This is a genomic window from Streptomyces sp. NBC_00370 (genome assembly GCF_036084755.1).
Taxonomy (GTDB): Bacteria; Actinomycetota; Actinomycetes; order Streptomycetales; family Streptomycetaceae; genus Streptomyces.
Genome location: NZ_CP107968.1, coordinates 7,586,297 through 7,698,432, shown reverse-complemented (window position 1 = coordinate 7,698,432; position 112,136 = coordinate 7,586,297). Strand labels below are relative to the sequence as shown.

Below are 112,136 nucleotides of genomic sequence, written 5' to 3'. Positions count from 1 at the left end.
TGTGGCAGCTGCCCCCGCTGCCACCGCTGGGCGGCGTGGTCCGGCGGGCCGGGCTGCGGGACGTGGTCGAGGGGTTCCGGTATCTGTCGACGCAGCGGCTGCTGCTGGTGTCGTTCCTGGCCGATGTGATCGCGATGGTGTTCGGGATGCCGCGCGCGCTGTTCCCGCAGATGGCGCAGGTCGACTTCGGCGATCCGCCGGGCGGCGGATACGCGCTCGGCGTGCTCTACGCGGCGATTCCGGCCGGCGCCCTGCTGGGCGGTCTGCTGTCCGGCACGTTCGCCCGGGTACGACGGCACGGGGCGATGGTGGTGGGCGCCGTGTGCGCCTGGGGCCTCGCGGTGGCCGTGTTCGGTCTTTCCGGGCCGCTGTGGCTGGCGGCGGTCGCCCTGGCCGTGGCGGGCGCCGCCGACATGGTCTCGATGGTCTTCCGCGGCTCCATCCTGCAGCTGGCGGCGACGGACGAGATGCGTGGCCGGATGCAGGGGGTGTTCACCGTGGTCGTCGCGGGCGGTCCTCGGCTGGCGGACGCCCTGCACGGCGTGACCGGCTCGTCGATCGGCCCCCGCGCGACCGTGACGGGCGGGGGGCTGCTGGTCGTGCTGGCCATGCTCGCGATGGCCTTGGCCGTACCGGCGTTCTGGCGCTACCGCCTGGCGACGACACCGACGGAACAGACCCTGGAGAAGTGACGGGGCAGCGCCAAAGGGTTGGATGAGAAAGATGAGAAGGCTGGGTTTGCAAACCTGACTTTGGAAGTCTAACCTTCCAAAGTGTGACTGAGGCAGAGAAGTCCGCCGGCGAGAGCGCCGCGGTCCGCGGGACGGCGACACGACTACGCGTCTCCCTGGGGGCGTTCAGGCGCCGGGTCCACGAGGCCGCGACCGAGGGTGACCTGACAGGTCCGGAGCTGACGGCCGTTTCGCGGCTGGACCGAGGGGGCCCTTCGACCATCGCCGAGCTGGCCAGACGCGAGCAGATCAGCCCGCAGGCGATGGGCGCGACGGTCGCAGGGCTCGAACGGCGCGGTCTGGTCGTACGCGAGCCGGACGCCAACGACGGACGCCGTTCGATCCTCACGCTCACACCGGCAGGCCGGACCGCGATCCGGTCGGGTCGCAGCGCGATCGTCGACAAGATGGTCGTCGCGCTGGACGAGTCGTTCACCCGCGAGGAGATCGCCGCCCTCGACGAGGCCGCGCTGTTGATCGAGCGGCTCGCCGATCTCCTCTGACCGCCCCGCCGACCTGCGTCCCTCCAGCCTCTCCTATCCCGTGGAGTTGTGATGTCCCCCGCCCGTCCCCCGGCCACTCCAGCACAGGCGCCCGCGGACGCCGCGCCCTGGGGTGACCACCCGTTCTCCCGGAGATTCACCAGCCCGCTGTTCATCGGCTCGGCGCTCAACCCGGTCAACAGCTCCCTCATCGCGACCGCCCTGGTGCCCATCGCCCACGGGCTCGGCGTGTCGATCGGGCAGACGACGGCGCTGGTCACCGCGCTCTACCTGGCGAGCGCCATCGCCCAGCCCACCGCGGGCAAGGCCGCCGAGGTGTTCGGGCCACGGCGGGTGTTCCTGGCCGGCATCGTGCTCGTCGCGGTGGGCGGTCTGGTGGGCGGCTTCGCCCAGAATCTGCTCACCCTGCTGGTCAGCCGGGTGCTGATCGGGCTCGGCACGTCGTGCGCGTATCCGACGGCGATGCTGCTCATCCGCCGCCGCGCCCACGACGCAGGGCTCGACCAGCCGCCCGGCGGTGTGCTGGGCGGGCTGCAGATCGCCGGTATCGCCACCGCCTCCCTCGGGCTGCCGGTCGGCGGGGTCCTGGTCGGCGCCTTCGGCTGGCGCTCGGTCTTCTTCGTCAATGTGCCCGTCGCGTTGATCGCACTCGTCGCGACGCTGGCCTGGGTGTCGCCCGACGGACCGCTCGACCGCTCGCGCAGCGCCCGTACCGTCGCCTCCAACCTCGATGTGACCGGGATAGGGGGTTTCGCGGCCGCGATGATCGCGCTGCTGCTGTTCCTCTTCGAACTGCCGACCGCGCACTGGTATCTGCTGGCTGTCTCGGTCGTGCTGTGGATGGCGCTCGTGGCCTGGGAGCTGCGCGCCCGCACCCCGTTCCTCGACATCCGGCTGCTCGCCGGAAATCTGCCACTGACCAGGACGTATCTGCGCTACGGGCTGGTGCTGCTCTGTGTCTACGTCGTGCTCTACGGCATCACGCAGTGGGTGGAGACCGTGCGCGGTCTGTCCGAGACGGCGTCCGGTCTGCTGCTCCTGCCCATGACGCTGGTCTCCGGGCTGGTGATCTACCCGTTCTCCCGGCGCAATCTGGTCCGGAGCCCCGTCATCATCGCGTCCCTGACGTGTCTGGTCGCCTCCGCCGGTGTGCTGATGCTCAGCGCGTCGGCCTGGATCGGCTGGATCGTCGTCATCACGCTCGTCTTCGGCGTGGCGATGGGCGCGGGCGCGGCGGGCAACCAGACCGCCCTCTACGCCCAGGCCCCGGCGGAGCAGCTCGGCACCGCCTCCGGGCTGCTGCGCACCTTCGGTTACGTCGGCTCGATCGCCTCGTCGGCCATCACCGGCATCGTCTTCCACACCCATGTCACGGACGGCGGTGTCCATCTCATCGGCTGGATCATGATCGGCGTCAGTCTCGTGCTGGTCGCGATGACCGTGACCGACCGCAAGCTGGGGTCCGTGCGCAGCAAGGGGTGACGAAAGCCGCGGCTACGGTCAACGCGCCCGCCGGAATCAGCTCATCAGCACGATCTTCCCTCGGGCATGGCGGGTCTCGCTCAGTTCGTGCGCTGCCGCCGCCTCCGCGAGCGGGAACGCCGCGGCGACCGGCACCCGCAGCCGGCCCTCACCGGCGAGCGTGACGGCGAGCGCGAGCCCGTGCACCGCCAGCGGGTCGGCGCCCGCTCCGACGGCCTTGCCCGTCTCGTCGGCCGGCGCTCCGTGCGACATGTGGACGCCGTGGGCCGCCGCGTCCATGTCGGCGATCGTCACCACGCGCGCGGTGTCGCCCGCGATGGCGACGAGGTCCGGCAGCGCGCCTCCGGCGCAGTCGAAGACGGCGTCGACCCCGGCCGGTGCCAGCGCGCCGACCCGGGCGGCGAGCCCCGTCCCGTACGTCGTCGGCTCGGCGCCGAGGGAGCGCAGGAAGTCGTGGTTGTGCGCGCTCGCCGTACCGATGACGGTGGCGCCACGGGCGACGGCGAGCTGGACGGCGACGGTGCCGACCCCACCGGCCGCCGCCTGTACGAGCAGGGTCTGTCCGGCGCGGACGGCGAGCCGGTCGAGGACCCGGGTGGACGTCTCGACGGCGCCGGCGGCGCCACCCGCCTCTTCCCAGCTCCACCCGGCCGGTTTGGGCGCCCAGCCGGTCAGGACCGCGAACTCGGCGTTGGCGCCGCGGGTGGCCGCACCGACCATGCCGAACACCTCGTCGCCCTCATCCACCCCCGCGACACCGTCGCCGACCTCGTCCACGACACCTGCGGCGTCGAAGCCGGTCCTGAAGGGGAACGTGACCGGTACGACGTCGCGCAGGGCCCCGGAGCGGATCCGCATCTCTCCTGGTGAGACGCCCGACGCCCGGACGGCGATCCTGATCTCACCCGGCCCCGCGTGCGGCTGCGGCACCTCGGCGACGTACACCACACTGGGCGGCCCGTACTCGGCGAACTCGATTGCTCTCATGCGCCGGACCGTAACGGAACACCCCGTCCGTTTGACTAAAGTGAGAGCGGTGACGACGCAAGTGATAACGCATCTCCGCTCCGACGCCCGCGACAACCGCGAGCGCATCCTCGCGGTCGCACGCGCGGCGTTCGCCGCCGAGGGTCTGGACGTACCGATCCGGGAGATCGCCCGGCGTGCCGAGGTGGGTGTCGCGACCGTCTACCGGCACTTCCAGACCAAGGAGGCGCTGCTGGCCGAGGCGTTCGAGGAGCAGTTGGCCTCCTGCTCCGCCGTCGTGGCGGAGGGGGTGGCGGCGGACGATCCGTGGCGCGGGTTCTGTCTGGTGATCGAGCGGCTGATGGAGATGCACGCCCTCGACCGGGGCTTCGCCCGCGCGTTCACCTCGCAGTATCCCGGCGCCGCGGACTTCGCCGCCGACCGTGACCGCACCCTGCGGCTGCTGCTCGAACTGGTACGGCGGGCGAAGGAAGCGGGCCCGCTGCGGGACGACTTCGTCCTGGAGGACATCAGCCTGGCGCTGATGGCGAACGAGGGCATCCGCGCCGAGACCCCGGAGCTGCGGGTGGCGGCCTCGCGCCGCTTCGCGGCCCTGATGCTCCAGTCGTTCCAGGCGAACCCGGTCCGTACGCCGCTTCCGCCCGCGGTCCGGCTGCCGCTCTCCCGGCGATAGCGGTCCAGCGGCAGCGGTCGGGCAGTCCGGGCGTACGGCGCCGGGTGCGCCGCGAAGTCACACCGTCACGCGGCGGATGGTGGCGAAGCCGCCCGCCAGCATCAGGGCGACGACGACGGCGAGCACGCCGGTGAAGCCGGTCGCGGTGAGCGCGGTGAAGAAGTGGCCGATGCCCGTCCAGCCGTGCACCCACGTCGCGACGACCGCGGCGAGGGCCAGCGCGCCGAGCTGCGCCCCGCCGAAGATCATGGTGCCGGTCAGCCCCGCGCGGCGGTGGATCAGGCCGTACCACATCCCCCAGAGGAACAGGAGGGCGAACGCGGTCGCCGCGGTGAGCCACGACTGGTACCACGCGCCGTCGAGCAGGTACGGGACGCGGAAGTACGCCATGTGCATCCCCCAGCCGCCGGTCGCGCGCTCGGCGATCTGGCCGACGGCGACGGCGAACCCGAAGCACACGGCCAGCGCGAGGGCCAGCGAGGAGACGCCGAGGAAGTAAACGCGGCGGCTCACCCCGAGGGCGACGGCGAACGGCAGTGCGCGGGCGGCCGACTGCACGCCGGCGGAGAACATCACGACGAAGACGGCCGCCAGTCCGCCGACCCAGCGGTGGTCCGAGTCGCCCGCCGGGGTGAGTCCCAGGATCACCACGTCGAGGACGAAGCCGAAGACCGCCCAGCCCCAGGGCATGACGAGATAGGTGACACGGTCGAGGAGCAGATAGCGGACGACGGCGCCGACCGGGGTGGGACGCATCAGGATGCCCTCGCTGTCGTGAGGTCGGACGGGTCGTGGCCCTCGGCCGCGTAGACCGCGAGCTGTTGCAGGGTGACGTCCTCCAGGCGCAGCCGCAGATGGTCGGCGAGTTCCCGGTCGCGTGCGTCGAGCCTGCCGACCATCACGGCCCTGGTCTGCGCGCCCATCGTGCGGCGGCTCACCGTCGTACGGCCCGCGACGAACCGCTCGACGCCGCCGACCGGTCCTGTGACGGTCGTGGCGGTGCCGCGCAGGTCGTCGGCCGGCGCGTCGAGGACGAGCCGGCCGTGGTCGAGGACCAGGACCCTGTCCAGGAGTTCGGCGGCCTCGTCGACGAGATGGGTGGAGAGCACGATGCACCGTGGGTGGGCCGTGTAGTCGGCCAGCAACTGGTCGTAGAAGAAGCCGCGTGCGACCGCGTCCAGACCGGCGTACGGCTCGTCGAACAGGGTGAGTTCGGCTCGGGCCGCCAGTCCGACGATGATGCCGAGCGCGGTCCGCATACCGCGCGACAGCTTCTTGACCGGCCGGGCGGGCGGCAGTTCGTACGCGTCCAGCAGGGTGCCGGCCAGACCGGCGTCCCAGTTCGGGTACAACAGCGCTCCGGCCGCGACGACTTGACGGACCTTCAGGTCGGGATAGGTCTGGTCCTCCCTGATGAGGATCATCCGGCGCAGCACCGCGTCGTTCTCCAACGGCCGGGCCCCGAAGACATGCACCCGCCCGGCGGAGGTCAGCTCCTGGCCGGCCAGGATGCGCAGCAGTGTGGTCTTGCCCGCACCGTTGCGGCCCACGAGTCCCGCGATGCACGGTGTGTCGAGTGCGAAGGTGACATCGGTCAGCGCCTGGTGACCGCGATAGTGGCGATCGACCCCGGTGACCGAGACGGCCGGCGTCATACCTCTCCCCCCGTGACCGCCTCGGCCGAGGTCACCTCGGCCGAGGCCAGTTCCTCGCGCACGAGACCGAGCAGTTCGTCCGCCCCGATCCCGAGCCGCCCCGCCTCGACCACCATCGGCCGTACGTACCGGTCGGTGAAGCGGCGGCGCCGGGCGTGCACCAGCCGGCCCCGCGCGCCTTCCGCGACGAACATGCCGACGCCCCGCCGCTTCTCCACCAGTCCGTCGTCCAGGAGCTGGGTGAGGCTGCGCGCAGCCGTGGCCGGGTTGACCCGGTAGAACGACGCGAGTTCGTTGCTGGACGCGACCCGTTCACCCTCGCCCACGGTGCCGTCGGCGATCTGGTTCGCCAACTCGGCGGCGATCTGGGCAAAGATCGGCCCGCCGTCGTCAAGAAGTGACATCTTCCCTCCTTTACCTAACTGGTTCCCTACCCTACTAGGGAACCAGATTGGCGGGCAAGCCCGCGGAGGACGGTTCGCCACGCTGGTGCCGGCTCGTAGCAGCGGGGAGATCGCCGATACCGCCTAGGTCCTGTCCGGTCGATCTTCGCGGATCAGCCCGCGGCGTCCGGTGCGGTGCATCGCAAGGCGGAGGATCATCCCCGTACTGGTTGTACGGGGATCGGTCCGACAACGCGGCGAGGTGCCGTGCCAGGCGGTGCGGGCCCGCGAAGATCGACCGGACAGGGCCTAGGCTCGGGCGCGCGCCCCGACGAGCCACCACCTACGGAGACGGTCATGACCAGCATCGCCATCATCGGAGCAGGACGCGGTCTCGGAGCCGCCGTCGCACGGCAGTTCGGCCGCGAGGGCTTCGGCGTCGCGCTGATCTCCCGTACGCGGGACCATGTGGACGCGCTCGCGGCCGACCTCGGAGCCGAGGGCCTGAACGCGCGCGGCTTCGCCGCCGATGTGCGCGATCCGGCCGCCCTCACGGCCGCCCTGGCGGACGCCGCATCGGCGCTGGGGCCGGTGGAAGTGCTCCAGTACAGCCCCCTGCCGCACCGGGACTTCATGAAGCCCGTCCTGGAGACCACCGCCGCCGATCTCCAGGGGCCCTTCGAATTCTCCGTCCAGGGCCCGGTGACGGCCGTACGGCAGGTGCTGCCCTGGATGCTGGCCGAGGGCCGTGGCACGATCCTCTTCGTGAACGGCGGCACCGCCGTACAGCCCCACTCCGAGCGGGCGGGTACCTCCGTCGCTTTCGCCGCCGAAAGCGCCTACGCGCAAATGTTGCACGAGACGCTGACCGACAGGCGGGTGCATGTCGCGCAGCTGATCATCCCGGGCGCGATCACCGCCGGGGATCCGAGGAAGGACCCCGGCGTGCTCGCCGGAACCCTGTGGACCATGCATCGCGAGCGCACCGGCTTCCGCCACTTCGCCGAGCCCATGGATGCCTGAGCCCGCACCGGCGCGCTCCTACGCCATGTCGCCGGCCAGCGCGGAGAGCAGCGCAAGCGCCTCGGCCGACCGGGAGGCGGGCTCGGCCTGGTAGATCACCAGGAGCTGGTCCTCTGCGCCGGCGACGACAAACTTGTCGTACCGCAGCTCCATCTCGCCGACCTGCGGATGGTGCATGTGGTGGACGCCGCCGCCCGGCTGGGGGCGTACGTGATGGCGCGACCAGAGCCGGCGGAACACGTCGCTCTTCACGGAGAGTTCGCCGACCAGCTCCGTCAGGCGCGGATCGTCGACGTCCGCGCCTGCCGCCGCGCGCAGGCTCGCGATCAGACCGCCGATGTTCCATTCCGACACGTCGAGGAGCGCCTGCGCCGCCGGGTCGAGGAGCGCGGCGCGCAGCAGATTGGTGCCGGGGGTGTAGATCGGGGACAGCGCGACGGCCATCCGGTTGGAGGTGAGCACGTCAAGGTAGCGGCCCTGGACGTAGGCGGGGGTCCTGTCCCACGAGGCGACCAGCTGGGTGACGGTGGGGCGGACCCGCTCGGTGCGGCGCGGGGCGCGCCGCCGGCGGTGCGCCGGGTCCGCGAGGTCGTGCAGATGCGCGGACGCCTCGCGGTCGAGGCCGAGCGCCCGGGCGACGGCGTCCAGCACCTGGGCCGACGGGTTGCGGTCGCGGCCCTGTTCGAGCCGGGTGTAGTACTCGGTGCTGATGCCGGCCAGCAGCGCCAGCTCGTCGCGGCGCAGGCCCGGTACGCGCCGGTGGCTGTTGACGGTGATCCCCACGTCCTCGGGACGCACCTGTTCGCGCCTGGCGCGCAGGAACTCGCCGATCAGATTGGCTGCCACCCCTCCACCATAGGTCGCCACCGCCGCCGCCGGGTGGCCCTGCCGGCACCCCCCTCAGCGGGGCGCTGGCTACGGGGCGCCAGGTCGGGCGAGGCTCGGTCCATGACACGAAACTGGCTCATCACCGGAGTGAACACCGGCTTCGGCCGCCATCTCACCGAGCAGCTGCTCGCCCGCGGCGAGCGCGTCGCGGGCACCGTCCGCCGGCTCGATTCGGTCGCCGACCTCACCGGCAAGTACGGCGACGCGTTCCACGCCGCCCTCCTCGACCTGACCGACACCGCGCGTATCCGGGAGGTGGTGGACGCGGCACACGCCCGGTTCGGGCGGCTCGACGTGGTCGTGAGCAACGCCGGGTACGGCCTGATCGGCGCCGCCGAGGAGCTGAGCGACGAGCAGGTGCGCCATCAGATCGACACCAACCTGCTCGGCTCGATCCAGCTGATCCGTGCCGCGCTCCCCCACCTGCGGGCGGCGGGCGGCGGACGGATCCTCCAGCTGTCCTCGATGGGCGGCCAGGCCGCATGGCCCGGCGGCTCGCTCTACCACGCGACGAAATGGGGCATCGAAGGCTTCGCCGAGGCGCTGGCCGGTGAGGTCGCACCGTTCGGCATCGGCGTCACGATCGTCGAACCGGGCGGCGCCCGCACCGAGTTCCGGCACGGCGGGGTGCGTCTCGGCGCGCGGCTCGACGCGTACGACGTCACGCCCACAGCGGCGGTCCACCGCATGGTCGAGGACACGACGCGCCTCCCCGTCGGGGACCCGGCCCGGATGGCCACGCTCATGATCGAAAGCGTCGGCCAGGATCCCGCACCGCTCCGGCTGGCGCTCGGCAGCGACGCGTGGACCGCGATGACCGGCGCGCTCGAAGAGCGGCTGGCCGCCTTGCGTCCGCAGCGGGAGACGGCCGCTTCGACCGATTTCTGACCACCCGGCCGCCGTCGTGGCGCATCATGCGTACAGGCTTGATCCCGACGGTGTGGAGGCTCCTCGATGGCGGACGCGGGCAGTACGGCGGCCGGTGCGGAAGAACGGATACCTCGGCTGCGCCTCGACGAGCTGCTGGAGGAGCTGCAGGTCCGCATCGACGCGGTGCGCGGCACCCGGGACCGGGTGCACAGTCTGCTGGAGGCGGTCCTGTCCGTCGGGCGGGAGCTGGATCTGGCCCAGGTGCTGCGGGACATCGTCGAGGCGGCCGTGGTGCTGGTCGACGCGCAGTACGGCGCGCTGGGGGTGATCGGCGGGGAGCAGAGCCTGTCGGAGTTCATCACGGTGGGCATGGACGACGAGCGACGGGCCCGGATCGGGGATCTGCCCAGCGGCCACGGGCTGCTCGGTGAGCTGATCCGCCATCCCGTACCGCTGAGACTGGCCGAACTGGCCGACCACGAGTCGTCGTCGGGTTTCCCGCCGAACCATCCGCCGATGCATTCGTTCCTCGGCGTGCCGATCCGGGTGCGTGACGAGGTCTTCGGGAATCTGTATCTCACGGAGAAGCGCAGCGCCAAGGAGTTCGACGCCGAGGACAAGTCGGTGCTGCGGACCCTGGCCGTGGCCGCCGGTGTGGCCATCGAGAACGCCCGGCTCTACGAGGCTGCGCGCAGCAGGGAGTTGTGGCTATCGGCGAGTTCGGAAGTCACGAGCCGGCTGCTGTCGGGCGATCCGCGCCCGCAGGTGCTGGAGCTGATCGTCGAGCGGGCACGGCAGATCCTCGACGCCGACGTGGGGCTTGTCGCCGTTCCCGTCGGCGATGGCGGTCTGCGTACGGAACTGGCGGTGGGGCTCGAAGTGTCGGCGCACGGCGGCCTGTCGGGCGGCGGCCCGGACTCCGGGGCGGACGGCGAGGCGGACACCGGGCCGGACGGTTTCATCGGGGCGGCGTTCGCCGGGACGCAGCCGGTCGTGAGCAAGGACATCGCCACCGATCCACGGATCGAGGGCGGCGCGGCCCGCTGGACGGGGCTGGGCCCTGCGGTGGCGGTGCCGATGGGGACGGGGGAAGGTGTACGGGGTGTGCTGGTGCTGGCCCGCAGCGCCGGGCGTCCGGCGTTCGGGGCCGCGCAGTCCGCTCCGCTGCTCGGCTTCGCGGGACAGGCGGCGCTCGCGATGGAACTGGCCGAACGGCGCAGTGACACCGAGCAGATCACCCTGCTGGAGGACCGCGACCGGATCGCCCGTGACCTGCACGACCTGGCCATCCAGCGGCTGTTCGCGACCGGTATGACACTGCAGAGCGCCCAGAAGTTCGTCCAGCACCCGGAGGTCGCGGAGCGTCTCGAACGTGCGGTGAACGACCTCGACGAGACCATCAAGATCATCAGGTCGACCATCTTCGGGCTGCGCGCGCACGAGCCGGGCCGGTCGGGGGACGGCGTCCGCAGCCGGCTCGCCGTCGTGGTGGAGCGTGCGGGTGTCTCGCTGGGCTTTCCGCCGGCGCTGCGGCTTGAGGGGCTGATCGAGACCGAGGTGTCGCCCGCGGTCGCCGACCATATGATCGCGGTGCTGGTCGAGGCGTTGAGCAATGCCGCCCGGCACGCGCACGCCCGGTCCGTCGACGTCCGTCTCGCGGTCGCCGCTGGGACGTTGACGCTGACCGTCGCCGACGACGGGGTGGGCGTGGGCCCCGGAGCCGCGCACGGTGGGCTGAAGAACATCGAACAGCGGGCGACCGCGCTCGGCGGCACCTTCGTCCGGGACACCCCGGCCGGTGGCGGTACCCGTCTGGTGTGGCGCGTACCGGTGCGGGGCGGTGCGTCTGGAGCCCAACCGGGCTGACCGAACAGGGCCGTTCGGCCCTGCGGTCGGAGCCGAAGAGCCGATGCGCCGGCGCGGGTGCCGGAGGAGATTGAGGACACGAACCCGAACTCACCGCAGCACGCCAGCCCTGAAAGGGATGTATCCCATGGCAGTTCACGAAAGCCCCCGGCCCACCGGATTGCGCCTCCCGTCGTCGCGCAAGCACACGGCGGACCCGGCGATCGCCGCCGACCGGCCGCAGGCCATGTCGTGGGCGCTCGCCCGTACCGCCGCCGGCGCCCGCATCCTGCTCGGCTTCGTCTTCCTCTGGGCGTTCTTCGACAAGCTCTTCGGCTGGGGTTACGCGACGCCGTCGGCCGGGGCCTGGATCAACGGAGGCTCGCCCACCAAGGGCTTCCTCGGCGGGGTTTCGGCCGGACCGCTCCAGTCGGCCTTCCACGCGTGGGCCGGCCAGCCCTGGGCGGACTGGCTGTTCATGCTGGGCATGCTCGGCCTCGGGGTCGCCCTCACGTCCGGTGTCGCGCTGCGGGTCACCGCCGTCGCCGGGACTGTGATGATGGCGCTCATGTGGGCGGCGGAGTGGCCCCCGGCCAAGCACCTGGCGGACGGGTCACCCAGCATGTCGTCCAATCCCCTTGTCGACTATCACGTCATGTTCGCCGCTGTCATGATCGTTCTCGCGGTCGCCGCGGCGGGCCGCACCTGGGGGCTCGGCAAGGTCTGGCAGGAGCTCCCCTTCGTACGCGACAACAGCCGCTGGCTGGTCTGAACGGCCGCCGGTCCTTCACGGACCGGCGGTTCCCGCAGTACTCCCCATCACCGCGAAGGACGGCCATGACAACAGACGCACCGCAGGATCCCATCCGGGTGTTCCTGCTCGACGATCATGAGGTCGTCCGGCGCGGCGTACGTGACCTGCTCGGCGCCGAGCCCGGTATCGAGGTCGTGGGCGAGGCGGGCAGCAGGGAGCAGGCCCTGGCCAGGGGGCCCGCGCTCCGCCCCGACGTGGCCGTACTTGACGTGCGGCTGCCGGACGGGAACGGGATCACGGTCTGCCGGGAGCTGCGCTCCCTGGTGCCGGAGCTGGTGTGTCTCATGCTGACGTCGTTCGACGACGACGATGCGCTGCTGGACGCGATCATGGCGGGTGCCGCCGGATACGTACTGAAGGAGATCAGGGGCTCCGACCTGGTCACGGCCGTACGCACCGTCGCTTCGGGCCGGTCGATGCTCGATCCGGCGACCACCGCCCGGCTGATGAGCAGCATTCGCGGCGAAGCGGGACCCGCGCAGTCCGAGTTCGCCGTGCTCGCCGAACTCACCCCGAGGGAGCGGGAGATCCTGGGGCTGATCGGCGAAGGACTCACCAACGCGCAGATAGGCAAACAGCTTTATCTCTCCGCGAAGACCGTCAAGAACAACGTCTCCCGGCTGCTGGCGAAGCTCGGTGTCGAACGGCGCATCCAGGCGGCCGTACTCGCCACCGCCGCCGACGGACCGGCGTCCGGTACGCGCGCACGCGGCGCGTACCGGACGCCGTAGGCCCGTGCGGACCAACTGATGTCCTCTCCGGGGCTAGTTCCAGGAGGTCAGTCCCGCGCCGTACGGGTAGAGCGGGTTCCCGTACGTCGTCGGAACGGTCTGACCCGCGTCGATCTTGGCGCGGATATCGGCGCGTTCGGCGGCTGTCGCCCCGAGGTCGTACGGCAGGTCCCAGCTCTCGTTGGCATCCGCCTGGGTGTCGGCGCCGCCGGGCTTGAGCACCTGGTCGACGCTTCTGGGCATCTGCCACGGCAGCTTGCCCCGTGGGGTGTAGTCGCCGAAGAGCAGGCCGGCCGTCGCAGGGCCGACCTCCTCACCGCCGCGGTAGGTGACCACAATGGCGTCCGCCAGGTCGTTCCAGTCGCTCATGACGATGGGTCTCGGCAACGTCAGCACGACCACCACCGGAATGCCCTGGGCCTTGAAGTTCTTGATCAGGGCGAGCTGGTCGGCGGGCAGATACGGCTGGGTGTTGAGCCACGAGGTGGCGTGGGTGTAGGACGGCTCCCCCACCGCGACCACGGCCAGTTTCGGCGCGGGCCCGGTGTCCTGGTAGACGTTGACGCCCGCTTTGGCCGCTCTGGCCTTGATGGCGTCCAGTGTGGTCAGCGAGCCGTACTCCTGGTGGAAGTAGCTCGACCAGATGCAGCAGGAAGCGCCGTCGGTCGCCCTCGGTCCCGCGACGACGATGTTGTCGCCGGCGTTGAGCTTGACCGGCAGCACGCCGTTGTTCTTCAGGAGCGTGTTGGACTCGCGGGACGCCTGGTTGGCGAGCGCCGTGTAGCTCGGCTGATGGAAGCGGTAGGGACCGTTCACCGGGTCGCCGTACGGGTGCTCGAAGACGCCCAGTTGAAACTTGAGCGTGAGGATCCGGGTCACCGCGTCATTGATCCTGGCGAGCGGCACCTGCGACTCGAAGCTCGCCATGGTGAAGTCCGCCGCGCCCGGGTCGGCTCCGCCCATCACGTCGGACCCCGCGTTGGCCGCGTTGATCCAGTTGCCCGGCGGCAGCCAGTCCGTGGTGATCAGACCGGTGTAGCCGAGGTTCTGCCGCAGGTACGCGAGGATCTTCGCGCTGTCGCCCGCGCCGGGGCCGCCCGGGTCGAGGAACGAACTGCCCGCGTAGCCCGGCATGATGTTGACGGCGCCCGCCTCCATCGCCGCGCGGAACGGGATCATGTGGTACTTGATGCTCACCCCGTCGTAGACGATGCCGGCCTCGCCGCCCGCCCCTTCGCCGGGCCAGTGCTTGACCGTGGCGAGTACGGAGCCGGGGTTCAGCTCGGGACCACCCTGAAGGCCGGCGACCAGGGCCCGGAGCTGGGCCGCGGCGACGTCGGCGTTCTCACCGCCGCCCTCCTGGATACGGGGGTAGATCACCTTCGTACCGACCTCGGCGAGCGGCGAGAGCGTGCCCCGCGCGCCGACCTCCAGCTCCTCCTTGCGCTGCATGTCGCCGAGTTGGTAGTCGAGCGGGTAGTCCTTGCCGGCTGCCAGCGCGCTCTGCAGCGGATAGGTCGTCTGGTAGCCGGCGGTCGTGTCACCCGCGGAGACGGGCGGGATACCGAGCCGGGTGGCCGCCGTCGACAGCAGGATCTTGTGCAGGTCGGCCGGCTGCGCGGGGCCGAAGTGCCAGCCGGACTGCGGGAACGTCTGGACGTTGTAGAACATCTGGTACGCCTTCTCCTCCAGCGTCATTCTGCCGAGGAGATCGTCGACCCGGGTGGCGACCGGCTGCCGCCAGTCCTCGTACGGCTCGATGGTGCCGTTCTTGTTCAGGTCACGCGCGCCGTTGACGATGCCGACGCCGTCGTCCGTCTTCTCCACATCGGGCAGATAGACGCTGAAGGTGCGGATGTTGGAGGTGGTCTTGGTGCCGGAGCCGCTCACCGCGACGACGAACCACTTGTAGGTCCAGCGGTCGGTGATGTCCCAGGTCGGCGTGTAGCTGGTGCCGGTGGGTTCGGCGACCTTGGTGTAGAGGTCGAGCAGCTTGCCCGAGGCGGCGAAGTCGTAGTCGGTGCGGCTGATGTTGAGCCACACCTCGTAGTGGGCGGCGCCGCCGACGGCCGCCCAGGACAGCGCGGGCCTGCGGGTGTTGGTCACCATCGCCTTGTCCGCCGGTGCGGACAGCGCGAACTGGTTGAGCGTGGCCGGTGCCTTGGTGGGCGCCGAGAGCAGCGGCGGGGTGGCGGTGGAGGTGTCGACCGTGCCGTAGACCTGGAACTCCCACAGGGAGTAGCCGTAGGCGCTGGCCCGCGCCGTGCCGTTGAACCGTACGTACCGGCCCTGTCCGGTGACCGGCAGTCTCTCGATGCCGCCCTTGCCCGTGGTGGTGGTGTAGATGGGCGTCCAGTTGGTACCGTCGTCGGACACGTCGATGTGGTACCCGGTGCCGTACGCGGTCTCCCAGTTGAGCACGATGCCGCTGATGGTGCCCTTGCCGCCGAGGTCGACCTGGAGCCACTGGTTGTCACTGACCTCGCTGGACCAGCGGGTGTTGGTCCTGCCGTCGAGCGCCGCCGCCGGCGCGTTGCCGCCCTCGGACGAGGAAGCGGAGACCTGCTTGTACGCGGAGATGACGGATCCCGAGAAGTCGCCGTCGTCACCGCCGGGTCCGCTGCCGGGTCCTGTGGTGTGGACGGTGAAGTCCCAGAGCGAGTAGCCGTAAGCGGTGGCGCGCGCGGTGCCGTTGACGCGGACGTAGCGGCCCGAGCCGCTCACGGCGAGGGTCTGCTTGCCGCCGGCCCCGGTGGTCGTGGTGTACACCGGCGTCCAGGTCGTGCCGTTGTCGGAGACCTGGATCTGGAAGCTTGTGGCGTACGCGGCTTCCCAGTTGAGGACGACCTCGCAGACGGTGGCGGTGGCGCCGAGGTCGACCTGGATCCACTGCGGGTCGCCGGGCGCGCTGGACCAGCGGGTGCCCGCGTCGCCGTCCACGGCGGCGGAGGCCGGGGTGCCGGCGTTCTCCGCCGAGGACGCGGTCGCTGGGTGGTTGAGGGCGGCGTCGGCCGTACCGCAGTCGCCGGCGGACGGGCCGCTGCCGCCGGAGCCGTAGACCTGGAACTCCCAGAGGGAGTAGCTGTATCCGGTGCCGCGCGCGGTGGCGTACAGCCGGACGTAGCGCCCGGAACCGCGCGCGGTCAGCGTCTGTTTGCCGCCGGGGCCTGTCGTGGTGGTGTAGATGTCGGTCCAGTCGGTGCCGTTGCCGGACACCTGGATCTTGAACGCCTTGCCGTAGGCGGCTTCCCAGTTGAGGGTGACGGACGAGATGTCGGCGGTGGCGCCGAGGTCGACCTGGATCCACTGCGGATCGGCGGCGGCGCTGGACCAGCGGGTGCCCGCGTCGCCGTCCACGGCGGCGGAGGCCGGGGTGCCGGCGTTCTCCGTGGACGAGGCGGTGGCGGTCCTGCCTTGCGAGAGAAGGGTGTCGGCGGCCTGGGCCGTACCGGCGGTGGTGCCGACGGCGCCGCCGGTCGCGAGGGCCATGGCGAGGGCCATCGCGACCAGCGGTCTGCGGCGCCGGACGGAGCGGAGTAACAGGGACAAGCGGCTCATGTGCATCTCCATGGGCGGTGTGATGCCTGACCGCCCGTGAGACCGTCGCCGAGACCTGACCCCGCGATCCCGCACGGGCGCTCGACAACGGCGTCACGGGCAGCCGTGGGTGGCTCCGGACCCTGTTCCCACGGTCCGGAGAAATGTCGGAGAGCGCTCTCTCGGGAGTTTCTTCTAATGACTGACCACTGTCAATCCCTGGGCCGGACGGACGGACAGGCTCAGCCGCGCGCGGGACGGACGAGCCGGCAGGCGGTCGCGGTGAAGGGGGCCGGCGGTAGCCAGTACAGGGCTCCGTCGTGCAGATCGGGGGGCGGGCCCGAGGCGACTGCGGCGTCCAGCGTGAAGGCGGGGCCCGGTGGCAGGGGCACCCGGACCGGGGTGGTCGGCGGACTGCCGAAGGCGTGCAGCACCGCGAGTACGCCGTCGCCTTCCGGGGTCGGCCGGACGAGCGCCTGCCACCCTTCCGGATGGCGGTAGCCGGAGACGGGCGGGCCGTAGCGGTGCCAGCGGCCCGACGCGAGCGCGGGGCGCGCCCGCTCGTACAGGTCGAGTGTGTCGGCCACCAACTGCCATTGTCCCGGGCCGAGTTCGAGGAAGTCGCCGGACAGACAGAGTCTGCCGAGCAGCCCTGAAGCCAGCTTGTAGACGAGCGTGGCGTCGCTGTCGCCGGTGCGTGGGACGGCCCAGACGAGTGAACGGGCGCCGGGCACCAGCCGGTTGGTGTCCGCGGCGACGATGGGCAGGTGGTCGCCCTCCATCGCGTCGGAGAAGGAGGTCACATCGCTGACGGACATCGTGGCGGGCTCCAGGCGGTGGCCGCCGGACGCGCAGTGCTCGATCACCACGTCCGGCAGGCGCTCGCGCAGCCGGGCATAGAAGTCGAGGGCGGCGGCGACCTGTTGGCGCAGCCCCTCGCCGACGGACTCGGCGCCGTCGCAGCCCGCGCCGAGCGGCTCGTTGTAGTCGATCTTCAGATAGCCGATGCCGTGGTCCGTGACGAGCGTGGCGATCCGGCCGAGCAGCAGCTCAGCCGTCTCGGGCCGGCGCAGGTCCCAGAAGCGGCGGCGTCCCGCGGTGACGGGGACACCGTCGCGGTGGAGGAGGTGCTCGGTGAGCGAGAAGGCGGTGGACTCCTCGTCGCAGGTCTCGGCCTCGACCCAAAGCCCGAGCACCAGACCGTGGTCGCGTACCGCCTTCGCCGTGGCGGCGAGCCCGTCGGGGAAGGCCGACTGCTTGATCTTCGTCCAGTCGCCGTGGCCGCCGTCGTACCAACCGGCGTCGGCCACGAGATATTTGACGCAGGTGCCTGCCAGCCGCTCGGCCATGGCCACCAGCCGGTCGTGGGTGGGCCGGCCCCAGGTGGTGGCGAACTCATTGACCTGCGCGGGGAGTTCGCGTTCGGCGGCGCGGTCGTGCGGGCTGTGAGCGTCCTGCATCGCGACCAGTCGCTGATAGCAGCTGTCGGCGGCCGACGTAGTGTTGTGCGTGTTCTTCCTGGTCACCGCGGCCGTAGCGGTCAGCCAGGCGCGCGGCGCCGTGAAGCTGTCGCCGGGGGCGAGAGCCTTGCGCCAGTGTCCGAAGTCGCCGTCGGCCAGCCCTCCGGCGACGGACAGCGCGCCCCAGTGCCGGAACAGCTCGATCTGCCAGGATCCCGGCCAGCACAGCTGCGCGCCCCGTACGGTGCCCGTCGCGCGGTCCTCGACGACGACGCTGGGGGCGAAGCCGCGTACCGGCATGGTGCCGAGCTGGCCGAACCGTTCGACGCCCAGCGCCACACGTGGCCAGCCCTCCAGATGCAGCTCCCGCAGCGTCTGGCTGACCAGCTGTCCCTCGCTCGACCAGCCGCTGCGCAGCCGGTGGACGACGGTGTCGCCGGGGTCGTCCCGTCCGGGACCGACGGCGGCGACACCGTCCAGGCTGAAGCTGCTGAGGAGTTGCAGGGTGAGCGGACGGTCGGTGCCGTTGACCACGCTGGTCTCGATCTCGACACAGGGCTCCCCCTCGCGCCAGCGCAGCACATGCGTGGCGCGTATCCCGTCCGGGGTGGCGAGTTGTACGGTCGCGGTCGTGGTGCCCGCGTGGACGTCCCTATGGTGCCCGGTCAGGGCGAGTTCACGGGTCGTGGAGCGGTCGCGCAGGGTGACGCCCTCGGACCACTGGTGCACCGAGCGGTCGCCGGTGACCGAGAGCTGCACCAGTGGCGCCGTGCCGGCCTCGGGCGGCCGCTCGTCGGCGGGTGCGGCGAGGCCGGTGGCGGCGTCGAGGGGAACGGTGGCGGGGGCCAGGGTGAAGCCGACGGTGCCGGTGGCCTCGTCGTGGTCGTAGCGCGCGGTCATGTCGCCGCAGGGGACGGAGAACAGGTGCACGGTGGCCCCTTCCGATCGTCGGGACGCGCGGGTCAGAAGCGGCGGGGACAGAAGCCGACGGTGTCCAGGTTCACGTACTCCCAGATGCCGGCGGAGACCGTCCGGTCGTCGTCCGGGTCGATCTGGACGGTGACGGTCGCACCGGCCGGAATGTCCACCGGGACGGTCACCATGGCGTACTCGGTGGGCAAGGTGCGGTCGGCGGCGGGCAGTTCGACGTGGGCCACGGCCTTCGTGCCGTCGATGTAGAGGGACAGGTAGATGTCGCCGTTGACCGGTGTCTGGTAGCGCAGCATGAGGGAGGCGGCGGCCGGCACGCCGGAGTACGACACGGCGGGTGCGACGGGCGCGCCCGAGCGGATGAGCGAGGCGAGCATCCGGTCCTTCGCCCAGGGATTCCCGTACGGCCGGGCCCTGGTGCCGGCCGGCTGGGTGAACGTGCCGTTGTGCGCTTCCCGTGCGACGGTGCCGGGCGGAAAGGCGGTGGGTCCCGCCGCACCCGACGGGTGGACGGTGCCCGACGTCACGCGCCGTGGGCGGGGCAGCCGGCCGGACGGGTTCCAGAGCCGCTGGAACTCGGCGGACGCCTCGGGAAAGAGGTAGGTGTCGTACAGGTCGTGGTTGCCGTCGCTGGCGTACACGTTGAAGTACACGTTCCAGGCGACGTCGTTGGCGTTCAGCCAGTCGTACATCTGCCGGATGAAGTACGCGTTGTCGTTGCCGCCGTGCCCGGCGTTCTGCTGCCAGACGCCCCATTCGGGCACGGCGAGTCGCTTGCCGTGGTCGGCGGCGAGCCGCTGGATCCTGTCGATGCCCCAGTTGGGGTCGGTGCGCAGGTCCTGCCAGGCCTGTTCGCGCAGTTGCGCCGTCGGCGGGACGGTCGGGCTGTAGACGTTCCAGTCCTGGTCGTAGATGTCGATGCCGACGAGGTCGACGTAGGGGTCGCCGGGATAGCAGGCGGCGAGATCGACACCCGACTGTCCGGGGACGGGGTTCCAGACGAAGGTGAAGTGCCCGCCGTGCACCGTCCGGACGGCGGTGACGAACTGCCGGAACGCGGCGGCGAAGTCACGCTCCCCCGCCCGCACCCCGTCGGGATGGTTCAGGGGCGACCAGGGGTACCAGTTGCCGTTGAACTCGTGGCCGAAGCGGAGGACCGCGTTGCCCATCCCGGCCTGGACGAGGTTGGCGGCCAGCTCGGCGTAGTGGGTGTTGTACGTTCCGGCGGCGGCCTGGGCCAGGTCGCCCTGCCCGTCGGGGAACGGGTAGGCGGCCCACACCATACGGTCCGCCCATGGCGTGTCCTGCCAGTACGACAGCCGTTCCGCCCCGGCGAGGGACGCCCAGCTGTCCCTGAGCAGGAAGTCCTCGGCGTAGTGGACCGGGCTGTTGATCCATTCGGCGAAGTCGCCGATCTGGCCCGGCTGCCGGTCCCAGTGGTAGACGCCGATCCTGCGGGCCGGCACATCGGTGTGACCCTGCGGCCCGGTGTGCGGTGCGGCGAGCGCCGCGGGGGGCACGACGCCCGCGAGTGCGGTGAGTCCTGTGGTCGCGCCGGCCAGTGCGATGAACCGCCGCCGGTTGAGCGATCTCGTCACGATCAGTCCTTTCGGTGAGCGGTGGGTCAGGCGCCGGTACCGCTGAACAGCTCCAGGTACTTCGCGGCGGAGTTCGGGAACTCGGTCGTCACCGGGTTGCCGTTGGGATCGACACCGGGTGACAACTGGTGTGCGCCGTCTGATGCGTTGACGTCGAAGTACGACGCGTAGGGGACGTTCGCGCCCACCAGGAAGTCGTGCATGTTCTGGACGAAGGCGGGGTTGTCCAGACCGCCGTGGGTATCGCCGCGGTCGCAGACACCCCACTCAGGGACGACCAGATACTTGCCGTGGCTGTCGGCGTAGGTCTTCCAGTAGGCCAGGCCGTGGTCGCCGCCGTGGATGTCGTTCGTCCAGGCGGTCTGCTGGGCGGCGGCGATCTGCGCGGCGGTCGAACCGGCGGGCCACGGGTAGGTGTTGGCCGCCCACGACTGGTCGTAGACATCGAGGCCGATGAAGTCCACGTAGGAGTCGCCGGGGTAGAGCTGGTCGGCGGGCACCTGCTGGTAGCCGATGGTCGGGTTCCAGATGAAGCGGAAGTCGGACCCGGCCACCCCGCGCATCGATCCCACGACGGCCTGGAAGAAGGTCGCCCAGTGCGCGGTGTCGGAGGACGCCCGCCAGGCGTACCAGCCGCCGTTGAACTCCCAGCCGATCCGCAGCCAGGCGCTGCCGAGTCCGGCGGCGACCAGGGACTCGCCGAGGGTACGGAAGTACCCGTCGTAGTCGCCCGCCGCGCCGGCCGCCAGCGACACGGCCTGCCCCGCGCCGGTGCCCGTGGTCGGGCCGCTGAGGTCCCAGGGGCCCGGCAGCATGGGTACGGACAGGACGAGGTTGCGGCCGGCCCGCGCGCCGACCCACTTTCCCCACACGGGCAGTTCCCAGGTGGGGTTCATGATGTTGTCCCAGGTGTCGGTGGCCATGAAGTCCAGCGCCCACACGTCGGGTTCGCCGATCCAGTCGGCGTACGCGTCGACCTTGGCGGGTGCGTCGGGGGCTCCCCAGCGGTAGACGCCCAGATGCGGGACACCGACGCGGGCGGCGGTCGAGGCCGCCGCACGGGTCGCCGCACGCGCGGGTACGGCCTGCGCGGGTGCGGCCAGTGCGCCGGTCGCGGCGAGTGAGACACCTGCGGCGAGGCCCAGCGCGGTGCGCCTGCTGATCGGGCGGCCGGCGGACGCGGCTGCGGCGGCGGTTCCGGATGCGGGACGTGTGCGGGGGGTAAATGCGTCGTTCATCGTTCTGGGCCCTTTCTCGTACGGGGGGGACGGTCAGCCCTTGATGGCGCCGGTGAGGACGCCCTTCGTGAAGTACCGCTGCGCGAAGGGGTACACGGCGAGGATGGGGACGGTGGCGATGACCACCACGGCCATCTGGACGGTCTGCGACGGCGGCCTCGCCTGCTGCACGTCGGTGACCGTGGAGAGCTGGCCGCCCTGCAGCACGTACTCGTTGAGCACCTGGGACATCGGCCACTTGGTGCTGTCGTTGAGGTAGAGCATCGCGTTGAAGAAGTTGTTCCAGTAGCCGACGGCGTAGAACAGCGCGATCACCGCGATCACCCCCTTGGAGAGCGGCAGGACGATCCGCAGCAGGATGCGCAGTTCGCCGGCTCCGTCGATCCGGGCGGACTCCATGAGTTCGGCCGGGATCTCCATGAAGAAGTTGCGCACGACGACGAGGTTGAAGGCGCTGACCATGCCGGGCAGCATCAACGACCAGTAGGAGTCGACGAGTCCGAGGTTCCTGATCAGCAGGTACTGCGGGATGATCCCGGCGCCGAAGAGCATCGTGACCAGGATCAGGTAGAGCGCCACCTTCGATCCCGGCACGTCCTTGGTGCGGGAGAGGCCGTAGGCGGTGGTGACGGTGAACAGCACCGACAGCGCCGTACCTCCGGCGGTCACCCCGATGGACACCAGCAGTGCGCGGGTCACCACGTTGCCGGAGAAGATGCTGCGGTAGGCGTCGAGCGAGAAGGCGGTCGGCAGCAGTCCGCCGGAGTTGGCGGCGGCGGGGGTGGCGAAGCTGGAGGCGACCACGTACAGGAACGGGTAGAGCATCACCGTGACGATGGCCGCGATGACCACGGCCTTCACCAACTGCGTGAGCGGGGAGGGCTGTTCCATCCACGCCGGGCGTTCGGTCCTGCTGCTGCTCATCTAGAAGACCCCTGCCGTTCCGAACCGTTTGGCGGTCTTGTTGGCGGCGACGACCAGCGCCGTGCCGACCACGCCCTTGAAGATGCCGGCGGCGGTGGCCAGCCCCCAGTTCCCGCCGAGCACACCGTTGTAGTAGACGAAGGTGTCGACGACCTGGGCCGCGTCGTTGCCGACCGCGTTCTGCTGGAGGATGATCTGCTCGAAGCCGACGGAGAGCACATCGCCGATCCGCAGGATCAGCAGCAGCGCGATCACATTGGCGATGCCGGGCAGGGTGATGTGCCAGGTGCGCCGCCAGGGTCCAGCGCCGTCCACGACGGCCGCCTCGTACAGATCGGTGTTGATGTTGGAGATGGCGGCGAAGAAGATGATCGTGCCCCAGCCGGTCTCCTTCCAGATCACCTGCGCCGTCAGCAGTCCTTTGAAGGTGCCGGCGTCGGTCATCAGATGCGATGTGCTCATCCCGATGTGGGAGAAGAGCTGGTCGACACCGCCGGTGTCACCGAGCACGTTCTGCCAGATCGAGATCACGATCACCCAGCCGATGAAGTGCGGCAGGTAGACGATCGACTGGACCAGCCGTTTGACACGTGGCGAGACCAGGCTGTTGAGCAGCAGGGCGAGCGCGATCGGCGCGGGGAAGGCGAAGATCACCTGGAGCAGGCTGATGACCAGGGTGTTCCTGATGGCGGTGAGAGCCTGCTGATCGGAGAAGAGCGCCTGGAAGTTGCCCAGCCCCACCCAGGGCGAGCCCTGGAAGCCGAGGAAGGGCGAGTAGTTCTGGAAGGCGGTGACGTTCCCCAGGAGCGGGACGTACGCGAACACGACGAAGAACAGCACACCCGGCAGGAGAAAGACGTACATCCATCGCTCACGCCAGATCCGCTTGTGCAACGGTCTTCTGCGGGACGGCGGTTGGCTCGCCGGTAGCTCAGTGGTGGGGGCAGGCCGGGGCGGCGTGGCGCGGGCCGGCCGGTCGGTGCTGTGCACGGTCACCGTCCGCCGCCCTACCGGCTCTTGGCCAGGGACTGCTCGAACTCCCTGCGGATCGCGTCGCCGCCCTGCCCTGCCCACCGGCTGCGCAGCTCCTTGAGGGCGCTGACCGGCTTGCGGCCGGTGATGATCCCCACGAAGGCGTCGTTCAGGTTCTGTTGCAGCGCCGGGCCCTTGGACACCGACGACTGCGAGATCAGGTTGACGGTGGGATCGGCGACGGTCCGCGGGATGAGCTTCTCGGCCTGTTTCTGCGCGGTGACCGACCTGTTGGGCGGCCCTGGCAGGTAGAGCACGGTCTCGGTCGGCTCGCAGAAGTACTGCCCCGCCAGCTCGGCGAGGCGGCCCGCGTTGGTGGACTTGACCGGGGCACCGTGCGCGAGGTCGTAGTTCCACCCCTCGATGCCGTAGGTGAGGAAGGTGTTCTCCGCACTGCCGAAGGGCGCGCCGAGGTAGTTGAGGATGCGCAGCAGCTCCTTGACCCGCTCCTTGCCCTTGCCGGAGTTGCCGACCTTGGCGGGGATGGCGAACATCCCGAAGATGCCGCTCGACTGGTAGAGCGAAGCGACGCCGCCGTCGTGGCCGGGCGGGACGAGCGGCCCGAGATCCGTTGACCAGTCCTTCACACCGGCGATCTGCGGGACGGAGCGGACGTAGGTGGTGTTCAGCGCGGCGCCGGACATGCCGATCTTGCCGGCGTTCCACAGGGCCATCTGCTGGTCGTAGGTGTTGGCGGCGGCGTTGGGATGGAAGGCACCGGCCTTCCACAGTTTGACGATGTACTCGGTGGCGGCCTCGAACTCGTCGGTCTCGACGTCCTTGGTGAGGCTCCCGTCCTTCTCCAGCCGCCAGTTGTTGGGGACGCCGAACATGTTGAGGATCGGGGTCGACTGCCAGTAGATCTGGAGCGACGACAGCGCCCAGGTGTCCTTCTTGCCGTTGCCGTTGGGGTCGCTCCCGGTGAATCCGGTGAGCAGGGCGAAGAGTTCGTCGGCGTCCGCGGGCTGCTGCCGCATGCCGAGCTTCCGCATCCAGTCCAGCCGCAGGGTGGGGATGCCGCTCTGGAGCAGCGGGGTCGGCCGTGGCACGCCGTAGATACGGCCCTGGATCGAGGCGTTCTTCCAGGCGTACGACGGGAAGAGCGCGAGGTTGGGGTAGTCGCGGATCGCGTCGCCCGAGACGTATTCGGTCAGGTCGGTGAAGGCGCCCTGGAGCACCGACTGCGCCGCTGCGGGGGCCTGTCCGGTGGCGGTGTTGAGGTAGAACAGGTCGGGGATGTCACCGCCCGCGATGACGGTCGCGGTCTTCTGCGCGAGGTCGGCCGGGTTGACCAGGGTCGGTTTGACCTGCACCCCGAGCCGCTTGTCGAGTTCGTCGGCCCAGCGGTTGTCCGCCGGTGGCGGCGGTGTGTACGTGATCTGGAACGTCGTCACCGTGCCGCCGCTGCCGGGCTTCTCGGTGACGGTCCTGTACGGCGTGGGGTAGCGGGTGAACGCGGCCGGCACGTCGGCGACGCTGCTGAGCACCTGCCCGTCGACCGGCTTCGGGGTCAGCCGCGCCGGCAGTTCGAGGCTTTTGACGTCGCCTTTCGGTACGGCGTTCGTACCGCCGCCGGAACAGGCGGCGACCGCGGCCATTCCCACCGCCGCACCCGTCATGCTCAGTACCCGGCGTCTGCTGACACCTTCCAGATCACGCCGGTCCTGTCCCGGTCCGCTCACTGCTGTCACCTCTTCCCGAAGGGGTTCGAACGTCGGCAGCGCGGGTGATGATGCGCTACATCAACGGCGGGCCTCAAAGTATGAGCCAGGCCACATGGGTGTCAACAGATGTGTACGATGACGTAACGCTTCACTGAACCAGCAGCACGTTTGACCGGCCGTAACGGAATCCGCCGACCTCTGATATTGCGCAATATCATGTGAGAGAGTGTCCACGGCCCGAGCAGTCTCAGCCGACCAGGGAGAGAGTCGTCGTCCATGGGAAATCCCCGATCGTCGCGCAGACCGACCCAGGCCGATGTCGCCCGCCTCGCCGCGGTGTCGCCCTCGGTGGTCTCCGCCGTGGTCAACGGCCGGCACGACGGTGCGGTGCGGGCCAGCGAGCAGACCGCGCAGCGCGTGTGGGAGGCGGTCCGCACGCTCGGCTACACCCCGAACCTGGCGGCCCGCAGTCTGGCCGGCGGCCGTAACAACATCGTCGGTGTGTTCACATACGAAGCGGTGTTCCCCACGGACCGGCTGAGCTTCTTCCACGACTCGCTGATCGGCATCGAGGAAGCCGCCGAGGAACTCGACTGCCATCTCCTGCTGTTCACCGGATCGCGCGGGCGCGGCCAGGACGACGGCAAGCGGCGCCGATCGATCTACAAGGACGGTGTCAACACGCTCCAAGTCACCGACGGCGCCGTCCTGCTGGGCCAGGACGAGGACCGCGAGGAGCTGGCGGCGCTCGTCGACTCCGGCTTCCCGTTCGTCTACATCGGCCGCCGCGAGCTGAGTTCCGGCGAGATGTCGTACGTGACGGCCGACTACACCAGCGCCACCCGCGCCATGGTCGAGCGGTGCGCCGGGCTCGGCCATCGCCGGCTGGCCCTGCTGCGCAGCGCGGTCGCCTCCGAGGCCGTGCTGGAGCGCGAGGCCGGGTACTTCGAGGCGTGCCGCACCGATACCCGCGTCGAGTCGGGCGCCGTCCACCTGGTGGACCCCGAAGGGGTCGGCACCGACCTGCTGGCGACGCTCGTCGACCAGGGCGTGACCTGCGTGGTGACCGACGACTCGGACCACGCGGCGAGTGTGCGCGCCGGGGCCGGTCTGCTGGGGCTGCGGGTGCCGGAGGACCTGTCGGTGGTGGCGCTCGGCGATTTCGCGAGGAGCCGTCCGGACGATCCGACGATCACCTCACTGCTCACACCGCGCGAGGAGATGGGCGGGCAGGCGGTGCGGCTGCTGGCCGACCTGCTCGCCAGGCCGGAGGACCAGACGCCCCGCCGGGCCGTCGCCGCCTGCGGTGTCCGGACAGGTGAGACCCTCCAGCCGCCGCCCGCCCGCCGATCCTGATGACCTGCCCATCCTGATGACCCGTCGATCCTGATGAGGAGCGCCATGCGCGAAGACCGATGCGACGTCCTGGTGGTCGGCGGCGGACTCGGCGGTGTCGCCGCCGCGCTCGCCGCGGCCCGCCGGGGGTACGGAGTCGTCCTGACGGAGGCCACCGACTGGATCGGCGGCCAGCTCACCACCCAGGGCGTGCCGCCCGACGAACACCCGTGGATCGAGGAGTTCGGCTGCACGCGCGGGTACCGGGCGCTGCGCGACGGCATCCGCGCCTACTACCGCCGCAACTACCCGCTGACCGCCGCCGCCGCTGCCGACCCCCGGTTCAATCCGGGCAACGGGCGGGTCAGCCGGATCTGCCACGAGCCGCGGGTGGCCGTCGCCGTGCTGGAGGAGATGCTCGCCCCCTACCGGGCCGCGCGCCGCATCCGGCTGCTGACCCGGCACGAGCCGGTCGCGGTGGGCCGGGACGGGGACCGGATCACATCGGTGTCGCTACGGGACGCAGCCGGCGAGGTCGTCGAGATCGCAGCCGCGTACACCGTGGACGCCACCGAACTGGGCGATCTGCTGGAACTCGGCGCGGTCGAGCATGTCACCGGCGCCGAGTCGGCGGCGGAGACCGGCGAGCCGCACGCGCTGGACGGCGAGGCCGAGCCCCTGGACCAGCAGGCGGTGAGCTGGTGCTTCGCCCTGGAGCACCGGCCCGGCGAGGAGCATGTCATCGACCGCCCGCGCGACTACGCCTTCTGGCGCGACCATCAGGCCGACTTCTGGCCGGGGCCTCAGCTCAACTGGGCCGAGATCAACCCCTGGGACCTCACCGAGCACCGCAGGGCGCTGTTCGAGGACTCCAGCGGCCGGCCGGACGGCTTCGGCCTGTGGGACTTCCGGCGCATCCTGGCCCGCGCCAACTTCGCCGAGTCGGCGGGGCTGGGTGATGTCACGCTCGTCAACTGGGCCCATATCGACTACTGGTTGGGCCCGGTGGTCGGCGTACAGCCCGAGGAGCGCGAACGGCACCTGGAGTCGGCGCGCCAGCTCAGCCGCTCCTTCCTGTACTGGATGCAGACCGAGGCCCCCACGGCCGACGGCGGCGCCGGCTATCCGGGGCTGCGGCTGCGCCCGGACGTCCTCGGCACCTCCGACGGCCTGGCGAAGGCCCCGTACGTACGCGAATCACGCCGTATCCAGGCCGAGTTCACCGTCACCGAGAACCATGTCGGCGCCCGCGCCCGCGAACCGCTCGTGGGCGCAGAGGTCTTCGCCGACACCGTCGGCATCGGCTCGTACCGGATCGACCTGCACCCCAGCACCGGCGGGAAGCGCGGCCCGCGCACGTTCGTCGACATCGAGACCTGGCCCTTCCAGATCCCGCTGGGCGCCCTGCTGCCGGTCCGGGTCGACAACCTGCTGCCGGCCGCGAAGAACATCGGCACCACCCACCTCACCAACGGCTGTTACCGGCTGCACCCCATCGAGTGGAACATCGGCGAGGTGGCCGGCACGCTGGCGGCGCACTGCCTCGACACCGGACTGATACCGCGTCAGATACGCGCGCGTGCGGACCGGTTGACCGAGTTCCAGCGGCTGCTGGCCGCCGACGGGGTGGAGCTGGCATGGCCGCAGGAGGTCAGGGGTCTCAAGCAGTACTACTGACCGGTCGGGAGTGACGTCAGCGCCCCGTGCCGGACGGCTCGGTGTCGGACAGCTCGGTGTCGGACAGCTCGGTGTCGGACAGCCCCGTGTCGAGCAGCAGTTTGCCGGTGGTGGCCCGCGACGTGATGTCGGCGTGCGCCTGCCGCGCCTCGCCGAGCGGGTAGCGGCGGGTGATGTCGATGCGCAGCTTTCCGTCCCTGATCTTGTCGAACAGGTCCGAGGTGTGCTTCAGCAGCAGCTCCCGGGTCGGGATGTGGTCCGAGTACACGGCGTAGCTGAGCCGGATGCTCTTCGGCAGGTCGAACAGGTTCACCGTGGGGACCTCACCGATCAGCGGGCCGTACCAGACGTGCGTGCCGACCCGGCGCAGTACGTCGAGCGACGGCTGGAAGGTGCTCGCGCCGCCGCCGTCGAACACGGCGTGGACGCCTTCTCCCCCGGTCAGCTCTCCGACCCGGTCGACGAAGTCGCCGCCCGACGAGATCAGCACCTCGTCGGCGCCCGCGGCCTTCGCCACCGGCACCTTCTCCTCGCGGGAGACCAGGCCGATCACCCGGACACCGCGCAGCTTGAGCAACTGGCTGACCGTCCGCCCGACACCCCCGGCCGCGGCGTGCACGAGCGCCGTGTCACCCGCGTTCAGCGGGGCGACCTCGTTGACGAAATGGTGCGCCGTGAGGCCCTGCATCATCGTCGCGGCGGCGACGTCGGTGGGGATGTCGTCCGGCAGCGGGACGGCGTTCGCCACCGGTACGGCCAGGCGCTCGGCGTAGCTCCCCCACACGGAGATCCAGGCCACCCGGTCACCGACGGCGAACTCCGTGACTCCCTCGCCGAGGGCGGCGACCCGGCCGGCTCCCTCGACACCGGGGACGAAGGGGACGCCGCGGGTGGCGCCCAGGGTGCCGGCCGCGGTGTCCATGAAGTTGACGCCCGCGTGGGCGACGTCGACCAGCACCTCCCCGGGGCCCGGCTCCGGGTCGGGCTGCTCCTTGAGCTCCAGCTGAACGACTCCGTCGAGCTGTCCGCCAACGATCGCACGCATGTGCCACACCTCCGCTTGTCAGGCTTTTCCTTACGCCGCCGAAGGTAGGCACAGATTTTTGGACCTGCAAGTCCAGAATGTGTTACGTTCGAGGACGTGGGACTGACGACGAAGGGCCGGGCCACCCGGCAGCGCATCATCGACGGGGCCGCCGCCCATCTGCGCAGTGACGCTCCCGGGGACATGACGCTGGACGACGTCCTCGCAGCCACCGGCACCAGCAAGGGCCAGCTGTTCCACTACTTTCCCGGTGGCAAGGAGGAGCTGCTGCTGGCCGTCGCGCGGGCCGAGGCGGACAGGGTCATCGCCGACCAGCAACCCCATCTCGGCGCGCTCACCTCCTGGGGGGCCTGGGAGAACTGGCGGGACGCGGTCGTGGCACGCTACCGCGCGCAAGGCGCGAGTTGCCCGCTCGGCAGCCTGATGAACCAGGTGGGCGCCACCCCCGGCGCCGCAGAGGTGGTCACGACGCTGCTGAACCAGTGGCAGGGAGACGTCCTGCGGGGCATCACCGCGATGCAGGCGCAGGGTGACGTACGTCCCGCACTGGACGCCGACCGGATGGCGGCCGCGTTCATCGCCGGGATCCAGGGCGGTGTGCAGATGCTCCGGACGACCGGGAGCACCGCGCATCTGGAGGCCGCCATGGACGTACTCATCGAGCATCTGCGCCGCTGAGGCGACCGGCGCGCTACGCGCCCCGGACGGCGTGGAAGGTGTCCGGGTCGGCCGCTTCCCAGTCCTGTCGCCAGGACGGCGGTGTGTCCGTGAGGAGTTGACGCGGTGTCAGCCAGTCGTAGAGGTCCGCGTAACTGCGGGTGGTGTGTGCGTCCACCCGGTGCAGCAGCATGTGGGGCCCCAGTTGGGCCGGTTCGGCGACGCCCATCGAGGCCATGATCTGCAGTGCGCTCTTGACGGTCGCCTCCTGGAAGCGGCGCACACGCTGCGACTTGTCGGCGACGTCGACCGCGCGCCCCCGGCGCGGATCCTGGGTCGCGACGCCGACGGGGCAGGTGTTGGTGTGGCAGCGCTGGGCCTGGATGCAGCCGACCGCGAACATCATCGCCCGCGCCGCGTTGGTGTAGTCCGCCCCTTGCAGCAGCCGTTTGACCACGTCACTTCCGGTGGCCACCTTGCCGCTCGCCCCGATCCGGACCCGGTCCCGCAGACCCGTGCCGACCAGGGCGTTGTGTACGGTCATCAGCCCCTCGGTCAGCGGCAGTCCGACGTTGTCGGCGAATTCGAGCGGCGCCGCGCCCGTACCGCCCTCCGCGCCGTCCACGATGATGAAGTCCGGTGTGACCTGCTCGGCCAGCATGGCCTTGCAGATGGCCAGGAATTCGTGGCGCGAGCCGACGCAGAGTTTGAAGCCGACCGGTTTGCCGTCCGCCAGTTCACGCATCCGGGCGAGAAAGAGGACCAGTTCGCGCGGGGTGGAGAAGACCCGGTGGTACGGCGGCGAGGTGACCGTCTCACCCTGCGGCACACCGCGCACCTTCGCGATCTCCGCGTTGACCTTCTTGCCCGGCAGGACACCGCCGATGCCCGGCTTGGCACCCTGACTGAGCTTGAGCGAAACGCACTTGACGTTCTCGTGGCCGGCCTTCTCGGCGAACTGCTTCTCGTCGAAACCGCCGTCCTCGGTACGGCAGCCGAAGTAACCGGTACCGATCTCCCAGACCAGATCACCGCCCGGCCTCTCGTGGTACTCCGAAAGACCGCCTTCACCGGTGTCATGGGCGAAACCCCCCAGCGCCGCACCGGTGTTGAGGGCCAGCAGCGCGTTGGGCGACAGCGAACCGAAGCTCATGGCCGACACGTTCAGCAGAGCCATGTCGTACGGCTTGGTGCAGTCCGGGCCGCCGATCCGGACCCTGGGCGGGTCGGTGCGCACCGGGCGCGGGGCCATCGAGTGGATGAGGTATTCGCTGCCCACGTCGTTGAGCTGGCGCTCCGTGCCGAAAGGCTCCTCGGCGTCGGTTCCCTTGGCCCGCTCGTAGACGATGCTGCGGGTGTCGCGGTCGAAGGGGCGGCCGTCGAAGTTGCGCTCGATGAAGTACTGCTGCAACTCGGGCCGGAGCCCCTCCAGCGCGAACCGCAGATGGCCCAGCACCGGATAGTTGCGCAGGATCGAGTGCCGGCGCTGGAGCAGATCGTGCACGGCCAGTAGCAGTGCGGCCGCCAGCGGGGCGCCGGCCAGCCACCACCAGGGAGAGAGCAGCAGGGCGGCCACCACTGCCGCGGCGAGCGTCACCCCCAGCAGAACAAGCGCAGATATTTTCGACACCCCAGCCACCTGTCCCCGTCCTGCGGACGCAATCCAGGGACATGGTCGAGAAATGCCCATGGATCCCCCCGCCGAACGTTTGCGGGTGCCGGCGGCACGGGGCACGGTGTGACAGATACGTCACAGCTGTGACTGATGTGACATTCCATGGCGTTTGTGCCGAGTGGACAGGGGCATTCGGCACTCCCCCGGTGCGACGACCGCCCGGGGCCGAACGCCTTTCCCACAGGAGGAACGAGTGACCGCTGAAGCGGCTGCCGCCACCGGCCGGCCGGCCGGGCCCGCCACGGACACCACCGACCCCACAGGGCTGCTCGATCCGGCCACGCTGCGCGAGGACGTCGCCGCGCGGTTCACCGCCCTGGTCGAGAGCGGTGCGCTCGTGGCCCCACTGCCCGGCAGTGGCAGGACCGGGGAGCGTTTCCGTGCGCTGTCCGACCTCGGCCGCGCCGACCTCTCGCTGGCCCGGCTGGGCGAAGGGCATCTCGACGCCGTGGCGATCCTCCACGAGCTGGACGGGCCCCGCCCAGGGCCCGGTGAGCGCTGGGGCGTCTGGGCGGCGCAGCCGCCGGGCCCCGGGCTGAGCGCCGAGCGGCGGCCGGAGGGGTGGCGGCTGTCCGGCCTCAAGCCGTACTGCTCCGGCGCGCGTGTCTGTACGCACGCCCTGGTCACCGCCGACAGCGACGAAGGCCGGCGGCTGTTCGCCGTACGTGTGGCGGAGCCCGGGGTGAGTCCGGTGCCCGGCAGCTGGCAGGCGGTCGGTATGGCCGGCAGCGACACCCCCGACGTCACCTTCTCCGACGTGCCGGCCACCCCCGTCGGCGAGGTCGGACAGTACGTCGAGCGGCCCGGCTTCCAGCACGGCGGGATCGGGGTGGCGGCCTGCTGGCTCGGCGGCGCGCGGGCCGTCGCCGACACCCTGCTGGCCTCGGCGCGCAAGCGGACGCCCGACGCCCACACCGCCGCGCATCTGGGCGCCGTGGACGTACTGCTCGGCGCTGCCGAGACGGTACTGGCCCAGGCGGGCGACGACATCGACGCCGACCCGCTGGACGCCCTCGGCGATGCCAGGGTGCGCAGCCTGCGCGTACGCGCCCTGGCCGAGCAGGTCTGTACGGACGTGCTCGGCCATGTCGGGCGGGCGACCGGCGCAGGCCCGCTCTGCCACGACGCCCGGCACGCCAGGAACGTGGCCGACCTGACCGTCTACATCCGTCAGCACCACGCAGAGCGCAATCTGGCGGAGCTGGGCCAACTGCTGGCCGAGCGCGAAGACGCCGATCGCGACGAGACCGATCGCGACGGGACCGATCGCGAGGCCGGCCGGTGAGCGGCGCGCGGCAAGCCGCCGCCGAAGCCATCGAGGCGCCCGGCACCCCGGAGGCGCTGTGGGCGTCCTGGGAGGGGCTCGGCCGCCTCCCCGAGGCGCCGCTGCCCGCCGCAGGACCCGTGGTCGTCGTGGCGGCGCATCCGGACGACGAGGTGCTCGGCTTCGGCGGCGCCCTCGCCACCCTCGCCGCGGCCGGTACCGAGGTCGTTCTGGTGTCGGTCACCGACGGCGAGGGGTCGCACCCCCGCAGCCGCCACACGGACTCGTCCCGGCTGGCCGGGATCAGGGAGGCCGAGCTGGCGGCCGCACTGTCCGAGCTGGGCCTGCCCGCGCTCGCGACGCGCCGGCTGCACGTACCCGACACGCAGGTCGACACGTACGAGCAGCGGGTGCGCTCGGCGCTCACCGAACTGCTCCGCGAGACGAACGCCGCCCACTGCGTCGCGCCGTGGACCGGCGATCTGCACAGCGACCACGAGGCCGCGGGCCGCGCCGCCGTGGCGGCCTGCGCCGACACCGACGTACCTCTGTGGCTCTATCCGGTGTGGCTGTGGCACTGGGCCACGCCCGACGACCCACGGGTGCCCTGGCACACCGCTGCGCGAATCCCCCTGACCGGCGCGGCACACTCCCGAAAGCTGCGCGCCGTCGAGCGGTTCACCAGCCAGATCGCTCCGCTCGGCGAGGGGCCCGGTGAGGCGGCGATCCTGCCTCCCGAAGAACTCGCCCACCACACACGGCCGTTCGAGGTGGTCTTCAGATGAGCACGCCCGCAGGCTACTTCGAGGCGATGTACGAGAACGCGGCGGATCCCTGGGATCTCGCCGGACGCTGGTACGAGCAGCGCAAGTACGCGATCACCCTTGCCGCGCTGCCCAAGCGGCGCTATCGCAGCGCCTTCGAGCCCGGCTGCTCGGTCGGTGTGCTGACCCGGCTGCTGGCCGCCCGTTGCGAGCGCCTGCTGTCCACCGACCGGATTCCGGCGGCCGTCGGGACAGCGGCGGCGCGCACCGACGGCCTTCCCGGCGTCGAGGTGCGCGAGCTGGCCGTCCCGGCGGGCTGGCCCGAGGGGACCTTCGACCTCGTCGTACTCTCCGAGCTGCTGTACTACTTCGACGACCGGGAACGGCAGGCCATTCTCGACCAGGCAGTGGCGAGCCTTGAGCCCGGCGGCACCCTCGTCACCGTGCACTGGGACCACCCCGTCGCCGAACACCGGTTCACCGGCACCGAGCTGGCCCCGCTGGTCGCCGCGACGCCCGGCCTCCAGCTGCTCACCGATCACCGCGATCCGGACTTCGTCCTCCAGGTGTTCGCCAGGCGGCACCCGGACGGCAGCCCCGTGCAGTCACCCGCGGCGGACGAGGGACTGGTGTGAGCGGCCCGCCGGCTCTCCGCTCCGTCACCGCGTGCGCCGTCGTCGTACCCGCGCACAACGAGGCCGCTTCCCTGCCCGCCACGCTGCGCGCCGTACGGGGCGCGGCGCGGCACCCCGCGCTGGCCGGTGTGCGCGTACTGATCGTGGTGGCGGCCGACGACTGCCGCGACGACACCGCCGGCGCGGCTCACCGAGCGGGCGCGCGGGTGGTCGAGGTGGCGCGCCGCAACGTGGGCGCGGCGCGGGCCGCAGCGGCGGAGGCCGCCCTCGGCTGGCTGAGCACGGAAGCCGGGCCGGGCGACGGGCACACCGGCACGGCGGGGATCTGGCTCGCCACCACCGACGCCGACACGCTGGTACCGAGGAACTGGCTGGCCCATCAGCTGAGGCAGGCGCGCGGCGGCTGGGACTGTGTCGTCGGGACGGTACGGGTCGCTCCGCACCCCACCCTCGGCGCCACGACCGTCGCACGCCATGACGCCCACTACTTCGCGGGGCGCCCGGTCGGCGCCGCCTGGGCGCATCCGCACGTGCACGGCGCCAATCTGGGCGTGGCGGCTGCGGCGTACCTCCGGGCGGGCGGGTTCCCCGCCCTTCCGCACAGCGAGGACCACGCGCTGGTGGCGGCGCTGGAACGGACCGGCAGTACGATCCTGCGCACCGACGGATGTCCCGTGCTCACCTCGGGGCGCGCCGATTTCCGGGCACCGTACGGTTTCGGCGCCCTCCTCGGCTCACTGGCCGCGCAGGAGCCGACCTGGGCGGGGCAGGAGCCGACCTAGGACCCTTCGCCTCCGGTCCGGGACGCCTTGCCCGCCGGGCCGACCAGCGCGTCGATCGCGTCCTCGATCGCCGACCGCAGATCGCCGACATCGGCCGATGCCAGCGGCTCGACGGGTGCCATGGAGCGCAGCGCGATCACCCCGCTGAACAGCGCGAGCACGAGCTGGGCGCGCAGTTGTGTCTCGTGCTCCGACCGCGAGGGCGCGTCGGCCGCGCCGTCCGAGCCTGCCGCACCGTCCGACCCGGCGCCGCTCACCGCAACGATCCGGGCGACCGCGTTGTCCATGGCCAGCGTGCGCAGCCCCTGGATCTGGGCGTCGACGCTGCTGTCGCGGAGCAGCAGGAGCATGGGGTGGCTGCCGAACTCGGACCACGCGTCGGGGCGCAGACCGTCGAGGAAGTCGTCGACGATGCCTGCGGCCGAGGACTCGCTGTCGGCCAGCGGGTCGGGGGACGCGGCCACGACCGCCTGGAACAGGCCCTGCTTGCCGCCGAAGTAGCGGTTGATGAGCATCAGGTTGACGCCTGCGTCGTCCGCCACGTCGCGCGTCGTCGTCCGGTCGTAGCCGAGGACGGCGAAGCGCCGTCTGGCCGATCGCAGCAAGGCCAGGCGGGTCGCTTCGGCGTCTCGCGGCCGGGGGTCCTTGGCGGGCGGCGTGGTGTGCATGGCACCATCCTCCCTCATGTAATCGCTTGATTGACTCGCCGCTCCGCCGCTCGTAGGGTCTCCCCGGATGTAATCAAACGATTGCATCGCTGATGTCAGCACACTGTGAACGGGCAGGAAATCGGATGACCGAGACACCCGCAAGCGTCGAAAACCTCTCCCCGCCCGCGCGGGACAGCGAAGAGGGCTCGGGACTTGGCACAAACCTCCAGATCATCGCCGTGGGTCTCGGCGCGCTGGCGGCGGCGCTGGCCCAGACCCTGATCATCCCGGTGCTGCCGGAGCTGACCGGCGACCTGCACACCTCGGTGGGCAACGCGCAGTGGCTGCTGACGTCGACCCTGCTCGTGGCCGCCGTCTCGGTGCCGGTGCTCGGCAGGCTGGCCGACATGTTCGGCCGCCGTCTGGTGCTGCTGCTCAGCCTCGGCGGGCTCGCCGTCGGATCGGTGATCGACGCGCTCACCTCGAACTTCACGGTCATGCTCATCGGCCGCGCCGTGGCGGGGGTGTCGGCCGCCGCCATTCCGCTCGGCATCAGCCTGCTCGCCGTCGTCCTGCCGGCCCAGCGCCGCGGTTCGGCGACGGCGCTGGTCAGCGCGATGCTCGGCATCGGCAGCGCCCTCGGCCTGCCGCTGGCCGGTCTCATCGGGGACAACGCCGACTACCACATCCTGTACTGGATCGGCGCGGGCGGAGCGGTGATCAGCGGGGCCCTCATATTCGCCCTGGTCTCCGAGCCGCCGGCGGCCCGCGAGCGGCGGATCGACTGGGCGGGCATCACCCTGCTCACCGTCGGCCTGGTCTGCCTGATCCTCGGCATCTCGCAGGGCAGCTCCTGGGGCTGGAGCTCGTTCAGGATCATCGGGCTGTTCGTCGTCGCCGTCGTGTCGCTCGTCGCCCTGGCCAAGGTCGAGTCCCGGGTCACCAACCCGCTGATCGACATGTCGGCGCTCAAGCGTCCGCCGATCGCGCTGACCAACATCGCGTCGATGTTCGTGGGCTTCGCGCTGTTCGCCAGCTTCACCGGCACCACCTCGTACGTGCAGGCGCCGGAGGCGACCGGCTACGGCTTCGGCTCCTCGGTCCTCACCGCCGGGCTGTGCCTGCTGCCCAGCGGACTGCTGATGCTCCTGCTCGCGCCCGTGGCCGCCAAGGTCATCGCGAGCTGGGGGCCCGCGCGGGTGCTGGCCCTCGGCGGTGTGGTGATCGCCGCGGGACTGGTGTTCCGTATGGTCTTCGTCGACTCGCTGTGGCAGGTCGTCGTCGGCAGCTCGATCATCGGAGCCGGTACGGGGGTCGGCTACGCCGCGCTGCCCGCGCTGATCAACACCCACACCCCCTCGTCGCAGCTCGCCGCCGCCAACGGGATCAACGCCCTCTCCCGCAGCCTGGGCAGTTCCCTCGCCAGCGCCGTCGGCGGGGCCATCCTCTCGGCCATCACCCTGCACCTGGGCCCGGCCGAGCTGCCCTCGCTGAGCGGCTACCGCGTCCTGTTCGCCATCTGCGCCGCGGCGGCCCTCACCGCCGCCGCCATCGGGCTTGTCGTGTCCCGGCAACCCGCGACCGACACCACCGTCCAGGCCGCCGGCGTCCCACAACAGGGCTGACCTTGTCTATCCGCCGCGAACGCGGGCAGGCGAACAAGTAACCAGCTCGTAGGTGTCCCACAAACGCACAGGCGGGTCGCACTCTCAAGGAGGTCCCATGTTCAAGGCAATCGCAGACATGTTCCGGGCCGTCGGTGGTGCTGTCGCCACTGTCGTGACACTGCCGTTCCGTCTTGTCGCCCGGCTCTTCGGCGGTGCGTCGGACTCGGCGCACGGACACCACTAGTTCGCTATACGGAACACCCCTCCAGCGGTCGGCGGGCCAGAGTTACCGGCATGTTTCCCGCAACCGCTGGTTAGGGCTGCCCCGTTGACACTGTCCCGCGGCAGTTCTACGCTCCGAGCGTTCGGCTTATGGAACGGCGACGCTCAGGAGGCAGTGCCACGTGAGGTCAGGTCTGATCAGCCGAAAGGCGAGAACGCTGGCGGTAGTGACCGTCGCTGTGGGGGCTGCCGTGATCGGCAACGCCGGTGCGGCGCCCGCGAGCCCCATGGGCGCCGCACCGGCCGCCGCGCGGATCGGGGACCCGTTCGCCCCCGTCGACCCGCAGCATCCCGAAGACCAGCAGAACATGACCTGGAGCGACTACCAGGACGTTCCCGGTACGCACTGGGCGGATCCGGATCTGCGGCCCACCCAGCAGAAGCTGAAGATCGCGCTGGTCGCTGTCGACTTCCCGGACCAACCCTTTGTCATGACCCTGCCCAAGAAGAGCGATCCTTTCGGCAATCCGCAGATCGACCCCGTGGGGCGCGGCGACATCGCACGGTTCTACGCGGACTTCTACAACAAGCCCAGCGCCCTCAACCACGGCCACACCGTCAACCAGTACTGGATGGAGCAGACGAACGGCCGCATCGGTGTCGAGTTCGTCCCCCTCGGCCAGTACGAGGCGCCGCGTCCTTCGTACGAGTACGGGCTCAACGACATCGGCCAGGAAGGCACGGGCTGTCCGGCCGGGCACACCTGCGACGGCAGCATCGAGCGGGACATCGACCCGCTCTGGAAGAAGGACGTGGGCGCCGACCAGGCGAACTCCTTCGACCGGGTGATGCGCATCTACGCCGGCTACGACGAGACGTCCGTCTGGCAGGAGTTCGGCGAGATGAAGTTCCAGACGCCGGACGACGTCCCCGACGAGTGGGGCCCGCCGGACCCGGCGCTGCCCAACGCCGTACGCAGCCGCTACACCGGCTTCACCTCCTGGAAGGCCGGCGCGCAGCTCTGGGGCAACTCCGGCATCCGGCAGGGGGAGAGCTCGGGGACCATCACCCACGAGATCACCCACACCTTCGACGTCGGTGACAACAACAACAATCCGTATGTGGAGCCCTTCCACCGGGCCGGCACAGGCCCCTTCGACGTGCTCGACCGCGGCTCCTTCAACGGTCCCGGCGGACCGCACAACCGGTGGCAGGTACCGGCCACCGAGGGGGCGTCCATGCCGGCCGGACAGACCGTCCGGACGAAGACGAAGCTCGGCTTCATCGACGACGAGCAGTTGCTGACGCTGTCCCCGCAGTCTCTCGCCGACAACGGCCTCGCGGTGTTCGACGTACGGGCCAGGTCGGCGAAGGTGAAGAAGAACGCGCTGCAGGGCGTCCGGGTCGACCTGGGCACGGACAAGACCCCGGCCTGTGACGTCGCCAAGGATCCGCTCTGCGCGGGACCCGGCTTCAGCGACTACACCATCGAGACCGTGCAGCGGATCGGCGCGGACTCCTTCACCCCCGACCACGGGGTGATGCTCACGAAGAACAAGCCCTTCGACGACGAGGGCGACAGCTGCGGCTACCTCTGCTTCAGCTGGATGATCGACGCCAATCCGCAGGACATCGGCATGGTCGACTTCACCAGGCCGGACGGTACGAAGGTGATGCGCTCGATCGGTGACTACCGCCAGCTCAACGACGGCCTGTTCCACGCGGGCACCGACTCGGGCAGCGCGTACGAGTACACGGACAAGGCCAACCGGCTGCAGTTCTACGTCATCGGCAAGAAGACGACAGCCGCCGGCGAGCTCTCGTACACCGTGGCGGTCCGTTCGCTCGACGGGTCGGGGACGCAGAAGCGCGGTGTGGCACTGACCCACGGCAACGCGGGCGGCAAGGCGAGCGGCAAGGGCGCGGTCTGCACCTTCGGACTCGCCAACACCGGGCACGCCGCACGCGGCGCCTCCGGCAAGGCGGCGGCCTACGAGGACGCTGACGTCTACCGGCTGTCCGCGAAGACCGGGAGCAAGGGCTGGCGGGTGGAACTGCCCACCGCCCTGGCCACGGCCGAGGCCGGTCAGCACACGACCGTGAACGTCGCGGTGGCGGCGGACAGGAACGCCGCGAAGAACGGGAAGGTGACACTGACGGCCCGCTCGGAGAGCGACCCGCACAGGACGGCCACCGCGACCTGCACCGTACGGCGCTGACGCCGCCGCACGAGGCGTACAGCCGCACGAGGCGTACAGCCGCACGAGGCGTACAGCCGCACGAGGCGTACAGCCGCACGAGGCGGACAGCCGCACGAGGCGGACAAGCCGTACGAGCGGTACGGAACGAGCCCCCGGAACGACCTGACCGTTCCGGGGGCTCTCCTCACGCCTGCGGCAGCCGCCGCTGAACCGCCTCGACACTGTCGCCGCCGCTGGTGTTGAACGCGATGGCGGCACCCGGCGCATGCTGCCGGACCAGATTCACGACCTCTTCGAAGAACGTCAGCAGAGGCTCCGGCTTGCGGATACCGCCGCCGATGACCACCACGTCCCACACACGCCCGGACAGCGCCGCCACCACGGCGGCCTCGGCCGAAGCGTCCGGCGCGAGCAGTGTCATGGAGGCGTCGATGCCGTGCTCGCCGAAGCGGGCGAGTTCGTCGTCGAGGACGGCGCGCATCGCGTCACCGTCCATGCCGGGCACCGCGTGCGGATCGAATCCCAGGATGAGAGCGGAAGTCATACCCCCGAAGACGATCAGCCGGCCGCTGTGGTTCCTCGGCCGCACGCGGCTCACCAGGTCAGCTCGGTCTGCCGGACCTCCACGACCTCGACCGTCCCCGCCAGATGCTCCGTGCCCGCGAGCGGCTGGTCCACCACCACGCGCACCGTCCGCAGCGCCGGATGCGCCGCGAGCGAGGACAGGTCCAGCGTCGGCACCGGCACGCCCGGTACCGGTAAGCCCGGCGCGGGCTCTGGGCGGCCCGGCGCGAGCGTCAGGGTGTGCAGGAGCGGGAAGCCGGAGAGCCAGAACCAGGTGGCCGACATCGATCCCGGCACCCACAGATGGGTGAGCCGCCCGGGCCGCACATGCCGGACCAGGTCGGCCGAGGTGAGCCCGTCCGCCACCCGCAGCCGGCTGGGGGTGGCCAGCTCACGCAGGGTGGTCAGCTCGTCCTGGCTGGTCACCTCGTAGTAGACCTCGTCCTCGGTCAGTCCCGCCAGCACACTCTCCGCGTACGCCCTGGTGTCGAAGCGGTGCCAGGCGGTGGACAGCAACTGCTGTACGGGCACGGCGGGATGGTCCCGGTACTGGCTGAGCAACGGCAGCGCCGCTTCACCGCCGATCAGGACGGCCGTCTCGACGGTGAGCAGGCACTGCTCGTCGGTGAGGCCGTGCGGTCCCGGCAGCAGTTCCAGCGCGACCGAGCCGATGCCCGCCAGGTCCTTCGCCTCGGCGGAGGTCTTCGGCGGGATCAGTGCGGCCGTACGCTCCTTGATCTCGGCGCGGACGCGCGGCTGCAGTTCGGTGGCGTGCTCCATCGCCGCAGCGGCGACCAGGTGCAACTGGGTCCTGCGGTAGCCGGAGTTCGAACTGTCGCCGCGCCGGGCGATGTCGAGCAGGAACTCCGCGCATTCGGCCGGTCTGGCGTGGGCCGCCGCCATCCGGATGACGTCCTCCCACTGCGTCTCCGCGGCGCGCAGGACGAGCAGGGAGATGTCCCCCTCCTCCACCGCGGCCTTGGCACCGAGGTAGTCCTGGAACGTACGGTGGATGAAGTCGATGGAACCGTCCGCCGGTTCCCTCAACAGCCCGCTGCGCAGCAGCAGATGGCGGAAGATCGTGGACGCGTCGCCCTGTGCGGCCGCGACCGGGACACCTGGCAGGGTGTCGGCGATGATGCGCTCCGCGTGGCTGTAGTCCAGCTCGGCCTTGCCGTTGAGGATGAACTTGTAGGCGAGGCGCTGGAGGAGCCGGATCTTGGGCTCCTCGGTGAGTTCCACGCCGTCCGGCGACGCCATGTCCCGCTCCCGGTCACGGCGCGAGAGCAGCATGGACAGCGCCGCCTCGTACAGTTCCTTGCGCGCGTGGGGCAGGTAGCCGCGCCGGTCGCAGTGCAGGGCGCAGATCAGCCCGCACATCAGCGGGTTGGTGGCCAGCCGCGCCAGGTCGTTCTTGCTGCGGACCGCCGCGCCGAGAGACGTCTCGTACATGTCGAGCTGTTCGCGCTGCTCGTCGCTCTCGCTCACACTGCGGGCGGCGTTGTGCCAGCGGTGGATGAAGGAGTCGACGCCGCTGCGGCTCATGGGGGCCAGCGACAGTTCGGCGAACGTCTCGGCGGCGAGCCAGCGCGGTCGTACGGCCGAGGGGCGCGAGGTCACGAGCCAGAGGTTGCCGGGATAGACGGTGATCAGGTCCTGGAGCCAGCGCCGGGTGCGCTCGCGCACCTTCTCCGGTGTCTCGTCGATGCCGTCGATCAGGATGAGACCGCGGCCTGCGGCCAGCACCCGGTCCGTCCAGCCCGGCGGTTGCGCCGCGGCGAGCGGGCTCCGGATCCGGCTGAGGAAGTGGTCGGGGGTGGGCAGGTCGTCGTCCTGCCGGGTCAGCGACCGGATGGGCAGGACGAAGGGGACGCGGTCGGCGAACGGTGCGAGCGGGCTGCCGCCCTCTCTGAGGATCGCCCGGTCCTGGCGCGCGGCCGTGACGGCCATCCACTGCACCAGAGTGGTCTTGCCCGAGCCCGCCTCGCCGCGTAACAGCACCCTGTCCCGTCCGTGGAAGGCGTGCTCGGCGCGGATGGTGGCGTGTTCCCCGCGTATCGGGGCGCGCCGCGACTCGTGGGCGAAGCCGGCCTCCAGGCTCAGGTACGCGGCGTCGAGCGGCCACTGCTCCGGCGAGTTGGTGAGGTCGATGCCGTAGATCGTCAGCATGTTGTGCTTGTGCGCGATGTGGGCGGCGTAGCGCGCCTCGAAGAGCGCGTCCTGGGTGAACTGCGAAGGGACGCGTCTGAGCAGCTCGTCGGTGCGCGCGAGCGAATCGGCGAGTGCCTGGCTGTGCTGCACCAGCGTCCTGGGCACGAAGGTGGAGCGCTGGGTGAAGAAGTGCAGGATGTAGACGCACGCGGTCTCCAGCAGCGCGTCGTGGAGATTGGCGGCGGCGGCCGACAGATGACGCGTGGCGTTCGGCTCCACGGACCTCATGGCGCGGGCGAGGGCCTGCGGACCGAACCGGACGGCCTGCACGTCCTCCATGTCGAGGTCACCGAGGCTGTAGAGCGTGCGGGCCAGGGCCAGCGCGACGGACGCGTCCTCGCCGATCGGCACCGGCCGCTCACCGGGGCCCGCCGGCTCGACGGCGCGCCGCACGAGTGTGGCCGTAAGCTTGTGCAGGTCCTGTTCGGACAGGGTGCGCTTCTCGCCCCGGAAGCTGACCAGGGACGATATCCGCACCGGACGGTCGACCAGGCCGGCTCCGGGACCGTCCTGCTGGAAGAGTTTCTTGACCAGGGGTACGACGACACTCGAAGCGAGCCGGGCGGTGGGCACTGTCGGGTCCATGGCCACTCCTTCGATCGGTTGATCAGCGTAGCCAGGCGACACGCTCCGGTCAGCGGATTCGGCGTGTTCACCCTTCGGTCAGGAATCGAGAAGCACGGTCACCGGGCGGCGGCTAGCGTTCGTCGGTGTGGAGGCCGCCGCGACCGCGAAGCGGCGCCCGGCAGATGGAGAGACGACACTCATGGCCAAGAGGACGAACGCGCAGCCGAGCGCGCCGCACGCCGCCGACGGGCACGACCTGATCCGCGTGCACGGCGCGCGTGTGAACAACCTCAAGGACGTCAGCATCGAGATCCCGAAGCGCCGGCTGACGGTGTTCACCGGGGTGTCGGGGTCCGGCAAGAGTTCGCTGGTGTTCGGCACGATCGCCGCCGAGTCGCAGCGGCTGATCAACGAGACCTACAGCGCTTTCGTCCAGGGCTTCATGCCGACGCTGGCGCGGCCCGAGGTCGACGTGCTCGACGGGCTGACGACCGCGATCATCGTGGACCAGCAGCGGCTGGGTTCCGACCCCCGCTCCACGGTCGGTACGGCGACCGACGCCAACGCCATGCTGCGCATCCTCTTCAGCCGGCTCGGGCAGCCGCACATCGGCCCGCCCAACGCGTACTCCTTCAACGTCGCCTCGGTCCGTGCCACCGGCGCCATCACGGTCGAGCGCGGTGCGGCCAAGACCGTACGGAAGACCTACACGCGCGCCGGCGGCATGTGTCCGCGCTGCGAGGGCCGGGGCGCCGTCTCCGACATCGATCTGGCTCAGCTCTTCGACGACTCCAAGTCGCTCGCCGAAGGTGCGATCACCGTCCCCGGCTACAGCATCGACGGCCACTGGACGCTGCGGCCCTTCACCGAGTCGGGCTTCCTCGACCCGGACAAGCCGATCCGCGCGTACACCAAGAAGGAGATGCGGGACTTCCTGTACCGCGAGCCGACGAAGGTGAAGATCAACGGCATCAACATCACCTACGAGGGGCTGATCCCCAAGGTGCAGAAGTCGTTCCTGTCCAAGGACAGGGAGGCGATGCAGCCGCACATCCGGGCGTTCGTGGACCGGGCGGTCACCTTCACCGCGTGCCCCGACTGTGCGGGGACGCGGCTCAGCGAGGCGGCGAGGTCGTCGCTGATCGGCGAGATCAGCATCGCCGACGCGTGCGCGACGCAGATCAGCGACCTGGCGGCCTGGGTGCGCGGGCTCGACGAGCCGTCGGTCGCGCCGCTGCTCACTGCGCTGCTGCGGACGCTCGAATCGTTCGAGGAGATCGGTCTCGGCTACCTGGCGCTCGACCGTCCTGCCGGCACGCTGTCCGGCGGTGAGTCGCAGCGCGTCAAGATGATCCGGCATCTCGGCTCCTCGCTCACCGACACCACGTACGTCTTCGACGAGCCGACCATGGGTCTGCACCCGCATGACATCCAGCGCATGAACGGGCTGCTGCTGCGGCTGCGGGACAAGGGCAACACGGTGCTGGTCGTGGAGCACAAGCCGGAGACCATCGTGATCGCCGACCATGTGGTCGATCTCGGTCCCGGCGCGGGCAAGGCGGGCGGCAGTATCTGCTTCGAGGGGACCGTCGAGGAGCTGCGGACCGGCGGCACCCTCACCGGCCGCCACTTCGACGACCGGGCGACCCTCAAGGAGGACGTGCGCAAGCCCACCGGCACGCTGGAGATCCGTGGCGCCGCCGAGCACAACCTGCGGGACGTCGATGTCGACGTCCCGCTCGGGGTGCTCACCGTCATCACCGGGGTGGCGGGGTCCGGCAAGAGTTCACTGGTCCACGGCTCGGTGTCGGGGCGGGACGGTGTGGTCTCGATCGACCAGGGCGCGATCCGCGGCTCGCGGCGGAGCAACCCCGCCACGTACACCGGGCTGCTCGACCCGATCCGTAAGGCGTTCGCGAAGGCCAACGGGGTGAAGCCGGCCCTGTTCAGCGCCAACTCCGAGGGCGCGTGCCCCAATTGCAACGGCGCCGGGGTCATCTACACCGACCTGGCGATGATGGCGGGTGTCGCCACGGTGTGTGAGGAGTGCGAGGGGAAGCGGTTCCAGGCCGCGGTGCTCGAACACCACCTCGGCGGGCGCGACATCAGTGAGGTGCTCGCCATGTCGGTGGGCGAGGCCGAGGAGTTCTTCGGCGCGGGTGACGCGCGTACGCCGGCGGCGCACACGATCCTCGGCAGGCTCGCCGATGTGGGGCTCGGCTATCTCACCCTGGGCCAGCCGCTGACCACCCTGTCCGGCGGCGAGCGGCAGCGGCTGAAGCTGGCGACCCACATGGCCGAGAAGGGCGGTGTCTACGTCCTCGACGAGCCGACCGCCGGGCTGCATCTGGCCGATGTGGAGCAGCTGCTGGGTCTGCTCGACCGGCTGGTGGACGCCGGAAAGTCGGTCGTCGTCGTGGAGCACCACCAGGCGGTCATGGCGCACGCCGACTGGATCATCGACCTGGGCCCCGGCGCCGGACACGACGGCGGCCGGATCGTCTTCGAGGGCACACCGGCCGACCTCGTGGCGGACCGCTCCACCCTCACCGGCGAGCATCTGGCGGCGTACGTCGGGAACTGAGCGGGACCGCCGGTCACATTCCTTCGCCGGGCTCCGTCAGTGCGGTGACGGCACCACGGAAACCCGAAGGGAACACCACTATGCGAGCACGTCCCATCACCGCGGAAGTACCGGCTCCGCCGCGGCTGGCCACCCGGCCCGAGGAGCTGCTTCCCGAGCTGGCGGAGGTGTCGGCGGCGCTGTTCCGGGCCACCGGCGGCCAGGCGGTACCGCGCAGCACGATCGGTCTTGTGCACCTGCGCGCGGGCCAGATCGTCGGCAACACCTATCTGACCGTGCTGCACACCGGCCTGTTGCGCAAGGCCGGTGTGTCGGAGGAGCGGATCACGGCGGTCTCGTCCTGGCAGGACGCGACGTACTTCAGCGGCGCCGAACGGGCCGCGCTGGCGCTGCTGGAGGCCGTGCTCCAGCCGTCCGCGCACGGTGAGCGGGTGCCTGACGAGTTGTACGCGCAGGTGTCCGAGTACTACGACGAGAAGGCGCTCGTCGCCTTGATCACCGTCATCGGACAGGTCACCTTCTTCATCCCGCTCGCCCTGATCGCCAAGCCCGTACCGGGCCGGTCGTTCGCCGACCCCTGGGTCTGACGGCGGTCACGGATCGGTTTTGCCTCAGCTCATCCTGACGGCTGACCCGGATACCCCCGGCGGTTGACGCCTGCGGACACGACCGCGCGCCACGCTGGTCCCCGACCGATGCGGGTGACGGGCGGAGGGGGAACTCCGGTGGAACGGTGGGACAGAGCAGGTCGGATCGGTGCGTACGGGGGTGCGGCGGCGCTGACGCCGTACTTACTCATCAAGGCGTCATGGGTGGTCGGTTCGCTGCTGGGCGTGCTCCCGGTCGGCGCCGGGTTCGGTCTCGCGGAGTGGGTGGCACTCAACACCGCGACGATCGGGATGGCGGCGCTCGGGATCGCGGCGGCCCTCGCGTTGGTGCGGCCGTGGGGCATGCGGATACCGGCGGGGCCGCTGCTCTTCGTGGTGTGGGTGGGGACCGGGTTCCTGGTGCCGATCCTGCCGTACGCCGTTCTCAGCTCGCTGCTCGGCCACTCGGACGACGCGGCGAAGGGCGGCGACGACGGCGGGGCCTCGATGCCGGGCTGGGAAGCGGCGCTGGTGCAGACGGGGTTCGTGGGGATGGGCCTCGCCCTCGCCGTGGCGCTCCCCGCGTATCTGCGCCGCCGCTGGCCGGACGCGTTCGCCGGGCGCGTCGGAGACGGCGGGGGCGGCGGGGACGCCGGGGGCGTCGGGGACGCCGGGGGCGTCGGGGACGGCGGGGGCGGCTCGGCCGGGCGGCCGCCGTGGACGGTCTTCGCCGGTACGGCGGTCGGCGGGGTCTGGCTGTACTGGGCGGGGGGCGGTTCCGTAGGTCTCGCACAGCCCGCCGAGCGAGCCACCGGCTGGTATCTGCTGACCGGTGTCGCCGGGGTGTGGGCGCTGCTCGCCTCTGCGGCCATGTGGGCCGTGGCCCGCGGCCGGCCCGCGCGGCTGCCGCGTTGGGTTCCGCTGGTCCTGGGCTGGCTCGGGGCGGGTTCGCTGTTCGCGTGGAGCGGCTGGCGGCTGCCCTTCACCCTGTACCTCGCCATGGCGAAACCGGCCGGCACCGTCTGGCCGGAGAACCTGGCGCTCGCGGCCTGCCTGTATCTGGCGGCGGTCGCGACGGGCGCGTGCATGGTCGGATCACTGCTCCGCGGCCCGGCGGAAGGGCGCCGCGGGCGGGAGTCGAGCCGCCACGCGGCGCCTCGGGCGAGTGCCCCACACAGGCGGGTGCCCCCGCCGGCGCGTCGGAGGGGGCACCTGCCGTGAGAGGCGGTCGGTCACTCGTCGACGGCCGACCCGAAGCTCGCGCCCTTCGCAGGTGCGCCGAGTGCGGCAGCGCCGTAGGACCACGAGCCGAGGGCCGACAGGCCCTTCGTGCCGGCGGGCAGCACCCAGACCGCGCCGTCGCCGGTGTTCTCGCCCGGGGCGGCGGCGACCAGCTCGGAGCGGAGATCGCCGTCCGTGTCGGCCAGCCTGATCTGAGCACCCCACCCGTCGCCCGCCTCTGCGGCGCCGGGGACGTTCGCGGTGTTCTGGTCGAAGGACTGCGCGCCCGTGGCGGTCAGTCCCTCGGCCGCGCCGCGCAGCAGCCACACCGCGCCCGCGTCCTGGACCGTCCCCACGTCCTCGCCGGGCGCGCCGACGGCGACGTCCGCGTAGCCGTCCCCGTCGACGTCCGCGACCGAGAGGTCGTTGCCCCACGCGTCACCCCGCTCGGCGGTGCCGGGGACGCCCGGGGAGTCCTGGGTCCACCAGTCGGGAGCCCCGCCGGGCCCTTCGAGCCCCGCGGGGCCCTCCTCGCCGCCGTAGTAGACGCCCACGACACCGCCGTCCGCGCCCTGCGGCAGGTCGGCGGGGCCGCCCGACTCCCCCACGACCAGGTCGTCGTAGCCGTCACGGTTGATGTCGCCCGACGCGGTGCCCAGGCCGCCGCGCAGGTCTCTGAGCCGGCTGACGCCGCTCTCGCCGCCCACGAAGACGGTCGACCAGCCCTGGGCGTAACCGTCGTCCGGGCTGTATCCGGAGATCACCAGGTCGGCGAAGCCGTCGGCGTCGTAGTCGCCGGTGGTCAGGTACGCCGGCTGAATCGCGCGCCCCTCCGGGCGCACCGTGGTGTCGAGGTCGCCGCTGCGGCGCAGGACTCCCAGGTCGTACGTGAACAGCTGCGCGCCGGAGTTGTCGAGTACGGCGATCACGTCGGCCGGGGTCTCGCCGGTGAACCGCGCGGCGGTGACGGCGAGTCCGAACTGCGCGCCTTCGTCGGGCGTGGCCGAGGTGATGGTCAGCGCCCGGTCCGTGCGCAGTCCCGTCTTCGAGCCGAACAGGACGGTGACCCGGCCCGCGTTCTCGACCGTGCCCACTTCGTCGCCTGGCGCGCCGATGACCGCGTCGTCGTAGCCGTCGCCGTCGATGTCGCCGGTGGCGACGGATCTGCCGAATCCGTCGTACGGGCGGGTCGTGCCCGGTACCCCTGCGGTGGACCGGCTGAACACGGCCGTACGCGCCTTCGGGACGCTGTTGTTGACGCCGATGCCGTTGGCGGCGCCGTACTGCACGGTGACGTATCCGGCGCCCTCCTTGCCGCTGACGGTGCCGTCCGGCGCACCGATCAGGACGTCGTCGTAGCCGTCCCCGTCGAAGTCGCTGTTGCGGTCGGCGGCGCTGGTGCCCCCCGGCACGGCGGCCATGGCCGCGGGCGCCGCGGTGATGCCGATGCCCGCGAGCAGCAGGAAGGAGGCGGCGGCGACCGCCGCCGATGCCGTGCCGCGGCGGGAACGTGCGGTCGTGCCGTGCGGGTGTGCGGAGTTGGTGCCGGTGGGCCTGTCGGTCGGTGTGCTGGTCATCGTCTGCTCCCCGTGGATCACGCGCTGGTCGTACGACGCGTGAGTGGTGTGTGTCCGGGCATGTCCCGTGATCTCTGGACACCTGCCCGTTCCTCACTGACGACCAGTTCGACACCCGGGGTGGCGGTCACGTTGTGGCCGCTCCACGGAGCGTGACAGAGCGGTGACATCCGTAGCGAAACACGGACTCCGTCGGCGGCGCCCGGTCAGGTGTGCGGCTGCCGGTCGCCGACGACCGACAACAGCCGTAGTTTCTCGTGGCTTTCGGTGCCGGGCGTCGCGGTGTAGACGAGCAGGGCCTGGACCTGGTCGAAGTCGAAGAGGACCTGGCAGTGCAGTTCGAGGATGCCGAGGTCGGGGTGTCGGATGCGTTTGCGGTCGTCCTCGCGGCGGATGCTGATCTCGTGGGCACTCCACAGCCCGGCGAACTCCTCGCTCCGCTCCAGCAGGACGTCCACGATCCGGCCGGCGCGGGAGTCCGCCCCCTGCCGGGAGTAGGCGGCGCGCAGTTCGGAGGCGAAGATCCGGCTGTGGGTCGGGTGGTCCGCCTCGGGATAGACGCGCCGCGCGTCGGGGTCGGTGAACCAGCGGTGGAAGAGGCTGCGGTCGAGGCCGGTGAACCCGGCCTCGTCGCCCAGCAGGGCGACGGCGGGCCGGGTCTGCACCAGGGTTTCCGCCAGCGAGGTGATGACCTGGGCCGGGGTGTCGTGGAGCCGGTCCAGGATCCGCATCATGCCGGGCGACACATGGTCGCCGCGCAGGCCTCGGCTGGGGGTGTTGTGTCCTGCCATTCGGAAGAGGTGGTCGCGCTCGTCCAGCGACAGATGCAGCCCGCGGGCGACGGCCGCGAGCATCGGCTCGGACGGTACGGGGCCGCGCTGCTGCTCGACGCGTGTGTAGTAGTCGGCGGACATGCCGCACAGGGCGGCGACCTCTTCGCGGCGCAGCCCCCGGGTACGCCGCCGGGGGCCACGGGGCAGGCCGACGTCCTCCGGTTGCAGTGCCTCACGGCGGGAGCGGAGGAAGTCGGCGAGTTGTGCTCGGTCCATGGCAGGATTCTCCCTCCGGTCGGGCCTTGCGGACACCTCGGCTCAGAGCAGGGTGCCGCCGGACGCCTCGATGCGCTGTGCCGTGATCCAGCCGGTGCCCGGTGCGAGCAGGGCGGCGATCACCCCACCGATGTCCTCCGGGTCACCCACCCTGCCCAGGGCGGTCTGCCCGGCGAGCTGCGCGCGGAACTGCTCGTCGTCACGCATCGCGCCCCCGCCGAAATCGGTGCCGATCGGTCCTGGGGCCACCGCGTTGACGCTGATGCCGCGTCCGCCGAGCTCCTTCGCCAGATACGTGGTGTACGTCTCGATCGCGGTCTTGACCGACGCGTAGACCGACCAGCCCTCCCCCACGAACCGGGTGAGACCCGTCGAGAGATTGATGATCCGCCCTCCGTCGGCGAGCAGCGGGAGCAGTTCCTGGGTGAGGAAGAAGACCCCCTTGAAGTGCACGTTCACCAGCAGGTCGAACGTCTCGGCCGTGGTAGCGCCGACCGGTGTCACCGCGGCCACGCCGGCGTTGTTGACCAGGAAGTCGAAGGTGTCCCGCTCCCACGTGACGCTCAGCGCGTCCCGCACGGCGGCCGCGAAGCCGGGAAAGGTGTCGGACGCCGCCGTGTCCAGCTCCAGGGCGACGGCCTTGCGGCCCAGTGCGGTGACCGCGTCCACGACCGCCGCCGCCTCGTCCTTGTGCGACCGGTACGTCACGATGACGTCGGTGCCGGCCTCGGCGAGCTTGCGGGCGGTGGCCCGGCCGAGCCCTCGGTTCCCGCCGGTGATCAGGGCAATGCTGTGCTCGCTCATCGAAGACTCCTCGCTACGTGGCAGGTGGATCGCCTCCAACGATCCATCTCGCGCGGGCGCGGATGAAGGCACAGCTGATCCAGGGACGGCCGATCCCCCTTTCCCCGCCGCGGACGGGCCCGAGCCCCGGCGGCCTCGTACTCAGCCGGTCGGTGCGAGTACGGCGGTACGGCCGCCCAGCGCGGCCGAGAACCTGTCGGTGACCTGGGCCAGTGCCTCGGCGGTGACCGGCTCGACGGTCAGTGAGCCGTCCTCGCCGACCGTGAGGTGCTTGTCGAGGGTGAACCAGCCGGGGGCGATGTGCCCGGCCCCCATGGAGCTGAGCACCGGGCGCAGCGCGTAGTCGATGGCGAGGACATGGGCCGTGGTGCCGCCGGTGGCCAGCGGCAGTACGGTCTTGTCGGCCAGCGCGTACTGCGGGAGCAGGTCCAGCAGTGACTTCAGCAGCCCCGAGTACGCGGCCTTGTAGACGGGGGTGCCGATGACCACCCCGTCCGCCCCGGCGAACAGGGCCGTGGCGGCGACGATGGCCGGGTGCCCGAAGTCCGCGCCGAGCAGCGCTTCGGCGGGCAGTGTGCGTACGTCCAACGCGGTGACGTGGTGGCCCTGTTGACGGAGCCGGTCGTCCAGGTGGCGCAGCAGGCGCGAGGTGCGTGAGGTGGCGGACGGACTGCCCGATACGGACAGGATGGTGGCCATGGAAGTACCTTTCAGCGTCGGTGTTCAGGCGGACGGACGGCGGCGGCGCTCACCACGCGCTGGTCTCCACGGCGATGAGCGGGACGAGGTCGTTGCGCAGTGTCTCCAGGAAGGTGACGGTCTCGGCGGCGACCGAGCGGTGCTGCAGGTCGTTCAGTACGTCGTGGTGGGCGCCGCGGACCACCGAAAGGCGGGCGCGTGTCTGGGACTTGGCGGCGCGCACGAGCGCCTCACCGTCCGCGAGCGGATCGGTGTCACCGGTCAGGATCAGGGCGGGAACGCCGAGTTCGCTGTCGTAGGCGGCGGTGAGCAGTGCCTCGGGGACCGCCGTGCCGAGCGCGCCCCGCCGCACGCCGGAGTCGTCGGTGAGGGTGCCGCGGTGGGCGGGGCAGGAGGTGCGTACGTCGAGTTCGTCGTCCCAACTTCCTCCTCTGGCCGTGGCGTTGGGGCCGGGGAGACCGGCGAGGACCACGGCGTCCGGCCGCCCGCCCGCCGGGCTGCCGTCCTGGCCGAGGAGCGCCGCCACGGCGACGGCGCCGGTGTCGGCTCCCACCACGACGACCGGGCGGACGACACCGTCCGGGGTGGCCGTGTCCTCGACGGCGTCGGCGAGCCGGGCGCCGAAGCCGCTCAACGGGCCGGTCAGCTCCTGGCTGTCCGGGGCGTCGACGACACGTACCCGGTAGGCATCGGCGGCGAGCCGCCTGCCGAACCGCGCGTAGGTCGCCCGGGTCTCCCCCCGGCCGGGCACCACGACGATCGTGCCGCGGGTGCGCAGCCCCTCGGGGGCGTGGTGGTCGGTGTACTCGGTCATCTCATACTCCTGCGGGGTGGGGCACGGATTCCAGGTGGCGGGCGCGCTTCGCCGCCGGTGTCCAGCCCAGGGCGGGGGCCACCTCGGTCGCGATGAGTTCCAGGGCGCGGACCGCGGCTTCGTGGTCGGGGACCGCGGGGTTGAACTGGGTGATGAGGTCGGTCGCGACGGGCAGTACCTTCTCCTGCCGCAGCGCGGTGACGATCTCGTCGGGGTGGCCGTAGAACGAGTGGAAGCGGCGCAGTGCCTCGGCCACGTCGACGTCCTGGGGGAAGGCGCCGCTCTTCGCCATGCGCAGCGCCGCCCGGTGGACGTCGTCGCTGATGTGGCGCAGCGCCGTGCGGCGGTCCTTCGCGGGGAACACGAACCGGGACAGCCCGATCCGGGGGCGTCCCGGCCGGTCCCAGGCGGCGAGGTAGGCGTCGGCCCAGGGCCGCTGCACCTCGTCGGTGGGGGCGTCGAAGCCGTACGCGGCGCGGTTGAGCAGCAGGTTCGAGCCGCCGGCCGCCGCGTACTCGGCGCCGCCGCCGCTGAAGACGCCCTGCCAGATCCGGTCGGTGAAGTCGGCAGGCCGCGGCTGGATACGGAAGTCCGGTGTGCGCACCTCCTCGCCGGCCAGGGCGGCGCGCAGCACGTCGAGATGTTCGCTCGTCAGCTCGCGCTTGCGGGCGACGTCCTTGCCGAAGGCGGCGTACTCCTGGCTGTTGGCGCCGCTGCCCACGCCGATCTCGACACGGCCTCCGCTGAGGGTGTCGACGGTGGCGACGTCCTCGGCGAGCCGGACGGGGTCCTCCAGCGGGAGGACCGTGATGGCGGTGCCGAGCCGGATCCGCTCGGTCCGCGCGGCGGCGTGGGCGAGGAAGGTCCACGGTGAGGAGAGGCCGCCACCGCCGAGCGGTACGTGGTGCTGGGCCACCCAGCCGACGTCGAAGCCGAGTTCGTCGGCGACGACGAAGAGTTCCTGGGCGTTGCGGTACGTCTGGGCGACGTCGTCGCTGCGGCCCTGGACGTGGGTGAGGAAGCAGAGCCGGAAACGCGGGGTCTCGGTGGTCATGGGACGAGTACCTTTCGGACGGGGCCGGTCAGGTTCGGGCGGCGCCCGCGGTCACGAGTTCGGTGCTCGCTGTCTCGTGGCCGGTCACCGCCAGCACCCGGTCGAGGAGGCCTGCGGCGCCGGTGTCGGGCAGTTGCGTTCCGCGCCACGCGACGTGCTGGTCGGGCCGGACGAGGACGTTGGTGGCGCCGTACACCTCGCGCGCGCCGGGGCTGTTCAGATGGACGACGGTGAAGGGCAGCGCCCTGGCCGCGGCCTCCGCCGCGACGGCCCGCTCGACCTCGCGCTCGTCGGTGAGGACGAGCAGGGCGAAGGAGGTCCCGATGCGGTCGTGGAGCGTGCCGCCGTACGGGTCGAGCGGGCCGTCGGGGGCCCGGTGACCGGGGCGCGGGTCGTCCTCGTAGACGTCGGCGCGCCAGGGCGGTTCGGAGTCGAGCTGGCCGGGTTCGTACCAGATCACACTGGACGCGTCGTAGCGCTCGTCGAAGGTGACGCCCACCGCCTCCCCCCGGTCGCGTCGCAGCCGTTCACCGATCTCGGTCCTGCGCCGGGTGGCTTCGGCGCCGAGGTCCGCGTCGTCGGGGATGCCGCCGTCGCGGATCTCCTGAAGGGTGGCCTGTGAGCGGCGGGCCCGGCTCAACGCGTGGTCACCGACACGCCAGTTGTGCCGGCGGCGCTCCTCGTCGTACGAGTCGAGCAGCGTCTCGGGGGCCTGTCCTGCGAGCACGGCCGCCAGTTTCCAGCCGAGGTTGACGACGTCGCCGATGCCTTCGCCGAGGTTGCCGCCCGGTGTACGGACATGGGCGGCGTCGCCAGCCAGCAGGACCCGGCCCTTGCGGAAGGTCTCGGCGATCCGGGTGGCGTGGTAGAAGGTCGTCGCCGAGACCAGTTCGAGGTCGAGGTCGAATCCGAAGGCGGCGCGGCCGAAGGCCAGCAACTCCTCCTCGCCGGGCTCGTATTCGAGCGGGTACGGTCCGGCGTAGACCCGCCACTCGCGGGTGCTCACGGCGGCCAGGAAGCCGGACGCCTTGTGGTTGAAGACGATGTTGCTGGCGCTCGGCGCCGTGCCGATACGGGCCGAGACGTCGCCGGTGCGGACGATCAGGCGCAGTCGCTTCTCGGCGGCGTGCTCCCCTTCCCTGTCGATGCCGGCGAGCCGCCGCGTCGTGCTGCGCCCGCCGTCGGCGCCCAGGACGTACGCGGCGCTGACGGTGCGCGACCGGCCGGAGTCGGGGTCCACGACCTCGGCGTGGACACGGTCGGCGTCCTCGCGCAGGTCGCGCAGTTCCCAGCCGCCGGAGACACTGACGCCCCGCTCCCCCAGGTGTTCCAGGAAGACGTGCTGGAGCACGGTCTGCGGACGGCGGAGCGCCTCCTGCGACGAGTGCCGGGGACCGCTCCGTGCGGTGAACGACGGGCGTGGCAGGGGCACCAGTTCGTGCCCGACGAGGGAGGTGATCAGTTTGGTGCCCTGGTTCCACTCCGTGGGGTACGTCCAGGCGTCCCGGATGCGCTGCAGAAGCCCCCAGCGGCGGAAGTGCTCCACGACGCGCGGGGTGTGGCCCATCGCGCCGGCACGTACCAGGGTCGCGGTGCGCGCGCGGTCGACGACGGCGACCCGTACGCCGCGTGCGGTCAGTTCGACGGCCGCTGCGAGGCCGACGGGACCCGCGCCGACGACGAGTACGTCCACGGTCGCCGGCGGCGCGTCGGCGGGGAAGCGGACGGTGTGGACGTCCCGCCCGCCTGTCACGGACAGTTCGGTCATGGCACGGCCTCAGTTGCCCGCGAGCTGGTGCTCGCGGTCGTTCTGGTTGGCCGGGACGGGGAGGCCGAGGTTGCCGCGCAGGGTGTCGGCCTCATACTCGGTGCGGAACAGGCCGCGCTTCTGCAGGATCGGGACCACACCGTCCACGAAGAGGCTGATGTCGTCCTCGGTGCGGAAGGCCAGGTTGATGCCGTCGAAGGTGCCGGCGTCGAACCACTGCTCGATCGTGTCGGCGACGGTCTGCGGCGCGCCGACGAACGGCGAGCGGCGGAACTGGCTGAGTCCCTGGGCGACTTGACGCAGTGTCAGGTTCTCGGTCCGGGCACGCTCGATGATCTTCGAGGCGCCTGTCCTGCCGCCCTTCTCCGCGAGATGGGCCACATCGGGGAACGGCGCGTCCAGGTCGTGGCTGCTGAAGTCGTACGCGCCGAAGGAGCGGCCCAGCAGCGCGAGGTTGCGGTCGAAGTCGTTGTCCTCCTCGAAAATCTCCCGCTCGCGGATCCTGGCCTGCTCGTCGGTCGCGGCGACGACCGGGCCGCCGTGGATGAATATCTTGATGTGCTCGGGGTCCCTGCCGTACGCCGCTGTGCGCTTCTTGATGTCGGTGTAGTACGCCTGCGCCTGCTCCAGCGGGCCGCCGGGGGCGTAGATGCCTTCGGCGACCTGGGCGGCGAGGTCGCGGCCCTCCTCGGAGACCCCGGCCTGGAAGATCACCGGCTGGCCCTGCGGGGAGCGGGAGAGGTTGAGCGGGCCCGCCACGCTGAAGTGCTCACCGACGTGGTCGAGGGCGTGCAGCTTGGCCGGGTCGAGGAAGACCCCCCGCTCCACGTCGGCCGGGAAGGCGCCGTCCTGGTAGGAGTCCCACAGCCCGCGGGCGACCTGGACGAACTCCAGCGCGCGGCCGTAGCGGGTGGTGTAGTCGAGGTGTTCCTCCAGGCCGAAGTTCTTGGAGGCGCCGGTGTCGAAGCTCGTCACCACGTTCCAGCCGGCCCTGCCGCCGCTGATGTGGTCGAGCGAGGCGAACCTGCGGGCGAGGTTGAACGGCGAGTTGTACGTCGAACTGGCCGTGCCCACCAGGCCGATGTGCTTGGTGTGGGTGGCGACGGCCGACAACAGGGTCAGCGGTTCGAGCCGGTTGAGGTAGTGCGCCGGGTAGGTGGCGTTGATGAACTGGCTGTCGACCACGAACAGGGCGTCGAAGAGGGCGTGTTCGGCGGCCTGTGCCTGCCGGATGTAGTAATTGATGTCGATGCTGGCGTTCTTGGCGACGCGCGGGTCCTTCCAGAGGCCGTGCTGGCCGGGGCCGCCGACGCCGTACGGGTGCAGTGCGAGATGGATCTTGCGGGACATGGCTGTTCCTTCGCTGTGGATGGGCTGCGGAAGTTTCGGTGCTGTGGCTGGTTCAGGCGTGCAGCAGTGCGCGCAGGGCCTCGCGCTCGGCGCGGTTGGCGGCAGCGGTGTGCAGGGTCGGCGCCGAGCTGACGAGCAGGCGTGTGTAGAGGTGCTGGGGTTCGTTGATGACGTCACGGGCGGCGCCGACCTCGGCCAGCTCGCCCCGGTACAGCACCGCGATACGGTCCGCGACACCGGCGACGGACCCGAGGTCGTGGGAGATGAAGATCAGGGCGACCCCGGAGGCCCGCAGTTCCTTGAGGATGCCCAGGATCTGCACGCGGTTGGCGGAGTCGAGTGCGCTGACCGGCTCGTCGAGGATGAGCAGCCGGGGTTCGGTGACCAGCGCGCGGGCCACGGCGACGCGCTGGCGCTGTCCGCCGGAGAGTTCGCCCGGCAGCCGGCCGAGCAGCTCCTCCGTGAGCCGGACCCGGTCCAGTACCGCGCGGATCCGCCGGGCCGCCTCCTTGCGCTGTACGCCCTGGACGACCAGCGGGTCGGTCAGGGAGTCCTCGACGGTCAGGTCGGGGTCGAGGCTGCGCAGCGGGTCCTGGAAGACGTACTGGATCACCCCGCGGCGGCGCAGGGCGCGCCACTGGCGGTTTCCGTACGCGCTGACGTCCTCGCCGTCGATGACGATCGACCCGGCCGAGGCGCGCACCAGGCCGAGCGTCGCGCGGGCGAAGGTGGACTTGCCCGAGCCCGTCTCGCCGATCACACCGACGGTCTCGCCGGGCGCGACGCTGAGCGAGACCCCGTTCAGGGCGCGCCTGCGCCGCCGGCGCAGGCCGTAGTGGACGTCGAGTCCGGTGACGTCCAGCACCGGTGCGGCGGGCCGCGGTTCGTCGGTCATGACGCCTCCTTCGCCGTGAGGAACTTGTCCAGGCCGTACTGCTCGTGCTCGGCGATGAGCATCCGGGTGTATTCGTGCCGCGGGTGGTGCAGCACCGCTTCGGTGGGCCCCTGCTCGACCACCTCGCCCTGCCGCATGACGAGGACTTCGTCGCAGAGCTGGGCGACGACGGCCAGGTCGTGGGAGACGACGACGAGCGCCAGGCCCGCCCGTTCGCGGAGTTCGGCGAGCAGGTCGAGGATCTCCGCCTGGACGGTGACGTCGAGCGCGGTGGTGGCCTCGTCGGCGATGAGCAGCTGCGGGTCGGCGGCGATGGCCGCCGCGATCAGGACCCGCTGGAGCATGCCGCCGGACAGTTCGTACGTGTACTGCCCGCTGACCAGCTCCGGGTCGCTCAGCTGGACCGCCCGCAGCAACTCGACGGCGCCGTGCCGTGCTTCGCGGCGGGTAAGTCCCTTCTTGAGCCTGATGACTTCGGCGATCTGCGCGCCCACCCGGATGGACGGGTTGAGGTAGGACGCCGGGTCCTGGAAGACGGCGCTGATGGTGGTGCCCCGCAGGGCGGTCCACTGCTGCGGTGTGAGGGTGCCGATGTCGGTCCCGTTGATCGCGATCGATCCGCCGGTGACCTCGAAGTGCGGCGGCAGGATGCCCAGGGTGGCGCGGCAGGTGATGGTCTTGCCGCTGCCCGACTCGCCGACGATGCCGACGGCCTTGCCGGGTGTCAGCTCGAAGCTCACCCCCTGGACGATCTCCCGGTCGCTGACGTGGTCGCTGACGCGTACGTCGCGCAGGGCGAGCACCGGCGGGGCGGGCGGCTCCACCGTGTCGGGCGCCGGGAGCGGCCGGACGTCCTCCTGCGTGCGGTTCTTGGACAGCGTCGTCATCACGCACCTCCGGCGGGAACGGGGTCGGTCTTGTCGAGTCGGTTGGCGCGGGCCTTGCGGTTGTTGACGAGCGCGCGGCCCGACTCGCCGGACACGTCCCGGATCGCGTCGGCCAGCAGATTGCTGCCCCAGACCGTGATCATGATCAGCAGCGCGGGGGCGAAGGGCGCCCACGGCTGGTGGCTGAGGTAGCCGAGGTCGGAGGCGAGCAGACCGCCCCAGGTCGGCGCCGGCGGCTGGACGCCGATGCCGAGGAAGGTGAGGCTCGCGACGATCACGAACCCGACGCCGATGGTCTGCGCGAGCGCGACCGCGATCGGCGGCAGCACCTTGACCCAGACGTGGCGGCGTACCACCCAGCGGATGGAGGCGCCCGAGATGAGCGCGGCCTCCACGTACTGCGAGCGGGCCACGCCGAGCGTGGCGGCGCGGGACACCCGGTAGAACAGCGGTGACACCAGCGCGCCGGTGACGAGCATCGCCTGGGTGATGCCGTTGCCGAGCAGCGCGATCACGGCGACGGCGAACAGCAGGAACGGCAGGGCGACCAGGGTGTCGGCGAGCCGCAGGGTGAGCCATTCGAAGACCCTGCCGAGATACACCGACAGGATGCCGGGGATCGCGCCCACCGCCAGTGCCATCAGGGCCACTTCGACCGAGCCGAGGACGCTGACCCGGGACCCGTCGAGCAGCCGGCTCAGCACGTCACGGCCGAGGTAGTCCGTGCCCAGCCAGTGCGAACCGGAGGCGGCGGCCAGTGTGTTGTCGCTGGTGGCCAGTGGGTCGTGCGGGGCGAGCAGCGGGCCGAAGATCGCGAGCAGCGCGATCACGGCGAGGATGACCAGAGCGATCCGGCCGGACGTGAGTGCGAGAACGCGGCGCACCATGGTTCACACTCCCCTCTGCGAAGCGGGCGTCACACGCGCCAGCACCACGTTGACGATCAGGTTGAACAGGACGACCAGGACGATCGACACCACGAGCACCCCCTGGACGGCGGGTACGTCACCGGCCTGGGCTGAGTCGTTGGCGAAGCGGCCGAAGCCCTGGAGGCCGAAGATCCACTCCGTGACGACGGAAGCACCCACCAGTGAGGGGAACTTCAGCCCCAGGGTGGCGAGCGCGGGACCGAGGCCGTTGCGCAGCACATGGCGGAAGAAGATCCGCCGCGGGCTCAACCCCCGTACCACCGCGCCGATCACGTAGTTCTCCTGGTAGGCGGCGATCAGACTCGTGCGCAACTGGCGGGCGACGTCGGCGATGACGTCGAAGCTCAGCGCGACGGCCGGCAGGGTGATGTGGGCGAGCCACGGGCCGAACCCCTGCTGCGCGGGGACGTAACCGGCGGCGGGGAAGACATGGAGCCCGACGGCGAAGACCGCGACGAGCACGATGCCGACCACGAAGGCGGGCATCACCGAGATGACGGTGACGAAGCCGGTGATGGTCCGGTCGATCCAGGTGGTGCGGCGCAGCGCCGCCAGGGTGCCGAGCCCGAATCCGGCCAGTACGCCGATGACCAGCGCGAAGGTCGCGACGGACAGGCTCACCCCGAGGCCCAGGCCGATGAGGGTGGAGATGTCGGCGCCGTTGGTCCAGCTGGACCCCAGCTGGCCGTGCAGCACACCGCTGAACCAGTCCCAGTACTGCACCAGGAACGGCCGGTCGAGACCCCATTGGGCCTCGACCCGCGCGACGGCCTCGGGCGTCGCCTCCTCGCCCAGCTGGATCCGGGCCGGGCTGAGGCCGCTCAGCGACCGCAGTGCGAAGGTCACGAAGGTCGCGACCAGGAAGACGGGCACGAAGATCGCGACCGACCTGGCGAGGGTGGCCAGGACCCGGCCCAGTGTGTGCCGCGTCCTGGCCGCGGCGGCGCCGCGACGCCGGGCGGGCGCGGCCTGTACCGCTGTCGTCGTCATGGGGTTGCCCCCCTCTCACTTGATGGCGTGGCTCACTCGATGGTGTGGACGGGGAAGGTCAGTTGCCGGCGGCGATGGTCACGCCGTTCCAGTCGATATGGGCCGGGTTCTTGGGCAGGTCGGAGATCGACTTGCTCTTGGCGATGAGGTTCGGCGACGAGTACGTGAAGACCAGCGCCTTGCTCTCCAGGCCCGCCCGGGTGGCCGCCTGGAGGACCTTCGGGTAGTCCGGTGCGTCCAGCGGGGTCTGCCGGACCTTGGCGATGGCCGCCTCGAAACCGTCCGGCTCATAGGGGGTGCTGAGGTTCAGCGGGCCGTTGGGACCGAAGTGGGCGGTAAGGGTCTGCGCGGCGGAGTCACGGCCCGTGGTGCCGTAGAGCGAGAACGTCAGGTCCTTGGCGAAGAACGGGGTGGCCCAGTTCTTGTCGACCTTGATCTTGACGGTCACCCCGACCTTGGCGAGCTGCGACTGGACGATCTCGGCGCTCGGGTCCTCCGCGGGGATGACCAGGTCGAGCTTGATGTCACCGGCCTGGTAGCCCGCTTCGGCGAGGAGCTTCTTCGACTTCGCCGGGTCGTAGGAGTAGTTGTCCGCCGACTGCGGGTCGTAGGCGACATAGCCCTTCGGGAAGGGCTGGTTGGTCGCCTCTCCGTAGCCGAAGGTCAGCTTGTCGACGAACTCCTTGCGGTTGATCGCGTAGCGGACGGCGTCGACGACCTTGGCGTTGTCGAACGGCGCCTTGTTGACGTTGAGGCTGATGTTGGACGCGTTGAAGCCGGGCTGGACGAAGACGTCCAGTCCTGCCTTCTTCGCCGCGTCCGCCTGGCTGGGTTCGATGTCGGCGAAGTTGTAGACGCCGGTCTGGAGTCCCGAGACGACGGTGGAGGCGTCGGGGGCCGACGTCAGCTCGACGTTGTCGATGTGGATGTTCTTCGCGTCCCAGTAGTCGGGGTTCTTCTTCAGCACGGCCTTCGTGCCGGGCACCAGCTGGGTCACGATGAAGGGGCCGGCGCCGACCGGGGCCTGGTCCAGCTTCTTCGGGGACTTCGCCGCCTTGGGGCTGGCGATCTGCAATACCCGCTCGCCGAGCAACTGCGGTATCTGATAGTCGACTTGGCTCAGGTTGATGATCGTGTCGAGACCCCGCGCCTCGACCGACCTGATCGAGGTCAGATCGCCGAAGAGCGCCGAGTCCTTCTGCTTCTTGGCCCGTTCGATGGCGGCCTTGACGGCGGCGCCGTCCACGGGCGCACCGTCGCTGAACTTCAGGCCGGGGCGCAGGTGGAAGGTGACCTGGTCGCCCTTGTCGTTGTACTCCCAGCTCTTGGCGAGGTCGGGGACGGCCTTGCCCGTGTCGTCCGTACGCGTCAACGAGGCGTAGACGAGGGTGAGTTCACGGAACTGGGCGCCGCTGCCCCCGACCACCGGGTCCCAGTGGGTGGGGAAGTACGAGGAGGTCCACTTGAGCGTGGAGTTGCCCGCGGCGCCCGCGGCGTCACCGCCGCAGGCGCTGAGGGCCGGTACGAGCGCGGCGACGAACGCTGTCCCGAGGGCGGCGAGGCGCAGACGGCCGGCCCCTCGGGGGGATCGCGGGTCCAGTGGGCGGCGGGGCGTGGGTCGTCCGGACATCTCTTTGGCTTTCTTTGATGGTCCCGGCCGCTGCCGGGAAACGAGGGCCTGGACACACCGGCGCGTGACACCGGATCACACTGCGCGGGCATGCCTGCGACGGCTTCGTTGCACGTCGGACACACCGCGCTCGAAGTGTGAGGCGTCGGTGGTTTCACGGGGGTGGGCCGGAAGGCGGAGAAGAGGGAGCCGCGAGCGGCGAGGCACGAGCATGACGGCGAGCGACGGACGCGGAGCGGCTGTCCGGCGGGGCGGCCGGGTGCCGCGTGGGCGGTCAGATGCCTGTGGGCCGTGGGTGGCTGGCGGTCAGCGACAGAGAGCGCTGGAAGTGCGCCGCAGATCCACGTAGCGGCACACCACACCGGGGTGCGTCGTGAGCATGGTGCACATCCTGACGCCGACCGTCACCGCCTGTCAATGGACACCAATTGGTGTCTCATTGGCCGGGACGGCTCCTGAGGGTGACTCAGTGCCCGGCGGGGCCGGTGCGGGCGGTCGCGGGATGCACCGCGGCCTCCTGCGGATGCAGCCACAGCGGCCCGTTGGCGGTGTCCACCCGGACCGCGTCCTGCGGCGGCCGTCCGCCGTCCGTGAGCAGCCGGACCTCCGGCCCGGTCAGGCTGCGGTACCGCTCCAGCGCCACCGTCGGGTCCGCCGGCGCGGGAGCCCTCAGCAGCCCCGGGCAGAGCCCGTCGACGGCCGCCGCGTACGTGTCGTAGGGCCGCAGTCCGGGCACCGCCCGGTATCCGGCGGGGGCGCGGAACACCAGCGTCGGCAGGGCGTAACGGCGGCCGCCTTCGGCGGTCTCCTTCGCACCGCCGGGATGCGGCGAACCGTCAGGAGCGTCCCGTACGGCCAGCACCTCGGGGACCGGGCGGCGCGCCTCGGCGCGGTCGGCGGTGACCTGCGCCAGTACGTCGGCCGACGCGGCGTCCGCCGCCAGCCGCCGCAGGTCGAGGCCGGGCACACCCCGTGCCGCGGCCAGGGCGAGCGCGGTGGTGTCCGCCGGTTCGCCCCGCACGAAGACGGTCTCCCGCAGCCGCCGCAGCGCCCGCTCCGCCACGTCGGCGCCCTGACGTTCGGCGGCCTTGGCGACGAGCGAGGACGGCCAGGAACTGGCCGCGACCCGGTCCAGCCGTACGGCGTGCGGGGCGCCGGTGTGCGCGGCGACCTCCGCCACGTACCGCGCGTACCAGGCCGTCTCGGCGGCCGGATCGGGCGGCGGATCGTCGTCGTGGTCGAAGAGGATGGCGTAGACGCGCCGCCAGCGCACCCGGCCCGCCAGCGCCGCCCGCAGCGCGCGGAAGGCGGGCTCGGAGCCCCAGGCCCACGGGCACAGCGGGTCGGTGTACTCCACCACCTCGACGGCGGACGGTGCCGGTGGGCCGCTCACGCGGCGCCGACCCCGGGCCGCCGCGCGACGGCGCCCGCGGGCACCAGCGCGGCCAGCGGCAGCGCGGCGAGCACCGCCGCCGCCTGTTCCTCGACCTGCCGCCACACACCGGGCAACGCCCCTGCGGCGCCCGGGTAGTCGAGCCCGGCCAGCGACTCGCCGCGCAGCGTGATGAGTTCACCGTCGACGGCGCGTACGACGTCGAGGAGGGTGATCTCCTCGGCCGGCCTGCCGAGCCAGTAACCGCCCTCGCAGCCGCGCTGGCTGCGCACCAGGCCCGCTTTGCGCAACTCGCCCACCACGGACTTCAGGAACCGGAACGGAATGTCCTGCGAGGAGGCGATGGCCTCGCAGGTGAGCGGGCGGGCAGGCTCACACGCGAGCTCCAGAAGGGCCCGGGCGGCGTAGTCCGCCTTCGCGGAGATATGCATACCCACATCATGCCCGACAGCGCCGCGCCGGCGGAGGGGTCGGCGGGTCCGCGACCTACATTGCGGCAACATTGCCGCAGGTGAAGGATAAAGGACACTTCTTGACATCCTTTCCGGGGCGGCCCTAACGTCCCGGCCATGAGCGAGCCGCCGACGACTCCCGGTGCGGGTTTCCACCCCCACCTCCACGACACCCAGGACCACCACGCGGCGCCCCTGCGCAGCAGGCTGCACCACATCCGCGCCGACGCCCTCGACGGCGACACGGCGCAGACGGGTGGCATGCGCAGGTTCGCCGGTGTCAGCGGCAGCACCGCGGGGTCGGAGAAGCTGTGGATGGGCCAGACCCATGTGGCGCCAGCCACCTCGTCGTCCGACCACCACCACGGCGAGTCCGAGACGGCGATCTATGTGGTGTCGGGCCACCCGGAGTTCGTCTTCCTGGACGACTCGGGCGACGAGCCGCAGGAGGTTCGGCTGCGCACCTCCCCCGGTGACTACATCTTCGTGCCGCCGTTCGTACCGCACCGCGAGGAGAACCCCGACCCGGCGGACGAGGCGGTGGTCGTGATCGCCCGCAGCACGCAGGAGGCGATCGTCGTCAACCTCCCGGCCCTGTACGCCCTGCCCGGGAACGGCACGCAAACGCCCTAGGGTCTGTCGTGCGGATCACGCCGGGCTCGCGTGTGCTGGTGCCGCGCCTCGCGGCGTTGTCGTCGGTCGACGACGCTCCGCGTCGCCTCCCTCCTCCGCCTTGCGATCCACGACACCAGCCCCCGCTCCCTGATCCGGCGTGATCCGCACGACAGACCCTAGACTCACCGGATGGCCAAGTACTTCGACGTCCATCCCGAGAACCCCCAGCGGCGCATCATCAGCGGTGTCGCCGACAGCATCCGGGCGGGCGCGCTCGTCGCGTATCCGACGGACTCCTGTTACGCCCTCGGCTGCCAGCTCGGCAGCCGCGACGGCATCAGCAGGATCCGGTCGATCCGCGAGCTCGACGACCGTCACCACTTCACACTGGTGTGCCAGAACTTCGCGCAGCTGGGTCAGTTCGTGCACATCGACAACGACGTGTTCCGTGCCATCAAGGCGGCGACACCGGGCAGTTACACCTTCATCCTCCCCGCGACCCGGGAGGTGCCGCGCCAGTTGCTGCACCCGAAGAAGAAGACCGTCGGTGTCCGGATCCCCGACCATGTCGTCGCGCAGGCGCTCCTCGCGGACCTGGGTGAACCGCTGCTCTCCAGCACGCTGTTGCTGCCGGACGAGGAAGAACCCCTGACCCAGGGCTGGGAGATCAAGGAACGGCTCGACCATGTGGTGGACGCCGTGGTCGACTCGGGCGACTGCGGAACGGAACCGACCACCGTCATCGACTTCTCCGGTGGCGAGTTGGAGATCGTACGACGCGGCGCGGGCGACGTCTCCCGCTTCGAGTAGCGGCCCCTGCCGGCGGCCCCTGCCGACGGTTCCTGCCGACGGTTCCTGCTCAGCTCGGCGCGAGGACGATCCAGGTGCGGCCGGGGCTCAGCGGCAGCGTCCGGCCGTCGTGGCGGTAGGTCGTGCCCGCCTTCTCGGTCGGCCTGCTCCAACGCACGTCGTAGGAGCGGCCGTTCCTGAGTACGACGGCCGAGCCCTGGCCGACCGTCTCCGAGAACGGTACGAACCCGGTGCGGCTGTGGAAGCGGGACTCCCTGATCTTCACCTGCTGGATGATCACGTTGTCCGCCGTCCAGGGCGAGCGCGCGCCGTCCATGCTCACCCGGTAACTCGACCCGCTCCAGGTGAAGCCGAAGCGGGCGCCGGGCATCTTGGCCGAGGCGGTCGTGTCGGGTGTGCCGCCGGCGGGGGTCGCCGAGGCGAAGGTCAGGCCGATGTCCTTCGCGGTCCCCGCGCCGTCGGTAAGCCCCTTGGTGTGCACGTACTCGTTGTGCGGCGCCGACCTGGTCGATCTGCGGAAGAAGGCGCCGGTCCCGGTCCTGGTGACCAGGTCCGACCTCTTGAGGACCGGCAGCAGCATGCTCTGGGCGCCCGAGAACGCGAGGGCCGGCCGGTCGTACTGGGCCAGCAGCTCCAGGTCGGTCTCCCGGGCGCTGCGCACCGGGCCGACCGTGCCGGGCAGATGGTTGCTGTCGAAGACCGCCATCAGCCGGGAGAGGCCGCCCTCGACCTCGATCCCGTACACCAGGTCCGCGCTGTTCAGGCCCGTCGCCGGCCGCGCCGCGCGGACGTTGTCGATCTTCACGGCGAGCACCCGGCCCGCCGCGCCCGGCTTCCCCGTGAGCACCGAGCGCGAGGTGCCCCGCGGGTGGGTGGTGCCGTCCTCGGTCGGTGTGCAGCCGGCCGCCAGAGCGGCGGCGAGTGCCGCCGCGACGCCTGCGGCAACGGCTCTGCGTCCGGTCATGGCGCTCCTCCCGTTCGATGGGGCTCCCATCGGGACGGTACCCGGACCGCACGCCGAATCCCCGTCGCAGCGCGGTCAGACGACGCCGAGTTCGGCGTCCCCGGCCGGCAGCGGTTCGAGCGCCTGCACGTCGACCGGGCCCGCCGTGGCCCCCTTGAGCTTCGCGCCGAGCGCGACCAGCGCGGGAGCGCCGCTGTGTACTTCAAGATCCTCGGCAGACGCCCAGTGCTCCACCATCACGAAGGCACCGGAGGTACCGCGGTGCAAGGCGTACAGCAGACAGCCCGGTTCCGCGTGCACGGCGGGTATCGCCTCCCGCAGCGCCTGTTCGACGTCGGCCTCCCGGCCTTCGGCGGGGGTGATCGTGGCGACCACGACGACGGTCTTGTCGCTCATACCGGTCCTCGATTCCTGCGGTTCGGGAGCAATCAGCACAACAGTACGACCAGCTGCCCCGGACGTACGCAACCGCGTTGCAACGTTGTGGGGCGTTGGCTGGGACGATGACTGACGAGCGGGTTCCGGACGGACAGGCCGCGCGGGTGGAGGTGACGCCCGCAGCCGCCGAGTTGATCCGGCGGCTGCGGGCCGACCACGGGCCGCTGATGTTCCATCAGTCGGGCGGCTGCTGCGACGGCAGCGCCCCCATGTGCTACCCGGACGGTGAGTTCCGTACGGGCAACTCGGACGTGCTGCTGCAGTCCCTGCGGGTCGAGGGGGTGGAGGAGGCGGTCCCGTTCTGGATGTCGGTGAGTCAGTACGAGGCGTGGAGCCACACGCGGCTCATCGTCGACGTGGTCCCCGGACGGGGCAGCGGGTTCTCCCTGGAGGCTCCCGAAGGGGTGCGGTTCCTGATCCGGTCGCGGATGGTCGGCGCGTGACAGGCGCGACGGGACGGCCGGCTACGGCCTGACGCTGCTCACCAGCCCCGCGGTGGTCGAGATCCCGTCGGCGATGGTCGGCGCCATGCTCGTGCCCGCGAGGAAGAATCCGAGCAGGACACAGACCACCGCGTGCGAGACCTTCAGTCCGCCGCTGCGCAGAAAGATCACAGCGAGGACGACGAGCAGCACCACCAGTGAGATCGAAATGGCCATCGACTACCTCCTCCGCCGCGTGACAATTGCGGCATTCGGCCGCCAGTGTGGCGGAGGAGGGCGCCCGGACGGCCGACCGGCAGGCCTGCCGTACGGGTGATTGTTCCCGTCCACGGCTTCGGATCGTCGCTCTTAGTTCGACGCCGCTCCTGGTTCGAAGCGGACGGGCCGCCGGTCCTGCGCTGCCGCTACTCGGGCAGATCGACCAGCTCGGCGATCGTCTCCTTGTGCCGGCCCGCCGAACCGAGCGCCACCGAGTCCGCCTTCGCGCGCTTGAGATACAGATGCGCGGGGTGTTCCCAGGTCATCCCGATGCCGCCGTGCAGCTGTACGCACTCCTCCGCGGCGTGCACAGCGACCCGGCCGCAGTACGCCTGGGCGACCGCGACGGCGAGCGCGGTCTCCGGGCTGCCGGTGGCCAGCGCGTCGGCCGCGTTGCGCGCGGCGGCGCGCGCCGAGACGACCTCGAGCCACAGCTGCGCCATCCGGTGCTTGAGCGCCTGGAAGGAACCGACCGGGCGGTTGAACTGGTGCCGTTCCTTGGTGTACTTGACGGTCTCCTCCAGACACCACTCGGCGACGCCCAACTGTTCGGAGGCGAGCAGCCCCGCACCGGCGAGCAGCCCGCGCCGTACGGCGGCGCGCCCCGTCGCCGCGTCGGCGATCCGGATGCCGGCCGCCGGGTCGAGGGTGACGGCGGCGAGCGGCCGGGTCAGGTCGAGCGGGGTCAGCGGTTCGACGCTCGCCCCCGGCCCTTCCGTCTCGGCCGCGTACAGCCCGTCCTCACGCGGCACGAGCAGCACGTCGGCGCGTACGGCGTCGGCCACGCCCGTGACGGTGTCGGCGGCGGCCGGCAGGGGCCCGTCGGGCGGGGTGGTCAGGGGCAGCGCGAGGACGGCGACGCGGTGGCCGCCGGCGAGCGCGGTCAGCAGCCCGGCGACGTCCGTCGAGTCCGTGTCGCAGCCGAGCAGCGTCTCGGTCGCCACGACCGAGCTGGTCAGATACGGCGCTGCGGTGACGGCCCGGCCCAGCTCCTCCAGCACGACGGCCGCCTCGCGGTGACCCGCGCCCTGGCCGCCCAGCTTCTCGGGGACGAGCAGCCCGGCGGCGCCGATGCCGCCGGCCAGCGACGACCACAGGTCGGCGTCGTACGGGTCGCCCGACTCGGCGCGCCGCAGGGCCGCCGGCAGGTCGTACCGGTCGGTGAGCAACGACCGTACGGCGGCGCGCAGATCGTCCTCGGTGTCCGTGTAGAGCAGGTTCATCGGGAGAGGTCCTTCCATGCGACGTCCTTGTCGTTGCGCGGCTCGGACGGCAGGCCGAGGACCCGTTCGGCGACGATGTTGAGCAGCACCTCACTGGTGCCGCCCTCGATGGAGTTGCCCTTGGCCCGCAGATAGCGGTAGCCGGCGTCCCGTCCGGTGAAGTCCACCTGGTCGGGCCTGCGCAGCGTCCAGTCGGAGTACAACAGCCCCTCGTCGCCGAGGAGTTCCACCTCCAGGCCGCTGATCTCCTGGTTGAGCCTGGCGAAGGAGAGCTTCATGCCGCTGCCCTCGGGGCCCGGGTGCCCCGCGACGAGCTGCTGGCGCAGCCGCTCCCCGGTGAGGCGGGCCACCTCGGCCTCGACCCAGAGGGTGAGCAGCCGCTGGCGCAGCTCGTGGGTACGCAGGTCGGGGCGCTCGCGCCAGGTGCGCGCCACGGGGCCGATCATGCCGCCCTCGCGCGGGATCCGGGAGCCGCCGATGGAGACCCGCTCGTTCATGAGCGTGGTCTGCGCGACCTTCCAGCCCTCGCCGATCTCGCCGAGCCGGTGCGCGTCGGGGATCCGTACGCCGGTGAGGAAGACCTCGTTGAACTCGGCCTCGCCGGTGATCTGGCGCAGCGGCCGTACCTCGACACCCGGGTCGGTCATGTCGCAGATGAAGTAGCTGATGCCGCGGTGCTTGGGCAGCTCGGGGTCGGTGCGGGCGATGAGGATGGCCCAGCGGGCGACATGCGCGCTGGACGTCCAGACCTTCTGCCCTTCGACCACCCAGTCGTCGCCGTCCCGTACCGCCCGGGTGCCGAGCGCCGCGAGGTCGGAGCCGGCGCCCGGCTCGCTGAAGAGCTGGCACCACACCTCCTCGCCGATCCACAGCGGCCGCAGGAAGCGCTCCTTCTGTTCCTGGGTGCCGTAGCGCAGGACGGTCGGCGCCGCCATGCCGAGGCCGATGCCGATCCGCCGGGGGTCGTTGTCGGGTGCGCCCGCCGCTTCCAGTTCGCTGTCGACCACGGCCTGGAGGGCGCGCGGCGCGTCGAGGCCGCCGAGCCCCACCGGGTAGTGCACCCAGGCGAGTCCGGCATCGAAGCGGGCCCGCAGGAAGTCGTCGCGCGCGGTGTCGGCCGGCGGGTGGTCGGCCAGCAGGCGCGCGGCGCGCTCGCGCAGTCCCGCCGCGTCGGTCGCGTACGTCGCCTCGGTCATCGGGAGTCTCCTTCGGGGATGACGACCACACGTCCGGTGGTGGCGCCGTCGGCGACGCGCTGTACGGCGTCGGCTGCGCCCTTCAGCGGTACCCGCTCGCTGACGAGGGGCTTGACGACGCCCTGCGCGGCCAGTTCGGTCAGCCGCTGGTGGCAGCGCGGGATCGCGGCCGGGTCCTTGGCCGCGTACAGGCCCCAGTGCAGTCCGAGGATCGAGTAGTTCTTCACCATGGCGTGGTTGAGCGCGGGGGCCGGGATCTCGCCGCTGGTGAAGCCGACGATCACGATGCGGCCCTCGAAGGCCAGGCACTTGGCCGACTTGGCGTAGGCGTCGCCGCCGACCGGGTCGTAGACGACGTCGGCGCCACGGCCGCCGGTGGCTTCCTTCACGGCGGCGATGATGTCGTCGGTGTGCCGGTCGATCACGACGTCGCAGCCCAGCTCGCGGGCCACCTCGGCCTTGGCGGGGCCGCCGACGACGCCGATGACGGTGGCGCCGGCCGCCTTGCCGAGCTGTACGGCGGCGCTGCCGACACCGCCGGCCGCCGCGTGGACGAGCAGGGTCTCGCCCTTCTCCAGATGGGCGCGGCGGTGCAGGCCGAACCAGCCTGTCTGGTAGCCGATGTGCATCGCGGCCGCTTCGGCGTCGTCCAGGGCGGCGGGCGCCGGGAGCAGTCCCGCGGCGTCGGCGAGCGCGTACTCCCCCAGGCCGCCGTGCGGGAGGGCCGCCGTGGTGATGACCCGGCGGCCGTCCTCGGTCTCGCCGCAGATCTCCACGCCGGGGGTGAAGGGCAGCGGCGGTCGCACCTGGTAGTGGCCCCGGCAGAGCAGGGCATCGGGGAAGTTGATGTTCGCCGCACGGACCAGCACCCTGACCTGTCCTTCGGCCGGCTCGGGCCGCTCGACGTCTTCGAGTCGCATCACCTCGCCCGGCTCGCCGTTCCGGTGCACTCGCCATGCCTGCATCTCGGGGCCTCCACACACATTGGGCAGTACCGCGTCCACGCGCATACTAAGCGGTCGCTTGTGGGTGTGGGAACAGCCGCCACCGGACGGCTTCGGGCGGGCACGGGACGGGTCAGTCGTGGAGTCCGGGGCCGACCGGCTCGGGGCCGACGGGGAAGATCGGCATGGGCTTGATCTTGCTCAGATACGACTCGGCCTTGAGGATGGCCTCCCGCGCGGTGCGCTGCCCCATCAGCACACACAGCGTGTACGCCACGTCCTCGAACCGTGCGCGCGTGGCGTCGTCCAGCGGATCGGCCAGTACCAGCCGTTCCCACGCGCGGTAGCGGCTCAGCAGATCGGCGACCAGATGTCTGTCCGGCAGCAGCATGTCAACACCACTTCCAGCAGGCTGTGGGCAGGTCCGGAGCCGGATACCCACGCACAGCGGAGCACCCGCCCCTCCCGGACATTCTGACCGCGTCCCGGCGTCCGCGCGCGTCGAGAATTCACCCGGCCCGGGAATAGGTCCGGGCCCGCTCCGGCTGCCACACCCATGAGCACTCTTGGACTGATCGGAAGCGGAAACATCGGTGGCACCCTCGCGCGGCTGGGCGTCGCGGCAGGTCTCGACGTCGTCCTCAGCAACTCACGCGGCCCGCAGACGCTGACCGCGCTGGTGGACGAGCTGGGGCCACGGGCCCGCGCGGCGACGGCCGCCGAAGCCGCCGAGGCGGGTGACTGGGTGGTGGTGACCGTGCCGCTGAAGAACTACCGCCAGGTGCCGGTCGCGCCCCTCGTCGGCAAAGTCGTCCTCGACACGGACAACTACTATCCGGAGCGCGACGGGCGGATCCCCGAACTCGACGCCGAGGAGCTGACCACCAGCGAACTGCTCCAGCGCCATCTCCCCGACTCGCACGTCGTGAAGGCGTTCAACAACATCTTCTTCAAGCACCTGGCCGCCCTGGCCAGGCCCGCGGGCGCCGCCGACCGTACGACGCTGCCCATCGCCGGCGACTCGGCGCAGGCCAAGGCCTCGGCGACCCGGCTGATCGATCTGCTCGGCTACCACGCCCTGGACGCCGGAACGCTCGCCGACAGCTGGCGCTTCCAGCGCGACACCCCGGCGTACGTCGTCCCCTACGCGAAGAACCCGCAGGGCCTCGGCGTCTCCGGTGACGACCCGGGCGCCAGGGCGGACTCCACGGCGCTGCGCGCGGCACTCGACGCCGCCGTCCGCCCGACGCCCTGACGGACGGCGTCCGGCCCCCGGCGCGCGGGAGCCGGCCGTGGTGACGTGACGTCGTCACCACGGCCGGCTCCGATCTCCGCGGGGGGTCAGCCGCGGGCGACCGCGATCTTGCCGGCCAGCCGCTCGCCCGACTCGTACACCATGTAGGGCACTCCGCCCTCGGTGCCGAAACTCGGCGAGGCGCTGCGGCCGTTGTCGGGCGCCCCGTTCGACGAGTTGAAGAACACCCCCAGGTGGTTGCGGAGGGTGAAGTCGTTGCCGACCTCGGTGATCATGAGGTCGCCGCCGCTCTCCTTGTCCTTGTTGTAGACGACGTACGTGCTGCCGTTACGCTCAAGCACGTGCGGGCCGCCGACATTGACGGCGCCGACGTCGGCATGGCTGACGAGCGGCTTCTGGTCGAAGGTCCAGTTGCGCCCGTCGGCGGACCAGCCCCAGCAGATGTCCCGGTGGTTTGACGTGTTGTTGAGCATGAAGACCATCACGAAGTGGGCCTTCTTCGCGGGGAGTTCGTGCGGGAAGACCCGGGCGTACGACGTCTCGGTCGTACCGGACGGCATCATCGAGGACGACAGGACCACCTTGTCGTAGGTGAAGTTGATGCCGTCCTTGGAGCGGGCGAGCCGGGTGGTGGTGTTCTCGCCGTGGAAGTACAGCCACATCTCCTTGGACGCCTCGATCCACATCACGTGCGGGGACGAGACGTGGCTGACGGAGTAGTTCGGCGACCAGTTGTTGGAGACGATCGGGTTGTTCGGGTACTCCGTGAACGGGCCCTCCAGATGGTCGCCGTAGGCGAGGCAGATGCCACCGGGCGCGTCGTGCGGCGCGTAGTACAGGTAGTAGCGGCCGAGCGGCGCCGTCAGTCGGCCCGCCGTGCCGCGTATGCAGGGGAAGATGATCTCGCCGGTCGGGTTGTACTTGAGCTGGGAGGGCGTCAGAAGCGTCTTGACGTACTTGTAGTCGGGGAATCCGCCCGGCGCGGCGGCGACCGCGGGCGCGGCCCCCGGAGCGAGGGAGGACGCGGCGGCCGTGCCCGCCGTCGCGCCGACCGCGATGACGGCCGAGGTGGCGGCTGCGCCGCGCAGGAAGATCCGACGGCTGGGGTTCTGCGGCTCGGACATGTGGAACTCCGTCCCTGGAGTGGGTGTCAGGACTGGACTGACTGTCAGAGGTGCCGGGAGAGGTCAGAGGTACAGGGCGGCGGTGACACTGAAGCCGCCGAGGGCGACGAACCACACGTACGGAAGCGTGCGTGCCATCACCTTCTGTGGTGTGACGCCCGCGTACTGGGCGGCCCACACCGTCTGGGTACTGGTCGGGTCGGCGACGCCGAACACCTGGTTGTACGAGGTGGTCAGGCCGAGCACGGCGACCGCGGGGTAGACGCCCGCCGCGATGAGGACACCGGCGATACCGGCGCCGAGGCCGTACACGTTCAGCGGGCCCCGGTAGAGGCACAGCGGTACGAGGACGGTGAAGACCAGCACGAACAGCACCGCGTTCTGCGGGCTGACGGCCTTGACGAGCGGTTCCAGCGCGTCCACGGCCCCCGGCAGTTTCACCGCGGCCAGCAGGATGCCGATGGCGACGAACAGCGCGATCGGCGCCGCCGCCACCTCGAAGCCCGCGTAGAGGGTGCGCAGCAGCCGCTTGTTCATGTCGCGCGGCCGGGTGGTGGTGAACAGCGCGTACAGCACACCGGCCAGCAGCGCGGGGATGATGGGGACGTCGAGGGCGAGGGCGAGCACCAGCGGCACGACCGGAGTGAGCAGCGCGTACCAGGGCGCGTCGCCGAGTTGCTTGCGCCGGGAGACCGGGGCCGGCTTGGCGGACACGGACTTGAGCGCCCAGGCGTGCTCGACTCCCTTGCGGCGGGTCTCGATCAGCACGAAGAGGATCGCGGCGAACAGCGCGAACGGGAACAGCTTGATCATGAAGCCGCGCACGGTGGGCACGGACAGCTCGAGCGCGCTGGAGAAGAACTGCCAGACCGGCAGCTCGAAGGGCATACCGGCGGCGATCCCCATCAGGATCGTGCCCGCGGCGGTCACCTTGGGAATCCCCACCGCTATCATCGCCGGGATTCCGATGATGCCCGCGAGCATCGCGGCAGGCGCCGATCCGGTGACCGTACCCACCAGCGTGGAGACGGCGAGCACACCGAGGGCGACCACGACGGGCCGGTCCCCGCCGAACTCGACGATCTTGCGCACGAGCGTGCCCGCGATGCCGGTCTCGTCGAGGAGCTTGCCGAGCCAGGAGCCCAGCAGGATGGCGATCATGGTGGCGGCGAGCGCCGGTGCGCCTTCCTGGAGCACGGTCTCCAGCACACTGTTCTTGCCGGTCAGCGGTGCGCCGGAGACGAAGGCGATGACGACGGCCAGGATGACGAGCGCGAAGGCCGTGGGGAGTTTGCGGCTGAGCATCGCGGCGACTCCGGCCGCCATGATCAGCAGAATGACGACGCCCATGGCGTTACTTCTCTCTTCCGTGCGGTGAGCTTCCGTGCGGGGTGGCCGGCGGCGGCGCCGCCGACTCGGCGAGGGCCGCCGTCAGCAGCAGCGGGCTGCGGCCGAGACCGCAGACCTTGGCGGCGTAGGCGTGGGCGGCGATCTCGTCGGCTCCCGCGACATGCCCGTACACCCGGCGGCTGCCGAGGCGCAGGACGACATGGCCGAGCGCGCGCCGCAGCGCCGTCTTGGCGGGTCCGTGGTGGAGGTGTTCGTGGACGGCTTCGTGCGCGAGCGCCGCTGCCCTGACGGAGCCGCGGGGGTACCAGTCGCGCCAGCCCAGCCGCTCGGCCAGGTCCTCGGCCGCCCCGATCGTGTCGGTGTACAGCTCGACCGTCTCGGGCCGTGAGGTGTAGCGCGCCAACAGGCCGATCTCCAGGCCGCCTTCGCTCTCCACGACGCGCGCGGTGCACGGTACGGGGGCGAGCGAGGCGCCGAACTCGGCCGCGGCGTACGCCCATCGGCGCAGCAGCTCCGGGTCGCGCCCTTCGTGCGTGGGGGTGCCGGCGAGCAGTTGTACGCCGAACTCGACGTCGGCCAGATCGGCGAGCCCGCGCAGCTTTCCCAGGCTGTCCAGGTCGGTGCGGGTGGCGGTCATGTCCTCGCCTCCACCACGGCGACGACCGGCTCGTCGGCGGCGCGTGCGCGCAGTTCGCTGCGGGCCAGGGCGAGCAGCGGCTGCGGGTCGAGGACCCCCGACAGGTCGGCGATGCGCGAGCCGATCAGCAGCCGCAGCGCCGGGGCGCGTACGCCGCCGTCGCCGTACGAGGTGGACTCGTCGACGAGCGAGGCGAGCACCTGGGCGGCGGAGCCGACGGTGGTGGTCTCGACGCGCGCGTCGGGCGCGTGCAGCCTGACGACGCCGTCGGCGTCGACGACCCGTACCGGATGGCGGGTCGCGCGGAACCGGCGGTGCACCTCGGTGCCGTACACGGTGTGCGACGGGGTGCCTGCCAGCACCCTGACGTCCGCCGGGTCGGCCTTCAGACTGGCGGCGGCCGCGCGCAGCCGCTCCTCGTCGTCGGCGCGGTGGGAGCGGTCCTGGGTGCGCAGTTCGGTCGCGCCGGTGGCGACGGCGCGCACGGTGTTGGTCTGCGGGTCGACCGTGACCTCCACCTCGACGCCGTCGGCCGCCGCGCCCTGCGCGATGACGGCCTGTTCGGCCTCCGCCCGTACGGCCAGGATCTGCTCCTGTCCAGCGCCGGGGATGATCCGCTCGATCTGCTCACGGACCAGCGCGAGGGCGACCCCGATGGGGCTGATGACCTCGTTGTGCCGGGCGATCCTGCCTTCGTACCCGGAGACGGCGGCCAGATGCGGGGTCACGGATGCCGCGCCCCCTCCCCCGCCGACCAGCACCGCGGTGTCCTTGTCGAGGCGGTAGTCGCTGATCATCGCGTCCACCACGGTCTTCACCTGCTCCGTGCCCGCGTCGAGCACCTGGGCCGCCGCCGTGGCGACGTCGACGCCGAGGGCGGCGGCGAGCGGGGCCAGCGCGGCCTTCGCCACGTCCTGGTCACAGCGGGCGAAGTCGCCCTCGGGGACCCGGCCGAGCGCGTTGGCCGCGCAGGTCATGGTGATCGCGTACCGGCCGCCGGCCGCGTCGAGGACCGCGTAGTCGGCGGGGTCGTCCGCCATCGGGCTGACGGTGGCGAGCTTCGCGTCGCGCAGTTCGTCCGCCGTCGCGTAACAGGCGTACGGCAGGCCGGCGATGTGCGCGCTGCGCGGCCCCACGGCGGTGACCTTGCCGCCGTCGACCCGCACCATCGACCCGCCGCCGACGCCGACGGTCCGGACGTCGAGGGCCGACAGGTACGAGGTCTTGCCGAGGATCGTCGCGTGCCGGACGGCCACCTTGCCGCGCCGTACGACGCTGATGTCGGTGGACGTGCCGCCGGTCTCCAGGAACAGCCCCTCGCTGATCCGCTCCTGCATCAGCGCGCCGGCCACGCCTGCGGCGGGCCCGGACAGCACCGTGAGCAGCGGCCTGCGCCGCATCTCGTCCAGGGACATCACACCGCCGTCGCAGCGCATCACCATCAGCGGCGCCGTCACGCCCGCCTTGGTGATGGAGGCGTCGACCAGATCGGCCGTGGCCAGCATCCGGGGCAGGATCGCCGCGTTGACCACGGCGGTACGGGTGCGCTTCTGCAGCCCGTACAGCGAGGTGATCTGGTGCGCGGCCGTCATCGGCAGCCCCCGGCCCGAGGCGGCGGCGAGCACGGCCTCCTCGCCCTCGGGCCTGTCGACGCTGAACGGCTGGCTGGCGACGAGGACTTCGGCGCCCTCCCTGACCACCTCGTCGACGGCGCGGCCGACTTCGGCCGCGTCGTCGGGGTCACCGACGTGCGCGTAGGCGAGCGGCAGGTGCTTGCCCGGGGTGAGTTCGAGCTTGCGGAAGGCCGCGAGCCGGCGGGTGAGCGCCGCGCCCGGTCCCGTGCCGATGCCGATGAGTCCGACGGTGGCGACGTCGCCCTCCAGCAGGGCGTTGGTAGCCTGGGTGGTGCCGTGGGCCAGGAAGGCGACGTCCTCGGGGGCGTTTCCGGTCTGCTCCAGCAGCCGGTCGAGCGCTTCCACGATGCCGTGGGCGACCCCGTCCTCGTGGTGGTGGCTGGTGGGAACCTTCACCTGCCCCAGTAGTTCCAGGGTCGCGGCGTCTACGGCCACGGCGTCGGTGAAGGTTCCGCCCACGTCGATGCCGACGCGGATGCGGTGGGTGGTCATGGTCTGGGCACCTCCTTGTGCTGTGTTGGCGGGTACGCGGGCGGTGGGCCGGGCGGGGCAGGTGGAGCTGCTCCCGTCCGGCCGGTACCGCCGTGGGTGCGCGGGTTGTCAGTAGCCGCGTACGTCGGGCCAGTGGCGCTGGACCCCCGAGCGGTCGAGGAGGGCGGCGAACTCGTCGAACCGCTTGTCCTCGGACTGCACCTGACGGGGTTCCACACCTTCGGTGAGGCAGTGCGCGGCCAGGGCACCGGCGACCTCGCCGATGTTCCATTCCACCGGGTGGAGCCGGTAGCAGCCGTTGGTGATGTGGGTGGTGCCGATGTTCTTGCCCGCGGGGAGCAGGTTGCGGACCCGGCGCGGCACGAGCGCGCCGAGCGGGATCTCGAACGGCACGGAGCCGATGTCGATGTAGTTGTCACCTCCGGTGGACGGGTGCAGATCGATGCGGTAGCCGCCGACGCCGACCGAGTCGCGGTACTTCGTGCCGCCGTGCGGGCCGACCAGGTCGATCGCGACGTCGTGCTCGGTGATGGTGGTGACGGCCTTGATCCGCCGCGACTCGCGGATGTACGGCGCCTTGGCGAGACCGTCGGCGGTGCCCATGACATCGGGCCGCAGCCTGAGGCCGGGGAATCCGGCGCCGCCGTCGGCGCGCGGCGCCTCGGTCTGCAGCCAGTACAGGACGGACAGCGAGAGCTGCCTGGCCTCGGCGACGGCCTGCGCCGTCGTCTCCTCGCCCGCGCCGATCAGCGGCTTGAGCCAGTAGTCGTTGAGCGGCCAGTTGACGAGGGTGATGTCGGAGTCGAAGGCGCCGGGACGGTGCAGCTTGCGGGCCAGCACCCGGCGGAAGCCGAACAGCTCCTTGTCGCCCGCGTCCGCCGACTGGTCGGCGGAGACGTCCAGCGGGTCGAGCTCCGGATTGGGTACGAAGGTGCGCGGCACGGCCTCCAGGGTGCGCGGGTCGGGCGCGAGGAAGCCGAGCAGCGGCCCCGGCCAGAAGTCGGGCCGGTAGGAGCGCCAGAAGTCGTAGTCGGCGGGCTTGTCGATCGTGTGGTCCTCGCCCTCGTGGTGCGAGAGGGCGAAGCAGACCGTGATGCCCTGCTGGTTGAGCGGGTCGGCGGTCTCCGGGGCGTGCGGCTCGCCGAACTCGTCGCGCGACTCGGCCCCGACGGCGTACTCGACCCCGGCCAGCTCCAGCAGCTCGCCGGTCTCGGTCGCGTCGATCACGTACCGCGCGGTGACGGTCCGCCGCGCGCCGTCGCGCAGGCTCTCGACGGTGACGGACCGTACGGTGTCGTCCTCGGCCTCGGCGGCGACGGGACGGTATTCGGTGAGCAGCGTGAGCCGGCCCGAGGCGAGGTGCGGCGCGAGCATCGCCTCAAGCACGGCGAGAGCGACGCGCGGCTCGCCGCAGAGCTTGCTGACCCGCCCGGCGCCCGGGTTGAGGTCGGTGAGGGCGAGCGCCTCCGAGCGCAGCGGGTACCACTGGCGGTAGTACGTCCTGATGGACTCGCGCAGCTGACGGTACGAGGCGGTGGTGCCGAACTGCTCGACCCAGGGGTGTTCGTCCGGGGGGACGGCCTGTGAGGTGAGCTGGCCACCGATCCAGTCGGTCTCCTCGGTCAGTACGACGCTGCGTCCGGCGCGGCACGCGGCGAGTGCCGCTGCCACGCCGCCGAGTCCGCCACCGACGATGAGAATGTCCGGTTCGGGTGTCACGAGTCTCCTTGTGGTGCTGAGTGGTGCTGTGCGGTTCGTGTGCGGTTGGTGTACGGCCGGGCGCGGGGGTCAGCCGTGCCCGGGGGGCGGGCCCGTGCTGGCGCCCGGTCTGAAGGCGCAGGGGACCAGGGGTTCGGCGGCTTCCTCACCGGCCACGAGCGCGGCGAGCATGCGTACCGCCGCCGCGCCGAGCTGGGGGCGCGGGACGTCGAATCCGGTGGGCACCGGTTCGGCCGCGAGGTCGGGCGGCGGGTTGCCGAGTACGGCGAGTGAGGCGTCCCTCGGGCAGTCGAGACCGGCGGCAGCGGCGGCTGCGTGCAGCGCGCGCCAGGCGCCGCCGGTGTCGGTCTCCTCGGCGACGAAGGCGGTCACCCCGTCGTCGAGCCAGCCGCGCAGCCGCTCGGCGCTGAGGTCCTGTTCGGGGGCGGCCGAGCGGAAGACGGCCTCGGGTCCCGCCGGCAGTCCCGCCTCCTCCAGCCCTTTCAGGAAGCCGTGTTCACGGTCGGTGGAGGCGGGCGCCTCGTCGTCCTCCCGTACGAGCACGATCCGCCGGTGGCCCAGCGCGGCGAGGCGGGTGACGACCTCATGGCTGGCGCTGACGTAGTCGGCGCCGACCCAGGCCAGCCCCTCCAGCTCGTCCCTGCGGCCGACGTGGACCACCGGGAAGCCGTCGCTGACCAGCCTGCGCAGCTCCTCCGCCGGGGCGTGCCGGCCGAGGAAGACACAGCCGTCGGCGAGCCGGACCCGGCTCAGCGCGTCGGGCCCCGCGGCGCCCGCGCCGCCGGAGCTGGAGCCGGTGAACAGGACCAGGTCGTAGCCGCGTGCGGCGGCCTCCTGCTCGACACCGACCAGGAAGGGGTAGTACGAGTGCTGCACATCGGTGGGGAACGTGGCGGTGAAGCTGAAGACCCCCAGCAGGTCGTTGCGGGCCGCGGCGAGCCGCCTGGCGGCCGGGTCGGGGACGTAGCCCAGGCTGCGGGCCGCTTCGAGCACCTTCCGCCGGGTGTCCTCGGAGATCACGGCGCCCTGCTTCTTGCCGCCGAGCACCAGCGAGACCGTGGCCTGCGAGACACCGGCGAGCCGGGCGACCTCCGCCTGGCGCGGGCGTGACGTACGTCCCGCCGGCGCGGCTGCCCGACCTGGCCGGGACCGCTTCCTGGGTTCGTCCACCGTCGCTCCTCAGAGTTACTAATGCGCATTAGTAATGCGCATTAACGAGTACTGTGGGCCTACCGGCCGTCCGCGTCAAGAGGCTCGGCAGACTTATTCGCAACTCGCGTCGCGGCCCTTCTGCCACTGCCGTATCGCGCCGTACGGTGTGACCTTTGCCCCGACGATCAAGGCGGTCCTGCCATGGCCCTCTTCGACCTGCCCCTCGACGGTCTCCGCGAGTACCGCAGCGCGTCCCGCGAACCTGCGGACTTCGACCGGTTCTGGGCGGACACCCTCGCCGAGACCCGCGGCCATGACCTCGCCGCCCGGTTCGAGCCGGTCGCCACGGCGCTGACCACGGTGGACGTGTTCGACGTGACCTTCGCCGGGTTCGGCGGGCATCCCGTCAAGGGCTGGCTGGTGCTGCCTGCCGGGACGAGCGAACCCCTGCCCGCCGTCGTGGAGTTCGTCGGGTACGGCGGCGGCCGCGGCCTGCCGCACACCCATCTGCTCTGGGCGTCGGCCGGCTTCGCGCACTTCGTGATGGACACCCGTGGACAGGGCGCGAGCTGGGGCGGCGGCGACACCCCCGACCCGGTGGGCAGCGCGTCGGCCGTGCCCGGCTATCTCACCCGGGGCATCGACGATCCGCGTGGTTTCTACTACCGCCGGGTGTTCGCCGACGCGGTGCGCGCCGTCGAGGCGGCCCGTTCGCATCCGCTGGTGGACGCCTCGCGGACCGCCGCCGCCGGGGCCAGCCAGGGCGGCGGAATCACCCTCGCCGTCGGGGGTCTGGTGCCCGATCTGCTGGCGATCGCCCCCGACGTACCGTTCCTCTGCGACTTCCCCCGGGCGACCACGCTCACCGACCGCGAGCCGTACCGCGAGGTGGGCAGATACCTCAAGACCTTCCGGGGCCGTACGGAACACGTCGCCCGTACGCTCAGCTACTTCGACGGGGTGCACTTCGCCGCGCGCGGGCGGGCTCCCGCGCTCTTCTCGGTGGCCCTGGAGGACCAGACCTGCCCGCCGTCCACGGTCTTCGCGGCCTTCAACGCGTACGCGAGCGGCGACAAGGCGATCGAGATCTACGACTTCAACGACCACGAGGGCGGCGGGCCGTACCAGCAGGCAAGCCAACTGAAGTGGCTGCCGCACCTGTTGAATTCCTGACGGCAGCCGGCTTGGTCCCGGACGGCTCAGCGGAGCACGACACACCCGCGCCGCGCCAGCGCCTCGTCGAGCCGCGGCTGGGGCTCCAGGTCGTTCCAGCGCAGGTCCAGTTTCTCCAGGGCGGGCAGCCGGTCCAGCCACTCCGGCAGCCGGCTGAGCCGGTTGGCCCGCAGGTCGAGCCCGCGCAACAGCGGCAGCCCGGCGAGCGGTCGGGGCACCTGCGGCAGGGCGTTCTCGCGCAGATCGAGGTGGCGCAGCTCGGTGAGTCCGGCGACGGAGTCGGGCAGCCGGTCGATGGCGTTGCCACGGAGCCACAGTTCGCGGAGCCGGTGGAGCCGGCCGACGCTGTCGGGCAGCGTCGTCAACCGGTTGTGCTGGGCGCGCAGTTCGACCAGTGCGGCGAGGTCCCCGATGGTGTCGGGGAGTGTGCCGATGCGGTTCTCACCGATGTTGAGGTAGCGCAGCGCGGCGAGCCGGCCCAGGGAGGCGGGGAGTTCGGTGAGCCGGTTGGCGTGCAGATACAGGTAGTCGGTGAGGGCCGGGAGGTCGCCCAACGCGTCCGGCACCGAGGTGAGTTCGTTGTGTCCCAGGTCGAGGGTGCGCAGCTCGCGCAGTCGCGCGATGCCGGCGGGGACCTCCGTCAGCTGGTTGTCGGCGAGGATCAGCACCCGCAGTCCGGTGTCGTGCCACAGCGACCGCGGCACCTCCCCCAGGTGGTGCCGCCAGAGGTTGAGTGTGGTCGCCATGGCGGGCAACCTACCGGGTGTGCGCGGTCATCTGGTCGATGAGCCGCTCCGTCGCGTCGGGGCCGAAGCACAGGTCCAGGCTGTCGGACGACTCGCCGGCGGAACGCTCGCTGCGCGGGAACAGCGCCTGCTCGTACGCGGTGAGAGCGGCCTCCGTGTCGCCGGGGTGGCCGACGATCGCGGCGGCCAGCTCGGCGCCGTCGAGCATGGCGAGGTTCGCGCCCTCGCCCGCGAAGGGCGACATCAGATGCGCGGCGTCGCCGAGCAGGGTCACGCCGGGTGTGCGCTCCCACCGGTGCCCCACGGGCAGGGCGTGCACGGGCCGGGGTACGAGCGCGCCGTCGGCGTCGCCGATCAGGGCGCGCAGCCGCTCGTCCCAGCCGTCGAAGTGCTGGAGGAGTGTCTTCTTGGCGGTGCCGGCGTCGGTGAAGTCGATGCTGTCGAGCAGGCCGATCGGGGCCTTGACGGCGATGTAGGCGTGCAGGGAGCCGTCGTTCTCCACATGGGTGAGGAATCCCTTCTCGTCGGCGAGCGCGAACATCATTCCGCTGCCCGCGAGTTCGGCGCTCGCGCGGTGCCGGGTCGCCGCGTCGTGGAGGTCCGCCTCGACGAAGGAGACACCGGAGTACCCGGGCACGGCGGCCGAGACCAGCGGGCGGATCCTGGACCAGGCGCCGTCGGCGCCCACCAGCAGGTCGGTGGTGAAGGTGGCGCCGTCGGCGAGGGTCACCTCGTGCCGGCCGCCGCCCAGCGGGCGGGCGCCGGTGACCTTGGCGCCCCAGCGGATCGTCCCTTCGGGGAGCGAGTCCAGCAGGATGCGGCGCAGGTCGTTGCGGTTGACCTCGGGGCGGCCGCCGTCCTCGGTGTCGTCCTGGAGCCGGACGGTGCCGTTCTTGTCGACGATGCGCATCGCCTCGCCGCCGGGGTGCACGGCGGCACGGAACTCGTCGTAGAGCCCGGCGGCCCGCAGGGCGACCTGCGCGGAGTCCTCGTGCAGGTCGAGCATGCCGCCCTGGTCGCGGGCGGTCGGTGAGGGGTCGAGGTCGTACACGGCGGCCTCGATCCCGTGGACGTGCAGGACGCGGGCGAGGCTGAGGCCGCCGAGTCCAGCGCCGACAACGGTGACGGGGTGGTGAGTGGACATGGCTGCTCCTTGGAAGTGCGGGTGGGGCCGGCCCTATTCGGGGGCCGGGGTGGCGAGGATGCCGCCGATGAGGACGTGAAAGCCCCAGCTCAGACGCTGCTGGGGGGTCCCGGACAGCAGCTCGTCGCCGTGCGTGGCGACCTGCGGATGCCGCTCGTCGGCGGCGCCCCGCACCGCGGCGGTCAGCGCGTCCCAGTCGTCCTGGGCCTCGGTGTCCTGGCCTCGGGTGGCCTGCTCGGCGGCGGTGGCCGTCGCGTGCTGGAGCAGCAGGTCGAGCGCCCAGGCCGCCTCCCGCCGTGGTACACCGCCCTCGGCCAGCAACGCGAGCAGCGCCTCGACCAGATCGAGGTAGTGGGCACCCGAGGGCCGGGCGACCAGGGCCGACCTGGCGAGGGCGGGATGCGCGAACAGCACGTCCACGTACGACGTGAGGACGCGTACGAGCCGGTCGCGCCAGTCGCCCGCCCCCGCGGGGGCCAGCTCGACGGCGCCGAGCAGTTCGTCGAGTACGGCCGCGTGCAGTTCCGCGGTGTTGCGGACGTACACGTAGAGCGAGGCGGGTCCGGTGTCGAGCTGCTGCGCCAGCCGGCGCATGGTGACCCGTTCCAGACCTTCGGCCCGCATCAGTTCGACGGCTGCCGCGACGATCCCGGCCCGGGTCAGGGCCGGTTTCGCGGGCCGCTCCCGGCGGCTTCGGGGTACGTCGGCGTCTGCTGTCATACCTCGACCATAACGAACATGTTCGCTGCGAACAAGTTCGTAGCGAACATGTTCGTTCTCACCTCAGACGTCCCTCCGGACTCCTCGCTCAGCTGTTGTGCTGCCGGTCCTCCCGGTGCTCCCTGTGGTCCGGCCTGCGCCCCGGCGGCTGGTCGGGGGCCGGGCGGGAGGGGGCGTGCGCGATGTGCCGGGTCTCCGGCGCCTCGCCCGAGACGGTGAGCGTCTCGCCGTGGTGGGAGATCTTCATCGGCGCCCCCGACACCAGCGTGTACGTGGCGGCGTCGCTCTTGATCTCCACCTTCAGCCGCCGCCCCAGCAGCTCCATCGTGAACGCCAGCCTGCTGAACCGCTCGGGCAGCCGCGGGGTGAACGCCAGCGAGTCGCCGGTGTGCCGCATCCCGCCGAAGCCGGCGACCAGCGCCATCCAGGTACCGGCGAGGGACGCGATGTGCAGTCCGTCCCGGGTGTTGCTCTCCAGATCCTCCAGGTCCATCAGCGCGGCCTCGACCAAGTAGTCGTAGGCCAGGTGCAGATGGCCGACCTCGGCAGCGATGACCGCCTGGCTGCAGGCCGAGAGCGACGAGTCCCGTACGGTGATCGGCTCGTAGTAGGCGAAGTTACGGGCCTTGTGCTCCTCGGTGAAGAACTCACTGCACTTGTACATCGCCAGCACCAGGTCGGCCTGCTTGACCACCTGCTTGCGGTAGAGGTCGAAGTAGGGGAAGTGCAGCATCAGCGGATAGTCCTCGGGGCGCATGGCCGCGAAGTCCCAGTACTGGTGGCCGGTGTATCCGGCGGCCTGCTCGTGCACCCCCAGCTCCGCGTTGTACGGGACGTGCATCGCTTCGGCCGCGTCCCGCCAGGCGGCGCTCTCCTCGGCGTCCGCCCCCAACTCGGCTGCCTTGTGCGGATGCCGCTCCACCACGTCGGCAGCGGCCAGCAGGTTCGCCCGGGCCATCAGGTTGGTGTATGCGTTGTCGTCGGCGATGGCGCTGTACTCGTCGGGGCCGGTCACGCCGTCGATGTGGAAGGCGCCGTGCGGGTCGTGATGGCCGAGCGAGCGCCACAACCGAGCCGTCTCCACCAGCAGTTCGACGGCGCATTCGCGCTCGAACCCCTCGTCACCTGTCGCCGCCACATAGCGGATGGCGGCGTCGGCGATGTCGGCGTTCACATGGAAGGCGGCCGCGCCGGCCGGCCAGTAGGCGGAGCACTCCGAGCCCTCGATGGTCCGCCAGGGGAACGCGGCGCCCTTGAGGCCGAGTTGATCCGCCCGGTCCCGGGCGGCCGGCAGGGTGCTCTGCCGCCAGCGCAGCGCTTCGGCGACCGCGCTCGGCGCGGTGTAGGTGAGCAGCGGCAGCACGAAGGTCTCGGTGTCCCAGAAGGAGTGGCCGTCGTAGCCCGACCCGGTCAGCCCCTTCGCCGGGATGGCGCGCTGCTCGGCGCGCGCGCCGGCCTGGAGGACGTGGAACAGGGCGAACCGTACGGCCTGCTGGATCTCCTCGTCGCCGTCGACCTCGACGTCGGCCCGCTCCCAGAAGTCGTCCAGATAGGCGCGCTGTTCGTCGACGAGCCCCTGCCAGCCGGTGCTGAAGGCGCCGGCGAGCGCCGCGTCGACCTGGTCCCGCACAGCGGGCAGCGAGCGGATGCTCGACCAGCCGTAGGAGACCAGCTTCTCCATCCGCAGCTTCTGCCCCGCCTCCAGTACGGAGGTGACGGTGAGCCGGCTGACGTCGTCGCCGCTCTCGCTGCTGGTACGGGTCGGCGCGGGCCCTTCCACGACATGGTCGGCCGCGGCGGCGACCCGCAGCCCGCTCTTGCGCGTGAGGTGGACCAGCCGCAGCCGGTTGCCGTCCGCCAGGTCCTCCTCGGCGTCGAGCGACGATTCGAGGGCCACGGCGGTGCGCGGGTCGCCGGCGGTGTGCGGGAGCTGTTCGTTGGCGACGAGTTCCGACTGGATGACGATCCGCACCTGCGAGTCGACCGCCTCGACCTCGTAGGCGACGGCGGCGATGGCGCGCTGGCTGAAGGAGACGAGCCGGGTGGAACGCACCCGTACGACACAGCCGGCCGGCGAGGCCCACTCGACGGTGCGGCGCAGCACACCGCCGCGCAGGTCGAGCACGCGCTCGTGGCTGATGAGCCTGCCGTAGCGCAGGTCGAACGGCTCGTCGTTGACGAGCAGCCGGATGATCTTGCCATTGGTGACGTTGATGACCGTCTGGCCGGACTCGGGATAGCCGTATCCGGCCTCCGCGTACGGCAGCGGGTGCAGTTCGTGGACCCCGTTGAGATACGAGCCTGGCAGCCCGTGCGGCTCCCCCTCGTCGAGATTGCCGCGCCAGCCGACGTGCCCGTTGGAGAGGGCGAAGACGGACTCGCTCTGCGGCAGGACGTCCAGGTTGAGGCCCGTCTCGCGCAGGGCCCACGGCTCGACGGCGTACGAGGTGTGCGTGATCATCCCTGCGACTCCAGCTCGGCGAGGTCCTTGACGACGATGTCCGCGCCGTGGCTGCGCAGGGCGTCGGCCTGGCCCACCCGGTCGACGCCGACCACGTACCCGAAGTGGCCCGCCCGGCCGGCGTCCATGCCCGCGAGGGCGTCCTCGAACACCGCCGAGGCGGCTGCCGTCACACCGAGGTCCTTCGCCGCCGCCAGGAACGTGTCGGGGCGCGGCTTGCCCGGCAGCCCGCGCTCGGTGGCGACGACGCCGTCGATCCTGACCTCGAACAGCGCCTCGGCGCCGATGGAGCGCAGGATGTCCTGGCAGTTCGCGCTGGAGGAGACGACCGCGGTCTTCAGGCCGCTCGCGCGGGCGGCCTTGACGTAGCGCAGCGTGCCGTCGTACGCCTCGACCCCGTCCTTGCGGATCTTCGCGAGCAGCAGGTCGTTCTTGCGGTTGCCGAGGCCGTGCACGGTCTCCTGGTCGGAGCCGTCGTCGGGCTGTCCCTCGGGCAGTTCGATGTCGCGCGAGGCCAGGAAGGCGCGCACCCCGTCGGCGCGCGGTTTGCCGTCCACGTATTCGTCGTAGTCCGCGCCCTTGTCGAACGGACGGAAGCCGTCCCCGTCGCGCCGGCGCAGGAACTCGTCGAACATCTCCTTCCAGGCGGCCGCGTGCACGACGGCCGTCTTGGTGATCACACCGTCGAGGTCGAAGAGACACGCTTCGATCTCGTTCGGCAAACCGAGCTTCGTCATGCAGGGCACCTTCCCAGGGGCGGGACACTGCTGGTCCGGTCATCGTAGGCCGGGCCAGGTGGCCCGGCCCGTCAGCCCCGCCCGGGCGGGCGACGACGGGTACGGACCACGTGCAGTGTGATCGTCCTGTAACGGTTGCCCGGCGACGGCCTTCCGACTCTTTCCGTCCGCCGTGGCCAACGGATACTGACCTCATGCCGCGCGTTTTGCTGATCGAGGATGACCATGCCGTCCGCCAGGGGGTGGAGCTGGCCCTGCGCCGGCACGACCATGAGGTCATCGCGGCGGCCACCGGCGAGGAGGGTCTTGACCACCTCCGCTCGTTCCGGCCCGACGTCGTGGTGCTCGACCTGATGCTGCCCGGTATCTCGGGCCTCGACGTGTGCCGCCGGATCCGGGCGCACGACCAGATCCCGATCATCATGGTCACCGCGCGGGGTGACGACATCGATGTCATCGTCGGTCTTGAGGCGGGCGCCGACGACTACGTGATCAAGCCGGTCCAGGCGCGGGTGCTCGAAGCGCGGATACGTGCCGTGCTCCGCCGGTTCACCGATCAGCCGCAGCAGCGGATCGAGACGCACGGGGACCTGACCATCGACCGCTCGGGCCTGGTGATCACCCTGCGTGGTGAACCGCTCGCCCTCGCACCGTCGGAGCTGCGGCTGCTGCTGACGCTGTCCGCGGCGCCTGGGCAGGTCCTCAGCCGGCAGCAACTGCTCGAAGCGGTCTGGCAGCACAGCTACCACGGAGACGTGCGGCTGGTGGACGCCTGCGTCAAACGGCTGCGGACCAAGATCGGCGAACCGCCGGGGCAGCCCCGCTACGTGCGGACCGTACGCAGCTTCGGCTACCGGTTCCACTCCTCCTCATGACGGCCTTCACCGCCCTGCGCGGGCTGCGGTTCCGGCTGCTGGCGGCCTTCGCGCTGGTCGCGGCGGTCAGCGCGCTGGCCACCGGCGCGCTGACCTTCCGCGAGGCCCGCACCGGTGTGCTCCAGCAGAGCCAGGACACGGTCGTCAAACAGTTCAGGGACACCGTCGACGCCGAGGCGCCGCAGGTCACGATGCCGCTGACCGAGGACCGGCTGGCGGAGCTGGTCACCGCCGTCTCGCGGGCGAACAGGTCACAGCACTGGCGGGTGCTCGGCACGTACGGAGAGCTGCAGGCCAGCTCCGAACCGGGCGACGAATTCGACGAGTTGACCCCCGAACTACGCGAGTCCGCGCGCAGCCGCCCGGTCGCGGCGTTCCAGCGCGTCGCGCGGCAGGACACCTCCGTACTCGTGGTCGGACTGCCGGTCACGTACAGCACCGCCGACCAGCCCACGTCCGGCGGACCCGCCTCGGGTCTGACGCTGTATCTGGCCGTCTCGCAGAACACCGAACAGGCTTATGTGGACGCGCTGATCACGGCGATCGAGCGCGCGGCCGTCCCCGCGCTCGGTCTGGCCGTCGTCCTCGCGCTGCTCGCGGCACGCGGTGTGCTGCGGCCGGTACGCGCACTGCGCCACGCCACGCGCAGCATGGCCGAGGGGCGGCTCGACACGCGGCTCGCCGTCAACGGCACGGACGAACTGGCCGATCTGTCGGCCACGTTCAACGACACGGCAGCCGCGCTTGAGCAGTCCGTCTCGGAGCTGCGCCGGATGGAGGCGCAGGCGCGCCGCTTCGCGTCCGACGTCTCGCACGAACTGCGCACTCCGCTGGCCGCGATGTCGGCCGTGACGGACGTACTGGACGAGGACGCGGCGCAGTTGACGGGCGAGACGGCGGACGCGGTGCGGCTGGTCAGCGCGGAGACGACGAAACTGGTCCGGCTGGTGAACGACCTGATGGAGATATCCCGCTTCGATGCGGGGGCCGCCGAACTCGGCCTGGACGAGATCAATCTGGCGGAGTCCCTGCGCCGTACGCTCGCCTCGCGCGGCTGGCTGGACCAGGTGGAGCTGCTGCTGCCGGCCGGCGGCGCACTGCGCGGGCTGGTCGATCCGCGCCGGATCGACGTGGTGGTCGCCAATCTCGTCGGCAACGCGCTCCGACACGGCGCGCCGCCGGTGGTGCTACGGCTCGGCGCGGCCGGGGCCTCGGTCGCGGTCATCGAGGTGGCCGACCACGGTCCGGGGATTCCCGAGCGGGACATGCCGCATGTCTTCGAGCGGTTCTACAAGGCGGACACCACCCGCGCCCGCAGCGAGAGCAGCGGGCTCGGTCTCGCCATCACGCTGGAGAACGTACGGCTGCACGGCGGGACGGTGCGGGTGGCCGACCGGCCCGGCGGTGGCACGGTGTTCACCGTGCGGCTGCCGCTGGACGGGCCACCGCCCGGCCGGCCGGCAGACCGTGGAAAGGATGTGCGGTGAGGACAACCCGGCTGCTGGCCCTGTCACTCGGCGTCGCGACGACACTCCTGGCGTCGGGCTGCCGTATCCCGCCGTCCGGAGTCATCCAGGCCGGCGAACCGGCCAACGGCCTGCGCGCGTTCGTGACGCTCTACTGGGTGGACCGGGGATCGGCGGAGCACGGCGGGCTGCACCCGGTCTCCCGCCCCGCCGACGAGGTCACCGGGGTGGCGGCGGCCGTCAGCACACTCGTCGCGGGGCCCACCGAGTCCGAGTGGCAGAGCGGCCTGGCCACGCAGCTCCCGACCCCCATGCCGGCGCCCAGGGTCACCGTCACGGGCAGCGCGGTGACCATCCGGCTCCAGCCGGGGTTCCCCCGGCTCACCGGCACGGCGATAGGCCAGTTGGCGTGCACCGCGACGGCCGCCTGGCAGAGCAGCGGCCAGGCGGACGACGGCGCGGACGTACGGGTCACGGTCACCTCGCCGCCGGACACGGACCCGGGCGCGGGAACGGAGGCGGGACCGGCCGCACGGGCCAAGTCGTCGGGATGGCAGGTGCGGCGGGACGGTGCAGACTGCCCGTCCCGTCCCACGCCGTCACGCGCCGACCCCGCCGCGACCCCGCCGGCGGGTGAGGTCGGGGGTGGTGAGATCGGGGGCGGCGTCGCCGGTGGCGGCGGTGGCGTTCCCCCGACCGCCGCACCGTCGGGCTGAGGTCCCGACAGCCCTGCTCAGCCTGCCAGTTCACCCAGGAGCGCCCAGGTGCGGCGCCGGGCGGCCTCCCCCGCGACGTCGGTCCCCGAGAACACCACTTCGGTGGCTCCGGCGTCCCGGTAGCGCTGTATCTCGGCGGCGACCGTCTCCTCGTCACCGATCACGGACACGTCCGACGCCCGTGTGCCGCCGGACAGTTCGATCACCCGGGCGTAGGACGGGATCGGCTCGTAGAAGGCGAGCTGTTCCGTCACGGTCTCCCGTACGGATTCGACGTCGTCGGTGACCACACCGTGCACGAACGCCACGATCCTGGGCGCGGGACGTCCTGCCTCCGCCGCTGCCGCAGTCACGGCCGGGACGATGTGCTCGGCCAGGGCGCGCGGCCCGGCGAGGTACGGCAGGATCCCGTCGGCCAGTTGACCGCTGACCCGCAGCGCCTGCGGACCCATCGCGGCGACGAGCAGCGGCACCCCGCCCTCGGCGCCGGGCACCCGCGCGGGCAGCGGTGTGGCGGCCGTGAGCAGTTCGCCGTGGAAGTCGGCCGCGCCGGTCTCGGTCAACTGCCTCAGCGCGGTGAGGAATTCGCGCAGCCGGGCGATGGGCCGCTCGTGCGGGATGCCGAACCCGCTCTCGATCAGACTCTTGGCGCCGAGGGCGAGTCCGAGGTGGTAACGGCCATGGGTGGCCGCCTGGGCGGTCTGCGCCTGGCTGGAGACGATCAGCGGGTGGCGCCCGAAGATCGGAATGGCCGAGGTGCCCACCTGGAGGGTGGGCACCTCACGCCCGACGACGGCAGCGAGCTGCGGAGAGTCCGCGCCGAAGGTCTGCCCGAACCAGGCCGACCGCAGCCCGGCGGCGGCGGCCTCCCCGGCGAGCCGTACGGTGGCGTCGACCTGGTTCTCGCTGCCGGCTTGGTGAAGTGCGACTCCGATAGTCATGTCGAGGAAAACGGGCGGTGGTTCACCGCGCATTCCGGTTCACCTGTGACAGCTTCATGTCGGTCGTGTGAAGCGCCGACCGGCCACGGTCAACGGCCTTGCAGGGCCTTGACGTTGTTGCCGAAGGTCCAGTTCTTCGCACCGTCCCAGTTGAGCGACCAGGTCATCAGGCCCTTGAGGGCGCCGTTGTACTTGTTCCACGCCTGTGTCACCAGATTCGGGGCCATGTATCCCCCGCCGGCCCCCGACTGGGCCGGAAGTCCCGGTACTTGCTTGTCGTAGGGCACCTTGACCGTGGTGCCCTGCACGACCAGGCCCTTGTTGAGGCAGTCGGTCTGCGCGGTGAACCCCGCGACCGTTCCCGCCTCGTACGAGTCGGCGGCGCAGCCGTACATGCTTCCGTTGTAGTACTGCATGTTCAGCCACCACAGCCGGCCGTTGTCCGCGTACTTCTTCACGATCGGCAGATACGCGCCCCAGATCGAGCCGTAGGTGATGCTGCCCCCGGTGACATAGGCCGTCTCCGGCGCCATGGTCAGCCCGAAGCCCGACGGCATCTGCGCGAGCACACCGTCGATGATGCGGATCAGGTTGGACTGGGACGCGGAGAGCTGGTTGATGTTGCCGCTGCCGGTGAGGCCCGTCTCGATGTCGATGTCGATGCCGTCGAAGTTGTACTTCTTCAGGATCGGCACGACCGTGGCGACGAACCGGTCGGCCACGGCCGTGGAGCTGAGGTCGATTCCCGCGGTGGCACCGCCGATCGACATCAGTGTGGTCAGCCCGGCCGCCTTGGCCTGGCACATCTCGGCGGGGGTCGGCACCTTCACCGTGGCGTCCATCCCGTTCTCCCACAGCACGGTGCCGTCCGAACGGATCACCGGGAAGGCCAGGTTGGCGACGTTGTAGCCGTGTGCGGCGATCCTGCTGTCGGTGAGGGGGATCCAACCGAGCGGCGGGTGGACGCCGTTGGCGGCGCCGTCCCAGTTCTCCCAGTACCCCTGGAGCACCTTGCCGGTGGGTCTCGGCTTGAGGGCGCAGGTGTCGGCCTGGGCGCCCGCCGGGGCCCGTGCGGGGTCCGGAGCGGGCGCGGCGGAGGCGGAGAGCTGGGGCAGTTGAACCGCGAAGGCGAGGGTCAGGCACGCTCCGAGCGTGCGCAGTTTCCGGCTGATCATGCGGTGCTCCCTTCTCGGCGCGGCTCACCGGAGGTAGCGGTGCGACGCCCGTGGGGGGGTTGGGGACACACGTGAAAGGGTGCGCCACAGGCTAGATTGGTCCAGACCTTTCGTCAATGGGTCTGCGGCACACCGGAGTTCCGCCGTCCGAGGACCGAGCAGGGACCGGGCGCGGCCGGTCGCGCCTCGGTCCCCGCGTGCCGGTCGCGCCTCGGTCCGTGCGGGCCGGTCGCGCCAGGCCGGTCAGGCCGGCGGGCCCTGTTCGACCCGGCGCAGCACCGGGCCGAGCTTGTCGAGTCCCGCGCCGCCCTGGAGCTGCCGTTCGTCCCACCAGGTGGCGCCCGCCTCGGCCAGCGGCCCGAGCAGATCCTGTGCCTCGGCCGTCCCGGTGGGGCTGGCGCCGCCGAGGACGATGTCGAAGGGGGCGCCCTGCGGGGCGTCGCGGTGCTCCCGTACGTACGCGACCAGCTCCCGCACCTGGCCGACCGGCGGCGCCTCGCCGTGCCGTGCGTCGGCGAACAGCGGGGCAGCGCCGTCCCAGCGAGCGGCCCGCCGCATCGGCGGGCGGCTCGGCCAGAACCCGCCGATCCAGACCGGCGGCCGGGGCCGCTGCACCGTGGCCGGCAATAGCGTCACATCGTGCACCTGGTGGTGTTTGCCCTGATGGTTGACCTGCTCACCCGACCAGTAGCGGTCCAGCAGGTCCAGGCCCTCGTCCAGCAGCTCCGCGAGGACGACCGGGTCGGTCGGCTCGCCGAAGCTGCCGTACTCGTCCTCGATCGGCCCGCCGAGCCCCGCGCCGAAGATCACCCGGCCGCCGCTGAGCGCGTCGAGGGTGGCCACCTGGCGGGCGAGTTGCTGCGGGCGCCGCCGGGCGACGGGGGTGACCATCGTGCCGAGCTTTATCCGCGAGGTCGACAGCGCAGCGGCCGTCAGCAGCATCCACGGATCGGCGAAGGGCACACCCCGGCGTACCTGTTTGTCGTGCACCACGTGGTCCCAGACGAACAGCCCGTCCCAGCCGGCCTGCTCCGCCGCCACTGCCACCTTCACCACGGTCCTGGCGTCGGCGAAGTCCCCGAAGTTCGGAATGTTGATCGAGAAGCGCATCCGGGCATCCTGCCCGGCCAGGACCGGAGTGGCAATCGCCCTGAGGGCCGATCGGGCGGGGCTGCCCTCTCATAATGGGTGGACCGAACTGCAGACGTTACCGAGAGGGGACGGTCTCCCGTGGCCGATGCGAGCGGCGAACGCCGACCGGCGGGCGAACTGGAAGCGAGCGTGCTGGCCGCGCTGTGGGCCGCCGACGGGCCGCTGTCCGCCCGGCAGGTGCAGCGGGCCGTGCCCATGACCCTGGCCAGGACCACGGTCGCCACGATCCTGTCCCGGCTCCACGAGAAGGGCACGGTCCTGCGCGAGCGGGCCGGTCGTGGCTACGCCTACTCCGCCGCGCAGGACGCGCCGGGACTCACCGCGCGGCGCATGCACCACGAACTCGACAAGGACACCGCGCGGGACGTGGTGCTCGCCCGCTTCGTCTCGCAGCTCAGCGCCGACGACGAACAGCTGCTCAGGGCGCTGCTGGAGGCCGGCGACCAGTGATCGTCCTGCTCCTCGTCCCGCTGCTCGTGCCGTTCGCCGCGCCGCTCTTCGCGTACCGCGTCGTCGACCGGCTCCCACCGGTCGCCGCGCTGTGGACACTGACCCTGACGAGCGTGGTGCTCGCCACGAGCTGCCTCGCCTCGCTCGGCGCGCTGCTGCTGCCCGGCGCGCTGCGCGTCCCCGTCCTCGCCCGGCTGGGCGAGCTGGTCCGTCCGCTCAACGTGGCGCCCACCGCCGTCCTCGACCCTGCGGCGCTGCTCGGACTCGGTGGCCTCGCCTTCGGCGCCCTCGTCTGCTGCGCGGTTACGGTCGCCCGCTCCGTGCTGCGCCAGTGGCGGCTGCTGCGTACCGCCCGGTCGTACGCGGCGCGTGTGCCGGCCGCCGGGGACCTGAGCGTCATCGACGACGACAGGGCCGACGCGTACGCCCTGCCGGGCAGGCCCGGCAGGATCGTGGTCACCAGCGGCATGCTGCGTGTCCTCGACCCGGCCGAGCGCGAGGCGCTCTTCGCCCATGAACGGGCGCATCTGGCGGGCCGCCACCACTACTTCCTCGGCGCGGCGGAACTCGCCGCGCGGTGCCACCCGGCGCTGCGGACGGTACGGGGCGCCGTCGCCCTCGCCGCCGAGCGGAGCGCCGACGAGGCCGCCGCGCTGGCCACGGGCGACCGGCGGCTGACGGCGCGGGCGATCGGCCGGGCCGCACTCGCGTCGCGCGACACACCGCCCGGCCGGCCGGCTTTCACCGCGGCAGCGGCGACCGGGCCTGTCCCCCGGCGCGTCGCCGCCCTGCTCCACCGGCCGACGGGACACCGGCGATTGGCGCCGGCCATCGCCCTGGTCCTGCTCGTATGCGCCGGAGTCTCGTCCGGCGCCGCGGCGGCGGGGGCGATCAGTCTGCACACCAGCGTGGAGGTCGCCCAGGGCGAGGCCCGCGCGCGGCAGTAGGTCCTGGCCGGTCGCCGGTGCCACCGGGGCGGGTGCGGGGACCGTGGTGTGACCGAGGGCACAGGAACCCCCGGGGCGGTGCGGAGAGTAAGTGGTGTGAGGCATACAGAACTAGAGGATCCGATGCGGGCACGTATCCGCGCGGGCGACCGCTCCGCCTTCGCCGAGCTGTACGAGGAGCACGCGCGGACGGTCTACAACCACGCCCTGCGGCTGACCGGCGACTGGTCGGCGGCCGAGGAGGTCATGTCCGAGACGTTCCTCGCCGCCTGGCGCACCCGGGAGCGGCTGGAGCCGGACGGCGGGTCGCTCAGACCCTGGCTGCTCGGCATCGCGACACACAAGGTGCACAACGCCAACCGGAGCCGGCGCAGACGGCTCGCCTTCCTGGCCCACCGTCCGCCGCCGCCCGCGGTGGCGGACTTCGCCGAGGAGACGGCCGGCCGCATCGACGACGCCCGCACGCTCGCCGCGGTGCAGGATGCGCTGGGCCGGTTGCGCCGCCAGGAGCGCGAGGTGCTGGCGTTGTGCGTGTGGGCGGGTCTGGACTACCAGCAGACCGCGCAGGCACTCGGCATTCCCGTCGGCACCGTCAGGTCGCGGCTGTCACGCGCCCGCGCCAAGCTCAGCCGGCTCACCGAGGAGAACACGGAACCGCGGCGCGACCGCGGAGAGGTAGCGAGTGAGGCCGTGTTCGCGGCCCTGCCCCTACAGGAGGAAACCCGATGAGCCCGACCACTCCGAACGACCCGAACACTCCGAACGACCCCACCGACTCCGGTTCCCTGACCGCCGAACCGGAGGCGGACGTCGCCGTGCTGGCCCGGCTGCTGCCGGAACTGCCCGAGCGGGACCTTCCGCCGGGCCGCCACCTCCACCACAGGAACGTGCTGCTGCGGCGGATCGACGACGAACAGCGCACCGCACGGCCGCGCCGCCGGCTGACCCGCCCCGCGGTGGTGATGCCCGCCGTGGCGGCGGCACTTGCTGCGGCTCTCGTCATCACACTGACTCCGCACAACGACCGCGCACCTGCGGCCGGTCCTGACACCGGGCGCGGTGCCACCGTCCTGCTCGGCCGGATCGCCGCCGCGTCCATGGAGACCGACACGAAAGCCGTGAAGGACAGTCAGTTCGTCTATGTCCAGAGCCTGGTCAGGTCGAACGAGGGAGTCCTCGACGGCCCGGTGAAGCTCGGCCCCGCGTACAAGCAGGAGGCCTGGCTGTCGCAGGACCCGGCCCCTGTCACCACCATCGGCTGGACCCGGGAGTCGGGCAAGGGCGCGACGATGCCGGACGAGGACGTCCCGATCGAGGCGTCGACCCCTGACGGCTCGGACGACACCGGCGCCGTGCCCGCGGGCATCGACCGTCCCACGTACAAGTGGCTGGCGTCCCTGCCCACCGACCCCGACGCGCTGCTCGCCCTGCTCCGCGCCCAAATCCGCCCGGCTGACGGGGAGACCGAGGACCAGGCCGTGTTCTTCAGGGCCGGCGATCTGCTGAGCCAGACGGTCATGCCGGCGGCGAACGCCGCCGCGTTCTACCGGGCCGTCGCGAAGATCCCCGGCGTGACGGAGATCCCCGACGCGGTCGACGCGGCGGGCCGCCACGGCATCGGCGTCACCCTCGACGACACCGGAACGGCGACACGCGACGAGTGGATCTTCGACAAGCACACGCTCGCCTTCCTCGGCTCCCGCTCGTACCTGACGAAGGACCACAAGCCCGGCAAGGCCGACGTCCTGTTCGGCAGCCAGGCGATCCTGCGACGCGCCGTGGTCGACCAGCACGGCATGGAGCCCGCCGACGCGAACAGCTGACCCGGGACGACCGAACCTCCCGGGCCCGCGGTAGCGGCGCGTATCTCCTTGATCGTGGGGGAAAAGCGCCGCTGCCGTGAGTCCCACAGGCGCAGCACGACGTCGATGAACTCGTCGGCGCGCGCGTAGCGCTGCTCGTGGTCCAGGCTGACCCCGCCGCCGAACTGCTCGACGACGGTGGGGTTCTGGGTGGCGATGGAGTTCCAGCCGACCCGGCCGCCGCTGAGGTGGTCGAGCGTCGCGAAGCGGCGCGCCAGTTCGTACGGCTCGTTGTACGTGGTCGAAGCGGTCCCGACGAGCCCGATCCGGTCCGTCACGCCCGCCATCAGCGCGAGTACGGTCGCCGTGTCGAGCGCGCCGCAGGGGCGCTCGGTACCGACCTCCTGGTTGGTCATCTGCTCGGCGAGGAACAGCGCGTGGAGCTTGCCCGCCTCGGCGGTGCGGGCGATGTCCTTGTACATCGCGGCCGAAAGATGGTCGTCCGCGGCTCCGTCACGCGCCATCCAGGCGCCTGTGTGCATGCCGAGACCGTGCATGAGCGCTGCGGTCACGATCATCGAGGGACTTTTGCCGGTCATCGCGCATCCTCCCGGGCCGGTAGGGTCCGGCCGTCGCGTCGTCGGTGGCGGAACCGCGGGGCACTGCCCCGCGTTCACCGCCGTGTCCGACGCTAGGAGTGCGCGTGACCTGCCACCAGGGACGACTTCCTTAAGGGAGTGATTAGCAGAACTGCTGGGACGGCAGGCATGAACGGGCCCAGCCCGGGTTCGGCACGGTACGGACGCGGTACGGACGCGGCTCAGCGCGCCAGATCGGCCACCGACGCCCGCAGTGCCTCGCGCAGGCGCGCCATCTGCTCCGTGCTGTACGTCCAGCTGTCGTACTCGTTCTGCAGCAGCAGCCGGCCGCCGAAGGTGGCCGCCCCGATCTTCGGCGGCATCCCGGGCGCGTTCGCCGTACCGCCGAAGCGGATCAGTCGCGTTCCGTCGGGGACCGGGTGGGCCGGGACGCGTCCGACGTTGGAGATGCCGTAGCTGACGACCGGGACCGGGACCGGCACACCACGGGCGCCGGCCCGCAGGGCGGCGAGCAGGAAGCGCTCCGGATCGCGCCGGGCGAGCGCTGCGGCGAACTGCCGCGCCACGTCCCGGCCGACCGTGTCGGGGTCGTCGTCGTGCGCGACGCTCACCGGTGTCTGCAGTCCGGTGATGCAGTTGAGCAGGGTGGACAGCGGCAGTTCCGGGGTCAGCCGGGTGCGCAGATCGACGCCGTGGCCGCACACCATCGGCAGCGGCCCGTGCTCCGGGGCGAGTTGGGCGCGTACGGCGGTGAGCACCAGGCCCGTCACGAGACTGTTGAGGGTGACGCCACGCGCGCGGGCCGCCGCCAGCACCGCGTCGGTGGTCTCCTTGCCGAACTCCAACCGGTCGACGACGAAGCGGTGTTCGGGCGCGGGACGGTCCGCGCCGCCGATGCCTTCGGTCGCCAGGGTCGCCGGTCTTCCGGCATCGCCGGCGCCCCGCGCCAACGCGTCGACGAGCACGTCGAGTTCGCTGTCCGGGAAGGCGCCGGACAGCAGGGTGTCGACGGCCTCGGGCAGTTCGTCGCGCCGCTCGGGTTCGGGGCGGGCGCCGGACGCCAGGGCGGTGTAGTACTGCCAGAACTCGTCCAGCAGCCCGAAGGCGGACCGGCCGTCGGCCACGCCGTGGTGGATCCCCAGGACGACCTGGCTGTGCTCGCCCTCGGTGAGCAGCCAGGCGTGCAGCATGCTCTCGGTCCAGTCAGGACGGGAGTTGATCAGCTCGGCGAAGGGTGCGTCGATGCCGTCCAGCACAGTCAGCGGCGGCCGGACGTGCTCACGTACGCGCAGCAGGAGCCCGTCGTCCCCTGCCACCACCGTTGACCGCAGGGACGGGTGACGGATCGTCAGCAGTTCCAGGGCCCGGGAGACCAGGGCGGGGTCCACGGTGCCGCGCACCAGGGACTCGACGTAGGCCGGCATGTCGTACAGCGGGAGCCCCGCGGCTCCCAGGTCGAGGAAGTAGACGCTCTCGAAAGGGGATATGGGGCGCTGACCGGTCATGTCGCACGGGCCTTCCGCATTCGGGATCAGGACGAGGTGGGCAGGTCGGGGTGCGCGCCCTTGCCCGGTCCTGTGTCCAGGTCGCGCAGGGCCGCGCCGAACTGTTCCGGGTCGAGCGGGGGCACCGGAAGCGGGCGGGCCGCGGCCGGGCGCAGCCCGTCCAGGACCAGGGCGAGGTAGCGGCGCCACGTGCCCGGCGCGGCGGGTACGGCCCTGCCGAGCGCGGCCAGCAGGAAGAGCAGGTCCTCGACGGTGAGGTCGGCGCGTACCGTGCCCTGCCGCTGGGCGCGGCGCAGCAGCGTGTCGAGCGTGAGCCGGTTGCCCTCGCGGAGCGCGTCGAGCGTGGGGACGCCCTGGATGTCGGTGGTCAGCAGGTCGTTGGTGCCGCGCTCGGCGGCGAGCAGTCCGAAGACATGGTCCAGATAGGTGGTGAGCCCGGTCCAGGCCTCGGGTGCGGTGCGGGCCTCCTCTGCGGCCCGCAGGATCGCGGCGAGCGCGTCACGGAACACCGCCTCGACGAGTTCGGCCCGGCCAGGGAAGTGGCGGTAGAGGGTGGCGTTGCCGACGCCGGCCCTGCGTGCGATGTCGTCGAGGGGGGCGTCGATGCCGCGCTCCGCGTAGATCTCCCGGGCAGCGCCGATCAGTGTCTCGCGGTTGCGCCGGGCGTCCTTGCGCAGCGGCGGCTGCCGGCTGTCGTCGCTGACCATGAGCGGCACCCTAACACCAACCGTGGACTACTCCCCGTTTCGTTGCTAGGGTCGCCGCCAGACAACCGGGGGGATGTCCCCGTTTTCATTCTCCCGGGACCCGCATCTTCGACCAGGGAGAAGTGCCTGTGCGCGAGGAACGCCCATGCCCGTAGAGGCTTTCGACGATCTGTCCGCGCTCGGCCAGGAGTTCGTCGACGACCCGTACCCCGTCTACGCGGAACTGCGCAGCCGAGGGCCCGTGCACCGCGTGCGCACCGCGGCGTCCGGCGAGTTCTGGCTCGTCGTGGACCACGAGGTGGGCCGCGCCGCGCTGAGCGACCCGAGACTGTCGAACGACATCCGGCAGTCGGCCGACTGGGCGGACGACGGAGGGAACTCCATCGGGCTGAACATGGTGCAGACCGACCCGCCGCAGCACACGCGACTGCGGCAGCTCGTCGCCAAGGGCTTCACCGCCCGGCGCATCGAGGCGCTGCGGCCGCGGGTGCGGAAGATCGCCGACGAGCTGGTGGACGGCCTGCTGGAGCGCGGACAAGCCGATCTGGTCGAGGCGTTCGCCCTGCCGCTGCCGCTCGCGGTGATCTGCGAACTGCTCGGGGTGCCTGCGGCCGACCGCAAGACGTTCCACGACTGGTACCTGACGAGTACGGACTTCACCCGGCCCGAGGCCGCCGGCGCGGCGGCCGGGGCCATGACGGGCTATCTCGCCGAGCTGATCGCCGCCAAGCGCGAGGAGCCGGGCGAGGACCTGCTGAGCGCCCTCGCCCGCGCCATGGACGAGGACGAGGACCGCCTCTCCCCCGAGGAAATGCTGGGCATGGCCTTCCTGCTGCTGGTGGCCGGTTACGAGACGGCGGCCAACCTGCTCTCCAGCGGGGTGCTCGCGCTGTTGCGCCATCCCGGTCAGCTGGCGGCCCTGCGCGCCGACTGGTCGCTGCTGGACAACGCGGTGGAGGAGATGCTCCGGTACGAGGGGCCGGTGGAGACCACCGCGTTCCGCTACGCGAAGGAGAACCTGACGCTGGGCGGCACGCCCGTCGCGCGCGGCGACTCCGTGGCCGTGGTGCTGGCCGCCGCCTCGCGCGACCCCCGGCGGTTCGCCGAGCCCGACCGCTTCGACATCCGCCGCGCGGCGGGCGGGCATCTGGCGTTCGGCCACGGCATCCACCGCTGCCTGGGCGCGCCGCTGGCCCGGCTGGAAGGCGCCGTGGCGTTCCGTACGCTGCTGGAGCGCTGCCCGGATCTCGCGCTGGACACGGATCCGGCCGCGCTGACCTGGCGCCCCAGCCTGATGCTGCGGGGGCTGCACCAGCTGCCGGTCACGGTGGGCTGACATGTCGTCAGCGCGGCTCCGGGATCATCGGCAGCGGACCGGCCGTCAGGCTCATCTGCGCCCGTGGCTTGATCCTGGTCCCCGGCACCGGGCGCAGCCGCCAGCGGGACGCGAGGGCGGCGAGCGCGAGGGTCGCCTCCGTCGTACCGAAGACGTCACCGATGCACTTGCGGCTGCCCGCCCCGAACGGCAGGTAGGAGCCACGGCTGACGTCCCCCGCGCGCTCGGGCAGCCACCGGTCCGGGTCGAAGGTCTCCGGGTCGGGGAAGAGCCCGGGGATGCGGTGGATGACGTACGGGCTGATCAGTACGTCGGCGCCGGCGGCCAGCCGATGGCCGCCGAGCTCGGTGTCCTCGGTGACCGTGCGGCTGTACATCCAGGCGGACGGGTAGAGCCGCAGCGCCTCGGTGAAGACCCGCTGGGTGTGGGCGAGGTCCGGTACGTCGGCGTACGTGGGGGTCCGGCCCGCCAGCACCTCGTCGACCTCGGCGTGCAGCCGCGCCTCGGCGGCCGGGTTGACCGACAGCAGATGCCAGGCCCAGGTCAGCGCGCTGGCCGTGGTCTCGACGCCGGCCAGCAGCAGCGTCATGACCTGGTCGTGGACCTCCTGGTCCGACAGCCGGCCACCGCTCTCGTCGTCGCGGGCGGCCAGCAGCGCCGACAGCAGGTCGCCCCGGTCCTCGGCGGCCTGCCGGTAGTCCCCGACGATGCCGTTGATGAGCGCGTGCAGCCGGCTGAGCGCCCCTTCGAACTCGCGGTTCGCCGCCAGCGGCAGCCTGGCCAGCAGCCCGGTGGGATCGACGGCCCTGCGGTAGGCGCCCTCCACCACGAGCGGCAGGCTGCGCCTCACCTCGGCGACCGAGTGCGGCGCCATCTCGGTGGAGAACAGTGCGCGCGCCGTCACCCTGGCGGTCAGGCCCTGCATGGCGTCGCTGATGTCGAGCGGCTTGCCCGCCTGCCACGAGGCCGCGTGCGTCTCGCACTCCTCGTGCATGACCTCGGCGTACGTGGCGATGCGCGCGAGGTTGAACGCCGGCTGGACCATGCGCCGCTGGCGGCGGTGGTCGGCCCAGTCGGAGGTGATGAGTCCGTTGCCCAGGATGGGCCGCGCCTTCTCCTTGACCGGGCCGCCGGTGTCGTAGACCCGTGCGTTCAGGAGAACCTGCTGGACCAGCTCGGGATGGCAGGGCAGGTACGCGGCCTTGCTGCCGATCCGCAGCTCGACCAGGTCGCCGAGGGCGGGCAGCGAACTGAGGAATTCCAGCGGCCGGCGCCCCAGGAGCAGGGCGTGGCCGACGAGCGGGAGCCGGTGGGGCGCTGCGGCCACCCGCCAGTCGCGGGTGGCCGTGTCGCGGGGCGTCTTCATGCGTCGGGTGTCCTTCGGTCACGGGTGACGGACGGTCGGGGTCGGGGGCAGGATCCGGTTCTGGTGGGCGCCCGCCGACAAAGGGCTTCGCGGTCAGCGCCGTTCGCAGATCATGGGCAGCGGCCCCGGTTCGAGCGTGGCCTTCGGCTCCGGGCTGAGCCGGCTTCCCGGTACCGGACGCAGCCGCCAACGGGCGGCGACGGTCGCGACGATGAGCGCCGTCTCGGTCAGGGCCAGTACGTCACCGATGCACTTGTGGCTGCCCGCCCCGAACGGCAGCAGCGCGCCCCGCTGTACCTGTCCCGCCCGCTCGCCTTCCCAGCGTCCGGGGTCGAACGTCTCGGGGTCGGGGAACAGTTCGGGGTTGTGGTGCAGCGCGTAGGCGCTGTAAAGGATCATCGTCCCCTCGGACACGGCCTTTCCGCCGAGTTCGGTGTCCTGCGCCGCCACCCGCATCGCCATCCACGACGGCGGGTAGAGCCGCAGCGCCTCGGTGATGACGTTACGGGTGTACGGCAGGGCCGGCAGGTCGTCGTAGACCGGGGTGCGCCCGCCGAGCGCCTCGTCCACCTCGGCGTGCAGCCGCTTCTCCACGTCGGGCAGGGTGCCCAGCAGGTGGAAGACGAACGCCAGTGTGGACGCGGTGGTCTCGCTGCCGGCGACGAGGAAGGTGACCACCTGGTCGAGCACCTGGTCCTCGGACAACTTCTCGCCGGTATCCGGGTGTTCGGCGCGCAGCAGGGTGGAGAGCAGATCGCCGTGGTCGGCCTCGGAGCGGCGGCGGCCGATCATGTCGGCGACGATCTCGCGCAGCCGGGTGTTGGCGTGGTCGTAGGCGCGGTTGCCAGGGGTCGGCAGTTTCTCCATGATCCCCAACGGTGCGACGGTGCGTTTGTAGATGCCGTGCGAGACGGTCCGCAGGCACTGCCTGGCCTCCTCGACGGTGGCCTCGTCGAGACCGGTGGAGAACAACGTCCGCGCCGCCACCCGCATCAGCAGGGCGTGCATCGCGTCCCCGATGTCCCGGGTCTCCCCCGGCTGCCAGCGGTCGGTGACCGTACGGGTGTCGTCGGCGACGGCGGTGGTGTAGGCGGCGATCTTGGTGGAGTGGAACGCGGGCTGGATCAGCCGCCGTTGGGAGCGGTGCTCCTCACCGCGCGACACCGACAGGCTGTTGCCGAGGAGTTGCCGCGCCTTGTCGAAGACGCCTCCCTTGTCGAAGACGCGCGGATTGAGCAGCACCTGCCTGACCAGCTCCGGGTGGGCGGCGAGATAGACCCGGCTCGGACCGAGCCGTACCTCGACCAGATCGCCGTGGGCGGGCAGCGAGGCGAGGAAGCCCAGCGGGTCACGCCACAGGGACAGCACGTGCCCGAGCAGGGGCAGCGCGCCCGGGGCGGTGCCGGAGCGCCAGGCCTTTTCCGCCGGGGCGGACTTCACGGATGTCATGGGACGGTCCCCCTAGTGGATGAGCGAGTTGACGTCGTTCACGGCCGCCCGGTATCGCCGGTCGCGGGTGGTCCACACGAAGTTGCCGTGGACGAGGTCGAGCAGCACGTCCCGGGTGACGTCGTCGAACGCCTTGATGCACTCGACGTCCTCGGTCATGTCGTCCAGCCGGTCCTGGAAGAAGCGCCGGAAGTCGCTCTCGTCCGCCACGTCGCACAGCCGGAAGCAGTTGGTGATCTGACCGAGCGCGTTCTCCCGGTCGTACGAGTAGAAGTCGTTGACGATGGCGAGGCCGCGCGTCGTCATCCGGGCGGCGAGGCCCGTCTTGGCGTGCTCGGTGAACTCGGGGTGCCGGTAGATCGGGTAGGACATCTTCATCCAGAAGTCCACACCGACGTCAGTGACCCGGAAGCGGAAGTACTGCTCGGGCGACGTGGTGCAGAGCACCCGCTTGACCGGCGAGTCACGGAACATGTGGTCGCTGGTGACGAAGGCGCGGGCGCCCTCGTACGCGAACGCCGCGTCCGTGCCGTCGTAGTAGCGCTCGCACACGGCCCGCAACTGCGGCAGGAAGAGGTCGAAGTCGTGCAGCTCGGGATCCATGTCGTCCCACACGAACGTCACGCAGTTGAGGACGCAGACGGCCTTGAACGCCTCCATGTCCTTGATGTGACGGGCGCTCTGCGACCAGCGCACGACGTCCATGTACGAGATCCAGCGCTTGTCGGAGACGCTCTTGCCGAGCGGTGCGACGGCGCGGTTGCAGGCGTCGATGACCTCGCGCAGCTCGGCGTCGGTCAGCGCCACCTTCTGCTGGGGATGGTCGATGTGCCGGGAGAACAGTTCGGCGAACCGGTCAGTGGCTTCCTGCCGGTAGCGCGCCGTGCCGCCGGCGGCGGGCGCCGGCGCGGCCTGGTCCCGCGTGGCGGCGGCAGCGGTCAGGTCTGTGCTCATGAGTTCCTCCTGGTAGCCGTGCGCGCGAGGTGTTTGAGGTCGGCGGTGGCCCCCGGTGTGAGCGGGGCGGATTCGAGGGCGCGCAATGCCTGCCGGTAGCGGTCGTCGATCATGCGCTCCACGGCGTCCCTGGCTCCGGTGCGCGCGAACAGGGCTCGGATCTCCGCCGCGCCCGTCTCGTCGAGGAGCGGGTCGCCGATCAGGGTGCGCAGCCGGGCGGCCTGCGCCGGGTCGCAGGCCCGCAGCGCGAGCGCGACCAGGGTGGTGTTCTTGCCGGCCCGCAGATCGTCCAGGCGCGACTTGCCGGTGTCCGCGACATCCCCGTACACGCCCAGCATGTCGTCACGGAGCTGGAACGCCTCGCCCAGCGGTATGGCGTAGGCGGTGCAGGCCGCCAGGGTCTCGGGACCCGCGCCCGCGAGGGCCGCCCCGACATGCAACGGGCGCTCGACCGTGTATTTGGCGGTCTTGTAGCGGTTGACCGTCAGGGTGGCGTCGACATCGTCGGAGAGTTCACCCGTCGCCCGCAGATCCAGATACTGCCCGAGCATCACTTCGGTGCGCATCTCGGTTATCAGCGGCAGCACACTCCCGTATTGCGCGGGGGTGAGTCCAGCCGTGTGCAGGAGTTCGTCGGACCAGGCGAAGGCGAGGTCACCCAGAAGCACAGCAGCGCTGAGCCCGAAACGCTCCGTGCGATCGTCCCCCTGTTTTCCGGCGAGCATTCTGTGGATGGTGGGACGGCCGCGTCGCGTATCGCTGTCGTCCATGATGTCGTCGTGAATGAGGGCGAACGCGTGGAACATTTCGAGTGAGGCAGCGACTTGGACGAGGGACGGGTTTTCGCTGTTCCCCCCGGCCCCTCTCCAGCCTGTCACGCACAGCAGTGGACGAATGCGTTTCCCGCCTGCCAGGAATTCCGCGAAGTGGCCCAGCAAGCGGCCCATCTGCGGCTCCTCCGCGTCGTTCCTCTTTCTCCTCAGGAAGTCTTCCAGGACGGTATTGACGGCGTCTTTCACCATTCCCGCTTCGCGCAGGGCGGGAGGCATGGTTGGCGTACTCATCTGCCTGTTTCGTCCCCCTCCGGGGTCTGCCACGTCGATTCCGCGCACGCCAAGGCCCGGGCCGTCGCGCGCCGTTGCGCGCCGGATCTCGTCGGGCCGGGTGCGGGGTGGGGTTTACGGGGCGCGTCTGCCGGGTCGAGCCTCAGGACACGAGGTCGACGCGCAGCTCACTGAGGCCGCGGATGTTGACCTGCCGGCGCCATACGACGTCCTCGCAGGACAGGGTGATGTCGCGGTAGCGGCTGACGAGTTCGGTGAAGACCAGCCGGGCCTCGGTCTTCGCGAGCATCGCGCCGATGCAGTAGTGCGGGCCACCGCCGAAGGACAGCGGACGCACGTCCTTCCGGGACAGGTCGAGCCGGTCGGGGTCCTGGTAGCGCAGCGGGTCGCGGTTGGCCGCGCCGAGCAGGATCATCACCTTGGAGCCGGCCGGGACGGTCGTGCCCGCGATCTCGATGTCGTCGGTGGTGATACGCGCCACGAGCTGGATCGGCGCGTCGTAGCGCAGCAGTTCGTCGATGCCGTCCTGGACGAGACCGGGGTCGGCGCGCAGCGCCCGCAGCTGGTCAGGGTGGTGCAGCAGGCCCAGCATGCCGTTGCCGATGAGGTTGACGGTCGTCTCGTGGCCGCCCATGAAGAACATCATGACGTTGGCGATGATCTCGTCGTCGGTGAGCCTCTGACCGTCGAACTCGGCCAGCAGCAGCCGGGAGAGGATGTCGTCCTGCGGGGCGGCGCGCCGCCTGGCCAGATGCTCGGCGATGTAGGCGCCGAACTCCTTCGCCGCGTCGTTCATGGCCGTACGGGTGGTCTCGTCGACAGCCGGATCGATGACGTGCCCCAGCGCGTCCGTCCACTTCCGGCACAGGTCGCTGTCCTCCACCGGCAGCCCGCCGAGCCCGCAGAAGACCGTGACCGGCACCTGTGCGGCGAGCGAGCCGATCAGATCGATGTCCCGGCCGCCGCCCATGTCGTCCATGATCCGGTGCACGATGCCGGCGATCCTGGGCGCGGTCTCCCGTACCGCCCGTGCGGTGAACACCGGATTGGCCAGGCCGCGCAGCCTGCGATGCGCCTCCCCGTCCCGCATCAGCATCCAGTCGCGGGTGGCCTCGACGATCGGACTGTCCGGTCCGCCGCGCTGCTCGGCCCATCTGGGGTCCTGCGGGTACTCGCTGCTCAACTGAGGTCTGCGGATGAGCGACTCGACTTCGTCGTACCCCGAGACAACCCAATGTCCATAAGGCGTGCGATGGACAGGCTCCGCCTCGCGAAGTCGCCGGTAGAGCGGATATGGGTCATTTCGTAGGCGTGGATCGCGCGCATTGAACAGAGGCGCGTCCTCTGCTGGCTTCATAGCCCATTCCCCCAGCTCTTGACTGTCCGACAGGGACCGCCGGTCATTGCGGTCCCCGAACTCGGTACCGAATACTAGGCACATGACAACCACGCACGACAAGAGTGCCAGGACCCACTACCTGGATTTGTACGTGACGTGACATCCGTCACTGCCGCGCGGGCCCCCTTACTCCCTGGACAGACTCGACAACGGAGTATTACGTTCGAGGAGTTGGACCGAAAGACCGATCGGCGCTACGGGGGCGACAGTGCGGCGTACCGCTTTCCACGACGACCATGAGGCGTTCCGTGCTGTACTGCGGGACTTCATCGCGGCAGAGATCACGCCCATGTATCACGAGTGGGAGACCGCAGGCCGGGTCCCCCGTGATTTTTACCTGAAACTGGGCAAGCTCGGTATTCTCGGTTTCGGTGTTCCCGAGGAGTACGGGGGCGCCGGCCGGACGAGCTTCAAGTACAACGCCGTCATGGCGGAGGAGTGTGCGCGGGCCGGGGTCACCTTCGGTGGCGCCAGTGCCCATTTGGCGCTTCCCGCGACTTTCGTCAAATACACGACGGACGAGCAGAAGAAGCGCTGGCTGCCCGCCTTCACCACCGGCGAGATGATGACGGCCATCGCCATCACGGAGCCGGGTGCCGGCTCCGACGTCGCGGGGCTGAGTGCCACGGCCGAGCCGACCGAGGACGGCGCGCACTACCTGCTGAGCGGCGTCAAGTCGTTCGTCTCCGGGGGCGCCCAGGCCGATCTGGTGCTTGTCGCCTGCCGCACCTCCGGCGCCGGGCGGGACGACAGGCGCGGCGGTCTGTCACTGCTGGCCGTCGACACCCGCTCCGCCGGTGTCACCGTCAGCTCGGAGCCGGCCACCCTCGGGCTGCGCTCGTCGGACATCGTCGAGATGACGTTCACCGACGTACGGGTCCCCGCGGAGAACGTGGTCGGCGGGCCCGGCAACGGCTTCGCCTGCCTGGCGGACATCTTCCCGCAGGAGCGGCTGGGCATCGCCGTCGGCGCGTACGCCCACGCCGCTGCGGCGGTGCGTTTCGCGACCGAGTACGTGCGCGAGCGCACCGCGTTCGGCAAGCCGCTCGCCGCCTTCCAGAACACCAAGTTCGTACTGGCCGACTGCAAGGCCGACGTCGACGCCCTGCAGGCGGTCGCCGACCGGGCGCTCGACGCCTTCGACGCCGGGGAGTTGACGGCGGACGAGGCCGCTTCGGCCAAGCTGTTCTGTACGGAGACCGCGACCCGGGTCGTCGACAAGTGCCTTCAGCTGCACGGCGGTTACGGGTTCATGATGGAGTATCCCGTCGCCCGGCTCTACGCGGACAACCGGGCGAGCAGGATCTTCGGTGGCACGAGCGAGATCATGCGCACGATCGTGGCCAAGTCGATGGGTCTGTGAACCGCGCGATGATGGAGCTGTGTCGAGCGACCCGGACGAGATCGAACTGAGCCTGCGCGAACTTCGCGAGATCACGGGCTACGCGGCGGACTGCGCGAGCAGGGTGCTGTCCCTCTACGAGCGGGCCGTGCCCGCCGACCCGCGCCCGCGCGAGGCGATCGAAGCGGCGCGTGCCTTCGCGGAGGGCGGCCGGCGTACGGCCGCTCTGCGGCAGTGTGGGTGGGCGGCGTTCAAGGCGGCGGGAGAAGCGGCGGCCTCACCTGCGGCGGACTCGCCCGCGGCGGCCGAGGCGGCGCGAGCGGCGAGCCATGCGGCCGGCGCCGCGTACCTTCACCCCAAGGCCAGCGCCCATCAGGTCAAACACATCCTCGGTGCGGCGGCGAACGCGGCCCGGGCGGCGGAGCTGGCCCCCGAAGCCGACGGGCACGCCGCCGAGGAGGCTGTCGAACGGGCCCGCCGCCACGCCCCGCCTGCGGTCACCACGGTCCTCGCGCGGCTGCCCGCGGCCCCCGCCGGTGGCGGCCGCGTGGGTGAGCTCGTCCGGGACCTCGACACCGCCCTCCGGGGCCGGGACGGGTGGTGAACAATCGAACCGCCGGGTCCACGGACCAGAGTTCGCTTCAGGAGACCACCATGCCCCTCGCCCTCCCTCCGCTGTTCCACGTCGGCATCGTGGTGTCGGACTTCGACCGTGCCGTCGCCGACTACGAACGGCGGTGGGCGGCCACGACCGAGCGGGTCACGGACCTCAGCTTCACCGCGGCCCGGCTCCACGGGGAAGAGGTCTCCTGCTCGGCCCGCTACGGCTTCATCAACACCGGAGCGTCCGAGATCGAACTGATCCAGCCCCTCACCGGCCGCTCGCCCTACACGGAGTTCCTGGAGACCAACGGCGAGGGCGTCCATCACCTCGCCTACGTCGTGGAGAGCGTCGACGCGTATCTCGCCGCGCTGCGCGAGGCGGGCGAGGAGCCGCGGGTGGTCTTCGACGCGGCCGTCGCTGACGTCACCCGCTTCGTCTACCTGGACGATCTGGCGCACGGCCCGGTCGTCGAGCTGATCGAGACCTCCGTCTGATCGAGGCCTCCGTCCGGAGTGCCTGAGCGTCGGCGCGGTCGCCCGATCGGCGTACCCGCGCCGTACGTCCTCCTCCGTGCGAAGGAGCGGGCGCCAGCCGAAAGGCGGGAGCCGGCGCGGAGTCGGTGATACCCGCGGACGAAATACCCCCGAGGGCGGCCCAACGAGTGCCCGGGTGCGTGTTTGGTGAGTGCTGCGGGGCACTGCGCCTCGTAGCCGTGCTCGCACACGGCCGACCAAGAGGAGCACTCATGTCGAAACGCACACTCACGCTCGCCGCGGCGACTGTCACCGCCGTCCTGGCGGTCACGGCATGCGACACGAGCGCGAAGGAAGTCGGTGACGCGTCGCTGCGCACCTTGGTCTCGAAGCTGGGGGAAGTCTCGTTCAAGGAGGAAAACCACACCATAGACGGGGAGTTGTCCTGTGCCACCTCGGACGGGAAGTCCTACACGATCACCTGCACGGGGCACGACACGGCGAAGAAGCCGGTACGTCTGGTCGTCAAGGCGGACCGGAAGAAGGATGTCTCGTCCAGCAAGCCGGATCGCATCCGGGCCACGAGCGTGATCGGGACGGTCGACGGCAAGGAGGTCTTCAGCCAGAAGTGCCTCGGCTCGGCCTGCTGACCGGCAGACTCCGCTGCCGGATCCGGATGCTCCGTAGGATCACCGGCATGGCGTTGCGACCTGTTCAGGTGAACATCAAGGCTCTTGACGGCTCGGCGGTCGACCGGTTCTGGGCGGAGGCGCTCGGCTGGAGTGTTTTCCGGCCCGGCGTGACCACGTACGTCGCACCAGCCGGCGAACTCGTCTGGCCGCACCCGGACGACGTCTGCCTCGACATCGTTCCGGTCCCGGAACCCAAGTCGGCGACGAAGAACCGTGTGCACCTCGATCTCGCCACCCGCTCCGCCGCCCATCAGGCGGAGTTGGTCGCGCGCCTCCAGGCTCTCGGTGCGACGCCCGCGCAGGTGGGCCAGGGCGACGTGCCGTGGACGGTCCTCGCCGACCCGGAGGGCAACGAGTTCTGTGTGCTGGAGCCCCGCGAGGTCTACCGGGACACCGGGCCGATCGCCGCCGTGGTGGTCGACTGCGAGGACCCGCCGGCCATGGCCCGGTTCTGGGGCCGGGCGACGGACTGGACGGTGCGCGAAGTGACCCACGAACAGGCGACGTTGCGCTCCGCCCGGGGCGTCGGCCCGTATCTCGAATTCCTCCGCACGCCCGGCGGCAAGACCGTGCCGGACCGCGTCCACCTCGGCCTGCTGCCGTACCCCGGTGACGACCGGGCGGCGGAGGTGGCCCGGCTGCGGGCCCTCGGCGCCACCGATCTCGACGTCGGCCAGGGCGATGTCCCGTGGACATGTCTGGCCGACCCCGAGGGCCACGAGTTCTGCGTCCTCGCCCCGTCCTGATCCGGGGCGAGGGTCGCGGTCGCAGGGCCGAACCGACCCCGGCGACCTGCTACTTGGCGATGACGGCGACCGGCGCGTCCCACGCGTTGCGGTCGACGGTCAGGGTGACACCGCCGTGGATCTCCTTGCTGTTGGCGATGTACTGATGGGCGCGGCGGTGACCGGTGTACAGCGACGTGCTCCAGCGCCAGTCGGTCGTCGTTGTCTTCTTCTTGTCCCACAGCGCGTACCAGAGGGCGTCGGGCAGATCGGTGCGGCTCTTCGCTGTCGCGACGGCCGCCGCGCTGGAGGACGTGAAGCCGTAGTAGCCGGACCAGTACTTCTTCGCGTGCACGGCACGGGTCCAGGCACGGACGTAGGTGAGGACCGCGGTGTTGCAGGAGGCGTTGGCGGTGTCGTACGGCTCCATGTCGAGGTAGAGCGCGCTGCCCGCCGTCATCTTGAGCGCACTCGCCTTGGCGACGGCGTCGTTGCCGTCCCGGGTGCCCTGGGCCGCCGCCGTGGAGGCGACGATCCTGTCGGTGTTGCGGCTGGTCTGGCACGGCGGCTGCGCGGCCACGTACAGCGGCACGAGCTTCCAGCCGGAGGCGGAGACCGATCTGACCCATGAGGCGGTCAGCTGCGGCTGCGCGCAGCCACGGTTCTTCCCGCCGATGTAGACGGCTGCGGCGCCGTAGAACTTCGACGCCTTCCACGCCTTCATCGTGGCGAGCGAGGGCGCGGTGCAGGTGTCGAACGCCCGGCCCGCGTAGAGCGAGGGCGCGGGCAGTTTCGCCGTGGCCGCCGTACCGGTGACGGCGTTGGCGGTGACCGCCCCGCCGGCTGCCAGCACGACGCCTGCGGCGGCCCACGCCACCATGCGGTTGCGCTTGGACATACGGTGCTTGGACATTCTCTGTTCCCCCCACATACCGGTCGGCGGACCATACTCCGACGGGCATCGATCCAGGGCCGCTACGCACGGCCGATGGGAAGATCAGACCATTCACCCGCAGAGCGTGCGACAGCGGGTCGGCACGGACAAGCGAGTACCGCGCGGCTCCGAACGGGTGGATTCACGAGAACACGTTCGAAAAGGGGTCTCTCGCGGCGGATTCGGATGGTGATGTGGCCGCCCGAACCCTGACTGGAAGAGGTGCCACGGCATGCGACGTACGCCCCGCCGCCGACTGCTCGCCGCGACACTGTTCGTCGCGTCCGTCGTGATTCCGATGACGGCTGCGCCGGCCACGACCGTCCAGGCCACGACGGTGCGAGCCACTGACGCCCGCACCACGCCCACCGACGGGCACCCGGGGAGCCGGCCGGCCGCCGGCGGTCTCGGCCCCGTCCTGACCGCCCGGCTCGACAAGACGATCGAGGACGTCCGCCGGCAGGCGGACATTCCCGGTGTCGCCGTCGGCCTGTGGATGCCGGGCAAGGGAAGCTACGTCCGCGCGACCGGCGTCGCCGACACCGTCACCGGCCGGCCGATGACCGTCAACCCCTACGTACGGATCGGCAGCGAGACCAAGACCTTCACGGTCACCGCGCTCCTCCAGCTCGTGGACGACCACCGGATCCGGCTGGACGACCCGATCTCCCGCTACGTCCGCGGTGTGCCGAACGGACACCACATCACGCTCCGCCAACTC

102 protein-coding genes and 1 pseudogene (2 of these 103 running past the window's edge) are annotated in these 112,136 nt (G+C 71.2%); 41 read left to right on the top strand and 62 right to left on the bottom strand.

Translation table 11 applies throughout. The annotated features are described in order from the left end of the window. From OHS57_RS34135 to OHS57_RS34125, 3 genes are all read left to right on the top strand, one after another. Positions 1–692 carry the 3' portion of an MFS transporter gene (locus OHS57_RS34135; RefSeq protein ID WP_443043116.1) on the top strand. 616 nt of this gene lie to the left of the window's left edge, so only the last 692 of its 1,308 coding nucleotides appear in the window; its start codon lies beyond the left edge, outside the window; it ends in the stop codon at positions 690–692. A gap of 83 nt (positions 693–775) precedes the next feature. Further along, on the top strand, positions 776–1,234 hold the full coding sequence (locus tag OHS57_RS34130) for a MarR family winged helix-turn-helix transcriptional regulator (RefSeq protein WP_041994186.1): 459 nt from the start codon (positions 776–778) through the stop codon (positions 1,232–1,234). A gap of 51 nt (positions 1,235–1,285) precedes the next feature. After that, entirely contained in the window at positions 1,286–2,716 is a 1,431-nt protein-coding gene (locus OHS57_RS34125) for an MFS transporter (RefSeq protein WP_041994183.1), read from the top strand. A 36-nt stretch (positions 2,717–2,752) separates the two neighbouring features. Here OHS57_RS34125 and OHS57_RS34120 read toward each other — a convergent pair whose 3' ends face one another. Further along, positions 2,753–3,703: an NADP-dependent oxidoreductase gene (locus tag OHS57_RS34120; RefSeq protein WP_328584434.1), complete on the bottom strand. Its 951-nt coding sequence runs from the start codon at positions 3,701–3,703 to the stop codon at positions 2,753–2,755. A 49-nt stretch (positions 3,704–3,752) separates the two neighbouring features. Between OHS57_RS34120 and OHS57_RS34115 the strand changes: the two genes are divergently transcribed. Further along, positions 3,753–4,376: a TetR/AcrR family transcriptional regulator gene (locus tag OHS57_RS34115; RefSeq protein ID WP_328584433.1), complete on the top strand. Its 624-nt coding sequence runs from the start codon at positions 3,753–3,755 to the stop codon at positions 4,374–4,376. Positions 4,377–4,433: 57 nt separating this feature from the next. Here the strand turns inward: OHS57_RS34115 and OHS57_RS34110 are convergent, their stop codons facing one another. Genes OHS57_RS34110 through OHS57_RS34100 form a run of 3 tightly spaced genes read right to left on the bottom strand, consistent with a single transcriptional unit; the run spans position 4,434 to position 6,435 of the window. Continuing rightward, on the bottom strand, positions 4,434–5,132 hold the full coding sequence (locus OHS57_RS34110; protein ID WP_328584432.1) for a hypothetical protein: 699 nt from the start codon (positions 5,130–5,132) through the stop codon (positions 4,434–4,436). Beyond that, a complete protein-coding gene (locus OHS57_RS34105; RefSeq protein ID WP_328584431.1) occupies positions 5,132–6,031 on the bottom strand; it encodes an ABC transporter ATP-binding protein in 900 nt (299 codons plus the stop codon). Before OHS57_RS34105 ends, OHS57_RS34110 begins: the two co-directional genes overlap by 1 nt. Beyond that, positions 6,028–6,435: a GntR family transcriptional regulator gene (locus OHS57_RS34100; protein ID WP_328584430.1), complete on the bottom strand. Its 408-nt coding sequence runs from the start codon at positions 6,433–6,435 to the stop codon at positions 6,028–6,030. The genes OHS57_RS34105 and OHS57_RS34100 overlap by 4 nt, the downstream gene beginning before the upstream one ends. Positions 6,436–6,771: 336 nt before the next feature. On the opposite strand from OHS57_RS34100, the gene OHS57_RS34095 reads away from it, so the two are divergent. Then, positions 6,772–7,437, top strand: coding sequence for an SDR family NAD(P)-dependent oxidoreductase (locus OHS57_RS34095; protein WP_328584429.1), 666 nt, complete (start codon positions 6,772–6,774; stop codon positions 7,435–7,437). Between the two features lie 18 nt (positions 7,438–7,455). Here the strand turns inward: OHS57_RS34095 and OHS57_RS34090 are convergent, their stop codons facing one another. Continuing rightward, positions 7,456–8,283, bottom strand: a complete 828-nt coding sequence (locus OHS57_RS34090; protein WP_328584428.1) for a helix-turn-helix domain-containing protein — start codon at positions 8,281–8,283, stop codon at positions 7,456–7,458. Positions 8,284–8,385: 102 nt separating this feature from the next. Here OHS57_RS34090 and OHS57_RS34085 point away from each other — a divergent pair, with 102 nt between their 5' ends. The 4 genes from OHS57_RS34085 (at position 8,386) to OHS57_RS34070 (ending at position 12,585) form a co-directional block, all read left to right on the top strand. Beyond that, the gene (locus OHS57_RS34085) at positions 8,386–9,213 is read left to right on the top strand and encodes an SDR family oxidoreductase (RefSeq protein WP_041994159.1); all 828 of its coding nucleotides are present in this window, start codon (positions 8,386–8,388) and stop codon (positions 9,211–9,213) included. Positions 9,214–9,279: 66 nt separating this feature from the next. Further along, on the top strand, positions 9,280–11,061 hold the full coding sequence (locus OHS57_RS34080; protein WP_328584427.1) for a sensor histidine kinase: 1,782 nt from the start codon (positions 9,280–9,282) through the stop codon (positions 11,059–11,061). 127 nt (positions 11,062–11,188) lie between these two features. Then, positions 11,189–11,812: a DoxX family membrane protein gene (locus tag OHS57_RS34075; RefSeq protein WP_078863834.1), complete on the top strand. Its 624-nt coding sequence runs from the start codon at positions 11,189–11,191 to the stop codon at positions 11,810–11,812. Between the two features lie 65 nt (positions 11,813–11,877). Beyond that, the gene (locus OHS57_RS34070; RefSeq protein WP_328584426.1) at positions 11,878–12,585 is read left to right on the top strand and encodes a response regulator transcription factor; all 708 of its coding nucleotides are present in this window, start codon (positions 11,878–11,880) and stop codon (positions 12,583–12,585) included. Between the two features lie 33 nt (positions 12,586–12,618). Here the strand turns inward: OHS57_RS34070 and OHS57_RS37825 are convergent, their stop codons facing one another. From OHS57_RS37825 to OHS57_RS34030, 7 genes are all read right to left on the bottom strand, one after another. After that, on the bottom strand, positions 12,619–16,143 hold the full coding sequence (locus OHS57_RS37825; protein ID WP_443043012.1) for a discoidin domain-containing protein: 3,525 nt from the start codon (positions 16,141–16,143) through the stop codon (positions 12,619–12,621). Between the two features lie 221 nt (positions 16,144–16,364). Then, the gene (locus OHS57_RS34055; protein WP_328584425.1) at positions 16,365–18,512 is read right to left on the bottom strand and encodes a glycoside hydrolase family 36 protein; all 2,148 of its coding nucleotides are present in this window, start codon (positions 18,510–18,512) and stop codon (positions 16,365–16,367) included. Positions 18,513–18,544: 32 nt separating this feature from the next. Further along, positions 18,545–20,110: a glycosyl hydrolase gene (locus OHS57_RS34050; protein ID WP_328584424.1), complete on the bottom strand. Its 1,566-nt coding sequence runs from the start codon at positions 20,108–20,110 to the stop codon at positions 18,545–18,547. Positions 20,111–20,136: 26 nt separating this feature from the next. Next, positions 20,137–21,348, bottom strand: coding sequence for a glycosyl hydrolase (locus OHS57_RS34045; protein WP_328584423.1), 1,212 nt, complete (start codon positions 21,346–21,348; stop codon positions 20,137–20,139). A gap of 33 nt (positions 21,349–21,381) precedes the next feature. Next, positions 21,382–22,272 carry a carbohydrate ABC transporter permease gene (locus tag OHS57_RS34040; RefSeq protein ID WP_328584422.1) on the bottom strand — a complete coding sequence of 297 codons (891 nt, stop codon included), beginning with the start codon at positions 22,270–22,272 and terminating at the stop codon, positions 21,382–21,384. Continuing rightward, positions 22,273–23,136: an ABC transporter permease gene (locus OHS57_RS34035; protein WP_328584421.1), complete on the bottom strand. Its 864-nt coding sequence runs from the start codon at positions 23,134–23,136 to the stop codon at positions 22,273–22,275. Positions 23,137–23,279: 143 nt separating this feature from the next. Continuing rightward, complete coding sequence (locus OHS57_RS34030; RefSeq protein ID WP_328584420.1) at positions 23,280–24,986, bottom strand: extracellular solute-binding protein; 1,707 nt, start codon at positions 24,984–24,986, stop codon at positions 23,280–23,282. Between the two features lie 258 nt (positions 24,987–25,244). Here OHS57_RS34030 and OHS57_RS34025 point away from each other — a divergent pair, with 258 nt between their 5' ends. Both OHS57_RS34025 and OHS57_RS34020 read left to right on the top strand, forming a co-directional pair. Continuing rightward, positions 25,245–26,324 carry a LacI family DNA-binding transcriptional regulator gene (locus tag OHS57_RS34025; RefSeq protein WP_041994137.1) on the top strand — a complete coding sequence of 360 codons (1,080 nt, stop codon included), beginning with the start codon at positions 25,245–25,247 and terminating at the stop codon, positions 26,322–26,324. A gap of 45 nt (positions 26,325–26,369) precedes the next feature. Then, the gene (locus OHS57_RS34020; protein ID WP_328584419.1) at positions 26,370–27,980 is read left to right on the top strand and encodes an FAD-dependent oxidoreductase; all 1,611 of its coding nucleotides are present in this window, start codon (positions 26,370–26,372) and stop codon (positions 27,978–27,980) included. A gap of 16 nt (positions 27,981–27,996) precedes the next feature. Here the strand turns inward: OHS57_RS34020 and OHS57_RS34015 are convergent, their stop codons facing one another. Then, entirely contained in the window at positions 27,997–29,025 is a 1,029-nt protein-coding gene (locus tag OHS57_RS34015) for a quinone oxidoreductase family protein (protein ID WP_328584418.1), read from the bottom strand. 96 nt (positions 29,026–29,121) lie between these two features. Between OHS57_RS34015 and OHS57_RS34010 the strand changes: the two genes are divergently transcribed. Further along, positions 29,122–29,703 carry a TetR/AcrR family transcriptional regulator gene (locus OHS57_RS34010; RefSeq protein WP_328584417.1) on the top strand — a complete coding sequence of 194 codons (582 nt, stop codon included), beginning with the start codon at positions 29,122–29,124 and terminating at the stop codon, positions 29,701–29,703. A 13-nt stretch (positions 29,704–29,716) separates the two neighbouring features. Here OHS57_RS34010 and OHS57_RS34005 read toward each other — a convergent pair whose 3' ends face one another. Next, positions 29,717–31,312 (bottom strand): FMN-binding glutamate synthase family protein, encoded by a 1,596-nt coding sequence (locus OHS57_RS34005; RefSeq protein ID WP_328584416.1) that lies wholly within the window; start codon positions 31,310–31,312, stop codon positions 29,717–29,719. Positions 31,313–31,622: 310 nt separating this feature from the next. Between OHS57_RS34005 and OHS57_RS34000 the strand changes: the two genes are divergently transcribed. The 4 genes from OHS57_RS34000 to OHS57_RS33985 are packed head-to-tail and all read left to right on the top strand — an operon-like array spanning position 31,623 to position 34,802. Further along, on the top strand, positions 31,623–32,642 hold the full coding sequence (locus OHS57_RS34000) for an acyl-CoA dehydrogenase (RefSeq protein WP_443043115.1): 1,020 nt from the start codon (positions 31,623–31,625) through the stop codon (positions 32,640–32,642). Further along, complete coding sequence (locus OHS57_RS33995) at positions 32,639–33,406, top strand: PIG-L deacetylase family protein (protein ID WP_328584415.1); 768 nt, start codon at positions 32,639–32,641, stop codon at positions 33,404–33,406. The genes OHS57_RS34000 and OHS57_RS33995 overlap by 4 nt, the downstream gene beginning before the upstream one ends. Beyond that, positions 33,403–34,020 carry a class I SAM-dependent DNA methyltransferase gene (locus OHS57_RS33990; RefSeq protein WP_041994120.1) on the top strand — a complete coding sequence of 206 codons (618 nt, stop codon included), beginning with the start codon at positions 33,403–33,405 and terminating at the stop codon, positions 34,018–34,020. The genes OHS57_RS33995 and OHS57_RS33990 overlap by 4 nt, the downstream gene beginning before the upstream one ends. Then, complete coding sequence (locus OHS57_RS33985) at positions 34,017–34,802, top strand: glycosyltransferase (protein WP_328584414.1); 786 nt, start codon at positions 34,017–34,019, stop codon at positions 34,800–34,802. The genes OHS57_RS33990 and OHS57_RS33985 overlap by 4 nt, the downstream gene beginning before the upstream one ends. On the opposite strand, the gene OHS57_RS33980 is transcribed toward OHS57_RS33985, so the two are convergent. After that, a complete protein-coding gene (locus OHS57_RS33980) occupies positions 34,799–35,470 on the bottom strand; it encodes a TetR family transcriptional regulator (RefSeq protein ID WP_328584413.1) in 672 nt (223 codons plus the stop codon). The two genes, OHS57_RS33985 and OHS57_RS33980, sit on opposite strands and share 4 nt — an antisense overlap. A gap of 125 nt (positions 35,471–35,595) precedes the next feature. Here OHS57_RS33980 and OHS57_RS33975 point away from each other — a divergent pair, with 125 nt between their 5' ends. From OHS57_RS33975 to OHS57_RS33965, 3 genes are all read left to right on the top strand, one after another. Next, the gene (locus OHS57_RS33975; protein ID WP_328584412.1) at positions 35,596–37,077 is read left to right on the top strand and encodes an MFS transporter; all 1,482 of its coding nucleotides are present in this window, start codon (positions 35,596–35,598) and stop codon (positions 37,075–37,077) included. 97 nt (positions 37,078–37,174) lie between these two features. Further along, positions 37,175–37,303, top strand: coding sequence for an LPFR motif small protein (locus OHS57_RS33970; RefSeq protein WP_277816771.1), 129 nt, complete (start codon positions 37,175–37,177; stop codon positions 37,301–37,303). Between the two features lie 205 nt (positions 37,304–37,508). Further along, a complete protein-coding gene (locus tag OHS57_RS33965; protein ID WP_328584411.1) occupies positions 37,509–39,500 on the top strand; it encodes a peptidase M6 in 1,992 nt (663 codons plus the stop codon). Between the two features lie 166 nt (positions 39,501–39,666). Here the strand turns inward: OHS57_RS33965 and OHS57_RS33960 are convergent, their stop codons facing one another. After that, on the bottom strand, positions 39,667–40,026 hold the full coding sequence (locus tag OHS57_RS33960; RefSeq protein ID WP_328584410.1) for a hypothetical protein: 360 nt from the start codon (positions 40,024–40,026) through the stop codon (positions 39,667–39,669). A gap of 50 nt (positions 40,027–40,076) precedes the next feature. Further along, positions 40,077–42,842: an NACHT domain-containing protein gene (locus OHS57_RS33955; RefSeq protein ID WP_328584409.1), complete on the bottom strand. Its 2,766-nt coding sequence runs from the start codon at positions 42,840–42,842 to the stop codon at positions 40,077–40,079. Positions 42,843–43,023: 181 nt separating this feature from the next. Between OHS57_RS33955 and OHS57_RS33950 the strand changes: the two genes are divergently transcribed. From OHS57_RS33950 to OHS57_RS33940, 3 genes are all read left to right on the top strand, one after another. Beyond that, a complete protein-coding gene (locus OHS57_RS33950; RefSeq protein WP_328584408.1) occupies positions 43,024–45,408 on the top strand; it encodes an excinuclease ABC subunit UvrA in 2,385 nt (794 codons plus the stop codon). Positions 45,409–45,488: 80 nt separating this feature from the next. Next, positions 45,489–45,995, top strand: coding sequence for a carboxymuconolactone decarboxylase family protein (locus OHS57_RS33945; protein ID WP_328584407.1), 507 nt, complete (start codon positions 45,489–45,491; stop codon positions 45,993–45,995). A 138-nt stretch (positions 45,996–46,133) separates the two neighbouring features. Next, positions 46,134–47,216, top strand: a complete 1,083-nt coding sequence (locus tag OHS57_RS33940; protein ID WP_328584406.1) for a hypothetical protein — start codon at positions 46,134–46,136, stop codon at positions 47,214–47,216. An 11-nt stretch (positions 47,217–47,227) separates the two neighbouring features. On the opposite strand, the gene OHS57_RS33935 is transcribed toward OHS57_RS33940, so the two are convergent. The 15 genes from OHS57_RS33935 to OHS57_RS33865 form a co-directional block, all read right to left on the bottom strand. Then, positions 47,228–48,793 (bottom strand): FG-GAP and VCBS repeat-containing protein, encoded by a 1,566-nt coding sequence (locus OHS57_RS33935; protein WP_328584405.1) that lies wholly within the window; start codon positions 48,791–48,793, stop codon positions 47,228–47,230. Positions 48,794–48,999: 206 nt separating this feature from the next. Next, on the bottom strand, positions 49,000–49,842 hold the full coding sequence (locus tag OHS57_RS33930) for a helix-turn-helix transcriptional regulator (protein ID WP_041994109.1): 843 nt from the start codon (positions 49,840–49,842) through the stop codon (positions 49,000–49,002). 42 nt (positions 49,843–49,884) lie between these two features. Beyond that, positions 49,885–50,646, bottom strand: coding sequence for an SDR family NAD(P)-dependent oxidoreductase (locus tag OHS57_RS33925; protein ID WP_328584404.1), 762 nt, complete (start codon positions 50,644–50,646; stop codon positions 49,885–49,887). A 141-nt stretch (positions 50,647–50,787) separates the two neighbouring features. Then, a complete protein-coding gene (gene ssuE / locus OHS57_RS33920; RefSeq protein WP_041994104.1) occupies positions 50,788–51,345 on the bottom strand; it encodes an NADPH-dependent FMN reductase in 558 nt (185 codons plus the stop codon). 49 nt (positions 51,346–51,394) lie between these two features. Further along, complete coding sequence (locus OHS57_RS33915; RefSeq protein WP_328584403.1) at positions 51,395–52,159, bottom strand: alpha/beta hydrolase; 765 nt, start codon at positions 52,157–52,159, stop codon at positions 51,395–51,397. A gap of 1 nt (position 52,160) precedes the next feature. Next, entirely contained in the window at positions 52,161–53,213 is a 1,053-nt protein-coding gene (locus OHS57_RS33910; protein WP_328584402.1) for an LLM class flavin-dependent oxidoreductase, read from the bottom strand. A gap of 28 nt (positions 53,214–53,241) precedes the next feature. Then, on the bottom strand, positions 53,242–54,981 hold the full coding sequence (locus OHS57_RS33905; RefSeq protein WP_328584401.1) for an FAD-dependent oxidoreductase: 1,740 nt from the start codon (positions 54,979–54,981) through the stop codon (positions 53,242–53,244). Between the two features lie 9 nt (positions 54,982–54,990). Further along, positions 54,991–56,331, bottom strand: a complete 1,341-nt coding sequence (locus OHS57_RS33900) for an LLM class flavin-dependent oxidoreductase (RefSeq protein WP_041994095.1) — start codon at positions 56,329–56,331, stop codon at positions 54,991–54,993. 52 nt (positions 56,332–56,383) lie between these two features. Then, the gene (locus OHS57_RS33895) at positions 56,384–57,226 is read right to left on the bottom strand and encodes an ABC transporter ATP-binding protein (RefSeq protein WP_041994093.1); all 843 of its coding nucleotides are present in this window, start codon (positions 57,224–57,226) and stop codon (positions 56,384–56,386) included. Further along, a complete protein-coding gene (locus tag OHS57_RS33890) occupies positions 57,223–58,113 on the bottom strand; it encodes an ABC transporter ATP-binding protein (RefSeq protein WP_328584400.1) in 891 nt (296 codons plus the stop codon). Before OHS57_RS33890 ends, OHS57_RS33895 begins: the two co-directional genes overlap by 4 nt. Beyond that, positions 58,113–59,000, bottom strand: a complete 888-nt coding sequence (locus tag OHS57_RS33885; protein ID WP_328584399.1) for an ABC transporter permease — start codon at positions 58,998–59,000, stop codon at positions 58,113–58,115. Before OHS57_RS33885 ends, OHS57_RS33890 begins: the two co-directional genes overlap by 1 nt. A gap of 3 nt (positions 59,001–59,003) precedes the next feature. Further along, positions 59,004–60,032, bottom strand: coding sequence for an ABC transporter permease (locus tag OHS57_RS33880; protein WP_328584398.1), 1,029 nt, complete (start codon positions 60,030–60,032; stop codon positions 59,004–59,006). A 58-nt stretch (positions 60,033–60,090) separates the two neighbouring features. Beyond that, positions 60,091–61,662 (bottom strand): ABC transporter substrate-binding protein, encoded by a 1,572-nt coding sequence (locus tag OHS57_RS33875; RefSeq protein ID WP_328584397.1) that lies wholly within the window; start codon positions 61,660–61,662, stop codon positions 60,091–60,093. A 466-nt stretch (positions 61,663–62,128) separates the two neighbouring features. Further along, entirely contained in the window at positions 62,129–63,055 is a 927-nt protein-coding gene (locus tag OHS57_RS33870) for a DsbA family oxidoreductase (RefSeq protein ID WP_328584396.1), read from the bottom strand. Next, a complete protein-coding gene (locus OHS57_RS33865) occupies positions 63,052–63,486 on the bottom strand; it encodes an RrF2 family transcriptional regulator (protein ID WP_328584395.1) in 435 nt (144 codons plus the stop codon). The genes OHS57_RS33870 and OHS57_RS33865 overlap by 4 nt, the downstream gene beginning before the upstream one ends. A gap of 138 nt (positions 63,487–63,624) precedes the next feature. Between OHS57_RS33865 and OHS57_RS33860 the strand changes: the two genes are divergently transcribed. Together OHS57_RS33860 and OHS57_RS33855 are read left to right on the top strand one after the other, a co-directional pair. Next, complete coding sequence (locus tag OHS57_RS33860; RefSeq protein WP_328584394.1) at positions 63,625–64,140, top strand: cupin domain-containing protein; 516 nt, start codon at positions 63,625–63,627, stop codon at positions 64,138–64,140. 171 nt (positions 64,141–64,311) lie between these two features. Further along, a complete protein-coding gene (locus OHS57_RS33855) occupies positions 64,312–64,932 on the top strand; it encodes an L-threonylcarbamoyladenylate synthase (RefSeq protein ID WP_041994077.1) in 621 nt (206 codons plus the stop codon). 49 nt (positions 64,933–64,981) lie between these two features. Here OHS57_RS33855 and OHS57_RS33850 read toward each other — a convergent pair whose 3' ends face one another. Further along, entirely contained in the window at positions 64,982–65,896 is a 915-nt protein-coding gene (locus OHS57_RS33850) for a DUF3048 domain-containing protein (RefSeq protein WP_328584393.1), read from the bottom strand. A 75-nt stretch (positions 65,897–65,971) separates the two neighbouring features. Continuing rightward, entirely contained in the window at positions 65,972–66,292 is a 321-nt protein-coding gene (locus OHS57_RS33845; protein ID WP_328584392.1) for a putative quinol monooxygenase, read from the bottom strand. 107 nt (positions 66,293–66,399) lie between these two features. Between OHS57_RS33845 and OHS57_RS33840 the strand changes: the two genes are divergently transcribed. Continuing rightward, positions 66,400–66,777: a DUF779 domain-containing protein gene (locus OHS57_RS33840; RefSeq protein ID WP_041994069.1), complete on the top strand. Its 378-nt coding sequence runs from the start codon at positions 66,400–66,402 to the stop codon at positions 66,775–66,777. Positions 66,778–66,798: 21 nt separating this feature from the next. Here OHS57_RS33840 and OHS57_RS33835 read toward each other — a convergent pair whose 3' ends face one another. From OHS57_RS33835 to OHS57_RS33815, 5 genes are all read right to left on the bottom strand, one after another. Continuing rightward, positions 66,799–66,993, bottom strand: a complete 195-nt coding sequence (locus OHS57_RS33835; protein WP_041994067.1) for a hypothetical protein — start codon at positions 66,991–66,993, stop codon at positions 66,799–66,801. Between the two features lie 188 nt (positions 66,994–67,181). Further along, on the bottom strand, positions 67,182–68,276 hold the full coding sequence (locus tag OHS57_RS33830) for an acyl-CoA dehydrogenase family protein (protein ID WP_328584391.1): 1,095 nt from the start codon (positions 68,274–68,276) through the stop codon (positions 67,182–67,184). Beyond that, positions 68,255–69,454 (bottom strand): acyl-CoA dehydrogenase family protein, encoded by a 1,200-nt coding sequence (locus OHS57_RS33825; RefSeq protein WP_328584390.1) that lies wholly within the window; start codon positions 69,452–69,454, stop codon positions 68,255–68,257. Before OHS57_RS33825 ends, OHS57_RS33830 begins: the two co-directional genes overlap by 22 nt. After that, complete coding sequence (locus tag OHS57_RS33820; protein ID WP_328584389.1) at positions 69,451–70,419, bottom strand: NADPH:quinone oxidoreductase family protein; 969 nt, start codon at positions 70,417–70,419, stop codon at positions 69,451–69,453. The genes OHS57_RS33825 and OHS57_RS33820 overlap by 4 nt, the downstream gene beginning before the upstream one ends. A gap of 112 nt (positions 70,420–70,531) precedes the next feature. Beyond that, the gene (locus OHS57_RS33815; protein WP_063779684.1) at positions 70,532–70,789 is read right to left on the bottom strand and encodes a DUF5133 domain-containing protein; all 258 of its coding nucleotides are present in this window, start codon (positions 70,787–70,789) and stop codon (positions 70,532–70,534) included. A gap of 165 nt (positions 70,790–70,954) precedes the next feature. Here OHS57_RS33815 and OHS57_RS33810 point away from each other — a divergent pair, with 165 nt between their 5' ends. Beyond that, the gene (locus tag OHS57_RS33810; RefSeq protein ID WP_328584388.1) at positions 70,955–71,653 is read left to right on the top strand and encodes an NADPH-dependent F420 reductase; all 699 of its coding nucleotides are present in this window, start codon (positions 70,955–70,957) and stop codon (positions 71,651–71,653) included. An 86-nt stretch (positions 71,654–71,739) separates the two neighbouring features. On the opposite strand, the gene OHS57_RS33805 is transcribed toward OHS57_RS33810, so the two are convergent. The 6 genes from OHS57_RS33805 to OHS57_RS33780 all read right to left on the bottom strand — a co-directional run bounded on the left by OHS57_RS33805 (position 71,740) and on the right by OHS57_RS33780 (position 79,779). After that, positions 71,740–72,777 carry a hypothetical protein gene (locus tag OHS57_RS33805; RefSeq protein ID WP_328584387.1) on the bottom strand — a complete coding sequence of 346 codons (1,038 nt, stop codon included), beginning with the start codon at positions 72,775–72,777 and terminating at the stop codon, positions 71,740–71,742. Between the two features lie 63 nt (positions 72,778–72,840). After that, positions 72,841–74,127 carry a TRAP transporter large permease subunit gene (locus tag OHS57_RS33800; protein ID WP_041994047.1) on the bottom strand — a complete coding sequence of 429 codons (1,287 nt, stop codon included), beginning with the start codon at positions 74,125–74,127 and terminating at the stop codon, positions 72,841–72,843. A gap of 4 nt (positions 74,128–74,131) precedes the next feature. Continuing rightward, positions 74,132–74,764 carry a hypothetical protein gene (locus OHS57_RS33795; RefSeq protein WP_328584386.1) on the bottom strand — a complete coding sequence of 211 codons (633 nt, stop codon included), beginning with the start codon at positions 74,762–74,764 and terminating at the stop codon, positions 74,132–74,134. Continuing rightward, complete coding sequence (locus OHS57_RS33790; RefSeq protein ID WP_328584385.1) at positions 74,761–76,890, bottom strand: hydantoinase/oxoprolinase family protein; 2,130 nt, start codon at positions 76,888–76,890, stop codon at positions 74,761–74,763. The genes OHS57_RS33795 and OHS57_RS33790 overlap by 4 nt, the downstream gene beginning before the upstream one ends. A 108-nt stretch (positions 76,891–76,998) precedes the next feature. Then, positions 76,999–78,609, bottom strand: a complete 1,611-nt coding sequence (locus tag OHS57_RS33785; RefSeq protein ID WP_328584384.1) for an FAD-dependent oxidoreductase — start codon at positions 78,607–78,609, stop codon at positions 76,999–77,001. Positions 78,610–78,678: 69 nt separating this feature from the next. Then, positions 78,679–79,779, bottom strand: a complete 1,101-nt coding sequence (locus OHS57_RS33780) for a LacI family DNA-binding transcriptional regulator (RefSeq protein ID WP_328584383.1) — start codon at positions 79,777–79,779, stop codon at positions 78,679–78,681. Positions 79,780–79,962: 183 nt separating this feature from the next. On the opposite strand from OHS57_RS33780, the gene OHS57_RS33775 reads away from it, so the two are divergent. Next, entirely contained in the window at positions 79,963–80,934 is a 972-nt protein-coding gene (locus OHS57_RS33775; protein ID WP_328584382.1) for an acetylxylan esterase, read from the top strand. A 26-nt stretch (positions 80,935–80,960) separates the two neighbouring features. Here the strand turns inward: OHS57_RS33775 and OHS57_RS33770 are convergent, their stop codons facing one another. The 5 genes from OHS57_RS33770 to OHS57_RS33750 form a co-directional block, all read right to left on the bottom strand. After that, entirely contained in the window at positions 80,961–81,680 is a 720-nt protein-coding gene (locus tag OHS57_RS33770; RefSeq protein WP_328584381.1) for a leucine-rich repeat domain-containing protein, read from the bottom strand. 10 nt (positions 81,681–81,690) lie between these two features. After that, positions 81,691–82,824 carry an FAD-dependent oxidoreductase gene (locus OHS57_RS33765; RefSeq protein WP_328584380.1) on the bottom strand — a complete coding sequence of 378 codons (1,134 nt, stop codon included), beginning with the start codon at positions 82,822–82,824 and terminating at the stop codon, positions 81,691–81,693. Positions 82,825–82,857: 33 nt separating this feature from the next. After that, positions 82,858–83,544, bottom strand: coding sequence for a TetR/AcrR family transcriptional regulator (locus tag OHS57_RS33760; RefSeq protein WP_328584379.1), 687 nt, complete (start codon positions 83,542–83,544; stop codon positions 82,858–82,860). An 88-nt stretch (positions 83,545–83,632) separates the two neighbouring features. Continuing rightward, the gene (locus tag OHS57_RS33755) at positions 83,633–86,005 is read right to left on the bottom strand and encodes a glycoside hydrolase family 65 protein (protein ID WP_328584378.1); all 2,373 of its coding nucleotides are present in this window, start codon (positions 86,003–86,005) and stop codon (positions 83,633–83,635) included. Next, a complete protein-coding gene (locus OHS57_RS33750; RefSeq protein ID WP_041994018.1) occupies positions 86,002–86,742 on the bottom strand; it encodes a beta-phosphoglucomutase family hydrolase in 741 nt (246 codons plus the stop codon). The genes OHS57_RS33755 and OHS57_RS33750 overlap by 4 nt, the downstream gene beginning before the upstream one ends. A gap of 194 nt (positions 86,743–86,936) precedes the next feature. Here OHS57_RS33750 and OHS57_RS33745 point away from each other — a divergent pair, with 194 nt between their 5' ends. The 3 genes from OHS57_RS33745 to OHS57_RS33735 are packed head-to-tail and all read left to right on the top strand — an operon-like array spanning position 86,937 to position 89,799. Then, entirely contained in the window at positions 86,937–87,617 is a 681-nt protein-coding gene (locus tag OHS57_RS33745) for a response regulator transcription factor (protein WP_041994015.1), read from the top strand. Further along, positions 87,614–89,104, top strand: a complete 1,491-nt coding sequence (locus OHS57_RS33740; RefSeq protein WP_328584377.1) for a HAMP domain-containing sensor histidine kinase — start codon at positions 87,614–87,616, stop codon at positions 89,102–89,104. Before OHS57_RS33745 ends, OHS57_RS33740 begins: the two co-directional genes overlap by 4 nt. Next, entirely contained in the window at positions 89,101–89,799 is a 699-nt protein-coding gene (locus OHS57_RS33735) for a hypothetical protein (RefSeq protein ID WP_328584376.1), read from the top strand. The genes OHS57_RS33740 and OHS57_RS33735 overlap by 4 nt, the downstream gene beginning before the upstream one ends. Before the next feature lie 17 nt (positions 89,800–89,816). Here OHS57_RS33735 and OHS57_RS33730 read toward each other — a convergent pair whose 3' ends face one another. From OHS57_RS33730 to OHS57_RS33720, 3 genes are all read right to left on the bottom strand, one after another. Continuing rightward, positions 89,817–90,740 carry a TIGR03564 family F420-dependent LLM class oxidoreductase gene (locus tag OHS57_RS33730; protein WP_041997402.1) on the bottom strand — a complete coding sequence of 308 codons (924 nt, stop codon included), beginning with the start codon at positions 90,738–90,740 and terminating at the stop codon, positions 89,817–89,819. An 89-nt stretch (positions 90,741–90,829) separates the two neighbouring features. Next, positions 90,830–91,915, bottom strand: a complete 1,086-nt coding sequence (locus OHS57_RS33725) for a chitinase (RefSeq protein WP_328584375.1) — start codon at positions 91,913–91,915, stop codon at positions 90,830–90,832. A gap of 243 nt (positions 91,916–92,158) precedes the next feature. Next, a complete protein-coding gene (locus tag OHS57_RS33720) occupies positions 92,159–93,025 on the bottom strand; it encodes an LLM class flavin-dependent oxidoreductase (RefSeq protein ID WP_328584374.1) in 867 nt (288 codons plus the stop codon). Positions 93,026–93,145: 120 nt separating this feature from the next. On the opposite strand from OHS57_RS33720, the gene OHS57_RS33715 reads away from it, so the two are divergent. The 4 genes from OHS57_RS33715 (at position 93,146) to OHS57_RS33700 (ending at position 96,287) form a co-directional block, all read left to right on the top strand. Beyond that, positions 93,146–93,517 (top strand): BlaI/MecI/CopY family transcriptional regulator, encoded by a 372-nt coding sequence (locus OHS57_RS33715; RefSeq protein ID WP_041994003.1) that lies wholly within the window; start codon positions 93,146–93,148, stop codon positions 93,515–93,517. Then, on the top strand, positions 93,514–94,464 hold the full coding sequence (locus OHS57_RS33710; protein WP_328584373.1) for a M56 family metallopeptidase: 951 nt from the start codon (positions 93,514–93,516) through the stop codon (positions 94,462–94,464). The genes OHS57_RS33715 and OHS57_RS33710 overlap by 4 nt, the downstream gene beginning before the upstream one ends. Before the next feature lie 123 nt (positions 94,465–94,587). Continuing rightward, the gene (locus tag OHS57_RS33705) at positions 94,588–95,193 is read left to right on the top strand and encodes an RNA polymerase sigma factor (RefSeq protein WP_328584372.1); all 606 of its coding nucleotides are present in this window, start codon (positions 94,588–94,590) and stop codon (positions 95,191–95,193) included. Then, positions 95,190–96,287 carry a CU044_5270 family protein gene (locus tag OHS57_RS33700; RefSeq protein WP_328584371.1) on the top strand — a complete coding sequence of 366 codons (1,098 nt, stop codon included), beginning with the start codon at positions 95,190–95,192 and terminating at the stop codon, positions 96,285–96,287. Before OHS57_RS33705 ends, OHS57_RS33700 begins: the two co-directional genes overlap by 4 nt. Here OHS57_RS33700 and OHS57_RS33695 read toward each other — a convergent pair. The 3 genes and pseudogenes from OHS57_RS33695 to OHS57_RS33685 all read right to left on the bottom strand — a co-directional run. After that, positions 96,278–96,748: pseudogene (locus OHS57_RS33695) on the bottom strand (LLM class flavin-dependent oxidoreductase); the annotation flags it as partial. The gene OHS57_RS33700 and the pseudogene OHS57_RS33695 sit on opposite strands and share 10 nt — an antisense overlap. Before the next feature lie 338 nt (positions 96,749–97,086). Next, positions 97,087–98,370: a phthiocerol/phthiodiolone dimycocerosyl transferase family protein gene (locus OHS57_RS33690; RefSeq protein ID WP_328584370.1), complete on the bottom strand. Its 1,284-nt coding sequence runs from the start codon at positions 98,368–98,370 to the stop codon at positions 97,087–97,089. 26 nt (positions 98,371–98,396) lie between these two features. After that, positions 98,397–99,077 carry a TetR/AcrR family transcriptional regulator gene (locus OHS57_RS33685; protein ID WP_328584369.1) on the bottom strand — a complete coding sequence of 227 codons (681 nt, stop codon included), beginning with the start codon at positions 99,075–99,077 and terminating at the stop codon, positions 98,397–98,399. 145 nt (positions 99,078–99,222) lie between these two features. Here OHS57_RS33685 and OHS57_RS33680 point away from each other — a divergent pair, with 145 nt between their 5' ends. Beyond that, entirely contained in the window at positions 99,223–100,413 is a 1,191-nt protein-coding gene (locus tag OHS57_RS33680) for a cytochrome P450 family protein (protein WP_328584368.1), read from the top strand. A gap of 7 nt (positions 100,414–100,420) precedes the next feature. Here the strand turns inward: OHS57_RS33680 and OHS57_RS33675 are convergent, their stop codons facing one another. The 5 genes from OHS57_RS33675 to OHS57_RS33655 form a co-directional block, all read right to left on the bottom strand. Beyond that, positions 100,421–101,779, bottom strand: a complete 1,359-nt coding sequence (locus tag OHS57_RS33675; RefSeq protein WP_328584367.1) for a cytochrome P450 — start codon at positions 101,777–101,779, stop codon at positions 100,421–100,423. 93 nt (positions 101,780–101,872) lie between these two features. Then, entirely contained in the window at positions 101,873–103,228 is a 1,356-nt protein-coding gene (locus OHS57_RS33670) for a cytochrome P450 (protein ID WP_328584366.1), read from the bottom strand. A 12-nt stretch (positions 103,229–103,240) separates the two neighbouring features. Further along, complete coding sequence (locus tag OHS57_RS33665) at positions 103,241–104,182, bottom strand: terpene synthase family protein (RefSeq protein WP_328584365.1); 942 nt, start codon at positions 104,180–104,182, stop codon at positions 103,241–103,243. Then, entirely contained in the window at positions 104,179–105,231 is a 1,053-nt protein-coding gene (locus tag OHS57_RS33660; RefSeq protein ID WP_328584364.1) for a polyprenyl synthetase family protein, read from the bottom strand. The genes OHS57_RS33665 and OHS57_RS33660 overlap by 4 nt, the downstream gene beginning before the upstream one ends. A 157-nt stretch (positions 105,232–105,388) precedes the next feature. Further along, entirely contained in the window at positions 105,389–106,429 is a 1,041-nt protein-coding gene (locus OHS57_RS33655) for a cytochrome P450 (RefSeq protein WP_328584363.1), read from the bottom strand. Positions 106,430–106,853: 424 nt separating this feature from the next. Between OHS57_RS33655 and OHS57_RS33650 the strand changes: the two genes are divergently transcribed. From OHS57_RS33650 to OHS57_RS33630, 5 genes are all read left to right on the top strand, one after another. Beyond that, positions 106,854–108,008, top strand: coding sequence for an acyl-CoA dehydrogenase family protein (locus OHS57_RS33650; RefSeq protein WP_328584362.1), 1,155 nt, complete (start codon positions 106,854–106,856; stop codon positions 108,006–108,008). A gap of 19 nt (positions 108,009–108,027) precedes the next feature. Then, a complete protein-coding gene (locus OHS57_RS33645; protein WP_328584361.1) occupies positions 108,028–108,591 on the top strand; it encodes a putative immunity protein in 564 nt (187 codons plus the stop codon). Between the two features lie 50 nt (positions 108,592–108,641). After that, positions 108,642–109,085 (top strand): VOC family protein, encoded by a 444-nt coding sequence (locus tag OHS57_RS33640; protein WP_041993969.1) that lies wholly within the window; start codon positions 108,642–108,644, stop codon positions 109,083–109,085. Between the two features lie 251 nt (positions 109,086–109,336). Beyond that, on the top strand, positions 109,337–109,714 hold the full coding sequence (locus OHS57_RS33635; protein ID WP_328584360.1) for a hypothetical protein: 378 nt from the start codon (positions 109,337–109,339) through the stop codon (positions 109,712–109,714). A gap of 47 nt (positions 109,715–109,761) precedes the next feature. Next, complete coding sequence (locus OHS57_RS33630; RefSeq protein ID WP_328584359.1) at positions 109,762–110,502, top strand: VOC family protein; 741 nt, start codon at positions 109,762–109,764, stop codon at positions 110,500–110,502. 49 nt (positions 110,503–110,551) lie between these two features. Here OHS57_RS33630 and OHS57_RS33625 read toward each other — a convergent pair whose 3' ends face one another. After that, positions 110,552–111,394, bottom strand: coding sequence for a glycoside hydrolase domain-containing protein (locus tag OHS57_RS33625; protein ID WP_328584358.1), 843 nt, complete (start codon positions 111,392–111,394; stop codon positions 110,552–110,554). A gap of 253 nt (positions 111,395–111,647) precedes the next feature. Between OHS57_RS33625 and OHS57_RS33620 the strand changes: the two genes are divergently transcribed. Beyond that, positions 111,648–112,136 carry the beginning of a serine hydrolase domain-containing protein gene (locus OHS57_RS33620; RefSeq protein WP_328584357.1) on the top strand. 741 nt of this gene lie beyond the right edge of the window, so the window shows 489 of its 1,230 coding nt (coding positions 1–489); its start codon is at positions 111,648–111,650; its stop codon lies beyond the right edge, outside the window.

Excerpts from the sequence above, each read along its gene's own strand:
- OHS57_RS34125 (WP_041994183.1), top strand. The coding sequence starts at position 1,286 with ATGTCCCCCGCCCGTCCCCCGGCCACTCCAGCACAGGCGCCCGCGGAC.
- OHS57_RS34120 (WP_328584434.1), bottom strand. The coding sequence starts at position 3,703 with ATGAGAGCAATCGAGTTCGCCGAGTACGGGCCGCCCAGTGTGGTGTAC.
- OHS57_RS34110 (WP_328584432.1), bottom strand. The coding sequence starts at position 5,132 with ATGCGTCCCACCCCGGTCGGCGCCGTCGTCCGCTATCTGCTCCTCGAC.
- OHS57_RS34105 (WP_328584431.1), bottom strand. The coding sequence starts at position 6,031 with ATGACGCCGGCCGTCTCGGTCACCGGGGTCGATCGCCACTATCGCGGT.
- OHS57_RS34100 (WP_328584430.1), bottom strand. The coding sequence starts at position 6,435 with ATGTCACTTCTTGACGACGGCGGGCCGATCTTTGCCCAGATCGCCGCC.
- OHS57_RS34095 (WP_328584429.1), top strand. The coding sequence starts at position 6,772 with ATGACCAGCATCGCCATCATCGGAGCAGGACGCGGTCTCGGAGCCGCC.
- OHS57_RS34085 (WP_041994159.1), top strand. The coding sequence starts at position 8,386 with ATGACACGAAACTGGCTCATCACCGGAGTGAACACCGGCTTCGGCCGC.
- OHS57_RS34080 (WP_328584427.1), top strand. The coding sequence starts at position 9,280 with ATGGCGGACGCGGGCAGTACGGCGGCCGGTGCGGAAGAACGGATACCT.
- OHS57_RS34075 (WP_078863834.1), top strand. The coding sequence starts at position 11,189 with ATGGCAGTTCACGAAAGCCCCCGGCCCACCGGATTGCGCCTCCCGTCG.
- OHS57_RS34070 (WP_328584426.1), top strand. The coding sequence starts at position 11,878 with ATGACAACAGACGCACCGCAGGATCCCATCCGGGTGTTCCTGCTCGAC.
- OHS57_RS37825 (WP_443043012.1), bottom strand. The coding sequence starts at position 16,143 with ATGAGCCGCTTGTCCCTGTTACTCCGCTCCGTCCGGCGCCGCAGACCG.
- OHS57_RS34045 (WP_328584423.1), bottom strand. The coding sequence starts at position 21,348 with ATGAACGACGCATTTACCCCCCGCACACGTCCCGCATCCGGAACCGCC.
- OHS57_RS34040 (WP_328584422.1), bottom strand. The coding sequence starts at position 22,272 with ATGAGCAGCAGCAGGACCGAACGCCCGGCGTGGATGGAACAGCCCTCC.
- OHS57_RS34035 (WP_328584421.1), bottom strand. The coding sequence starts at position 23,136 with ATGTACGTCTTTCTCCTGCCGGGTGTGCTGTTCTTCGTCGTGTTCGCG.
- OHS57_RS34025 (WP_041994137.1), top strand. The coding sequence starts at position 25,245 with ATGGGAAATCCCCGATCGTCGCGCAGACCGACCCAGGCCGATGTCGCC.
- OHS57_RS34020 (WP_328584419.1), top strand. The coding sequence starts at position 26,370 with ATGCGCGAAGACCGATGCGACGTCCTGGTGGTCGGCGGCGGACTCGGC.
- OHS57_RS34015 (WP_328584418.1), bottom strand. The coding sequence starts at position 29,025 with ATGCGTGCGATCGTTGGCGGACAGCTCGACGGAGTCGTTCAGCTGGAG.
- OHS57_RS33990 (WP_041994120.1), top strand. The coding sequence starts at position 33,403 with ATGAGCACGCCCGCAGGCTACTTCGAGGCGATGTACGAGAACGCGGCG.
- OHS57_RS33980 (WP_328584413.1), bottom strand. The coding sequence starts at position 35,470 with ATGCACACCACGCCGCCCGCCAAGGACCCCCGGCCGCGAGACGCCGAA.
- OHS57_RS33975 (WP_328584412.1), top strand. The coding sequence starts at position 35,596 with ATGACCGAGACACCCGCAAGCGTCGAAAACCTCTCCCCGCCCGCGCGG.
- OHS57_RS33970 (WP_277816771.1), top strand. The coding sequence starts at position 37,175 with ATGTTCAAGGCAATCGCAGACATGTTCCGGGCCGTCGGTGGTGCTGTC.
- OHS57_RS33960 (WP_328584410.1), bottom strand. The coding sequence starts at position 40,026 with ATGACTTCCGCTCTCATCCTGGGATTCGATCCGCACGCGGTGCCCGGC.
- OHS57_RS33955 (WP_328584409.1), bottom strand. The coding sequence starts at position 42,842 with ATGGACCCGACAGTGCCCACCGCCCGGCTCGCTTCGAGTGTCGTCGTA.
- OHS57_RS33950 (WP_328584408.1), top strand. The coding sequence starts at position 43,024 with ATGGCCAAGAGGACGAACGCGCAGCCGAGCGCGCCGCACGCCGCCGAC.
- OHS57_RS33945 (WP_328584407.1), top strand. The coding sequence starts at position 45,489 with ATGCGAGCACGTCCCATCACCGCGGAAGTACCGGCTCCGCCGCGGCTG.
- OHS57_RS33935 (WP_328584405.1), bottom strand. The coding sequence starts at position 48,793 with ATGACCAGCACACCGACCGACAGGCCCACCGGCACCAACTCCGCACAC.
- OHS57_RS33930 (WP_041994109.1), bottom strand. The coding sequence starts at position 49,842 with ATGGACCGAGCACAACTCGCCGACTTCCTCCGCTCCCGCCGTGAGGCA.
- OHS57_RS33925 (WP_328584404.1), bottom strand. The coding sequence starts at position 50,646 with ATGAGCGAGCACAGCATTGCCCTGATCACCGGCGGGAACCGAGGGCTC.
- ssuE (WP_041994104.1), bottom strand. The coding sequence starts at position 51,345 with ATGGCCACCATCCTGTCCGTATCGGGCAGTCCGTCCGCCACCTCACGC.
- OHS57_RS33915 (WP_328584403.1), bottom strand. The coding sequence starts at position 52,159 with ATGACCGAGTACACCGACCACCACGCCCCCGAGGGGCTGCGCACCCGC.
- OHS57_RS33910 (WP_328584402.1), bottom strand. The coding sequence starts at position 53,213 with ATGACCACCGAGACCCCGCGTTTCCGGCTCTGCTTCCTCACCCACGTC.
- OHS57_RS33905 (WP_328584401.1), bottom strand. The coding sequence starts at position 54,981 with ATGACCGAACTGTCCGTGACAGGCGGGCGGGACGTCCACACCGTCCGC.
- OHS57_RS33900 (WP_041994095.1), bottom strand. The coding sequence starts at position 56,331 with ATGTCCCGCAAGATCCATCTCGCACTGCACCCGTACGGCGTCGGCGGC.
- OHS57_RS33895 (WP_041994093.1), bottom strand. The coding sequence starts at position 57,226 with ATGACCGACGAACCGCGGCCCGCCGCACCGGTGCTGGACGTCACCGGA.
- OHS57_RS33890 (WP_328584400.1), bottom strand. The coding sequence starts at position 58,113 with ATGACGACGCTGTCCAAGAACCGCACGCAGGAGGACGTCCGGCCGCTC.
- OHS57_RS33885 (WP_328584399.1), bottom strand. The coding sequence starts at position 59,000 with ATGGTGCGCCGCGTTCTCGCACTCACGTCCGGCCGGATCGCTCTGGTC.
- OHS57_RS33880 (WP_328584398.1), bottom strand. The coding sequence starts at position 60,032 with ATGACGACGACAGCGGTACAGGCCGCGCCCGCCCGGCGTCGCGGCGCC.
- OHS57_RS33875 (WP_328584397.1), bottom strand. The coding sequence starts at position 61,662 with ATGTCCGGACGACCCACGCCCCGCCGCCCACTGGACCCGCGATCCCCC.
- OHS57_RS33865 (WP_328584395.1), bottom strand. The coding sequence starts at position 63,486 with ATGCATATCTCCGCGAAGGCGGACTACGCCGCCCGGGCCCTTCTGGAG.
- OHS57_RS33860 (WP_328584394.1), top strand. The coding sequence starts at position 63,625 with ATGAGCGAGCCGCCGACGACTCCCGGTGCGGGTTTCCACCCCCACCTC.
- OHS57_RS33855 (WP_041994077.1), top strand. The coding sequence starts at position 64,312 with ATGGCCAAGTACTTCGACGTCCATCCCGAGAACCCCCAGCGGCGCATC.
- OHS57_RS33850 (WP_328584393.1), bottom strand. The coding sequence starts at position 65,896 with ATGACCGGACGCAGAGCCGTTGCCGCAGGCGTCGCGGCGGCACTCGCC.
- OHS57_RS33845 (WP_328584392.1), bottom strand. The coding sequence starts at position 66,292 with ATGAGCGACAAGACCGTCGTCGTGGTCGCCACGATCACCCCCGCCGAA.
- OHS57_RS33840 (WP_041994069.1), top strand. The coding sequence starts at position 66,400 with ATGACTGACGAGCGGGTTCCGGACGGACAGGCCGCGCGGGTGGAGGTG.
- OHS57_RS33835 (WP_041994067.1), bottom strand. The coding sequence starts at position 66,993 with ATGGCCATTTCGATCTCACTGGTGGTGCTGCTCGTCGTCCTCGCTGTG.
- OHS57_RS33830 (WP_328584391.1), bottom strand. The coding sequence starts at position 68,276 with ATGGAAGGACCTCTCCCGATGAACCTGCTCTACACGGACACCGAGGAC.
- OHS57_RS33825 (WP_328584390.1), bottom strand. The coding sequence starts at position 69,454 with ATGACCGAGGCGACGTACGCGACCGACGCGGCGGGACTGCGCGAGCGC.
- OHS57_RS33820 (WP_328584389.1), bottom strand. The coding sequence starts at position 70,419 with ATGCAGGCATGGCGAGTGCACCGGAACGGCGAGCCGGGCGAGGTGATG.
- OHS57_RS33815 (WP_063779684.1), bottom strand. The coding sequence starts at position 70,789 with ATGCTGCTGCCGGACAGACATCTGGTCGCCGATCTGCTGAGCCGCTAC.
- OHS57_RS33810 (WP_328584388.1), top strand. The coding sequence starts at position 70,955 with ATGAGCACTCTTGGACTGATCGGAAGCGGAAACATCGGTGGCACCCTC.
- OHS57_RS33805 (WP_328584387.1), bottom strand. The coding sequence starts at position 72,777 with ATGTCCGAGCCGCAGAACCCCAGCCGTCGGATCTTCCTGCGCGGCGCA.
- OHS57_RS33800 (WP_041994047.1), bottom strand. The coding sequence starts at position 74,127 with ATGGGCGTCGTCATTCTGCTGATCATGGCGGCCGGAGTCGCCGCGATG.
- OHS57_RS33795 (WP_328584386.1), bottom strand. The coding sequence starts at position 74,764 with ATGACCGCCACCCGCACCGACCTGGACAGCCTGGGAAAGCTGCGCGGG.
- OHS57_RS33790 (WP_328584385.1), bottom strand. The coding sequence starts at position 76,890 with ATGACCACCCACCGCATCCGCGTCGGCATCGACGTGGGCGGAACCTTC.
- OHS57_RS33775 (WP_328584382.1), top strand. The coding sequence starts at position 79,963 with ATGGCCCTCTTCGACCTGCCCCTCGACGGTCTCCGCGAGTACCGCAGC.
- OHS57_RS33770 (WP_328584381.1), bottom strand. The coding sequence starts at position 81,680 with ATGGCGACCACACTCAACCTCTGGCGGCACCACCTGGGGGAGGTGCCG.
- OHS57_RS33765 (WP_328584380.1), bottom strand. The coding sequence starts at position 82,824 with ATGTCCACTCACCACCCCGTCACCGTTGTCGGCGCTGGACTCGGCGGC.
- OHS57_RS33760 (WP_328584379.1), bottom strand. The coding sequence starts at position 83,544 with ATGACAGCAGACGCCGACGTACCCCGAAGCCGCCGGGAGCGGCCCGCG.
- OHS57_RS33755 (WP_328584378.1), bottom strand. The coding sequence starts at position 86,005 with ATGATCACGCACACCTCGTACGCCGTCGAGCCGTGGGCCCTGCGCGAG.
- OHS57_RS33750 (WP_041994018.1), bottom strand. The coding sequence starts at position 86,742 with ATGACGAAGCTCGGTTTGCCGAACGAGATCGAAGCGTGTCTCTTCGAC.
- OHS57_RS33745 (WP_041994015.1), top strand. The coding sequence starts at position 86,937 with ATGCCGCGCGTTTTGCTGATCGAGGATGACCATGCCGTCCGCCAGGGG.
- OHS57_RS33740 (WP_328584377.1), top strand. The coding sequence starts at position 87,614 with ATGACGGCCTTCACCGCCCTGCGCGGGCTGCGGTTCCGGCTGCTGGCG.
- OHS57_RS33730 (WP_041997402.1), bottom strand. The coding sequence starts at position 90,740 with ATGACTATCGGAGTCGCACTTCACCAAGCCGGCAGCGAGAACCAGGTC.
- OHS57_RS33725 (WP_328584375.1), bottom strand. The coding sequence starts at position 91,915 with ATGATCAGCCGGAAACTGCGCACGCTCGGAGCGTGCCTGACCCTCGCC.
- OHS57_RS33720 (WP_328584374.1), bottom strand. The coding sequence starts at position 93,025 with ATGCGCTTCTCGATCAACATTCCGAACTTCGGGGACTTCGCCGACGCC.
- OHS57_RS33705 (WP_328584372.1), top strand. The coding sequence starts at position 94,588 with ATGCGGGCACGTATCCGCGCGGGCGACCGCTCCGCCTTCGCCGAGCTG.
- OHS57_RS33700 (WP_328584371.1), top strand. The coding sequence starts at position 95,190 with ATGAGCCCGACCACTCCGAACGACCCGAACACTCCGAACGACCCCACC.
- OHS57_RS33690 (WP_328584370.1), bottom strand. The coding sequence starts at position 98,370 with ATGACCGGTCAGCGCCCCATATCCCCTTTCGAGAGCGTCTACTTCCTC.
- OHS57_RS33685 (WP_328584369.1), bottom strand. The coding sequence starts at position 99,077 with ATGGTCAGCGACGACAGCCGGCAGCCGCCGCTGCGCAAGGACGCCCGG.
- OHS57_RS33680 (WP_328584368.1), top strand. The coding sequence starts at position 99,223 with ATGCCCGTAGAGGCTTTCGACGATCTGTCCGCGCTCGGCCAGGAGTTC.
- OHS57_RS33675 (WP_328584367.1), bottom strand. The coding sequence starts at position 101,779 with ATGAAGACGCCCCGCGACACGGCCACCCGCGACTGGCGGGTGGCCGCA.
- OHS57_RS33670 (WP_328584366.1), bottom strand. The coding sequence starts at position 103,228 with ATGACATCCGTGAAGTCCGCCCCGGCGGAAAAGGCCTGGCGCTCCGGC.
- OHS57_RS33665 (WP_328584365.1), bottom strand. The coding sequence starts at position 104,182 with ATGAGCACAGACCTGACCGCTGCCGCCGCCACGCGGGACCAGGCCGCG.
- OHS57_RS33660 (WP_328584364.1), bottom strand. The coding sequence starts at position 105,231 with ATGCCTCCCGCCCTGCGCGAAGCGGGAATGGTGAAAGACGCCGTCAAT.
- OHS57_RS33640 (WP_041993969.1), top strand. The coding sequence starts at position 108,642 with ATGCCCCTCGCCCTCCCTCCGCTGTTCCACGTCGGCATCGTGGTGTCG.
- OHS57_RS33635 (WP_328584360.1), top strand. The coding sequence starts at position 109,337 with ATGTCGAAACGCACACTCACGCTCGCCGCGGCGACTGTCACCGCCGTC.
- OHS57_RS33630 (WP_328584359.1), top strand. The coding sequence starts at position 109,762 with ATGGCGTTGCGACCTGTTCAGGTGAACATCAAGGCTCTTGACGGCTCG.
- OHS57_RS33625 (WP_328584358.1), bottom strand. The coding sequence starts at position 111,394 with ATGTCCAAGCACCGTATGTCCAAGCGCAACCGCATGGTGGCGTGGGCC.